Genomic DNA, 94,337 nt, shown 5'->3' on the forward strand with positions numbered 1-94,337 from the left:
TGCAGAGCGTGGTCGAAAAGAGCTTGAGCTAGCACAACATCGCGTTAAAGATGAATTAAAGCAAGCGAAAGTTCAATCGACTGACATCATTGAAAAAGCAAACAAACGCGCAGCTCAAATCATTGAAGAAGCAAAGGAAGCAGCGAAGCATGAAGCTCAAGTACAAATGAAGCTGGCACAAGAACAATTGATGCAACAGATAAATCATGCAAAAGACGAGCTCCGCAAGCAAGTAGCAAGCTTAGCAATAACAGGTGCTGAGAAAATTTTGATGCGTGAAATAGATGCTAAAGCAAATACCGCATTGTTAGATAACTTGATAGAAGAGATTTGAAATGTCTGATAGCACCACCATAGCCAGACCCTATGCTAAGGCGATTTTCGAATATGCTTTAGGGGAAAATAAATTAGCTGAGTGGTCAGCACATTTGAGAAATCTTGTTCTAGCTGTGTTGACTCCAGAAGCGGAGAAGTTTGTAACTAATCCAGCAACAACTGTTGTACAGCATATCGAATTGTTGCAAACAGCAGTTGGTATAAAGTCAAATGAAGACAAGCCAATAAATAACATTATCGCCTTATTAGCTACAAATAAGCGATTAATGTTATTACCAGAGATTTATGCACTTTATGAAGTACATCGCGCAGAGCAAGAAAAAACTCTAGATGTGAATGTATGCAGTTATTCTGAGTTATCAAGTGCACAACAACAACGCTTAATAGAATCATTGAGTCAACGCTTAAAGCGTAAGGTCTCGTTAAAAATCAGTATTGATCCTTCCTTGCTTGGTGGAGCAATAATTCGAGCGGGCGATTTAGTTATAGATGGTTCAGTTCGAGGCAAGCTTAATAAGCTTAGCACCGACTTAGCCGCTTAATTTAGAGGATAGTTTCCATGTCAGATCAAGTAGCGTTAAATCCTTCTGAAATCAGCGAATTAATCAGAAAGAAAATAGAACACTTTAGTGTAGTATCCGAGGCTCGTAACGAAGGTACTATTGTTAGTTTGAAAGACGGTGTTGTAAGTTTGCATGGCCTTGAAGATGTAATGGCTGGGGAAATGATAGAATTCCCAGGTGGCACTTATGGTCTGGCTCTTAACCTTGAAAGAGACTCAGTAGGAGCGGTTGTTCTAGGTGAATATTCTTCTTTAGCTGAGGGACAAAAAGGTAAATGCACTGGTCGTATTCTTGAAGTGCCGGTTGGAAAAGGTCTTCTAGGTCGTGTCGTTGATGCATTAGGAAACCCAATTGATGGCAAAGGTCCAATTGAAGCATCCGGTATGTCGCCAATCGAAAAAGTGGCTCCTGGTGTTATTGCACGTAAATCAGTAGATCAACCCGTACAAACGGGATTAAAAGCAATTGATGCAATGATTCCAGTTGGGCGTGGTCAACGTGAATTAATTATTGGTGACCGTCAAACTGGAAAAACAGCGATAGCAATTGATGCGATCATCAATCAGAAAGGCACAGGCGTTAAGTGCATTTATGTGGCAGTTGGGCAAAAAGCTTCTTCTGTTGCTGCAATTGTACGTAAACTTGAAGAACATGATGCTTTAGAGCACACCATTGTCGTCGTCGCTGGAGCTTCTGATTCAGCTGCATTGCAATTTATTGCGCCTTATGCGGGTTGTACCATGGGTGAGTATTTCATGGAACATGGTGAAGATGCTTTAATTGTATATGATGACTTAACCAAACAAGCGTGGGCTTACCGACAAATATCATTACTGTTGCGAAGACCACCAGGTCGTGAAGCATATCCAGGCGATATTTTCTATTTACACTCACGTTTATTAGAAAGAGCAGCACGAATTAATGCTGATGAAGTGGAAAAATTAACTAATGGCGAAGTTAAAGGAAAAACAGGTTCATTAACCGCATTGCCAATTATTGAAACTCAAGCAGGTGACGTATCTGCATTCGTACCAACAAACGTTATTTCTATTACCGATGGTCAGATTTTCCTTGACGTGGATTTATTCAACTCAGGTGTTAGACCTGCGATCAACTCAGGTCTTTCTGTATCACGGGTAGGTGGTGCTGCACAAACGAAGATCATGAAAAAACTAGGTGGCGGTACTCGTTTAGCGCTTGCTCAATTTCGTGAATTAGAAGCATTCTCTCAATTTGCTTCTGATCTTGATGATGCAACGCGAAAGCAATTAGAGCGCGGACAACGAATTACCGAACTTATGAAACAAAAGCAATACTCGCCATTATCCGTTGCAGAAATGGGGACCGCATTATTCGTCGTAGAAAAAGGTTATTTGGATGATGTACCTGTGAATGAAATTGCAGCATTTGAAGCCTCATTGCATGACTATATGCGTACGTCACATCCTGACTTATTGCAGCTGATCAATGAAGCCGGTGCTTACGATAATGACATTGAAATGAAATTGAAGAATGCTGTAGAAGACTTTAAGCGTACAGCAAGTTGGTAAGTCAATTTTAAGGCGAAATGAGATATGGCTGGAGCAAAAGAAATCCGTTCGAAAATTTCGAGTATTAATAAAACTCGAAAGATTACTCGTGCGATGGAAATGGTAGCAGCAAGTAAAATGCGCAAAACTCAAGAGAGAATGCGCGCATCTAAACCTTATGCTAATAAGATCTACGCGGTGGTAAAACACATTGCTCGCGCGCACTCTGAATACAGACATCCGTTTATGAGTCATCGTGAGGTTAATCGTGTAGGTCTTATTGTTGTGACTACAGATCGAGGTTTGTGTGGTGGTTTAAATGTTAATTTACTCCGCGAAACAGTTAAAACAATCCGTAGTTGGAAAGAGCAAGGAAAAGAAGTTGATCTTGCTGTTATTGGTCGTAAAGGCCAGGCATTTTTCAAGCGTGTTGGGAGCAATGTTCTTGGCTCAAAAGATCATTTAGGGGATACACCGAGTATTAATGACCTTATAGGTATTGTAAAAGTTATGCTTGATGCGTTTAACAATGGCACTATTGATGCATTGCATATCGTATACAATGAATTTGTGAACACGATGACACAAAAACCTGTCGTGAAACAATTATTACCATTGCCAAAATCAGAAGAAGACAGCAAGACGATGGGGCATCATTGGGATTATATTTATGAGCCTGATGCTAAGGAATTACTGGATAATCTTTTAGAACGTTATATCGAATTACAAATCTATCAAGCTGTAGTTGAAAATATTGCTTGTGAACAAGCGGCTAAGATGATTGCAATGAAAAATGCAACCGAAAATGCTGGTGATTTGATTAAAGAATTTCAATTGGCTTATAACAAAGCTCGACAAGCTGCTATTACACAAGAGTTGGCAGAAATTGTCGGTGGCGCAGCCGCTTTATAAGAGGGTATAAAATGAGCTTAGGAACTGTAGTAGAAATTATTGGCGCGGTAGTGGATGTTGAATTCCCCCGTGATAATGTCCCTAAAATTAATGATGCATTGAAACTTGTTGATGGTGACTTGGTTTTTGAAGTACAACAACAGTTAGGTGATGGTGTTGTTCGTACTATTGCAATGGGAACAACCGAAGGACTTAAGCGTGGCCTAAAGGCAGAAAATACAGGTGATCCGATTCAAGTACCAGTAGGTAAGAAAACTTTGGGACGAATTATGGATGTTCTAGGTCGTCCTGTTGATGATGCAGGACCAATTGGTGCTGAAGAACACTGGTCTATTCACCGTAAACCTCCAACTTACGAAGATCAAGCAGGTAGCCAAGAATTGCTTGAAACAGGTATCAAGGTTATTGACTTGCTTTGTCCTTTTGCTAAAGGAGGTAAAGTAGGTTTATTCGGTGGTGCCGGAGTAGGTAAAACCGTTAACATGATGGAGTTAATTAGAAACATTGCTATTGAGCACAGTGGTTATTCCGTATTCGCTGGTGTTGGTGAGCGTACTCGTGAAGGAAATGACTTCTATCATGAAATGAAAGAATCTAACGTATTGGACAAAGTATCATTAGTTTATGGTCAGATGAATGAGCCACCAGGTAACCGTTTACGTGTTGCTTTAACAGGTCTTACTATGGCAGAAAAATTCCGTGATGAAGGTCGCGATGTATTGCTCTTTGTTGACAATATTTATCGTTATACGCTAGCAGGGGTTGAGGTATCTGCACTGCTCGGTCGTATGCCTTCTGCTGTAGGTTACCAGCCGACATTGGCTGAAGAAATGGGGATGCTGCAAGAGCGTATTACTTCGACTAAAACAGGATCTATTACTTCAATCCAAGCCGTATATGTACCTGCGGACGACTTAACTGATCCATCGCCAGCAACGACTTTTGCCCACTTAGATGCTACAGTTGTATTGTCACGTCAAATTGCAGAGTTGGGTATTTATCCTGCGGTTGATCCGTTAGATTCAACCTCACGTCAACTAGATCCACTGATTGTAGGGCAAGAGCATTATGATACAGCCCGTCGTGTACAACAAACATTACAACGATATAAAGAATTAAAAGATATTATTGCAATTCTTGGTATGGATGAACTGTCTGAAGAAGATAAACGTGTTGTAACTCGTGCACGTAAAATTCAAAGATTCTTATCACAACCATTCTTCGTTGCTGAAGTCTTTACTGGCTCTCCAGGAAAATATGTATCTTTAAAAGATACCATTAAAGGGTTCCAAGGTATTCTCGCAGGTGAATATGATGATTTGCCAGAGCAGGCATTCTATATGGTCGGTAACATTGAGGAAGCGGTTGCTAAAGCTAAAACCCTATGAGGCAGGCAGATATGACTAGAACAACGCACTTAGATATAGTTAGTGCTGAACATGAAATATTCTCTGGTTTAGTAGAAATGGTTGTTGCAACCGGAGAATTAGGTGAGATAGGTATTACCGCTGGTCATGCTCCCTTACTTACTGTTCTGAAACCGGGTGAAGTGAGGCTCACCTTACCTGGTGGTACTCAAGAAATATATTATGTACAAGGCGGAATGTTAGAAGTGCAACCTAATTGTGTCACTGTTCTTGCTGATGAAGTTGAGCGTGCCGAGCATATTGATGAAGCAGCTGCTCTTGCTGCGAAAGCTCAAGCTGAAGCAGCGATGACTGGTAAAGGCGGTGAGATGGATTATTCCGTTGCTGCTGCGGAATTAGCGCGTGCTGTTGCGCAAATCCGTGCTATCCAAAAAGTTAGAAAATTGGTTAAGTAACGTGAGTTCGACATAAAAGGCATTTCTATGCCTTTTATGTCGCTAAACGAACGTTTAAGTAGCTATTCATTTTATCCACTTTTAGAGCTTCTTTGTGTCATTAATAATGCGGAAGATGCTCTAATTCTAAATCGACTGATTTTTCAAATAATTCTGCCTAAAGTTAACTAACTTTGATTCTTCTCCATATAAACTGTGGCATATCTTGAGCAATCCCTTATTTTTTGATAAGGCTATATCAACATGTAAAATCAAGGTACACTAGGGATCCATGCTTTTATGGATTATTTGATGATTGTGACATGCGAAATTTATTGTATCTGGTTGTTTCTATAGCAGTTAACATTTTAATGAATGAAGCATTTGCTGCTCCTTTTACCTTTAAACAGGCTTTAGAGATTGCGTATCGTAATAACCCTGAATTACAAGCAGAAATAGAGAAAGCACACGCAATGCGCGGTTATTTTATTCAAAGCGGCCTCTATCCTAATCCACAACTCACCTTAACTGCTGAAAATTTTGGAGGTTCTGGTTCTTACTCAAGTTATGAGGCAGCAGAAACTACGGCCTCGGTAACGCAGCCCATTCCTTTAGGAAATCGCTTAGCGTATTTAAAAAAAGCAACTTATGCCGATTATTTAGCGTCATTAGCACAAATTCAAGTTCAAAAGGCTACGCTCTATATAGCTGTTGGAGTTGCCTATGTTGATGCATTTTATGCAGGTCAATGGCATCAAGTCACTAAAAAACTAGTCCGTCTTAATCAAGATATTGTGGCTGCTATTGAGCGACGAGTTAAGGCAGGTGCAGGAGCTGAATTAGATTTACGATTAGCACAAATACGTTTAGGTGAGGCACGTATACAAGAAAATAAGGCGGTACGCGATGAGTTGGCGCAAAGAGCTAAATTATCTCGGTTGTTAGGTGATGGTCTAAGAATAGATCGATCGTTGATTGATAAAGGATTTCCCGCTGTTGAATTAAAATGGGACGTGCTGTTGAAGAAACTACCACAAAGCCCCCAGCTCCAACAAATGCAATTACAACTGCAAGCTAAGCGTGCAGCTATTACAGCGGTGAAAAAATCGGTATGGCCTGATTTAAATATTCAGCTAGGTGGGCGCCACTTTTCCGATGATGGCAGTAATGCGGCAGTGATGTCTGCATATGCGCAAGTTCCGGTGTTTGATCGAAATCAAGGAAAAATTCTGACTGCAGAAGCACAATATACGCAAACAGCTCATGAATACCAAGGATCACAACTGGACGTTCGACAAAACACCTATACCATTTTCTTACAAGCGCAACAAAGTGAGTATGAGGCAACACAAGTCACGCACTCATTATTGCCTTTAGCACGTAAATCAATCAAATTAGCTCAAGAAGGTTATCAAATGGGTCGCTATACCTATATTGAATTATCAATCTCGCTCAATACGTTATATGAAGAAGAGCGCCATTATCAACAAGCTCATGCCGATTACCATAAAGCATTAATTCAACTCACTGGACTTTTAGGATTGCGTCCTACTAAGGAGAGTAAATGAAATTTATAAAAACATTCGTTTCCTTTTTATTCCTATTTATTTTTTCAATTGGAGCAAGTTCTTTTTCTCTTTGGGCTAGTGAGGATAACCAGGCAATAGAAGATAGCGAGCACCAAGAAATAGAAAAAGGACCTAAGGGGGGGCGACTTTTTAAAGAAGGGGATTTGGCGCTTGAATTGCTCATCATGGAGCATGGAATGCCTCCTCATTTTCGTGCTTATCTTTATCAAAAAGGAAAAGCAATTTCACCTGACCAATCACAACTGACCGTACAATTAACCCGTTTTAATCAGAAAGAAGAAGTAATTACCTTTATTCCTGTTGAGAGCTTTTTACAAAGTAAGCAAGTGATCCAAGAGCCACATTCATTTGATGTGTCGCTTCAATTAAATTATGCTGGAAAATCCTATAGTTGGCATTATTCAACTTATGAGAATCGCGTGAAATTGGTTCCTGCTGTGCTTCAGTCCGCAGACATCCAAACAGCAAAAGCGCAAAGTCAACTAATTAAAACACAACTCAAGGTAGTGGGAAAAATTACTCCCAATCGCGACACTATGGCTCCGATTTATGCTCGTTATTCTGGAATTATTAAGTCGATGAATAAAAATTTAGGGGATGAAGTGACTAAAGGAGAATTATTAGCAATTATTGAAAGCAATGAGAGTTTACAAAATTACAACATCACAGCACCTATTACGGGTACGGTCGTGCAAAAATATACAACCAATGGGGAGTTGGCGCAAAATACCAAACCCATTTACGAAATTGCAAATTTAAATAATGTTTGGGCTGATTTCACTTTATATCGCAAAGAAGCACCGTTAGTAAAACAAGGTATGGATATTATTGTCATGGGCGATGAAGGAGCACCCAAGTCACTTAGTACTATTTCTTATATAGCGCCTTTAGGTATCGAAGACACACAAACGACTCTGGCACGGGCTATTTTACCCAATGAAAAGCGTCTTTGGCTGCCTGGTATGTATGTAAATGGTGAAATTATAATCAAAGAAAGAGCGGTACCGGTAGCAGTGCTTCTCTCCGCACTTCAACGCATGGATGACCAAGATGTAGTTTTTGTCCAACAAGGAGATTATTTTGAAGCAACGCCGGTAGAACTGGGGCAAAGAGATGAGCAATGGGTTGAAATAGTATCAGGTCTTGAGGCAGGACAGCGTTATGTAACTAAAAACAGTTTTTATATTAAGGCTGAGCTCGGCAAAGAAGGCGCAAGCCACGAGCACTAAGGATCAAAGATGCTGGAAAAAATCATTCGCTTTTCTTTAAAACATCGCTGGTTTATTCTATTGTTTACGCTTATTATCGCGCTGCTTGGTATCTATAATTTTCAAAGACTTCCTATCGACGCGGTACCAGATATTACCAATGTTCAGGTACAAATTAATACCCAAGCATCTGGTTACTCTCCTTTTGAGATAGAGCAACGAATCACATTTCCCATTGAATTAGCCTTGAGTGGATTACCAAATCTTGATTACACTCGTTCTTTATCACGCTATGGATTATCACAAGTTACTGTTGTTTTTAAAGATGGGACTAATATTTATTTTGCTCGCCAATTGATTAATGAGCGGTTGCAAGAAGTTAAGGACAAATTACCGCCTGAGGCAGAAACAACCTTGGGACCAATTTCTACAGGTCTTGGTGAAATTTTTATGTATACAGTCACCAATAAATCTAATGTCCCTAAGGGTCGGCGTTATAATCCAACAGAGTTGCGCACAATTCAGGATTGGATTATTAAACCTCAATTGCGCAATGTCGAGGGTGTTGCCGAGATCAATACCATTGGTGGGTATGAAAAGCAATTTCATGTTACCCCTGATCCCGCTAAATTAGTTCGTTATAATTTAAGTTTAAGCGATGTGGTTGATGCTCTTCATCGTAATAATGCAAATGTTGGTGCTGGATATATCGAACGTAATGGAGAGCAAAACCTTATTCGAGTTCCTGGACAAGTGCAAAACATACCTGATATTGAAAATATTGTCATTGCTAGCTTTGAAGGAACGCCAATACGAATTCGCGATGTAGCTGATGTAGCGTTGGGTATCGAGTTACGCACAGGAGCGGCTACTGAAAACAGCCAAGAAGTTGTATTAGGTACCGTGTCTATGTTGATGGGTGAAAACAGCAGAACTGTTTCCGAACGGGTGGCTGCGACAATGAAAAAAATCAACAAATCGCTCCCTGATGGGGTTGAGGCAACGGCAGTTTATAATCGTACCGTGTTGGTGAATGCCACCATTAATACGGTAAAGAAGAATTTATTAGAAGGCGCATTGCTTGTTTGTATTATTCTCTTTTTATTTTTAGGGAATATTCGTGCAGCACTCATTACCGCCATGGTTATCCCTCTATCTATGCTACTTACCATTACAGGCATGGTGACCAATAAAATCAGCGCTAACCTTATGAGTTTAGGGGCTCTTGATTTTGGTTTAATTGTAGATGGGGCAGTGATTATCGTCGAAAACTGTATGAAACATTTGGGTGAAAAGCAGCATGAAATACAGCGCCCTTTAATGCTTGAAGAACGGTTGAAGGTGATCTCCCATGCCACTACAGAGGTCATTCGACCCAGTATTTTTGGAGTTTTTATTATTACTGTAGTTTATCTTCCTATTCTTACGCTAACGGGAGTGGAAGGTAAAATGTTCTTGCCTATGGCTGAAACAGTAATTATTGCGCTTATGGCTTCAATGTTATTCGCGTTAACTTTTGTTCCTGCTGCGATTGCTATTTTTTTACGAGGGCCGGTACAAGAAAAGGAAAATAAGTTAGTGCATTATATTTCGCAAGGTTATGCACGTGTATTACGGTATTGTTTTCATGCTCGATTATGGGTTATAAGTGCCGCAGTAGCTTTAGTGATTATTAGTTTTTTAATTGCATTTCGTATGGGTGGAGAATTTATCCCGAGCTTAGATGAAGGCGATATTGCCATGCATGCCATGCGTATTCCAGGAACGAGTCTGACTCAAGCCATAGTCATGCAAGATTTAGTTGAACAGCGTGTGCGACAATTTCCTGAAGTCAAAACCGTATTTGCCAAATTGGGAACCGCTGAAGTGGCTACTGATCCCATGCCACCGAATGTTGCTGATACTTTTATTATGTTAAAACCACGAAAGGACTGGCCTAATCCTAAGAAAACCAAACAAGAACTGGTACAGGAAATTGAGGACGCTGTGAAGCAAATTCCAGGTAATAATTACGAATTTACCCAGCCTATTCAAATGCGCTTTAATGAACTGATCTCAGGTGTACGTAGTGATGTAGCGGTTAAAATATTTGGTGATGACATGAAAACTTTATTGGAAATTGCTGAAAATATCAGTGCCCAACTTAAAAAGGTACCTGGGGCTGCTGATGTTAAAGTAGAACAGGTAAGCGGATTACCTCTTTTAACTGTAGAAATCAATCGTGACGCCTTAGCACGGTATGGTTTACAAATTGGCGCAGTACAAGATGCCATCGTGATTGCCACAGGTGGAAAAAAAGGTGGAGAACTTTTTGAAGGAGATAAGCGATTTGATTTGATCGTTCGTTTGCCTGAGTCCTTACGTTCAAGCCCTGATGTATTGAGACAGATTTTTATTCCATTACCGCCTACTAAAGACGGCATGCGTCATTATATTCCTGTAAGTGAAGTAGCCAAAATGGTGCGTAGTGAAAGTCCTAATCAAATCAGCCGTGAGATCGGCAAGCGACGTGTTGTGGTGAGTGCAAATGTTCGCGGCCGCGATTTAAGTTCATTTGTGAGTGATGCCAAACAACGCATGGAACAAAATGTTAAAATACCCAGCGGTTATTGGATTACTTGGGGCGGTCAGTTTGAACAATTGCAATCCGCTTCTCAAAGGTTGCAAATAGTCATTCCTATTACTTTAATCGGAATTTTTCTATTGTTGTTTATGAGTTTTGGCAGTGTAAAAAATGCATTATTAGTGTTTTCAGGTATTCCTCTTGCTTTAACAGGTGGTGTATTTGCCTTATGGATACGTGGTATTCCTTTATCGATTTCAGCGGGGGTTGGGTTTATTGCGCTTTCAGGCGTGGCGGTATTAAATGGCCTGGTTATGATTACCTTTATCAATAAGTTGCGTGAACAAAAGAAATTTTATTTAAAAGATGCGGTATTGCAAGGTTCTCTTATGCGTCTGCGTCCCGTATTAATGACCGCTCTTGTTGCCTCATTAGGTTTTGTGCCTATGGCTTTGGCAACAGGTACAGGCTCTGAAGTACAAAGACCCTTAGCAACGGTTGTGATTGGCGGGATTATGTCATCAACGTTTTTAACGTTACTTGTTTTGCCTGGATTATATTATGTATTTCATTGTCGCCGGAGAAATCGTCCCAAATAGAACCACAAGACTGTATATCAGCCCGCTGAAATGTCTTTATATGGACATTTGTCTTTGTGCGTGCTATAGTATAATAAAGTACGAGGAGTTTATTATGCAAACTAATACACGTTCTTTACAAGACATACCCGATGACGTTGTATGGAAATCCTTAGCGAATCTTGTGGATCGTTTTGATTTAAAAGAAAATGAAGCTCGCATTTTAATGGGAGATATGCCTCGCTCTACATATACTTCTCATAAAGCAAAATTAAATAGAGATCAAAAAGAACGAGTTTCTTATCTTTTAGGAATTTATAAATCGTTACGTATTTTGTTCGAAGATGAAGAGCAAGCCAGGACGTGGATTAATCGTAAAAATAACTTACCTCCTTTTAAGGGACTAACTCCAAAAGAATATATGCTGGAAGGGGGAATGGTTCGTCTTGCAGATGTGAGGAAGTTTCTGGATTTTTGGAGAGGTTATTAGGATGTATTGCTTTATAAATTTTAGTGAACAGGTACATCGATTAATACCTTCCAAATTTCCACCAGTAACTTTATTTGATTGGGCAGATTCTGCAGAAGAGCTTGAACAAATTGCACTTCTTGAAGGCCTAACTAATGAACGAATTCTTGCAGAGTTCGGTAAAATAAATTTGATAGAAAAAGAGGATTGGATCGGTGGTCCCGGATCGACTCCTATTATGGCTGCTTTTACACATATTGGCTTTGAGTCACGATTTAGTGATGGCAGTTTTGGTGTTTATTATGCTGCTTCATCACTTGAAACAGCAATAAAGGAAACTAGCTTTCATCGAGAAAGGTTTTATAGCGCATCTAATGAAAAACCTTGTTCTATATCAATGAGAGAGTATCTCGCTAAGATAAAGAAACCCTTAATAGATATTACCCATAAAAAGTATGAAGAGTTATTTAATCCAGATCCTGCTTGTTATAGTAAAAGTCAGGGGTTTGGAAAAAAAGTTTATGAAGAAAAACACTGGGGTTTACTTTATCCAAGTGTCAGAAATTTAAATAGCTTATGTATGGCTATATTAAGACCTCCCGCACTCACTATACCCATACAGGGATGTCATTTAAGGTATATTTGGGACGGCGAGCGAATTTCTGAGGTTTATAAAGAAAGTAAAATAACAAATATTTAACGTGAGTTCGATATAAAAGGTATGAAATACTTTTTAGAGCTAAAAGATATCTATTCTTAAAAAACAAATTTGATCTCGAAATCGTTTGCTTGATCTGTATATTTAGTCGTTGCTGTAAATGGTTACATTAATTGACCCTCAGAGGGTTCGTCCTAGCCATTTTTTTTGTTTAGAGAAGCCTTTTTACTTTCAATGTCAGAAAATAAAACAATCCTATTTTTTCCGTTTGCTTTTGCAAAATATAAAGCTTTATCCGCAGCTTCGATTAACTCAGTGGGGGTATGGCCATGAGTTGGATATATGGATATTCCAATAGAAATGGTGATGGGGCCTACCTCTTGCGCTCCATATTTTATTTGGAGTCCAGAAACTGCATTTCTAATACTCTCAGCTCGTGACTTAATCATTTTTTCATCGGTATTGTAAAAGACCACAATAAATTCTTCTCCACCGTAACGAGCTGCAACATCACCAACACGAACATCTTCTTGTAATATTTTTCCAAGCTCTTTTAAAGCAACATCTCCAGCATCATGGCCGTAAGTGTCATTTATTTTCTTAAAGTGATCTAGGTCTAACATTAAGAGTGCAATAGGACTTTTTGTTCGTTCGGATTGATGAATTTGCTTTAAAAGAAAGTCTTCTAAATAACGGCGGTTATATAGCCCAGTTAGGGGATCACGCATCGATTGATAACGGAGATTTTCTCTTAAGCGTACATTCGCAAAGGCAAGAGCAGTTAACTCAGAAAAGGCAGTAATCATAAGTTGTTGGTTTTGTGAAAATGCAATGGGAGCCTCTTGGGCGATTTCCATATATAATAAACCGTAAATATCATTTTGAGCCATGAGTGGAACACATAAGAATGATAATTTCTGCTCACTAGAAAGGTTCACATGATTGCAAATTAATTCATTATGAGCCTGGTTTACCTGATGCATCCTTCCCAAGCGAATCGCCCAGCATTCATCAGGAGTAAACGCAGTCTCTTGAGTGTTTGGTGAGCCCCAACTTGCAGCTGTTTCTAGATAATTTTTTGAGGGATGCATTACATATAAATAACCACTAGCAAAATGGAGCATGCGTTGACAATATTTTGTCATTACATGACTTAATTCTTCCTGGGAGCTGCAAGCAAGCATAATATCACTCATCTCGACAAGAAGCGTAATTTGCTCATTTTTATCTTGTAGTGCTTGCATTCCTGCATTGAGTTTTTCGTAGGATTCTTTCAGTTCGAGCTGCTCTTGGATATGTTTGGTAATATTGCGAATAATATGAACAGTACCATTTGTTTCATTATGTCCATTTTTAATTAAACTGGAAGTAATTTCATAGACATTAAGTTCTTTATTGATCTCAAATTCAATATTTCGTATAAATTCCCCGCCTTTTAGAGATTCTTTCCATTGTTCTATCAATTTATTTTTTGAAGCAGGACTATCTACAAGACTCTCATCTAGAGTCATGCCAATAGATAATGGTTTGCCAAATAAGCGCTTAAACTCTCGTTGATATGCTTCATTAAACAGGATATAGCGATTATTATTATCAATAGCAGCAATCATATCAGAGGCTCCTTCTATAATACCTCTTAATTGGTTCTCAATATTTTTTCTGCCCTGTTCCGCTTTGAGGCTTTTTGATAATTCTCTATTTGCCAAAATAAACGCGATGATTAAACCGCATATGCTAACTATTCTACCAATAATAATGGCAATGTTGGTCATTTTTGTACTATTGAAAGCGATTTGATTTCTTTCCTTTAATAAGACGAGTTCAACAGATTTTATTTCTTGGGCCGCACTCTTAATTTGATTGGAAAGATCTTGCTCTTGAAGAAATGAGTTGATCCTCTCTGGTGTATTAAACTTGTCATTCATTTTTAATTGAATGATTTGATTTAATTGTTTGAATCGTTGATTGGTTAAATCAAGAAAATGAGTAATTCGTTCTGTTTGAGAGGGATTATCTCTAATTGAATTCATTAACTTATCAAAATCATTTTTTAAGTCAAATTTCACTTTATCAATATTTTCTATAAACTTCTCATTACCAGAGAGAAGATAAGCTTCTTCTTGAGAGTCAATATTGAGAATGGTTATAAGTATTTTATCAGTATCTTGAATAACTTGATACGTATGTGCAACCCACTCATTGGCGTCGCTCATTTTATTCACTTCAAGATAGGATAAAAACCCCAGCCCTGTTACAAGAGTAAGTGCAGGGATAAAAATAATATAAAGTAAAAATTTGCTGAATTTTGAATTTGAGATGATATTGTCGTCCATAACAAATTGCTTAATCAATTTTCCTTTATTATAGATTATACGTTACCATTTAACATTCATCGAATATGAAATTTTAAAAGTCTAAAGTAATTTTTTATTTACAATAACTTAGTACTTTTATTCTATGCTAATACACAAAGTTATCCACAGGATGAGGATGCTTGAAAAAAACGCACAATAAAAAAATATTTTAATTTTCAATTGGTTATAATCATATTTGTAATTGTCATTCAAGATCATACAAAGTTATTCACAATTCACGGATGTTATTTATCTATCCTAACAAATCCTGTGTTAAAATCGCTTTGTAATAAAGCCATACGATGGTTAAATAGCGATAATTAATACTATGAATACAAAAAAGATGAATGAACTATCGGAACAAAAATTATTAGCCGAATTTACCGAAAAAGCCTATTTGGATTACTCGATGTACGTCATTTTAGATAGAGCTTTACCGCATATTGCAGATGGATTAAAACCCGTTCAAAGACGTATTGTTTACGCAATGTCTGAATTAGGGCTAAAAGCCACTGCCAAATATAAAAAATCCGCGCGCACTGTTGGAGATGTATTAGGTAAATTTCATCCACATGGAGACAGTGCTTGTTATGAAGCTATGGTACTTATGGCGCAGCCGTTTTCCTATCGTTATCCTTTTGTGGATGGACAGGGGAATTGGGGGTCTCCAGACGATCCTAAATCTTTTGCTGCAATGCGTTATACTGAAGCACGCCTATCGCGTTATGCCGAAGTTTTATTAGCAGAGCTTTTACAAGGGACGGTGGATTGGGTTGATAATTTTGATGGTACATTACAAGAGCCTGCATTGTTGCCAGCTCGGCTACCTAATATCCTATTAAATGGTGCAACAGGCATTGCAGTGGGCATGGCTGCGGATATTTTGCCCCATAATTTAACAGAAGTTGCCAATGCTTGCGTGCACTTATTGGATAATCCTGATGCAGATTTAGCTGCGATTACCCAATATATCAAAGGCCCCGACTTCCCCACTGAGGCAGAAATAATTACACCACCTGAAGTTATTAGCTCCATGTATGAATCAGGAAATGGTTCTATAAAAATGAGGGCAGTATATAGCCAGGAAAAACAAAATATAGTGATTACTGCATTGCCTTACCAGGTGTCAGGAGCCAAAGTATTAGAACAAATTGCACTGCAGATGCAACAAAAAAAATTGCCAATGGTTGAGGATCTACGTGATGAATCTGATCATGAACACCCAACACGTTTGGTTATTGTTCCTCGTTCCAATCGTATTGATATTGAAGGATTAATGTCTCATTTGTTTGCTACTACCGATTTAGAACGAAGTTATCGGGTTAATTTCAATATGATAGGACTTGATGGTAAACCAAGAGTGAAGGGTTTAGTTGAGATCTTAACTGAGTGGTTGACTTATCGGATACAAGTAGTAAGAAGACGTTTGGAATATCGTTTGGCAAAAGTTTTAGATCGTATTCATGTACTCGAAGGATTGCTTATTGCGTATCTGAATATTGATGAAGTTATTGCTATTATTCGTGAACATGAGCAACCCAAACAAGGGTTAATTGCTCGTTTCAATATCAGTGATCGTCAAGCAGAAGCTATTTTAGAAATGAAATTGCGCCATTTGGCAAAATTAGAAGAAATAAAATTGCGAGGAGAACTGGATGAGCTTTGTGCGGAACGAGATAATTTGCAGACTACTTTAGCTTCAGAGCAACGTCTAAAAAGATTAGTGAAAGAAGAAATCATTAGCGATAGAGAGGAGTTTGGTGATGTTCGTCGCTCACCAATAATTGTTCGCCAAGAATCACAAGCATTAAAAGAAGAGGATATTTTACCCAATGAGCCTATTACTGTAGTACTTTCTAAAAAGGGATGGGTTAGAGCCGCAAAAGGTCATGATATAAATGGCTATGAATTGAGCTATAAAGCGGGTGATGACTTTAAAGCACAAGCAATGGCTCGCTCCAATCAACAAATCCTTTTTTTTGATAGCGAAGGAAAAGTCTATTCTTTGCCTGGGCATGTGTTACCTTCCGCACGTGGACAGGGAGAGCCTTTGACCGGTAAGCTTAATCCAGCTGAAGGAGTTTTGTTTGAAGCTGTAGTAGGGGGTGAAGCAGAGCAATCAGTATTATTGGCGAGTGATGCAGGGTATGGCTTTATTGCGAAAATCGGTGATCTTTATGTAAAAAATCGCAATGGCAAAGCCTGTATTAAGCTTCCTGAGTCAAGTCATATGTTACCTCCTCGAATACTCCCTAAGCATGATGAGCTTTTCATTGCATGTGCAACTAGTGCTGGTCGATTGCTTATTTGCTCGATGCAAGAAATTCCAGAGTTGTCGCGTGGAAAAGGAAATAAATTAATTAGTATTCCTGCTGCTAAAGTAGTGTCGCGCGAAGAATATGTAATTGATGTACAAGTTTTAACTGCTAACGATACACTTACCGTTCATGCAGGTAAACGTCATTTTACCTTAAAAGGAGGGGATCTCGATCATTATAAAGGTGAACGTGGACGTAGAGGGAATAGATTACCGCGCGGCTTGCAAAATGTATCTCAATTGCAAGTGATTACATCTGATTCTAATTTGTAGAAAACAGGTGCTGTCGAAAGTTTTTCGCGTAGTTGGGACAGTCATATTTTGGACGGAGTTAGGCTTAGCAACTCGTAAAATTGTTTCCAGTTATATTACAATACTCAACGTTGTATTCATTGAATGAAATATTTGAGAAATGAATATTATGGCATTTTGTGGGAATAAGTCGATTTTAGAGAAAGACAATTCGCTAAATACAGATGACTTGGATGCAGATGTTTTAATCGCGGGCGCTGGTCCTTCCGGGGCAATATGTGCTTATTATTTGGCGCAATCGGGTAAAAAAGTAATACTCATAGATTCTCAATCCTTCCCAAGAGATAAAATTTGTGGCGATTTTGTCTCTCCAGTGGCTTTAAAAGAACTCATGGAGATAGGAATTGCCGATCTCCATGAGTTCAAAGCAACCCATAGGGTTACAGCAGCCACAGTTTATATAGATGGTCAAAAATTGATAACGGATCATATCCCAAAAGTTAAAGATTTTGTTAATTATGGAAGAGTCATTCCACGAGTTTTGCTTGATAGTTGGATAGTAAACGCAGCAAAGCAACAAGGAGTGGAAGTCATTACTGATTGTAAGCTTTTGAATTATTTCGTTAATGAGCAGCATGTTACAGTTGATTGCAATCACAGTGATAAAAATAGACGCTTTTTAATCAAAATGCTGGTTGGTGCAGATGGAAGCAGTAGTACGGTAGCACGAATTCTTCAAGGTAAAAAACCAAATCCAAATCACAAAATAGTTGCGGTACGTGCTTACTGTGAACATGTTAATTGTATCTCTCACCATGCAGAGCTCTTTTTTACAAGTAAAAGTTTTCCAGGGTACTATTGGTTTTTTCCGACATCCTCTACAACAGCCAATGTGGGAATTGGTGCAGTATTGGGAACATTCCCCAAAAATGAAACCAATTTAAAAACGCTGCTGTTGGAAATGATGGAAAAAGATCCTTTTTTTAAAGAAAAAATCGGCCAAGAAACGAAAATAACTAAAATAGCGGGCTGGCCCTTATCTTGCTATGACCCCGCTGCCATCAATGTAAAAGACAGGGTTTTACTCACAGGTGATGCAGCAGGCTTTATCAATCCGTTTACTGGTGAAGGGATACAATATGCTTTACAGAGCGGACGATTAGCAGCTGAAAGCATCATTGAATGTTTCGAAGCAGAGAATTTTAGTGCCGCATCACTGAAACGTTTTGACAGTAAAGTGTGTAAAGAAATAACCCATGACTTGAGTTTTGTAAATATTTTTATGCAATTAACACGCAATCGTAATCTAAATGTGTTGTGGGTAAACGTGATGAAAATCATTTTATATCAGGCAAAAAAAGACCCTAAATATGCCACTTTAAGCGGTGGCTTTTTTGTGGGGGTAGTTCCTATGTATAGACTGTTGTCGATTTCATATGTTAGCAAAACGATATTGACCAGCATCTCTTGTTTCTTCAGGACTAAAAATATTCTTAAACAAGCGACAATTTTTATAAGCCAACAAATATTGCTAGTATTTAAACAAAAAATAACCTACTTAAACTGGATAAAACACCTTAGTATGTCAATGCTTTTATTCATACGACTTAGTATAAAAATAGGTTTTATAAAAATGGGTATATTTTTAAAACGATTGTGTCGCAAAAATTTTACCAGGCGGCTAACGAAGTTATTTTGGGGTTCTAGGCTGGAGCCCTAGAAGATAACGGGGCTTTTATGTTTGGGACAAATCTGAGGAGGTGCGCTCGGCACCTGAGTAATTATCTTATACGACGTAAGAAATTTTTGTCACCGTTAATTTACTTTTCCCCGTACCGATTCGTAACGTCACACTATCTCCAACTCGAGCTTTCAATAATGTTTTCAATTTAACGCGATTTTTAATTTTTATATTAAGGATAGAAAATACAATATTTTAGCTATTCAAATATTGTCAAGATTGGATCTATTAAATAGACCTTAGTAGTGATAAAGTACGGAGACCTAATAATAGCTAATACCATTCCATGATGGGGAGCAATTTCAGAGGGAAATATTAGCACTTATGTTAAAGATTTTTACTCTTGCCATTTGCCTGATGCTTAGTGCCTGTATGGTTGGTCCTAATTATAAAGAACCCATAAAGCCAGTTGCAGCACATTGGCCCCAAAAAAATGCATCGGTTAAAGAAACTCCGTTCAAAGATACTAAATGGTGGCAGGTATTCCATGATCCCGTTCTTACTTCTTTAATTTATCAAGGTTATCACAACAATTTAACACTGCAGACTGCTGGAGTTCGGGTTTTGCAAACTAGAGCATTATTGGCTCAATCCGTTGGCGAGCTTTATCCACAGCAACAAGCTATAGTTAGCAATTTTACTTATTACCAAATTGGCGGTAGTGAGTTGCAAACTCTTTTACCCTCCTCATTCGAAACACTATCATTGGGATTTACTGCGAATTGGGAAATTGATTTTTGGGGTAAATATCGACGCGCAATTCAAGCTAATGATGCCGTATTTTTATCTTCTCTTGCTTCTTATGATAATGCTTTAGTCACTCTTACTGCTGATGTTGCAGCTACTTATATCAAAGTTCGTATGTATGAAACACAAATTAAGGTAACTAAGCAAAATATCGTAGTCCAAAGAGAGGGATTAAATATAGCTCGTGCTCGTTATAATGCAGGACAAACCAATCTTGTTGATGTTGAACAAGCGCAGACAGAGCTGTCACAAACAGAAGCCTCTCTGCCACCTTTAGAAAGCAGCCTTGAACAGCAAAAAAATGCTCTTGCTCTGCTATTAGGAACGGTACCCAATGGTGTCGACAATCAGCTTAAAAAAAGTCGCGGAATTCCCAGAGCGCCTCAAAGTGTGGCTGTAGGCATTCCTAAAGAAACATTAGCACGACGACCCGATATTCATCAAGCACGTTTAGAAGCAGTCGCTCAATCTGCCAAGATAGGTGAAATAAAAGCCAATCTTTTCCCATCACTGGCATTGAATGGTACTTTTAATTTTTCTTCCAATAGTATTGGCTCAAATTCTCTTTCAGACCTTTTTCAACCGTCTAATCGAAACATAACTGCAGGTCCCAGTGTGACTTGGCCAATTTTGAACTATGGACAAATTACCAACGCTGTACGTGCACAAGATGCTGCATACCAGCAGGCTTTATTAAGTTATGTCAATTTGGTTTTAAAAGCCCAGCAGGAAGTACAAAATAGTATCGTTGCCTATATTGAGGCTAAAAAAGCGGAGCGTGCATTAACGACAGCAAATAATGCGGCAATTAAAACCTTAAAATTAGCAATAATACGGTATATGGAAGGGGAAACAGACTTTACTCCGGTGCTTAATGCGGAGCAACAACAATTGAGTGTGCAAACATCTCTTGTTAATGCACAAGCAGATATTCCCCAGGCATTAGTATCTCTTTATCGTGCTCTTGGTGGTGGTTGGGAAATTCGCGGTTGTAACGATGTTGTGCCGCAGCAAATAAAGGCTGAAATGGCTGCACGAACCAATTGGGGCACTTTACTTAAAGAGAAAAATCATAGGGCACCCCGAACTAAAAAAGAAAAAATAAAAGAACTTTATTTACCTAATTGGTAGCTGTCACCAAATGAGGCAGCTCTAGGTGTTATAAAAACAATTAGTTCCAGGGTGTGCTTTGTTGCGCCCAGGCTACATAAGAAAAATTAAACAGAAATGGTATTGAGCATGAACTTTAATAGAGATTCAAAATCAGTCAAAGTTGTAGCAATAATTGCGATTTTATTTTTTATTTATTTATTAATACATATTTTTAGCAAAAGTAATGAGCCTACTATTCCTTTGCCAACAGTTGTCGTACAAAAACCAAAACTTAAAGAAATGGTTGAGTATGTAACGCAAACAGGAACTATGGTGGCTTATAATTCGGTCAACCTGGTGGCGCGTGTCGAAGGCTATCTTGATTCAATTGAGTTTGTAGATGGAACATTCATCAAAAAGGGGAAAGAATTATTCGTCATTCAGCCTGAGCCCTATTTTGAACAACTAAGGGCTGCTAAAGCTACAGTGGCTGCACAAAAAGCCGCTCTTGCCTATAACAAATCAGAATACGCACGTCAGCAACGAATGTATAAACAACATGCTACTTCTTTAAATGAAGTAGAAAAGTGGTATGCTAAAACGCTGGAACTTACCGCAGAAGTTGATAAAGCAGAAGCTGACGAAGTGAATGCAGCAATTACATACGGTTATACGCATATTTTCGCTCCATTTGATGGACGAATTGGTCGCCATTTGGTCGATGTTGGCAATTTGGTAGGTCATGGTGAAGCAACAAATTTGGCTACTATTGAGCAAATTGATCCTATCTATGTGTATTTTAATTTAAATGAACTTGATTTAATTAAATTAAGAGCTGCTGCACGTGCTCAAGGATTTAAACCCAAAGACATTAGTAAAGTTCCGGTTGAAATTAGCTTGCAAAATGAAACGACCTTTAAATATAAAGCGACATTAGATTTTGTTAATACCGGCCTTAACGCTTCAACAGGAACAATGGAGCTGAGAGCTCTCTTGCAAAACAAAGACTATGTTTTTGTTCCTGGTCTTTTTGTAAAAGTCAGAGTGGCAATCTCCCGACCCCAAAAACAATTAACTGTGCCTGATACAGCAGTTCTTTATGACCAAATTGGTCCGTACATATTGACAGTAGATAACAATAACGCCGTGGTATTAAAACATGTGACCTTAGGCAGCCAAGAGGAAGGAGTACGTGCTGTGATTAAGGGTTTGGATGCACAAGAGAATGTTATTGTTGATGGCCTACAAAATGCGACCCCTGGAAATAAAGTTCAGGTACAACAACCAGCATCAACGAGTGTTGCTAGTGAAGCCAAGCAATAATGCAGGTAGGTAAGAAATTTTGTTCAGTTAATTGGTACAAAACGTGAGAAGAAAGCAGAATGATTTCTAAATTTTTTATTGAGCGGCCGATTTTGGCAAATGTTATTGCCCTACTCCTAATTTTACTGGGATTGGTTGCTATAATTGTCTTACCTGTATCTCAATATCCAGCTATTGTTCCGCCTACTATTCAGGTAACTACTACCTATCCAGGAGCTGATGCAGAAACCTTAATTAAAACTGTAGCCTTGCCTATTGAGCAGCAAGTAAACGGTGTGGAAAATATGCTCTACATGCAATCCACAAGCACCAATAATGGTACGTATACCTTAATCGTTACTTTTGCTATTGGAACCGATCTGAATTTTGCACAAGTATTAGTGCAAAACCGAGTCCAATCTGCAATGGCTCAATTACCACAATCAGTGCAAAAGCAAGGGGTTCTTGTACAACAAAAGTCCACAAATATTTTACAGTTTATTACTTTAACGTCTAAAAACAATGAGTATGATGGTCTATTTTTAGATAATTACGCAGCAATCAATATGCAAGATGAGTTAGCACGCTTACCCGGAGTAGGAAACGTAGTTATTTTTGGAACGGGTACTTATGCTATGCGTGTTTGGCTCGATCCTCAAAAAATGTTGGCTTATTCGTTAAACCCAAGTGATGTTCTTGAAGCCATCAGCCACCAAAACCAAGAGATTTCATCAGGACAAATTGGAGCGCCGCCATCAGCAGGAAAACCTGCTTATCAATTTACCGTAAATGTTCCTGGACAACTTGCAGATGTAGATCAATTCTCCAATATTATTGTTAAAACGATTCCTCAAAAGCCTAACCAATCGGCAACCAGTAATAGAATTAATAATAGTGCTCAAATCGTACGCATACGTGATGTAGGTCGTGTTGAGTTAGGTTCTAATAGCTATAACCAGCTTGCGAAATTAAACAATAAACCTGCAGCTGCTATTGGTATTTTCCAGCTTCCTGGTGCTAATGCATTAGAGGTTGCTACTGAAGTGCGAAAAGCAGTGGAAAAAATGTCTAAAAAATTTCCTCCAGGTATGCAGTACTCTGTGCCATTTGACACTACTATTTTCGTAAAAGCTTCAATTGATGAAGTATATAAGACTTTATTTGAAGCAGGTATTCTTGTTTTAATTGTTATCCTTGTTTTCTTACAGAATGCACGTGCAACCTTAGTGCCTACGACAACTGTACCGGTAACAATTATCGGTGCCTTCTTCGCCATGCTTGCATTAAGCTATTCCATTAATCTATTAACTTTATTTGCCCTGGTTTTAGCAATAGGTATTGTAGTAGATGATGCGATCGTGATTGTTGAAGGTGTGACGCAACATATTGAGCGAGGAACACCTCCAAAAGAATCTGCTATTCATGCTATGGCTGAATTGATGGGACCAGTAATTGGGATTACGCTGGTACTGATGGCTGTATTTGTGCCTGCGGGTTTTATGCCTGGTTTAACGGGTGCCATGTATGCTCAATTTGCATTGGTTATCGCAGCTACGGCATTTATTAGTGCCATCAATGCGATGACGTTGAAACCAACTCAATGCGCTCTATGGCTTAAACCTATTGATCCGCAAAGGAAGAAGAATGCCGCATTTCGTTTTTTCGATAGTATTTATTTGCCTATAGAAAATGCCTACATTGGCTTTATAGATAGACTGGTTCATAAAAATAAAACGGTTTGTTTCATAGGTATTTCATTAGTGTTAATTGCCATCTTAGGCTTAAGTCGTATTCCTACGGGGTTTATTCCTCCCGAAGATCAGGGTTATGCAATGCTAAACGTGCAATTGCCCGATGGCTCGAGTTTAGAGCGCACTGAAGCTTTGATGCATGATTTAAGTGAAGAAGTATCTAAAATTGATGGGGTTGAAAATGTGATTACCATCGATGGTATTTCACTTTTGGATAATAGTGCTAGCCTTCCCAATGGTGCCGCACTTTATGTGATGTTTAAGGATTGGAGTGTGCGTGGTAAAAAGGAAGATTTACTTGCAATGTATAAAAAACTAAATGACGTCGCACAGAAGAACTTAGGCGCTAAAATTTTAGTGATGATCCCACCGCCTATTCAGGGTTTAGGAAATGCTGGGGGCTTCCAAATGCAAGTTGAATTGCAAGATGGTTCTTTTGATTATCGAAAACTACAAACCGCCACCGATGAATTAATTCGTTATGCGATGCAGCATCCTGAACTACAGAGAATGATGACTTCATTTCGCGCTTCAGTGCCACAGCTTTCAGCTCCCGTCAACAGAGTTAAAGCAGAGTCTTTAGGTGTTTCTATAGGTGATGCATCGGATGCTTTACAAACTTATCTTGGTTCCTCTTATGTGAATCTTTTTACAAAGTTTGGACAAGTATTCCAAGTTTATGTACAGGCGGATGCTCCTTGGCGAATGTCTATTGAAGATGTGCGCAATTATTACGTTAAAAATAAGTCTGGTGAGATGGTGCCGTTAGGAACACTAACAGATATGACTCCCACTACAGGACCCTCCATTATTTCTCTTTATAACCTTTACCCCTCAAGTAATATTTATGGTATGGCTGCACAAGGTTATAGCTCAGGCCAAGCCATGGATGCTTTAGAAAAAGTAGCGCATCAGGTATTACCTGCAGGGATCTCTTTTGAATGGACGGGTACTGCTTATCAAGAAAAACTTGCTGGCAACTTAAGTTATTATATTTTTATGTTGTCCCTGATCTTGGTTTATCTCATCTTAGCGGGTCAATATGAAAACTGGGTTGCTCCAGCAGCAATCTTGTTGAGTGTCCCATTAGCTTTAGTGGGTACGGTATTAACTTTATCCGCTTTGGGAATAGCGAACAACATGTATACTCAAATTGGGATCTTATTGTTGATTGCTTTGGCAGCGAAGAATGCTATTTTGATTGTTGAAGTAGCACGAGAACAACATGAGTATCATAACAAATCCATAATGGAAGCCGCGGTGATTGGTGCAAAAACACGGTTTCGTCCTATTTTAATGACTTCTTTTGCTTTTATTCTTGGCGTGATGCCTTTAGTATTCGCTACAGGTGCTGGAGCTAATGCCCGTAAGTCTATTGGTATTGCTGTATGCAGCGGTATGTTGGCTTCAACATGCCTTGCAGTAGTTTTCGTGCCTGCTTTTTACGTGATGTTACAAAGCTGGCATGAGCGAAGAAAGGCGAAAAAGAATGCGACACTCTAAAAATAAAGAGTCTTTTTTCTACAATAACTCACCATGATAGAGATTTTTTATCCTACTAGATTGATTTTTTTGTTGTCATTTTGATTGATTTTGTATCGAGTTGATGTTAATTATGTTAAACTTATAAAAGTGATTGTGTGGTAAGAGTTTTATAATGACAATATCAAAACAGCAGCAAGCTCAAAGAGAGTATCTTGAAAAAATTACTGCTCGAGCGATCCAGCAAACGTTGCAACAAAAGCCATCCTCTTTGCTTTTTGATCCCCAAGGACGGGTGTTGATTGATGTTAAACTATCTGAAGAGGAACAGAGGTTATTCAAACAAGGTTTCGGCAACACTAGAAATCCCTCCCCAATAACCACAGTAAGTTTAGATATTACACAAATCAAAGAGCTTAATGAAGCATACGAGCAGCGTTATGGTCTTGATAAGTTAAGTAAAGATCAGTGCGCTAAATTATCAGCGGTAAGAGGAAGTATCATTCCTCTCCAACAAGAATTTCATTTTCACATAGCACTTGCAGCACGTACTTACTCAAAAGTTGACAATAGACGGTTTCCTAAGGAACAAATGGATATTGCGCATCAAAAGGCAATGATGCGCATACAAGTATTAATTGAGCAAGCATTTGTTGATGCATTAGAAAAAGCTAAGGAAGGAGAACTATTAAATGATGTGAAGCTTATTCAAGAATTAGATAAAGCACGGAAAAATATTTCTGCAGAAGCTCATAGCATTTTAGTGGAAGAAGTGATTGAAGAAACGGGCTACCATTTATCAAGAGAAGATTTAGAAAAAATAGAGCACAAGCATCTGACTGAAAAAACGGCAGCTTCGCCTAATGACTTATTACATATCGATCAATCATTAGAACAAGCAATTTGGATTTCTGGTTCTGAAAATACTGCTCATGAGCGTATTCGTCATATGGCAGGAGCATACGCACTTGCCGATAGGCAAATTGTGACTCTCGCTCTTAGAGAAGAAAATCAAGGGAAAGTACGCTTACAAATTAGAACACCTTCGCTTGATGTGAAAAAAGGTCTTCCCCTGGATAGTGCGATTGACGATGTCAGTGTGAAATTTCTAGCACTTGCTGATAAATATTCAATGCATGATTCTATCGCTGAGAATCCATTAGGACGAAAAGCGTTTACATATAATCTCCATACTGCAATTAATCATACTCTGGATGATTGGTTTAAAGATAATAAACAATCGTGGGGGGCGCGCGTTATTTTAAGTGGTGCTCACTTATATAATAAAGTTCAACTTGAATCAAAAAATCCAAAAACTTTTTGTTTTGTGCAAAATTTGTCGGTTAACGGTTTTGGCGATAGTTTGGGATATGGATGGAATATTGGTTGGAATAAGCTGAGAAATGAAGCTACCTTAATGGCTGAAATGGCAATGCTGCAAAATCTGGTAGGACCAACGGACAATCTCCCAGAAATTCAGAAGGTATTCACTCTTTATGAACAATTTTTGAGAAAAGCTAATGCTTATGGGGAGAATTACTTTTCTAGATCTCAGGAAGGTCAAGAGGCCATAAAGCAAATTAAAGCGATAAAAGCAGGTTGGACCCAACAAGATGCAAGAATACATGAGGCAGACGCCACCCCAGTAGACAAAGCAAAAAAAGCATTAAAAACAATCATGGCGAATAATCTACATCATACACATGAATACGCCAAACTCGTTCAATCACTCTCTATATTTATTGAAGAAGCTTCCATCGCTGGATGTAAAAGTGGAAATGAGCGGGCGCAAGCAATTAATGGTAGAGTAGCAATTTTAGATCATGAAGCCGGTAAACTTGACAGCACCATTTTTAACGCTATTGATGCTTTAGCTAAGGCGAAACCAAGTGATGTTAAACGGTTTGCGTCTGACTTAAAACGTAATTTAGATGATAAATATGATAAGCACTTACAAACAGGCTTAACGTTAATTAGTGATGTCGATCAAGGTGCATCTGCTAAATCAAATGCCAAAGCCCCATGGTATAAGTTTTGGACAAAGTTTAATCCAAATTATGCAGAGGAGCCTTCATTAACACATCTATCTCAAGAGAAATCTGGAAACATGCAGGCACACAAAGGACTTCCGGAGGCGATGGCTACTGCTTCAGGACATGCTAAGAGTTTTAGCTCCTATCTTGGCATTGGTAAGATAGGAATTGCTTTGAGTCTTATTCTCTTTCCGATTAGCTTGCCTGTAGCTGCAGGGATTTATCTGTTTTCTTATAAACCGTACAAAGAAAAGCTTGAATCAAAAGCAGCAGCAAGAATAAAAAAATGTGAAAAAACTTATGCAGAACATATAAAACAGAATTCCCAAAAGGTTGTAGCCAGCTATGAAATGGCTAATCATCGGCTGAATGCGCCTAAAATTGAAACAGAAGTTGGTTTGTCTGTAAAGAATCATGAGCAAGAAGGTGAGCATCAATATACTCAAATTTTCTCTGGCTCCAACCAGTCATTAAACGTTGAAGCGGAAGATATTCATCAACATATGAGCCAATTTAAAGGGGTTTTTGAGCAAATAAAAACACGAAAACAAAAGAAAGATCCTGAGGAGGTTGTTTATAAGATCCCGTCGGCTCAAGTGAAACAGTGATATGCTACTGTAAGAGACAGTGAAGCATTTTATGTCGCTAACACTCCTTTAATTTTTTCTTTTATTGTTTCCGGTAATTGGGTTAAAGGAAGCGTATTTAATGCTGCTTCTTGATATAAACGTCTTATTTTATCGTTTTTTATTGTTTCTAAATGAAGCGAAATAGTGTCAATATCTCCTCTTGCCAATGGACCTGTAAGTGCTTCCGTTATATTTTCGGTGCGTTGTAAGTTATCTAAATTTCCTTGCATGAGTTTGACTATCATTTGTCGGCTTTGTTGCGAGTGAATTCCAGCTTTAAGAAATAGTTCTTCACTACAAGCGGCCAATGTAATTAGATAATTCGAAGCCATACAGGCTGCTGCATGATAGGTTGCTTTTGCTTCAGATTCAATGGCAATAAGATTTGCGCCCAATTGAGTGAAAGCGCTTCTTAACCACTCACAGACTTCATGATCCCCTTCTAAGACACAGTCAACTTGCTTAAAGGCAGCAGATTCTAAGTAGTTTGTTTTGAATGCTTTTAAAGGATGAAAACTCGCAATGAAACAGCCTTTTTTTCTTAATGGAGCAAGTAAAGCAGAGCTAAATACACCACTACAATGAATGACGAAATTATTTGGTTTTAAAGTAGCACTCTGAGTTAAAGTTTCTACAATAGGTTGAATGGCATCATCGTTACAGCAAATCCAAGTGATTTCAGCTTCTGGAAAGAGTTCAATTTTATCGACGGCCCTACCAGAACCGATTTCATGACATACATTTTTGGCACTGGCCAAGTTACGGTTACATATGGAAAAGGATGAGATAAGCCGTGCTGTAGATAAGGCTAAAGCAATATTTTTACCTAATCGACCTGCACCTATGATATTGCATTTCATGTTTTTTCCGCTCAAAAGAAAGACATTATAAATTATGCCTTTATAAAGGAACAAAAAATACATTTTTTGTAAAAAATTATCACCATTAGCACGAATTATTGGTTATAATACTCTCAATTTTTCATATTGAGAATGAGTTATGCCTTATTTGGTTACAGGAAATGCACAACAAATTTTCCATGCTTTTGGACAAAATTGGGCCGTTGCGGAAGGAAAAGATGATATTGGAACCATTCGCTTGGATTTTCCACGTACGCATTTTTTGGGTACTCCTGAAGAAGCCATAAAGCATTTTAATATATGGAATACGAAAGCTTTGGGGCAATATTATTTGCAAGGGAACATGTCTGCAGGGAATTTACATTATTTGCTCGGTTCTAATCCGCTTATGAAAGAAAATGAAGACCCAGAGTCTTACAATTCAAATTTTATCCGCCAACATTTTGCTTATATGAGTGATAAAGGAGAGCCCTGTGGACTTATGGTGATGTATCGAAAAGATAACCCAAAGCAATGGATTATGGGGCTAGTAAAAAAGGGTCATGCTGCGCCTAAAGATCGAGAACTTATTTTTTTATCAAGCTTTGATCTGACTCCATTTATTTCTGTATCTGATCAAAAGGAACCTACTCCTTCTTCTGCTCCTTTTTCAAAAGTGACTGTTTCTTCTGTAGATTTTTTGGATAATCCATTAACCCAACGAATTGACGCTGATTTACCAAAAGGCTTATTAAAAGATGCAATTAATGCAGAGACTGGTGAACTAAATTTACGTTTTCAGCGTGTCGAATTAATGACACGAAAATTACAAGTAGAACAAGAAACAGCGACATTATCCGACCCTGTTCCATTTTCCGAGCTCAATTTATCTGCATTATTTGCAGACAATCGAGCTTTGGATTTGATTATCCAATATAATTTTGCCAACTTATTTCCCTTGTCTTCTACTTTACTGCGTGATCTTTTGTCAGAGTCCAGTCCATTGCGAAAAGAAATTGAGTCAATTAAATTGACTGAAGATGAAAATCGTAATAAGAATTTATTAAAAATCGTTCTTGTATTTTATAAGTATGGCTTGTTGGAAAAGAATCGACACCTACTTAATGATCCGGTGTTGATGCAAAAATTTGGCAGTTTAATGGGGAGTGAAGCACAAATTAAACTAATCCCATTTTTAAAACAAAAAAAATACTCTGATGAGTTAATTCATCTTATTTTATCGGAACCCGCCTACTTTAAAGCCATCAATATGTTGGTGGATTTGGAGCCTGCACTCACTGAAAATGTGCCACAATTTTTTAAGAAAGACGCAAAAAAATTAGAGGATTTGAAGTTTATTCATTCTTTATCTAATGATGATACTAAGAGGCTTTGCTTGCTTTTTTGGGTTAAGGAAAATCTATCTGAGGATGGTTATCAACAAATTATTACCGCAACGAATCGATATCCATTATTAGCTTCCACATTAGTTGCTTTAGATCAAACAAAAACTAAAACTATTCATCAATTGCAAGCGCTGGCTGTAAATCCCGAACAACATTTACGAAAATCAATTCTTTATCATTTTCGAGAAGAGCTGAATACATTTCATGGTATCTCGGCAAATTTACATAAGCTCTCTCTTCAGGACTTAGAAGCAGCTAGTGAGTCTTTAATTTTATTGAAAAAATTAAAAATTACTGATCCTAAGTGCTACCGTTTAGTCGTAGATAAGGGGAGCAAAGGACACGCTTTACGATTGCTTTTACCGCAGCTAGCGACCATAAAGAATGAAGAACATCAAAAATTATTAATTGAAATTCTTTTTGTTGGGGCAAAGTTTAATATCGAATCTCAAGACAAGAGAGTGCGTGCGATAAAAGATCAAGAACCCTTAAAAGAGTTGGCCATTACTCTCCATGAGTGCTTTAAGTGTGTGATGCAATTGCAGGATTTCATGTTTGACAGAGAAGTAGTTGAGTTTGCTGCTCAGAAAGACTCCGAAGAGGCTAGGCGTTTCCGACATATTATTTTGTGTATTCTGGAACAGTGTAAAGTAGTTGATGGACGTTTATCGGGATCAAAGTCTCATAGAGAGATGTTTCTGAAATGGGATCAAGAAGAAAAAAATTACAGAAAAGCATTATATCAAATTGCTTATGATGGGTTAACAAAGTCTAATGTAAATATACGTGCCCAATTACAAGAGGCAGAAAATAAAATTTTGGCGATTGTCGATCCAGAAATTGAATCAGATATTTATAAGGCCTTAATTGTTTTTGCAAATATAATTATTACTGTTTTATCCTTTTGCTTTGCTAATGTCATAAAATATAAAGCTACTGGCAATTGTTGGTTTTTTAATCAAACTCGATCTGGAGAAGAGCTACGCGCTCTTGACAGAGAGATCGTTGATGTTATTGCACCAGAAAAAAATGATGAAGTGGGTGCATGTGGGGTGCTCTCATTCTGTTGAAAATAATTAACGTTCTAAATAACATGAGTTCGACATAAAAGACATTTATGCCTTTTATGTCGTAGCATTGTTGCTCAGGCAATAATCAAGTGGATGTTTATTATCAAAAAACACAATAAATAATCTAAAAGATCAAATTTTGCCCTGCTGTTTAGTTTCCTTGTTCTTTGTATGAAAATTATTCTTGAACTTCTTAAAAATTTCTGCTTAATATGAACTATTCTATATGGACGACTGTGAATTAATGGATTAAAAAATGGGAATACCAAAAAAAGCACTGAGACATAGTCAATTCATCACAAAAAAACCTATTTCTGATGGTTCTCATAAAATATTTTCTGTTTCATTTGAAGAAGATGGTGTTACTAAGAAGGCCTTTTTTAAAGAACTTGAATCTCAAAGACATTATCCAGAGTTATTAGCTAAAATAAGTGTAGCAACTTCTGCATTCAAAAAATCATTTCAGGGAAAAAGATCGGCTGAAGAAAGGTTAGTTTTTGATGATGAGGATCGATTAATCGGAACGTTATCTATTTGTGTTGATAATTTTAAACCTTTTAATTATGCGGAAGATGGAGTTCCAGTTAACAGCACTTTAAGAGAGCAAGTGGCTCCAAGTGTGAAAACATTGGTTGAAAAAAACATCATGGAACTTTTGTTTGGAAGATGGTTTCTTGATGATGATGATGGCCATCCGCATAATTTGAGTTTAAATGCGGATATTGATTTTGATATGTTTTTTTATTGGTTTACGATTCATATGAAAGAACCAAGATCAGTCATCGGCATTCCTAAAAAGCACGTTTTTCTTTCAGTTCCAGATTATGAGGCATTTCCTAATGTTCAAGATTCCAAGCCTTATCATTGGCCATCATATACACATCCAGGCAAAGTGACTATTCCGGTACTTTTGCCGGGACAAGACCAGGTTCTACCTAAATTATTACCTAAAGCCTATGCAGATCCAGTGCAATTTGCCCGTTTGGCCCAAGATTCCGTTGCCCAAGAACAAAAACTAGCAGCGGCTTTAAAAGCGTTATTAACTTATCAACCCGAAGTACAACGTAAACGCCTAACAGAGCTTTTTGGTGACTTAACGTTAAACTACACCTCTTTGGATGAAACAAATAAAGAGCTGCGTGCTAAATATGAAGAGCTCTATCCTGATCTTTGCAATGAAAAAACAAATACAGAGCCCTTTGTTGATTTTATGATGAAGCTCTACCAGGAACATTATGACAACTTATATCGAGTGGTCGTTTTTTATATGGGATGTATTAATAACGGTTATGGAATTCCTTTGCCACCAACGTGTTTGGCTCTTTATCAAAAACCTTCTTTTTATCGTAATATCGAAGAGTGGGTCAAAAATGAAAATGATACAACTTTCGCGAAAGAAGATGAGCTTAAATATGATCTTGCTGAGTTACAAAAACGTTATCATCAAGTTTGGCGAGATGCGTTTGCTCCCACGTTAAAGGAACTTCTTCATAGTTCATACCGACTTACAAATGCATTACTCAAGGAAGCTACTAGCCCACCTCATATTCAGATCTCTGAAATTGTGAGCAAAAAAATTACTGATGATAGTCTAACCAGCGCATGGGAATTATTTGGGGACATGCCTGAGCTTTCTGCTGAAGCCATTGAAGAAAAAATCAGTGTCGATAAAGACAGTAAGTTGCGTGACGCCTTACTCGCATTAGTTGCATTTATCAATGAGTTTCGTGCCATAACAAAAGACTACTATACAAAAGAGCGAAAAGATCTGATTGAAGAACATAATCTCGAGTTTTCAACCAAACTCACATTACTTCATCAGCAATACAATTTAAAAATTCGCCAAGCTTTAGCAAATACAACCACTTATGCATTTGAATTTAACAACATTGCATCAAGTCTTAAGTTAATTGCTGAACAGGTTAATTTCCCATTGCATTTAACTACTACAGATAAACTGATGGAGGAGGCCTTACTTTCTGTTAAAAAAGAGGTGTTGCCTTTCACCCATGATGATGTGAAAAAACAATACCATGATTCTTTATTTATTTGGGCAAAAAATTTGAAGCCAGAAGAGTTAGAGCGGTATGTTACTGATATTATTGATAAAAAATATGCTCCTTTATTGTCTACTTTTTCATTTCGCCAACGAACAGAGCCTGTGAAAGAATATTTAAGAGCGAGTACAAATGAAAGTGGCGATAATCGATTAGCTTATATTTTAAGTTCAGGATCCCAACAGGAAGGAGCCCTGAATAAGCTCATCATTGAGGGGCTTACTCCTTTAATGTTGCAAGAACATCCTATACCCAGCATTGATGTTGCCATTAGAGATAAAAGTTTTGAGCGAGGCATAGCAGATTTTACTCGTGATGTAGTATTTTTTGCTAAGAAAGATAAACGATTTACTCATCCTTTTAGTGATACGGGTATCTCATTAGTATACCGGGCTGTTTATGATTGGGTAGATAGCTTAACTGAAAAATCATTTAAAAGTCTCATCAGGTCTTCATTAAAACAATATGAATCAAAAACATGGGGAAGTTATTGGGGCTCCTCAAGACGCTCAGAAGTTGAAGGATATCTTCAGGGAAATTGTAATGCAAAAGCATTGGCTATGATTTTTATGAATGGATTCGATTCGTCAACATTAAACGAGTGCTTATTTACTAAGATAGTTGAAACAATTAAAAAGGAATTTGCAAGTGGTGAGTTTCCTGAAATGCAGCAAGATCCAAAATACCAATTAGTTGCAAATTTTAATTTGGAAAAACATAAGGCATTTTATCTTGCTAATCTAAAACATCATAGTGAGACTATTGCCGCGTCACACCGTCAACTCCAAATTACTTACAGTTTAACGCACTAAAAAATATAAGCTATATTTAAATTAGAGAAAAAATGTGACAAGCATTGTTGCCGTTCGTCGGTTGCATTTTTAGAGCTAGGTCACAAATCATAGTTTGTGACTCCTGAGCGTATAGGTTATGATTTCTTTTTTTAAAAAGCAGTGAGATTTTGCATGTCTTTAGATTTATTAAAAACATTGCCACAATATATTATACCCAAACAAAGTCTGACCATACTTGCTGGTTTCTTGGCGGATGTGAAACATATCAAAGTTAAGGATTATCTTATTCAACGCTTTATTCACGAGTATCAAGTGAATATGAGTGAAGCTTTAATCGAAGATCCATCTGCATACCGATGCTTTAACGATTTTTTTATCCGTCGTTTAAAACCTGAGTGCAGGCCTTTGGCTCATGCAGGCATCGTTTCTCCGGTAGATGGTTGTATTAGTGAAATAGGCTCAATAGAGGAAGGCAAGCTGATTCAAGCGAAAGGGCGTCACTATACTGTCTCCGAGCTTCTGGCGTGTGATCAAGAAATAGCGTCTCAATTTATTAATGGGCGTTTTGCAACGTTGTATTTATCGCCTAAAGACTATCATCGCGTGCATATGCCGATAGATGCCGCAATTACCTCGATGACTTATATCCCTGGAGCCTTATTTTCAGTTCAACCGTCAACTGTTCGAGTAGTGCCTAAGTTATTTGCTCGTAATGAGCGTCTGGCTGTCTTTTGTTCCACTCAAGTCGGTCCTATGGCTATAGTGATGGTTGGCGCAACTATAGTGGGTTCTATAGGAACGAGTTGGAATGGAGAAATTAAACGAAGTAAAAGCCGCGTTGATTTTAAATATCCCTTGGCTAATAAAAGAATCGCTCAAGGTGATGAAATGGGCTATTTTAAGTTGGGTTCTACTGTTGTACTGTTGTTTGCCGATGGGAGTAATGTGCGTTGGAATAAGGAATTAAAAGCAGGAAGCCTACTGCGTTTTGGTGAATCTCTAGGTGAAATTGAGTAACTCAAAGGGGTACGTGTTCACGCTACATGCATCAAAAGCCTGTATTTTCCCTATCTTGCGCGAAAATGATTCTCAGAAGCCTCACATACGGATGTATGCTCTAATGGCACTAAGTTACGATCGTGCTCTACGTACCGCGGTTTGTCCGTGGGATGTCGAGAGGCGAAGAGTTTACTCAAAAAACCTTTATGCTGTTAATTAAGTGCAAATAATGTACCTAATTTTTTAGTGATAGCATTTTGATAAACTACTGAGGCTATACTTAAATCTTGAATAGAAAGTCCTACTGATTTGAAAGCGGTAAGTTGATTTTTGTAATCTGGTTTTTTATGAAGTAACCAATCACCTATTTCAATCATTGATTCTTGTTTTAAGGTACCTTGTTTTAGAGCGCTAATAATTTCACCTGCTTCAGTTAATGCTGCATGCAATTGATCGACAATCACCACCGCACGTCCTAACAAATCATTACTTATTTCCTTCATCTGCGCAGTATGTGAACCTATGGCATTAATATGTGCATGGGGTTGTACATCCTTAAAATCGAGTAGAGGCTCGGTACTTCCGGTTGCAGTACAGATAATGTCTGCATTTTTAACTGCTGATGAAATATGATCATATACATTGATGACATATTGATCTGCAAATTTTTCTGCAAAGTGTTCGGCATTTTTTATAGTTCTGGACCATACGGAGACTTGTTTGATATCACGTACTGCTGCTACTGCTTGCAATTGAGTTTCTGCTTGAACTCCTGAACCAATAATTGCTACATGAGTTGCATTATCTTTTGCAAAATAGTGACTTGCTAATCCCGAAACAGCCCCAGTTCTTAATGCAGTTAAATAACTGCCATCCATTAATGCTTGAGGCTCTCCAGTGCTAGCATCAAGTAACAGGATACAACCTGTAATAGATGGTTTGTTCTTTGCATTATTTCTAGGGAAAATAGACACTACTTTTAATCCTAAGGCTTTATCATGAGCCAGATAAGCAGGCATTGTTAAAGTCAAAGCATCCTCTTCCTCAATGGGTATTCCAGTTCTCAGTGGTAATTGGACTTGTTGTTTGGCTAATTGAATAAATGCATGTTCCATGGCTGTAATCGCTTGATTCATGGTAATGCATTGCTTGACTTCATCTAAAGATAATAAGCGAAGACTCATGATAAATTCTCAACCTCCAAATTCTTTGGTTAATGCAGCGAATAAAGTTGGGTATTTGAACTTAAATTGATATTCAGCTAAACGTTGAGGGGCTACGGTCTGTCCTGATAATAACAACTCTTCGCCCATTTGACCAAGTAAGAGCCGAATACTCCAAGCAGGTAACCATAAAAACGCAGGCTTTTTTAAAACTTGAGCTAATGTTTTAGTAAATTTTTTTTGTGAGACGCATTCTGGCGCTACTAAATTTATCGGACCTGTAATTTCTGGATGTGCTAACAAAAAGAGAATAGCATGAACAAGATCGGTGCTATCAATCCAGGCTAAGGGTTGCTCTCCGGAACCAAACACAGCACCCATTCCATATTGAGTAGGAAATTCCAACTTTTTTAACATCCCCTCCCCTCGTTTTAGAACGACGCCAAAACGCATTAAGGTAACTGGCATGCCCCGTGCCATCCCTTTTTTTGCTGCCGCCTCCCATTGCGTAACTAGCTGTGTTGAAAAACACATTTCGGGAGAACTAATAGGTATTGAGGTTTCAGTAAATGTTATATTGTCTTGAGCTTGCTTTTTTTGTAATCCATAAATACCAACAGCACTTGCATTATATAAATGTGGTTTTTTATTTTTTGCGGTGGTGCCCCATTCTACCAGTTGATTTGTTGTTTTAAGACGACTTGATAACAGTTGGTCTTTAATTTGGGCATTCCAACGATGAGCGGCGATACTTGTTCCTGCTAGATTAATTATTGCATCAAATTCATCTGGATTTAAAGTATCAAGCTTATTCCAAGTGGTTGTCTGAACTGTATTTGAGAATACTTGCTTCACTTTTTCTTCATTTCGTCCTAACACATGAATTTCATGTCTCGATTGAATGAGTTCAGGTATCAATGTTTGACCTACTAACCCTGTTCCTCCACCAACAATGATTCTCATCAGGCTCTCCTTGTTGTACTAGGTTAAGAGGAACTTATTGACAACAATGATTTTTAATGACTTCGATAATCCATCGCAATCGTCTATCATTTTCTAATCGTTTATGGTAATGGATCATAATTCGGTATTCCTTTATAGGAAAGGGGAAGGATTTAATTTCAAACTGGTACATGCCTTTTAATAAAACAGCCAAAGAACGTGGCATCATTGCAATACAATTTGTTTGACTTATTACTTCACATACATTAATTAAATTAGGCACAATGATTTTTGTCTTTCGCTTACCAAATCCTGCTAATATTTTGAATAACATGTTGTCTTTACGTAGATAACTAAATTGTACTTCAACATGATCGGCGTTAATAAAATCTTCTGTAGTTATTTCCTGATTCACAAGTGGATTTGATGAGCCCATCACGCAAACAACCTCATCAAAAAATAAGAGTTCCGCATTGGCGTTATTTCCAGTTTCAAGGAATGCCGGTCCAATTGCAAAGTCAACTTCAGTCGCTAATAGATGTTCTAGATTGACGTATTCTGACAATGAAAGTGTTTTTAGCGTAAAATTTGGAGAATGGATGGATAAATAGGCACATAGCTTCGACAAAATAAGAAGCTCTCCGTGAACTGATAAAATAGCTTTAAACGATAACTCTTCAGTTAATGGATCAAAAGTTGTTTCTTGAAAAATATTTTTAGAGCTGTCTAAAAATATTTTAATTTTTGGTGCTAAATCTAAGGCTTTTTGTGTAGGTTGAAGCCCGTGTGCTTTTCTAATAAATAAAGGATCGTCAAATAGTTCACGTAATTCCTTTAAAATATAACTCATAGCTGTTTGTGTTAAAAAGGTTTTCTCTGCCGCCTTTGAAACGGACAGTTCAGTCATTAAAGTATCAAAATGAATTAATAAATTTAAATTAATTCTTCTTATATCCATAAAATATATCCCGTAACAAACGGTTTTAATTAGTAACTAGTTATAAGTATAGTTGAAAAATGTGGAGCATTTAATTTTTTAATATCAATATATATTGAAATTGAAAAAATTGAAATGATTTAGCGCGTGTTGCGAATAAATGAATGATTTGATTGATGAGTAGGTAGCTGCTGTCTGATGGTCTAAATGTCAATGTTCTGTACTTTTTTATTATTCTTTGCTATTAAGATGGTGTAGGGTAGAACAAATTAAATATTTTATTATTATCAAATTCGTGGCATTGAATGGAGTAAATTTATGTCTGTAGCTTCAGTAAGAAAAGTTTATAATATCTATGCTTCTTTCTACGATTTTTTATTTGGGTCTATTTTTAGTCCGGGTCGTTCTCTATGTACCAGCATTGTTAATAAAGGTGCAAAGCCAAATGCCTCAGTTCTTGAAATTGGCATTGGCACAGGATTGTCATTACCGCTGTATCGATCGGATTTACGGATTACTGGGATAGATATTTCAGAAAAAATGCTGGAAAAAGCGCAAGAGCAGGTTGTAAAAAATCGGTTAGAAAATAGGGTACAATTAAAAGTTATGGATGCTGCTCATTTAGATTTTCCTGATAATAGCTTTGATTTTATTGTGGCTATGTATGTTGCTTCGGTTGTTCCAGATGTTAATGCCTTCTTGCAGGAACTAACTCGTGTTGCTAAACCTACTGCTGAAATTATATTTGTAAATCATTTTGCTTCAGAACATCCTGTAATTCGTTTTCTTGAAAAAAAATTTGCTCTTGTGAATAAACTGGTAGGCTTTAAGTCCGATTTTTCAGCCCATTTAATTCTCGATTACAAGCAATTAAAGCTATTGGACTCTCAAAAAATTAATCTATTTGGCTATTGGAAATTATTACACTGTAAAATTAAAAAGGACAAACTCGAGACCGAGACGTAAAAATCCTTAGCTTAAAGTAATGGTGTGGACCTTACTACTTTAAAGTGGTGTCTAAGGCTTATTGGTTACTCCCACTGCCTACTATCGCGCTTTCTGGGCGCGACTTCCAGCCTGGCGCTAATCCTCATACTCGTTTAAATCAAAAGCCTCTTGTAAATTTTCTAATTGCTCTGCAACTGCATCCAATTTTTCAAAACTAGCAATATGAAACAATGCTTGTCCTGAATGTACCAGAGGTAGTTTGCTTTCCCCAATGATAATACCGGATATCGGGGATTTTAATTTATACTCCTCGGTGCTTGATGGGTTTGCTATAATCGCAATGACTTGACCTTTTGTGACTTTATTTCCGGATTTTTTAATGTGTCTTAAAATTCCGCTGATAGGCGCTCTTAACCAATAACTGTTTCTTGAAACAGTAGGCGTGCATTTTTTTATACTGTATTTACTTGGTTTAATCATTCCAAGCTCTCCCATAACACTTAGAATTCCATTGATGCCTGTTCTAATAGATAACTCATCAAATCGTAGTGATTCTCCTCCCTCATAGACTAGAATAGGAATCCCTTGCTCATTGGCATATTCCCTCATCGAACCGTCTCTAAAGGTGGAATGTAAGATCACTGGAACGTTAAAAGCACGAGCTAAATCTTCAATTCCTTGCATATCAAGATTTGCCCGAATTTGCGGTAAGTTAAATCTATGATTTGAACCGGTATGTAAATCAATCGCATGTGTCGATTGAGATAAAATTTGTTGACTGATGATTTCTGCAAGAATTGAAGCAAGAGATCCATTGGAATTACCAGGGAAAGAGCGATTTAAATCTCTTCGGTCCATTAAGTAGCGTTCTTGATATAAAAAACCATACACATTAACAATTGGAATGGCAATGACATTTCCATTGATATGCTTTAATCCTTTTTTTTTCAAAAACCTGCGAATAATTTCAACTCCATTGATTTCATCGCCATGAATGGCTGCGGTAATACAAAGTGAAGGTCCTTCTTCTGGACCATTGATTACATGTATGGGGAGGCTGATAGGAGTCCAGTCATATAATTTGGGCATAGGCAATAAAATGGTTTTACGTTGACCGGGTTTGATTTTTTCATCGCCAATCATAAGAGACGCTTTACTCATTATTATCCTTAAATTTATACTTTTATAAAAAAAGTGTAGCTTGTATTTTATGAGTATAGATAAACTGCTTAATAAGGCATATGATATTTAATACAGAAACCATTGGCGTCAAAATTCTCCCGAGCTATGCTTATATGAAATGAATGGAAACGTCTATTCCACTGTAATGGTTTTAAGCGTGCAGACAATTCGGGTGCTTCAATGAGGAGTACGTACCAAATTACCTTCTCAGATTTATGATGCCAATGTTTTGTGTTACTCACCTTCTCAACTTCTTTGATCTGAAATTGAAACGTAGTACCAATAGGCAATGACTTAATCTGTTCCGGATTTAATTCACCCGAATAAAATACAGTAACATGACTTCCAACAGGGCTTTTTGCAGGTGCAATACAAGGAATATCTTCTGCCTCAGCATGTCGTACTAAAATAGGGTATAAAACAGTTAAATAGTCATTAGATACTTTTAAATAGACATACCCATCTTTTGTAACTTCCAATGTTCCTTGTGCTGATAAGGTTCGAGCAGTATTAAGAAGATCGGGATTATTGAGTACAGTTACTGTGCTCGAATTATTAGTACCACATGAAATTAATAAAAGAATCAGAAAGCTCTTATAAATAAATCGAATTAAAGTGTTCATAATAGTTCAAGTCTCTTATAACGCATGTTTATATTTTACATGGTACGGATGCTTCGTTTTCTTCAAAGCAATCGTTCTCATCTTTGAGATGAAAACTGTTCTGCTGCTGCTTGAAACACAGCTAAATTCCAATCGTTCACTACTTTATAATTTTCATAAGAAATAGGAATAATAAATATGAGTGTATTATTTGTTACATCACAATATACAGAAACCGAAAAATTCATACCTTCATTTTTTTCTAGAGGTGAAGCAAGGGATTTTTTCACTAATTGTACTAATATACGAAAATAATCGCTATTTTCTGGTATTTTTTCAACATTATGAATCACTAATTTTTTACCCTTAAATTCATAACAAATACCAAAAGGGAAGTGGTGGACAAATTCAGTAAAAATTGCCTGATGTTCTTTGGGCAAAACTAAATGATTTTCGTCTAATGCTTTAATTTTTTCAAAGGGTAATAATCTATTTTCTTTTAAGGCGTTTTGTAATGCCTCTAAGCCGTTTACTGCATCGCTACATAAGCGATAATTTTCAATAATACCCGCCGTTTCTATAGAAATCAAAGAGAGCGTATCTTTTAAATGAAGCTCATTTGATGCAAAGAATAATAGTAAATTATGATTGTCAATCCATAAGATATGAGGTGATTTAAATGCATTTGATAGTATTTTTTGGAGTTGGATTTTATTCTTCAATTGAATCTCGGCATCAATTTTAAAGGAAATGATAGTTGTCGGTTTTTGATGATGAATAAGTGCGTTCAGCCAGTCACCATACGAAAAAGACTGGCTGGTTTTAATCGAATTTTTTAAGGGCAAAAAGTGAGGTTTATAGATGTAAATATTACCCAAGAATAAAACAACAAATAGAATGAATACGTGTAAGTATAAAGACTCAATGGAAATAAAGGCGAAAACGGAGGTCAATGTAATTAAACCACTAAAAACAACATCTACGTAATAACGGTTACTAAAGGCATTTATTTGCAAATAGGCCATGCTAGAGCGTAGGATAAAAAACACCAATAAAAGTAAACTAAAACTGAATGCATTTTCTTGAAAATATCCTACATAAAATAATGCAGTGATTAGCCAGAAAAAAAAACCGATTAATGGTGTGATATACAATATACGTATATTAAAACTTTTTATAAATCGATTTAATGAAGAAATACTGCATTTTTTTATGTCGAAATAAAATAATCTTCCCCAAATGGAGCTGGCATTTAATAATGGAGCAATGAAATAGAATAGTTTGTAATAGTCATTATAAGGAGCATGATTAAGACTGTAATAATACATAATCCAAATTAACATACCTTCTAGACTGATAAAAATACTTGCTAGGCCAGCCCAAAAAAATTCGGGGATAAAAATTTGGGGAATAAAGTGTCGAAACTCTTTAAATTTTGGCCATATTGGTTCTGGCCATTGATGCATTGTATATGAGTTTTTAATGTAATAAAGGCTTAGAGCAGAGCCTAGAATTGCACTGCAAAAAGTATTTAATACAAGGGTATACCCCCCTGTAAGCCACCAAAAAAACATTAAAAATACCATACTTGCCAAAGGCAATAACAAAATGGAGAAGAGGGGGCGAAAAACACGAAATTTTGCATAAATACCCGAACGGCGGACTTCAACAAAAATATGTAGCCCTAACTGGAAAATCACTGCAGCAATATAGCAATTCGCAAGTACATGTTGAGAGCCAATTTCAGTTAAGGCGAGAATACCAAATACAAGGCTTGTGATAAAGCAACTGATTAAAAGAAGTATTGCCAGAAATTGCCAATTTCCTAACTCACGAGCAAGAAGATTATTTTGTTGGGAACCCCGCAGATGTCGTATGCGAGAGCGCATCACCTCCAACATTCCCCACCAACCTGCATTAATGACGAAAATTGCTGCACGAAATAAAATTAAATTCTCAAGATGAGTACTTGTAAAAATAAGAGTTAAAAAGTAGAACTCAAGGACATGTACTGCCATCGTAAAAATGACATTAATACTGTAATAACGTAAGCGGAAAATAATATAAGCTAAAATATTTTTGCCAAATAAAGCCTCATTAAAACTAACAAAATTTGCTTTCCTTCTTTTCTGTTTGTCGACCCATTCTTGTGTTGTTTGCAACGGATGATTCATTGCAACTCCCTTTTTATAATAATTGTATTGGAAAACCAATCACACCAGTCAAACAAATTCCTACCAGCATATGAGATAATGATACCCCTATAAGGGTTTGATATCGCAAATACAGCCAGCCCCATATTAATCCTAAGATGAAAAGAAGAATGGAGGCACTTAACGCAAAACTTGAATAAAAACTACAAAAAATAAGATTAGACATTAATACGGCATAAATCGATTGATCCCTTTTTACATAGTGCATCAATGAGCTTTGTAGGCAACCCCGTGCAATAAACTCTTGAATTGGAGCTAAAATAATATAACCAATACTTAATTCGAGTAATTCATAAATATTTTTACAGAAGCAAACTAGAGGTGTTTCTTTAAAGTAAAGTGTGTTTGTTATTAATACCCACTTAATCAATAAAAAAGAGCATATTATAAAAAAGCTTACTATTAATGATTCAATGATAGACTGTTTACTGTTTTTCAGAGTAAGTCCCATTTCAGCAAGGGAATATCCATTTTTCCACATGATCACAAAGAAGATAAGAGCTAAAACCAACGTAATTCTAATGTTTAATACATTCGGATTTTCGGTGAACTGAGCCCATGAAGCAGTATCTTTTAAAATAATAAAAAGCGAAATAATCACTAATAAATAAGTCATAAATCGTGCTGTTTTTATTTGATTTTTAAGTAGGAATATTTCTTTTTTTAAGGCTTTGGTAGCTAATTTATTTGCCTCCCGTAGGCGATCGGGGAGCGCTTTACTTAAATTTACAATGAGTTGAGTGTAAAGATTAGGGTATTTATTTTGTAAATCCACCATATTTATTGCATACAATTCAGATGGGTTTGCCGCGTATACAGAAGATGAGCGTGGTCTTTTATCTAATATGCTCATTTCGCCTAAATAATCGCCGCTATATAAGTCGGATAAATGTTGACCTTTTGATTCGATGCCAATTTTTCCAGATTTAATTAAGTATACAGAATCTCCTTGTGTTTCTTCGTAAAATAAGTACTGATCCTTTTTTAATTTAACTCGTTTTACAAAGTGTAAGAGAATTTCCAAATCTTGGGGATTAATATTTTGAAATAGTGTTTGGAAATCAGATAAATCGCTCATCCTTATCATCGGTAAAAACTCCATTTTTTCGGAAAGAAAATTTATGTTGATCCCAATAATTTTTTTCTTTGCATAAAGAGATTAAATGCCATTCATTTCTTAGAGTAGCATAAGAAACTTGTCGAAATGCGCGCACACCTTTTATACCTGTAAGTAATTCAACAATGATTAAGGCTATTAAATAATCTATCTGTTTTAAACAACCTCTATTAGTTACTTCTTTGAGTATACGCTTAATTGTAGGTTCTCTGAATGAGCTTTTTTCATTTAATAAGTTATTAGCAATCAGACAAAGTGCTTGCCCTTTTTGTTCCAGGTTGAGATGAGAAAGCATGGGGGATGCATTAATTAATCGTTGTTTTATTCGTCTTAGCATTTTTTGCATGACGGAGCGTTTTAATGTTTTGGTGCCATCAGAAAAAATAATAAGGCCACATAATTCTACCCTATTTGAACTCATAAATTGTTCCGAATCGATTGATGGTTTACCGGCGTGGGTGAGATAAAAACGTTGATTTTTACTTTGATTACACTTCAACCTTAATTTTTCTAAAATGGCGGTGATACGGGCCTCGCCTTCCTTGAATTGATCAATATCTGTATGTGCGTATATAAAATCATCACTGTAACGCGCATAAAAAGCGTTTGGAATGTTCGTTAACGCCTCATCAAGTTCAGATAAATAAAGATTATAGATTAACGTCGCTAGCGGTGATCCAACTGGAATACCTAATATTTTTTGATAAGGTAAATTATCTTCTGTACGTAGTATGGGTCTTAACGCTTCTTCAATAACAATGCGTAAGTAATGGCGTTGCTTTAAATCGTTAACTTCTTTTTCTAATATGTCATAGAAATAGTTCCAAAAAATTGCCTGGGTATCTGCGGGTATACTTCCTCCATAATTCGTTATATCTGCACGCAAAACATATACATTAATTTGTTTGTTTGTTGTTTGGGCTTGTTTAAGGTAAGAACAGAATGCTTGGATTGCTTGCTTGGCTGAACGCCCAGAAATATATGAATAAACAGAGGAAGATATTAAATGTTGCGTTCTTTCTCTGAATAAATCATACAAAATACTAAGTAGGAGTCGATCAATAAAGGAATAATTTGCAATAAGACGCGTTTTGGAGTTGATATATACTTTTCTTTCATCATATTGCATGGGTTGATAAGTGCCATTGAGTAACGCTTTTATAAGTATTTTTGCAACATTTTTTTTATCCGAATAAATATCGGAAATGCTGATTCCTGCTTGATCTTGTTCAAAGATTCGATTGTTTTTTAATAATTTATTATATAATTTTGAAATCCGTTGAATGCAACGAGTCTTGTCTTGTAATTCGGTTATGAGTGGCTCATTGTTCATAACATTGGTCACAATATAAGTTATAATAATGACAGTTAAGTAAACCTGCTTGGAAAAAAACGCAAAAAATAAAAAATTCAGCCGCAGCCGCAATTTTTTCTCAAACTATAAATTGCTAGACAATCTTATTATCTGGCAATGAGCAAAGCATGTCTTCTTAACTGTCATTAACAGTATAGACTATATTGTTTCTTTTTAGATGATATTATCCTAGAAAGCAATTGTGTCTTACTGCACAAGGACACTGAACCTGCTGTATCTTTTTGATGTTGTTTGATATGAAAGAAGGAAGCTAAATGAAACGATTTTCAACTTTATTTTTTTCTCAAAAGAAGGAAGAACCACTAAATTATCATAAAAAAAATGAGGGTAATAATACCTCAATGTATAAGCTTGAATCTGCGGAAAATACCTTACCTCAACGAATTGTCGAAGAAATTTATTTTCCAAGAATTTCATTTTTAGGTTGTCCCTTCACTTGGTATTATTACCCATCCCATGATCTGGTCATTTGGACGGGAAATCTATATGGAACACCTCAAGATCATTACGATTTAAACGCATTACTTACAAAACTCCAAATTATCCCCGAAGTGAGTATTGAACATGGAGAGGTTGCAATCAGAAAGGTTAGTGATTTTTTTTTAAAGCATGATATGAAATATATGTCGCAGGAGGATGATGATCACGTAGTCTCATTAAGCCCATCCAAAGCCAAATGCTAAGCTGTGGGGCCATGCGCGTTTGATAATTGAGCCATAAATTCATAAGGGCTTACCTGGTTTGAGAAATAACTGCCTTGTCCATACATACAACCATATTGTTGGAGTTGCTCTCTAATTTCTTGGTTTTCTACCCCATTAGCGAAAACATCCAACTCTAGGATTTGCGCAAGCTTAATAATCGCCTCAACAATTTTGGAATTCTTTTTATCTTTAATCATGCTTAAAATAAGCGATTTTTCAATTTTTATTCTGTCGATAGGAAAATTGACCAGATAAAGAAACGAAGAATAACCACTGCAGAAATCATGGATCGCGATCTTAACACCTAGGTTGCTTAATTCATGTAACACGGTGATTGATTTTTTGGGCTCAGATAAACAGGCACGCTCATCGAATTCTAATATTAAATATTGTGGTGAAATTTTATTTTCATTAAGTAAACTTTCTATAAAAACAGGTAATTTCCTATTAATAGCATCTTGAATAGATAAGTGAAGCGAAGCAAAAATTTGATGTCCTGCCTGGTGCCAAAGTACTAATTGTTCAGTGACATTGGTTAACATGAACGATGTCAATTGTTGGATTAAATTCGATCCCTCAATAAGGGAACTAAATTTTTCTGCGCTGATTAATCCATATTTTTCATGTACAAAACTGCCCGTAGCTTCAGCGCCAATAATTTTACCTGTCGCTAACTCAACCGTAGGTTGATAATAGATCTTTATTTCTTGGTTTTCTATTGCTGCTTTTAGTCCATTCATCACAATTCGGTTAGTCGTAAAATCTTCTTCCATATCCGAATTGTAAATAGCAAAAGGTTTGTTTTTCTTCCTGGCATGAAAAACTGCGGTGCGTGCGTGATTTACTAAAGCGACATTATCTGCTCCTGCATTAGGATAAACTGCTGCACCAGCAGTAGTACTAATGGTTATATGAATTCCATCAACTGTAAAACTAAGGTGAGTCGCATCTATAATGGCATTCAATAACGCATGGAGATTAATATTTTTATTGAGCCTTGGTAATAATAAAGCAAACTCATCACCCTCAACTCGTGCAATACTATTGATTCCCATAGTAGCCTGTAACATAAAAGAGCTAAGTAACATCTCTTTTAATTTTTTAACAAATTCAATCAGAACACTATTGGAATTAAAATTTCCAAAATTGTTGTGAATCGCTTTAAAATCATTCAATTTTAATAGAATTACTGCCAATTCATTCGATTTTTCAATTTTATCAATAGCCTGTGTGATTTGTTCACTAAACAGAAGGGCATTAGGCAACTGAGTAAAAAAATCGTGTTCACTTTCATATTTTAGTTTTGATTCGAGATCGCCACTTTTATATCGAAGCTCCTCTGTTTTATTTGCAACAAATGATTCTGCTGTATTGACTAACCCATGACAAAATGACTGTCCCCAATAGGCAAAGAGAAAAGGAGTTAGATCAAGTATCCAAATAGCTGGATTTGTTGTTTGTGCTTTAATGAAGCCATCAAGATTAATAAATCCTGTTATTTGATAAGATACAACAAGTGAAGCGATTAATATGCTACCAATAGCAATGCTTAATCCTATATAAGCATACTTATTCACATATTCTCTTAAAATAATTGAACTTTTTGCGAGTTTGTAATTTATATCCATATGCTTATTTGAGTCACTTAAATTTATATTAATCTAATCGGCAGAAGATATAATTACTTTAATCTAGAAAAGGAAGTAGGCTGCAACTTCTTTTTCTAGGTTCAATTAATGGGTCAATGAAAAGTCGATGAAGATAAAGTCTTATAATGTTGGTGATATTTTATCTTGAAAGTAAAAATCCCAAATCACTTTTCCTTATAAAAGCCACCTCCTCTTTTCATGATTAATATTTTGTGAATTAACAAGCAATTGCGTTTTAAATCCAAATTTATTTTGTTCATATTTATACTATTTGACTTAATTTAATCTAATTTTTTCATAAAAAAACATCTTTACACCCTCGTTTGTTTCTGTTAACAATAAATTGCTGCCTTTTAGCAAAGAGTTGTAATGGATTTACTTGTCTTTACTAAGGAGTTAAAAATATGCCAAAAGATAGAATGGATATCGATGAAGGTTCTATGGAAAAAGACCTAAAAAAAGAAAAAAAAGTTCAACAAAGCAATACCGATACTTCACCCTCTCACGATTCTAAGACTGACAAAACCAACAAAAAATTTACAGCGAATGATTTTTCTCATCTTGCAGAGAATGAACATTTTCGTTATGCACCAAATAGCAAAAAAATTGGCCATGCAGTGATTACTAAAGAGGATGATAAAACCGTTGCACTGCAGTATGAACTTCCTTCAGTCGATGATGAAGAAACACCTACAGTTCGTCCTTTGGTTAATATTGAAGCGATTGAACCGTTCCGTGGAATGCATCGATTTCGTGCGCAAACCCCTGATGGTCATACCCCGATGTACGCAAAACGTTTTATTCATGGAAAAGTAGGGGAAAACGAAGAAGAGGAACTCATTCAAATAGCCTGTTTTTCCCCCTCTCCTGAAGAAGGGAAGCAACCTTTTTGGGGATCGATTAAAGAGACACCTTTGTTTCGCGATGATCTTCCCAAATCAGTGAAAAAAGATTTAAAGAAAGATTTAGCAGAAATGGAACATGTCACTAAGGGTGGGGATGTTTTAACGGTGGAGCATGATTCTGTCCCACAACGCGATCTTATTAAAACAAGAACTCCTGATCAAAATACAGTGATGGGCGAATCTGCTCGAGATGCTTATGAGCATTTTTTTGATAAAATGACAGATGAGCTCCATCCGGAGATGAAAAAACGGTTACAACGCGCTTTTAAAGCAGATATTAAAGATAATTTTTACAAAAATAGTTTTCGTCCTGAGTGGTTACATCTAAAAGGTTGGTCATTAATGCCAATGAGTATGAATCCACAAACGAAAGAGAACTTGGGGGCCGCGCCAAAATGGGCAAATACCCAGATGATGATTTTGGAGCGAATTATCAAATGGTTTGCCATAAATGCCCCAGACTCCTTATTAACAATTCAACCTAAATTTGAAATGCTGCTTGACTCTGAATTGGTTAAGCATATTGATTTTGATGTGAAAGTTAAAATAAAAGAACGATATGTGGAGTTGATACAATCCATAGATCCTTTTTTAGCTTATCCCTTATTCCCTAAAGCATCTGATTTAGCTCAGGGAGCTGGAATAACCTACAATATTTTGAACAAAATCGATCCTGTGAGTAAACAGATGGTTAAAGGTGTCAAATCAAAAAGTGATGAGCATGGTTCATCTAAAAAGGGTGCATCTATTTTAACACGAACTCAAGTAGACAAAACTGATACGATAAAATCATCGCCCCCTCATCAAGAAACTTCTTTAGGTAGAAAAAGAAAGCGTGATAGAGATGCTGAAGAAGATTTTGAACGGAGTGCACCAAAGTCCAACCGTCTTGCTCAAGAAAACCAAGCCGTGAGCTCCACACATGAGACAACGCAAGTTAAACCAAGTTCGCTGAATAGGAAAAGAAGGCGAAGAGAAGATAGTGACGAAGAAGAGTTCATCAAGCAGCCAGCTAGAAAACGTGTCAAATTTCCCACTCAGAATCAGCATGAGCGCTCAGTGGTACAAATTTATTCTGACTATTTCGTTGCCGATTACGATAATCCCTGGCGCGGCCCAGAATCATCTGCTTGCTCCGGTTCCGGTTTTATCATTCAAGATCCTTCTGGAAAAAAATACGTCATGACTAATGCTCATGTAGCAGAAAATGCAACATTTCTGCAAGTGCGATTAGCGAATAACCGTATTAAAAAATATGAAGCTAAGGTCAAATGTGTTTCATACCAGTGTGATTTAGCCTTATTAGAGGTTGATGACCCTGAATTTGAGGAGCTTGTAGATCCAGTTGAATTGGGTGAAATGGTGAGTTTACGAGATAGAATTATGGTCGTTGGTTTCCCTATGGGAGGCACTGAAATATCCCTTTCCAAAGGTATTGTTTCACGTATTCAAGTGGATAGTTACTCGATGAGTGGCCAAAATTTATTGCAGGCTCAAGTGGATGCTGCAATTAATCCTGGGAATAGTGGTGGACCAGTATTTATAGGAAACCAAGTGGTTGGGGTTGCTTTTCAAGGGTATGGTGGACATCAAGGATTAAACTATATTATTCCTGCTCCAATTATGAAGCATTTCCTGAGTGAAGCATTTAATGGCAAGAAATATCGTGGTTTTCCAACTCTTCCTATTGTTACTGAACAAATCGAAAACTTCCATGAGCGTGACTATTATAAGATGGGTAAACGATCGGGTATTCGCATTTTAAAAGTGGATAATTTATCAGATGCATTCAGTAAGTTAAAACCTGACGATATTATACTTGCTATTGATGGATTTCCTATTTCAAATGAAGGTACAGTCGATATTCCAGAGATCGGAAATTGCATCGATTATTTTCATGTAACGCAGTCTAAATTCATCGGTGATAGTGTCAGACTCAATATTTTACGAAAAAAAGCGGATGAAGAAGCTGTTGAGGAATTAGAGATTGATGTAGTTTTGGATACGATCTTGGGGGATACCGAAAAAGTATCCGTCGCAGAGCACGATAAAATGCCAACCTATTACATTAACTCTGGAATTTGTTTTGTTCCGCTGACACGGAATTACATGGAAGGAAATGGCTGTGATTTTGAAGAGATGCATTTAGTTGAAGAAAATTGTTCTTTACCTGATGCACCCAAAAAAAATGCCACCGATCAAGTCATTGTGATTAATACCATCCTTAATTGTAAGGAAACACAAGGCTATGAAAAGCATATTCGTGGAATTGTTAAAGAAATTAATGGCAAATCGATTAACAATATTCATGATGTTGTTCGTGCTATGGAAGAGAATAAAGAGAAAAGACATGTGATTTCACTGGCTTCAAAATCAAAAATTGTTATCCCTAATATGTCCCCTGCAGAACATGCTAAGTTATTAAAACGTAATCATATATCTCAAGATAGATCTACCGATTTAGATTTGATGATTGTTGATTCCAAAGATCCTTCTCCTATGTTTGAGCCAAAAAAATCAGAATTATATGTAGAAGAAATGGAATTAACACAATCAGGAATGCATGCTCTTTTTGATCGAATGGGTTATCCAGGAATTGTTAGTGGTTCTATCTATAATGGCGCGCCAACGCTTAATTTAGATGCTCTGAACCAGCAAGGATTTATGCCCATCTTAACTGATGTTGGTCAAAGAAGAGTTTCTGGTCATTGGATTATGTTGATGCACGGTCATGGTAATGAATACTTTATTTTTGATCCATTAGGGCAAGCATCAGGTAAAAATTACGTTGACTCTTTAGCTAGCCAATTACCTCATAGGGCTAAACTTTATGTTATTCCTAATGCTGAGGGATTAAACAGAGGATTATGTGGGTATTGGGTTGCATCAACGGGTTTGAGAGCATTTGCTGCATTAAATCAAACTAAATCACCAAACTTAAAAATACTGGGTCAAACGGTTTCTGAGGAAATGCAGGCTGAGTTAGCTAATAATGGATTCATGAAAATTGTAACTTGGCTGCAGTCTGTGGCTGAAAAATTTACCGGTACTTCAGCAGTGAAACCAATTGATGCGCGAGAATTGAGACTAGCGAGTGAGGTAGAGCTGCAAAGCCGTCCTAAAATTATAAGTCCTATTCCTATAAAACCGCTCTCTTTGGGTTTATTTGGCCAACCCTCTCTAACCCTTGAACAGAAAGAAGCGAAGCCTAAAAGAAGGAGAATTATTGAATCAGATGAAGAGGAAAATGAGGAAGTAAAAAACCTATCACCAGGTAAAGAAGGTGGGGAGTTAACCAGGGATATGTTGCCTGGTTTAAAACGCTGGCAACAAAAAATTGAAGAGATGGAGGAGCGCTATAAAGATCTTCCAGAGAATGAAGAAGAGGATGAAGATTATGTTAATTCCTCAGAGGATTCAGAATATTCCGATGAAGAAAGTGAGTCTGATGATAAAAGTATGGATTTAGATGATTCAGAAGCAGAAGAAATTGTCGATGTACAATCGAAGAATAAATCTTCTAGAAAACCGCAACGTCATGGATTTTTCAAGCCAACTTCTATGGATGTTGAAACTGATCTTGAACAGAATCAGAAACGATTCCAATACAAATAATCCTTTTTCTTTATTGCGCTGGGGGGTAGACCCAGCGCTTTCTTTTGATTGAATGATATAGGGGATAACGATGTTTCAAAAAATTACGGAAATAAAAAATTTTCGCGAAGCGTTAAAAGACATTCATTTTGATACTTGGTTAGTTTTAGATCTCGATAATACCGTCATGACTCCCAGAATTGCGTTTGGAGGAGATGCATGGTTTGAAGGTTTATTTTCTCATGTCTCGCAAAAAAAAATTGAACCGGCTATTGCTCAGCCTTCATTGATGTCGGTTTATAATTCAGCGCAACATTTTGTGCGCACTTCTGCAGTAGAACCAAAGATAGTGAGTATCATTAGAGCATTGCAAGATATTGGCATCCCTGTCATTGGATTAACCGCACGCGGGTATTCGATTCGTCATCAGACATTGAGGCAGCTTGCTGATATGGGTGTTGATTTTTCACGAAACAGTATTGTTTCTGATGATGACTCCACCTGTCAGGGAGGTGTCATTTTTTGTGCTGGCGGTGATAAAGGGAAAAATTTAAATTCGTTTTTATCACGATTAGGATGTGCTCCTCACCATATTGTGATGCTTGATGATAAGAAAAAACACCTAGAACGAGTGATGATTGCTTTAGAACCACTAGGGATTCATTTTAGTGGCTTTCGTTATGGGTATCTTGATGAAAAGGTGCAACAGTTCAGTATGGACGCAGCGAACATTCAATTGGCTCATTTATGGGAGTGGTTATCTGCTACGGTACAAGAAGATGTTAAAAAATTAAAACTTATTTCTGAGGAACTTATGGGTACTTTAAGTCCATTGGTTTATTCAGAGAGTTTTTTTCATCCCGAACATCCTCTGCATCCTAGTTCATCAAAATCTGATGTGGATAAGCCTTCACAAGAAAAGCAATCCAAATTATTGAAACGTTCGCTAAGTTCGTCTTCGTTTTTCTATAAGGAGAATCTATCGAGTGCACCACTAAAATGGAAAGAAATAGAAAATGAGCACTCGACCAACAGTGAAGTATTTCTCCGCTCTTAAAGAACATTACCCGAATTCACGTCAATTAACTGAGGCAACTTTTATTTCTTGACTTGGGGTGTTTTATCTCGGTAATCTTATGATTAATTCTTTATCATTTAAAGAGTAACTATTATGCTAAAGGACTGGCAAATAAAATTTCCACACAGTTTCGCACAATTTCCGAATCTTTTTATCGAATTAGATTTTGAAAAACAAGAAACCTTGTCTCAATTGTTGCATTTAATAGAACAAACAGGAAGAGGATTGCTTGATGAAGATACAGTTCTTCATATTCTAAATAATTCTTCTTATTTATCTGAGTTAACGTCTCTCATTATTTTAATCAGTGATCTTAAATGTTTGAACAAATCCATGCTGAATCATTTATTCACAAATCATTTTCTACCTGATTTGCAAGAAAGCCTTGATGTTCTTTCTAATCACACTATTATTACTGCTGAGGCAGTAACGTTTTTATTTTCTACCAGAAATCCTCAGGATTGTGTGGGCTTTATGATGCGCGCGCTCCAAAAAGGAGTAGATTTAACAGGCCTCCTGAATTATTTATCGCGACACGTTGCCTTAGAGGGGTTGAATCGAGCTATAACTCTGTTTGACCTGAGTAGTTTTAGCTACAGAAAAGAACATTTCTCAGTGTTTTGTGTGATTACTGAGATACTTGCAAATCCTTTATGCCAAACTATTTTTGATGCTCGATGGCGTAGTTTTTCAGATTACACCATTATTTCAGAGCCTTTAAGTGCTACTGATGCGGATGAAATTATTAGACAACTTATTGATGTAGTTGATGAAGAGACTAGAATACGCACCTTTTTTGATTTTTTTGCATCATTTCGCCCTTTTCCACCCAGTCAAAAATACATGGTGGATGTAAATATTAGTGATAAAGTTACAGCCGCATTGACGAACTATTGCAAATCAATAATAGCAGCAATTGCAAATGATGAAGATTCTTTACAGGTTCGTGAAGCGATAGCAACTTTACGGAAGAAAGGCGGTAATAAAATTATTTTTGATAAAATCAAATATGAGATAGCAAGCGATGTAGAGTCAGAAGATTTATACTCCATGCGAACCTACGATGATCTTATGGATGAGATTTGGGTGACACTTAATCAACCCCAACTTCACTTAGAAACTTTTGACGATAAACTTCATAAGGGCAGGCGATATCCAAGTTTTTTTACTGAAGCATTAAGACAGCAATCGTTTCGAATGGATACCGTTTCTCAGGACATGATGGATATCGAGCAAAAAGATAAGACGGATAATGTACCAATGTAATGAGTCAGATAAAAAAGTCGTCATTGCGAACAAAGTGAGGCAATCCAGTTTAAATCTTCAATAGACTTCCTTCCAAACTCTACTGCCACTGTAGTGGAGCATTGCTTCGTCGATACGCTCGAATCCTTAGGATGCTTGCGTGTACACTCCGTTTCTCCTCGCACTTCCCACACTACAGTTATTTATGAAGAATTACTTATTTTTTTGATTTGCTAAAGAATTTACGGATCTCATCCATGAATTCGTCGCAAGCTTGCTTATTCTCCATTCTATTTTGCCATCGGTGATGGTTCCCTTCCGCAACTATTTTAGCCAGCTTAACCATGTGAGTATTTTGAGTATCCAAAATATATTCTTTAATTTTCTCTTTCAATACTTCTTCCCATGCTTCATCGGCCAGTTTTAAAAAATAGGTTGCCTTGTCTTCTGGATGGTGTCCACCATGATGGCAATGGTGGTGTTCACTATCATGACATCCTTCATGCTTATGACACGGACAAGGGCATTTTCCTTCAGCACATCCATAGCTTCCCATATTTTCTCCTGTTAGATTTTTTCGAAATGTTTAACCTTAAACTTACATAGAATTACAAAAAATCACTCATAAATCAATTCATGAAGAAGGAGCTAGGTTAGCAGGTACAAGTGAATTGAGCTATAATTAAACATTATGAGCTTTCTTAGGAGTGCTTTATGTTAAGCCCATCACTTAGAAAATATATAGATACTCATCATATTTCCTACAAAACCATTAGTCATCCTAGAGCATATACGGCATTACAATGCGCACAAGCAGCACATATTAAAGGAAACTATTTTGCTAAATCCGTTGTGGTCAAATTAGATGGAACATTTGTACTTGTAGCAATTCCAGCCAGTATGCGACTCGATTTAGAGCAATTTAAAGAAGAAACTCATGCGAAACATGCAGAAATAGCTCACGAATTTGAGTTTCAAGATAGGTTTAAAGATTGCGAAATTGGTGCGATACCACTTTTGGGTGAACTTTATGGTATGGATGTTTATCTTGCAGACAGTCTTGCCCATCAAGAATGGTTGGTTTTTAATGCAGGCAATCATAATGAACTGCTGCAAATGAAAAGTAAGGATTTTTTAAATTTAGTTCATCCCAAAACTTTATCGCAATGCTAAAGTGCATATCAAAGCCCTAGAAAAAGCAGTAGGTCACCTGTTTTTTCTGGGTTAAGTACTCTGCAACTAGAAAAGCAGCTCTTGTATTAGTTTCAGTTAAAACTTATCTTATAGCTCGGTGCTAGTCTTCAAGTACGATTGATTAGTTTGAAGTATGTGCCAAAACGAGAGAACTATTTTATAAAAACAAAAGGGATCAAATCATTATGTCTTGGAAACAAACAATCACACTCGATCAGCTGCAACAAAAAGGACGTCACTGCGAAACCATTGATGGTCATAAAATTTTATTGATTTGGCATAATGACACGGTACATGCTGTTGCTTCTCAATGCCCACACTTTAAATTACCTTTGACTAAAGGTGTGGTTACTGATGAAAATACCATTGTTTGTCCTTTTCACAAAAGCGCTTTTAATCTTACAACAGGCAAACCTGAATGCTGGTCACCTTGGCCTCCAGCAGTGGGTACGGTACTTGGTAAGCTGAGCAAACCTAAAAATCTGAAAATATATCCTGTCCGTATTGACAATAATGAGATTAGTATTGATGTTGCTTAAATAAGCTAAAGCCACCACACCCATAAACCTAAAAAAGCTGTTTAATTTCAGTTCGATATAAAAATAACTATTTTTTATATCGAACTGATGTTAATTAAACTTTATTAATCACTACTCTTAATGCTTGTAACTTTAAGGTAGCGTTATGCATGAACTGTTCACTCTCCACGAGTTGATTTTTTAAATAAGCAATTTCTTCATCGCGTATAGAAGAGTTAATCTTTTTTAATGCCTCAAGCCGTGTTATCTCATGATTAATGCTGTCCTTCATCTGTACAACAGATAGCTCAATAATCGCTTGAAGCTGAATTTCAGCAACTTTTTTACTTTGCATTAATATCGTTTCTAGATCTTGATGAACTTGCTGAATAATAGGATAACATAAATGACGCTTAACGGGCTCGCACAATTGATTTAATTGATTATAATCCAATACCTTAGACAGATTTTTTCCTGAAACATCCATGAACACACGAATAGGTTCAAGGGGTACAAAACGATCCAGCTGTAAACTTTTTGGAGCCGCACAATTTACTGTATAAAAGGATTCCAAAAATAAAGTTCCGGGTTTGATGCTTTTAATGGAAATTGTCGCTAAAGTAGCGTTCCCTAGTTCAGATTCTAAAGTCATTTCCATACATTCACTGACCATAGGATGTTCCCAGCTTAGAAATTCAACATCCTCGCGTACAAGTGCTTTAGGACGTGAATAAGTTACCGTAACTCCATCTTCTTTTAAACCTGGGAAATGGCTTGTTTTCATATGATCTGTAGGGCGCAGGATTTCGGTATTTTCTGAGTGATATTCATGATCAATGCCATACTCTTGAAATACCTGAGCCATGTAATTTTCCAATTCCAAACAATTTTCTTCTGCTTCGATGGCAGTAATTAATGCCTGGGCTTGTTGTGCATTACAAGAATTTAACTCCAGCAAACGATCGCGTCCATCATGTAATGCTTGATTGATCGCTTCAGCACGTATTTTGGTGTGGGCAATTAATGTCTTGAGTTCTTCTTCGCTTGTCTCCACTCGATCAAGAATAGGTAAGAGTTCATTTTCAAATTCTTCATAAAGTGTAAACCCAATAGAACAACTTTGAGTAAATAAATTAATTCCTTCATGATACCAACGAAATAACTTCTCTTGTACTGCATTCAATAGATAAGGCACATGAATTTCAATAGTATGATGTTGTCCTATACGGTCGAGGCGTCCAATGCGCTGTTCCAGCAAATCGGGATTTAAAGGTAAGTCAAACAGAACAAGATGATGTGCAAATTGAAAATTCCGACCTTCGCTGCCTATTTCAGAACAAACAAGCGTTTGGGCTCCATTTTCTTGTTCGGCAAAATAGGCTGCGGCGCGATCACGCTCAATAATAGACAAACCTTCATGAAAAGAAGTGCTGCGAATTCCCATTTTTAATTTTAAGTGCTGATCCAAAGCAATAGCGGTACTGGCTTTAGCACAAATAATCAGAACTTTCTTAGGATAAAGTTCTTTGATTTTATCCGCTAACCACATCACCCGAGGATCTTTTTCAAGCCAAGTTTCTTTATCTACCAGTTGCTCAGGGTAAAGTTTTCTTTGTCCTTTTTGCCCTTCTAATGAGGAATAAATGACAGGACACTCTAAAGGATAGGCATGCACTCGTCGTTCAGGAAAGCCTTGGATGGCTGCCCGGGTATTGCGAAATAGAACACGTCCCGTACCATGTCTGTCTAATAAGTCTTTAATCACTTGCTTAATGTTAGCACCTACTGTTTCACCTAAATAAGCTTTGAGTTGCGATTTTAATTCAATGCTTAAATCATCAATGGAGACTTCCTCACCATGAGTCATAAGTGCTTGTACTAATCTATTAACTTCCTGATATCCTTCTTCTTCTTTTTTAAAGGTAGAAAAATCATAAAATCGTGATGAATCAAGCAATCGCAACCGAGCAAAATGACTTGCGATTCCGGCCTGCTCAGGAGTTGCGGTTAACAACAGTAAACCTTTACTTCGAATGGATAATTCTTCAATGCATTCATACTCAGGACTTGTTTCTTCTTCAGACCAATGTAAATGGTGTGCCTCATCGACAACAAGTAAGTCCCATTCGCTCGTCAATGCTTGCTGACGCGCTTTTTCATTGTCCATCAGAAAATCCAAGCTGCATAAAACCAATTGTTCATTTTCAAAAAGATTTTCTTGAGTTGTTCCGATTTGAACTCCTTCTTCTTCGTCTAACTCATAGACCAGTTCATAGCGATTCGCATCAATGATTGAAAAATACAAGTTAAAACGACGAATCATTTCGACCAGCCATTGATGAATCAACGTTTGCGGTACAACGATTAACACGCGGTTGGCACGTCCTGTGTAGAGTTGATAATGCAAAATCATACCGGCTTCGATGGTTTTTCCAAGACCTACTTCATCAGCAAGCAGGACGCGCGGAGCATAACGTTGAGCAACTTCATTAGCGATATAAACCTGATGTTTTAGATGACTGGTTCGCGAACCTAATAATCCTCTGACCCTAGATTGTTGTAATCTGCTTACATGATTTAGAGTGTCTATTCTTAATTTGAACGTACTTAGCTTATCCAACAAACCACTAAATAATCGTTGTTCAGGAGTATTTAATTTGATAAAACAATCCAAATTAAGTTCACTAATCTGCAATTTATTGCCGGCATCATCCATGCCAGTATAAAAATACAACCCTTGTCGTTCCTCAACGTGAGTAATACTCATTTTTTTGCTGTTGGAAGTTGTTACTTCTTCGCCTTTTTTATAAATGATACGACTCAGCGGGGCATTATCCGTAGAATAAATGCGCTCTTCTCCGGCAGCGGGAAAATTTAAACTTACCTGTCTACCACGTACATCAACAATAATACCTAGACCGAGTTTTGATTCGGTATTGCTTATCCAGCGTTGGCCAATAGTAAAAGTCATAAGAAACCATGTTTTTTTAAGTACAACTAAAATAATCAAAAACTGAAAGAAACTCAACTTGACACGTAGCTTTTTTTTGAAATAGAATGGCGCAATTTTAATCAAAAGAGGATGTTGAACTATGCAAGCGAAAAGAGAGACCCTTCCGGAGTTGAGTTTTAAGGAGCTAATCGCGTTGAGTGGCGTTGCTGCATTTGCAGAAAATGATCGAGAGCAAAAACGAGCACAAGAAATTTTAGCTGCATATGCTGCCGAAAAGAAAAAAAATGCTCCTGGGTTTTTCACCCCATATAGAAGTTTAAAAGATTTTGGTGGTAATTTAGTTGCTCCCGTTGTTCTTCCTTTAACTTTAGGTCTTGTTGCTGGTGTTACCGCAATTGGTGCAGCATTAGGAGCAATTACTATTGCTGGAAGTTTACTTTTTGCAGCTGGTGCTGGTGTTGTTGGTCTTTTCAATAAAAGTGCAAAAGAAACTGCAAAAGACGCACTTGTTGTTGCTGCTATTGCAGGCGTTGTCACTGCTGCTTGTGCTGTTCTTACCGCTGCATTGGCTGTAATCGCTGCTGTTTCAACCCCATTGTTAATCGCTAGCATTTTTACTCGCGGCGGTGCTACTGTTGTTTCCGCCGTTTCTGATTGCTTCTCTCGTTGCTTCCCTAAATCAGAAGCTCCAAAGCATGATGAAGTAGAAGAAGTACTTGTTGATGAGCAAATTGATGAGCAGCGTCCTATTTTAACATGTTAATTAATAATCTTTATTCAAGCTAGGTTTCTATAGCCTAGCTTTTTCTCTTTAGTGATGGCAATCCCTTTTATATGCCCTTAAAAAACGCACTCTTTATCAAATTAAATCTGTGTTGGATCTAATCATCAATTTTTACTTGTCTTTTTAAGCTATCCTGGTTAAAAATAGTTGGCACAGGAAGAATATTTAACAGAAAAGGAACTTCACATGGCTACCAATACAGTAGAGCTTCAAGATTTTATCGATATAGATAAAGAAAAAGACACCAAAGAAGAAACTGAGAACGAGTTACTCAAGAAAACCGTAGAAGAGGAAATTCAAGCTAAATTAAAAGTGCTCAGTGAAAATACCGAAGAAAACAGACTCAAAAAAATTACCATTACTAAAGAAATATTCGAACAAATTAGGAAAAGTTTAGAAGATACTGTTAAAAGCATGGAGAAAAACCCGAGCCTCTTCTCTCGTGCCGCTGAATTTTGGGGCGAATTACCTCTTTGGCAAAAAATTCTGGGGGGTGTTGCACTCACCTTACCTACCTTAATTATTGGTATTGCTGCCAATGTTGGTTTTCTTCTAGCGATTTGCGGCGTAACCGCAATTACTTATACTGCCGGTGGACTTATTCTTGATGACCATCACAAATGCAGTTCAACTGCGGTAGAAAGTTTACAAAAAGGGATTTTAGGCATGGCGGATTTGCTTGAGTTAACGATTAATGCCTTAAATGTAATTCGCGAACAATTAGCGATAGAAATTTCAAAATTTGCACAAGAAAATAAAAGGCTTACAGAAAATATTGATGCTTTAAGTAAACAAATCGATGCTGTTGATAAACAAGTAAGAGCTACGTCTAAAATAAATGAAACGCTCACTATGACCAAAGAGGGCTTAGAACATGTTGCGCAAACCTTAACAGAGGGAGTAACCCAACAAACAGATTTATTGCAACGAGCCCAAGAAAAATTAAACTTTATTAACGAAGCCTACGGTAGCAGTCAAAAAGAATTGGCCGAAAAAATTTTGGAGGTTCAGAAAGTAAGAACCGAATTAGGAGAAGATCTTAATCGCGCTAAAGTAATGATAGATACTTTAGGTATGGCAATCTCTGAATTTTCTTCCACAATTAACAATGAAGAGAAACAAAAAGCATTTCAAGAAAAATTAGATGTTTTTCTACAAGATAAAGAATCCAGCTTTTTGCAAATCGCTGAACGTATTTGTGCTGCGGAACAAAAACTTGTCATAGTGCAAAAAGAACTAGAAACTGCGAATGTTCGCTACCAAGAGCTTCTTGAACGACAAGGAAAGCAAATTGATAGGCTTGAAAGTTTGGGTAAAAAATCGTTGAAAGCTAAAGAACCATCTATAGGAGAATCACTAAGTAAAAATGGTCTTTATGCTAACTCTAAGAAGGACAAAGACCCAGAAGAAACACAAGAGTCTCAATTGACTCAGAAACTTCAATGCAACTAGAAAGTACTTACGATTATATTTTTCTCCTCTACAGAGAGCTGTCTCTTGATCCTATCTCATCAAGAGACAGCTGCTTGCGCAGAGGGTGACGATGCTCTCAATACCGTCGCCTTCCGCAAAAGCGGAAGGTCTAAAAGTAACAAATCTTTGCTCTAAACTTCACCTTGCAGTCATACGCTTACGAGACCCCTGCTTACGCAGAGGGTGACGATGCTCTCAATACCGTCTCCTTCTGCAAAAAAAATAATTGGATCCTGTTTTATTTGCGATAGACAAGATGTGTAGAAGATTCAGAACAGAGAGAGGGGTAGTTCTTACAAATCATCTTCTTGCATCAAGCTATAGTACAAAGTAAAGAAGTTTCATTATACGAGTGCAAAAGAATTGATGGCATGAAAATAAGTTATGTGACTCATAGCTGCACTTTTTAATCTCTTTCTCTTTTGTAAATCATTCGTTCTCAATTTGATTTACAAGTCCCTTCATCATAGACTGTAAATATAAACTCATCTCAGCAGCTCGATCGGTAAAAAGCCAATTAATTCCTCGATTCAACTCTCTGTATAAGCTGTACTTAGAATCGACCATACCAACGCCAACAATTTTCTGGGCAGCCCTTAATTGATTGATTACTTTCTTGTGCATCAACAGGTAATGACCTAATACGCCCCCATAATTCTCATTAATGCATAAATTACAAAATTCTTGTACATTATTATGTATTGCTACCAGCAACAGTGATTCTTTGGGAAATTGCGTCAATGAAGAAAAAATTGCTGAATTTAAAGTTAGCAAATGGTAGTCCTCTCCAGCGGATAACTCTCGTAACTGATTTGCTAAGATCGCTGCATCCCGAAGAGGTGTTTTTAATTCAATAAATAAATGCATGCTCTTGCCATATGCAGCAATTACTTCTTCAAGTGTGGGGATCTTAGGAGCAAGCGCGTGCAATTCATTAAAGCTCATTTTGGCGATTTCTTGATTATGTCCCCATAGACGCTTCAACGTAGCATCATGATTAATCACTAATACGTGATCAGCTGTACTGTGTACATCAAATTCGATCCCCCAACATCCCAATTCCTTGGCTAGGTCAAAAGCTGGAATCGTATTTTCAATAATTCCTTGGGAATGATTATGAGCGCCTCTATGTGCGATTAAACGAACCGAGTGCATCAATTCCTGAGAGGGCTTATTTCTAGGAATAAACGAAAAATAGCCATCTATAGTTTTTCCTAATAAATTAAGTAACACGACAAGATTCCTAAAATAACTTATTATTAATTCTATGCAGGTACCCTTGAAAAGGCAAAAATAGCTGCTTTCTCCTGCAAATTGTGTGAAAATAGCAAATTTTTAATCCACCTTTATATATGCCTTTAATCACTACCAATATCGATCGAGCGATTCACGATTTGCAACAAGGAAAACCTGTTGCTATACCTACAGAAACTGTCTATGGCTTAGCGGCTCCTATCAATAATGAGCGAGCAATTAAAGCGGTTTTTGCAATAAAAAACAGACCCTTAAATCACCCTTTAATTATACATGTAGCTCAAAATTGGGATCTTAATCGACTGGTCGAAGACATCCCTCCTTATGCACAACAATTAATTAAAAAATTCTGGCCAGGTCCTTTAACCCTTGTCTTTCATTGCAAATCGAATCAAATTACTCCTTTAATTACTGGTGGTCAAACAACTGTAGCAATCAGATGTCCCGCTCATCCCATTGCTCAGGAGTTATTAACCAAGCTGGGCATTCCACTTGTTGCCCCCTCGGCAAATCCATTCGGGAAAGTAAGCCCTACTACAGCAGAGCATGTAAGAGAATCATTTCCTAATCAAGAATTAACCATATTAGATGGTGGTCGATGCACTGTAGGGATAGAATCAACCATCATCGATGCAACGGATGCCAAGAATTATCAAATTTTACGACATGGAATGATTGATGAAAAAGCAATAGCAGAAATAATTGCTCTTCCCCCTTTGCACGGTGAAAATAGTTTACGTGTCCCTGGAAAACTAGACAGTCATTATCAACCGCAAAAAAGGATGTATTATTTTGACAGCTATGAAGCCTTAGCTCATTTTTGTCAAAAAAACGTAGATAACATTTACGCCATAGCAAGCAAACAACCAATAGGTATTAGTAAAGGGCATTTTCATTTGCTTGAAGACAATCCTGAAAAAGTAGCTTTTGATTTGTACTACCAATTAAGAAAGGCGGATGCTTCTAATGCAGATGTCATTGTCATTGAACTTCCTCCAGCAACAGGGGCATGGCAAGGAGTAAGAGAGCGTATACTTAAAGCGGGTACTCCTTACACCTATTGATGTTTTTAATTAATTATGGTTGGTGTACCGATAAACGTTCCTTTACATTTAGGAGTACTCCATACCACCCAAGTTTTACCTTGATCAAGCTCACTTAAAGTTTGTTGATACATCTTTATAGGTGTAGACCACTCTCCATTTGAGTCTTTTCCGCTAATTGTCGCGTTAACTACATTAAATAATAATCCGTCTTTTTTGGTACTGTTATAACTATTATATTTTACCCGTAATCCATTTAAAGTCTTTATCCCTTCTTTACTCAAGACTTGATCGACTGTAGTAACCATGACGGTTGGTGTATGCTTAAGACAATATTGTAATGTAACATCTTCTGATCTGGGCGTAATATTATCAAATACCGCCGTCCAGATTACGGATTTGGACGCACTTGCAATAGAGCTACAAAATAAAAAACTTGCCACAATAAATATTTTCTTCATCGTTAATGATCCCATTTGAAAATGCATTTCTATGCCTTTTATGTCGAACTCATTTTATTTATCACATCATTGTGATGCAAAAGCAAGTTTGATTTGCTTGAGTACAACGCATTCCTATTCTAAAGAATCGATTTTATATGGAATAAATAAGTATCTTATAAATCGAGATAATACAGCAATCAAGCAAAAGATACTCGTTATCCTATTGACAGCGCTATAAAATATGAGTACTTTAGCCCCAGAATGCCGAGGTGGTGAAATTGGTAGACACGCTAGCTTCAGGTGCTAGTGGGGGTAACTCCGTGGAGGTTCGAGTCCTCTTCTCGGCACCATTGCGGGATTTTAAAGCAATAACTAGTTCGAAGATAGCTCTTTGGGTTTTCAGAAGGCTATGGCGTAAACGAAGTGCATTTTAAGGTTATGCTCGCTGCTAAGGTTTAAATCCTGCTTCAGTAAACTCTCTTGCTTGTAGTTTTATTGCCAACTCTTCATCAGTTAATTCACTTTCGTCTTTAGAAGCATTTATTTCCGCATTTTCCATGATTGTTTTTCTATTTTTTATAAGCTCAGTTATTTCTTTTTTGTAATTATCAAATATCTCTTTAGGTAGCTCTTTTTTCTGTTCACTAATTGTTGCTTCAAGTGCTTGTTGTTCTTGTTCTGTTAAATGTTCGGTTTTAGGGTCCTTTTCGACAACGCGATGTTTAGCTACTTGAAGAGCTTCTGGATATTCAGGTGGATTGAGAAGATTAATAATCACTAGTTCCTCTTCTTCATTTAAGTGGGGTTTATACTCAGGTTCAGCACGAAACCATTGCTCATAGATAGGTTCTCTTACCTGTAATGTAGGGATATATTCACTAACAAAATTTGCGGTTTCTTCAGTTAAACGGTCACCCAATAGGGGCACTGCGAGATCCTTAGGTAGTACAGTTAAAGCCTTAATATAAAAGTTTATTTGTTCCGCGGAAGTGGTTAGTATAAGGAACTCGTGTTTTAAATCATTTTCTTCAGTGACTTTAGCTGTAGTTTGAACATGTTTTTTTAGTAAGCCAAAACCATGAGAATTGATATCATTGTCATTACCAAGTAAGGGTAATAATGATGTAAGTTGAGTATCATTTTCCTGTTCCACGTCAACGATTTCTTCTGTATTATTGCTTCTTTCCCAATGTCCGCCTACTTTTGCCCCATCAATCCCTCCTTGGTGATACATTTGGATTGTAGCAATTGGATTAGGGGCATGTGAAATTTCACCTCTATCATTTTTGACGTATTGAATACTGAAACCTAAATGTTTCCCTACATAACCAAATACTTCATCTGGTGATAAACTTTCATACCGAGCGGTATGAGCGTTAATTTCTGTCATATTACTAATATGTTGCTCGATAGGTAGTTCATTAGCACCAGCAACCATTTTCACAAATTCATCACCAGGCATTTTATCTTTCATAAACTCACGTAGTACAGGCCCCATAATGATCTGTGTATCAAATTCATTATATTTTTCCAATACATCTGCAAACTTACTCCAGGTAAAGGTATCAGGAGGAAAACCATAAAAAGTAGCAAATTTATTTTTTAAAAGTTCATAATCAACATTGTGTCCATTGTCATAAGGAGCGATGGTTTTAAACTTTATTATTTCATTTTTTAATTCTGGGGTTATCGCATGTAATGGGCAATTGTTTAATACAGGGGAAAGTTTGGGATAAGGCATTTTTTTCCTCCAAATTAATTTAATTATAGAAGAAAATAGTTGATTTTTTTCTAGGAGCTGTTGGCAATTGGTTTCTACTGTCCAAGTGTAGGGCTTTATATTTGAGGGATCTATTCAAAATCTTAAGTGACTAAAACTTTGGTTCTTATCACTTATTCGACTTAGCTAAATTATTCTCTGCTTGCGCTATATTTTTTAAAATTTTCTGAATTTTTTCTTCCAGTGTACACTCAGAGTCACTTTTTAAGAGCTCTTGGTTTTGTGTTCTATTATTGCTTATGTCATGTTTTAAATGAGTTATTTTATTATTTAGGAATGTGTTAAGTTTTTCTTTAATTTTTTCTATTTGGATTTTTTTGTTCGCTCCCTCTAATGCAGATCCATTAACATTTTTTACAGCAGACATCGTTCACTACCAAAATCAAGTGCTTATAATTAAAGTATATGTGTTCAACATTAAAGCACAATGATATTTTAATTCCAATTACACATGAGGTATTCTTTGTTGTTATGACAAGAGTTGCTTAATTTGTTCAATTAAGTAGCTCATATAAAGGAAGGATCATTGCTAAAGTGATACTCTAATAATATTTATTTGTCCTATAATTTAATTACGAAGCATTATAAGAGATTTCTCGTGAAAAAGAGTTTCATACTTATAATTTGTATTATTATCCTGCCATTTAATCTTTATGGAAGAACATTAAAAATAGGGATTTCACACTTTGATCCTCCTTTTGTTATTCAATTAAGTCATGAATATTTCTCTGGCTTTGATATTAATATGGCTCAATACATATGTAAGAAATTAGATTATGAGTATACGTTTGTTTCTATGGACTGGAATGAACTCATTGATGCAGTAGCTAAAAACGATGTTGATATAGCGGTAAGCGGCTTCACTATTCCTCAACAAGGATATTCTTCACAGGTTACATATTCTTTACCCTATCTAATTACAAAAATCCATATAATAGGATTAGACGATCATACCAAAAAGCCTCTTAATTTTGAATTGCTACATAATACAAATATCGGAATTACCGACAAAGATTATTTGGAGCAATTTAAAAAATTAAATCTTATAAACACCAAATTTGTTCTTTTCGATCAAGATGATGACTTAATTAATGCTTTAAGGGCAGGAAAAATAAAGTTTGCATTAATCGATTCGTATTCTGCAAGTTATTGGGATATTAACTCATCGGATACAATTAAGGATTTTGGGCCCATTCATGCCATTGAATACTTTACTGTTATTGCTATTAACTCCAAGGATTCTGCTCTGCAAAAAGAAATTAACGAAGCATTAATTGATTATCTGAATAGTCAGGAGTTTATGACTAATTACAAAGAAAATTTGGTTCATTTTCAAAAGTAACTAGCTGCTCTTGACACGACTTCTATTAAACGCTGATATCAATTCCCCCTGTAATCCCGTATTGGGCTTTCACTTGAGTTCCATAAAAGTTTTGTTCTATTGGGATATTAACGCCAAGATAACCGGAATAATTGGTATGTATATTGACTCTCATACCCAACAATAGATTAATAAAGTTTCCACCACTATTGGGATCAGGCACTCCTGCGATATTATCCTTTACAGCATATTCACCATTGAGCTCTAGAATGCCATCAAAATCCAATTTAGCTTGTTCACTCCTATAAAGCTCTAAAACAGTTGCAACATTATAGTCATATATTGAACCTAAAGTCGTATGCTGTTCGCCTTCAATGCCTTGAGTATAAATTAAATTTGCACCTAACGAAAATTTGCTAAATTGTCTCGAAATAATAATTCCAGCAAATGGAGTCCAAGCGCCACTCCCGGGTTGATCAGAGGCAGCAAATAAAGTCCCCGTATTATCTCTAGCTGTTGTCTTGCCTGTTGGGGCATTTATACCAGAAATGAAACTCAGTGAGACAGGGTATTTATCTTCATTAAGTACTCGCGATAAAGCAAAGATATTTGTATCACCTAACCCATAGGCACTACCTAAATTAATAACGCTTTCAACTTTTGTTGTTTCATTAAAGTGAGCAGCAGCAAAGGATATATTATCAACATATGGAAGACTTACACCAATGGTTAAATTATCCCCAAGCCCATAAGAAAGCAACAAATATCCATATAAATTGGCACTTAGATTTTCAGCTAAGGGATGTTGCAATAGCACTGTATCCGAAAAGGTGAGATTGGAATAATATTCTACTCGTTGACTAATCCCTATTTGACCTTTCTCCAAAGTATCCGCAGTTGAGGTAACAATCGGTTGACCTATACCCGCAGAATAATTAATTGTTTTTTGAGGAGTAGCTGCATAAAGATTAAAGAAAAAGCAGCATAAGCATATTACCCGCTTTATTATTTTCATTTCGTGTATAGGGTTTAAAGTTTTATTGTAACTTAGGTAGAAGTAATGCCCAATAGCTTTTAAGAGTTTCAATGGTTTATCGCATTCTCATTCTCAAGTTGACTGCATGTACTTCGGTTTTATATTTCCACTCTCCCCTGATAATGACCATAAAATATTGGCAATAATCCAAAAGAATACATTTTTTTCTTGTTGGATATTATGAATCTAAATTGATGAAAATAAAACATTTAATTGTGCTATATTTTAAACTAAATTGTGTCATTTAATACAAAAATTACATCCCATCTGCTGGTATAACAGGATAAAACGGAGCTTGGATAATGAAGCAATATGAAAGTACATATGCTCGCAATGTAGTTGAATTATTCGAAGAGTGCGTACAAAACTCTTCCAATAATAGTGCTCTTATTGATGAGAATGTGCAATACACCTACAAAGAACTCAATGAAAAAGCAAATCAATTAGCTCATTGTTTAATCTCTAAAAAAGTAGAAAAAGGCAGTTTTGTTGCTATATTATTAGATCCAGGAGCAGAATATATCATTTTTATTCTTGCGATTATAAAAATTGGTGCGGTTTATTTGCCCCTTGATAGTCAAGCTCCAAAGACAAGATTAAAAGAAATTATCAGCGATGCAAATCCAAGCCTTATTATCACTAATGATACCTATCAGCGATACCTGACCGAGGCAAATAAACATGTAGCCCTTACCAAACAACTTCATTTAGAATCAATAAGTTGCTCAAAAGAAAATTTAAACATCTTTATTTTGCCAGAGTCTGCGATTTACATGATATACACATCAGGCTCTACGGGTCGTCCAAAAGGAGTAATTATTCCTCACCAAGCGGTAGTGAATCTTACTAAAGTTGAAAATTATGCTCGTGTTCAGGAACATGAACGAGTTGCTCAATTTAATAATTTAGCCTTTGATGCCTGCACCTTTGAAATTTGGAGCGCTTTTTTAAACGGGGCCGCATTATGTATTATTCCTACTCGTTCACGAAAAAATCATACTGAATTAAAACATTGCCTCAAAGACAACAAAATAAATCATATTTTATTACCTACGGGACTTTTTCATCAACTTATAAAATCAGCAATTAAGGTACTCGATTCGGTTAATTCTATTGTCTTTGGCGGTGAACAAATTAATCTTGCTTTATTAAAAGAATTCATTAATTACAGAAAAAATTTAGAGATACCTACCCAATTAATTAATGGATACGGTCCATCTGAGGCCACAACCGTAGCTTGTCGCAAAACAATTGACATCAATAGGTTAGAGAGCGATGAAGAGCTTTCATCTATTGGAAATAAATTTTGTAATGTAGAAACTTATGTTCTTGATGAACATTTGAATTTAGTAAGGGAAGGAGAACTTCATCTTAGTGGTGTTTTGCTAGCACTTGGTTATCACAATTGTCCCGAGCAAAATGCGGAAAAATTTATTAAAAATCCATTTTGTTCTAAACCTCCTTATGAAAAGCTTTATAAAACTGGAGATTTAGTAAAAATACTTCCTTCCGGAGATCTCTTATATACTGGGCGGGTTGATGATCAAGTAAAAATAGGCGGTTTTCGTATCCACCTCAATGAAATTGAACAACGTTTGATGAAACATCCAAACATCAGTCTTGCTGCTGTAGTCGTTGAGTTAGGAGGTGAACATCATAAAATGTTAACGGCCTATATTGTTTTTTCGACAGAAGAAGAGATAACCCATGCGGATGCTATTCGCTCTTTTCTAGCTCAAGAATTACCTCCATACATGCTTCCTTCTAAATATGTGATGGTCGATGAATTACCCTTAACTCGAATAGGAAAAATCGATAAAAAATCATTGGATAGTATCCCTCACACCGATTTGTCATTTCACATAGATACCTCATCTTCGAACGATATTGAAGAAAAAATAAAAAATATTTGGAAGTATTTATTAAATCGTCCCAACATTGAAACCCATAAAAATTTATTCGATTTAGGTGCTAATTCACTGTTTATTACAGAAGCATGTACATTAATTAACAAGGAACTCCAATCTGATTTACAAATATCCGATTTGCTGACGTACCCCACTATTCATAAATTAAGTCAATATTTATTAGGGGATGTTGAGGCTCATGAAATGCGAAAAAAATATTCTGGACTTCCATTAAACATCGCGATTGTTGGAATGAGTTGCCGATTCCCAGGAGCAAATTCAGTGCACGAATTTTGGGACAACCTATGTCAAGGAAAAGATTGTTTAACTCGATTTAACGAAAATGACTCCCAAAGTACCTCATCAGATCACAGCAACTACGTGCCTGTTAAAGGAATTTTATCTGATATCCAAAGCTTCGATGCCTCATTTTTTGGATTTAATCCTACTGATGCAAGCATCACCGATCCGCAGCAACGTATCTTTCTTGAGTGTGCTTGGGAAGCCTTAGAACATGCAGCAATAGCACCTAGCAAATTAAAATCAACGGTCATCAGTGTTTTTGCAGGAATGACCGACAGCACTTATTTGCATGAGAATCTATTAAAAAATCAATGGTTTTGTAATGAGCATGATACTTTTCAGCAACGAATAGCAACGAGCATGTGCATGCTCAGCACACAATCGTCCTATAGGCTCAACCTTAAAGGGAAAAGCGTCAATATCAATACGGCATGTTCCACAGGTTTAGTTACAGTGGATCAGGCCTGTCAAGATCTTATTCTTTTTCATAGCGATATTGCTTTGGCAGGAACCAGCTCAATCACGGTGCCACAAAATAAGGGTTATATGTATCAAAATGGCAGCATTGTTTCACCGGATGGTTATTGCCGTCCTTTCTCGAAACAGGCTAACGGAACAGTATTTTCAAATGGAGTTGGGGTTGTAGTGCTAAAACGACTCGAAGATGCGATTAAAGACAACGATACTATTTATGCGGTTATTAAAGGAAGTGGTGTCAATAACGATGGTGCTGACAAGCTTGGATTTACAGCACCTAGTTTCAGCGGGCAGATGGAGTGTATTCGCGATGCTCTCATGCAAGCACAAATTTCTTCAGAAAATGTCAGTTTCCTAGAAGCTCATGGAACAGCAACAGCCTTAGGAGATGTTATAGAGATCAATGCATTGAACACAGTCTATCGTGAGCAAACCGATAAAAAGCAATTTTGTGTGTTAGGTTCAGTAAAAGCCAATATTGGCCACACTGATGTCACCGCAGGCATTGCAGGACTCATTAAAACAGCGCTTTGTTTATACCACAAAAAAATTCCGCCACTAATCCATTTTGATGAAGCCAATCCTGATTTATCTCTTGATGAAAGTCCCTTTTATATTAATACAGATCTCATGAATTGGAAACAAAACCCTAGTAAACGGTTCGCAGGGGTTAGCTCTTTTGGTATAGGAGGAACCAATATTCATATGATTTTAAGTGAACATAATCGTCATCAGTTCGATCATAATGTTCCTCCAAAGCGGGAAGAATTAATTCTACTCTCTGCAAAAACTGAAGCTGCCTTAAAGCAACATGTTCATCAATTTTCTGACTATTTACAATCCAATTGCTTTGCAGAAGAGCAACTTGCCAATATTGCCTATACGTTACAAACTGGACGAGAAGATTTTCAATATCGCCAATTTGCAGTTGGTTCTGATCCCAAATCAATTATAAAAGAACTCAAAAAAAGCCCTATTTTCTTTTATGACGAAGATACTCATCATGAAATTGTATTTATGTTTAGTGGCCAGGGAACACAATATCATCATATGGCTATGGATTTATTTGAAAAGTCCCCTTTTTTTCGAAAACTGATTCAACAGGGTGTTTCATGTGCAGCAACTTATTTAAATTGTGACCTTTTAGCAATCATATGCACTCCTCAAGAGGAACAATTAACTCATACCGAATACACACAACCCTCCTTATTCATCATCGAATATGCATTAGCGCGACTGCTTATAGAAATAGGAATAAAACCAGAGTTACTCATTGGCCACAGTATCGGAGAATATGTGGCTGCTTGTATTGCCGGTGTATTTTCTTATGAGGATGCGATTGCTTTGGTATGTGAACGTGGTCTATTGATGGCTAAAACAGCACAAGGAGCTATGATAACTCTAGAGTGCTCCGAAGATGAATGCATTGCTTATCAGGAAATAGCCCATATTGATCTTGCCTTACATAATGCAACACATCACTATGTATTTTCTGGAACTTTAGAAGCCATTCAGAATTTGGAAGATCATCTGGCCAGCATCAATAAACCCTATCAAAAGCTACGAGTCAGCCACGCGTTTCATAGTCGGTTAATGGACTCTATTGAGAAACCGTTCAAAGACATCTTTGCAAACATTATTCTTTCACCTCCTAAGCTCCCTATCGTTTCCAATGTAACAGGATCTTGGTTGTCTGCAACAGATGCAATGAGCCCTGACTATTGGTATAAACATTTACGGCATAGTGTGCAATTTTACAAAGGGATCGATCTATTACTTCACGATAAACATCCCTTTTTCTTAGAAATTGGTTTGGGGCAATCATTATGTAATTTGGTTAAAGAAATTTCTGCAGGAAAAGCTAATGTGGTGCATACGTTACCGAATCATCATCAATGTAGTTCGGATTTACACCAACTGCTTCTTGCGTTAGGACATCTATGGACAAAAGGTGTCGCCATTAATCTAAAACCAATCGAGGCTTATCAAAGTAAACAGCACATCAGTTTGCCCACTTATCCATTCCAAAAACAACGATATTGGATTGATGCAAATCAATCTCATCAACAATTGGTGCAAGGAAAACCATGTATGTATCAACAAACTTGGTCTCGTTATGCAGCATATACACAAGCCATTTCTCTTTCTTTATCATCGCTAAAAGAATACAACTGGATAATTTTTAAAGATGAATCGAAATTGGGTGATCATTTTATTTCGTTATTCATGAAACATAAAATTCAACCTATGGTCGTAACTTTGAGAACGCACTATAAAGAACAAAATAAACTCAATTATGAAATTAATCCTAATCAAAAAAAAGATTATCTTAATTTCGTTCAGTCTATCAAAAAGAACAATAAAACACCTGTTGTGCTGCATTGTTCTTCCTACACCAATCAAAATAACCAACATCCTTCCACAAAAGAAATAGATACACAACTTACTCGTGGACTTTATAGTCTTTTTTATTTAGCACAATCGTGTGTTGAAGAGTTAGGTACCAATAAACCTATAAAAATAGCGGTTATTACTCAGGGAGCTCAGCAGATCATTGGTTCAGAAATAACCAACCCACTTAATGCCACGCTTATTGGCGCATGTCGCGTGATGATGCAAGAACATAACTGTTTAACATTTAAATTATTTGATCTTAACATCCAGGAAAATCCACACAATAACAGTAAATTGCTTCATAAAATCATTGACATATGTATGAATAGCCAATGGAATGAAGAATCATTAATGATTCCGTTACGAAACGGATATCAGTGGAACCTGATGTATGGTGAAATCAAACAAAGCCAATCCAGAGTGAATCGCTTAAAAGATCGCGGGGTTTATCTAGTCACAGGAGGTTTAGGAGGTATCGCGTTAAGTTTCTGCGAAGCAATTGCAAATACGGTGCATCAACCTACATTCATTTTACTTTCGCGAAGCTTATTTCCACCTGAGCATGAGTGGAAAAACATTTTTGAACGGAAAAATAATGCTTATGACGAAAAAATAAAGCAAATAAGAACGTTACAACAATTGGGCGCTACGATTGTTTTTTATCAGGTGGATATCAATCAACTCGATCAATTAGAATCTGTGATTCATCAATGTATTACTCGCTTTACTCATATTAATGGGCTAATCCATACTGCTGGAGTATCAAGTCCTAATCTCATGATCGATAAAGCAAAAGAAGAAATAAACCAAGTTTTGCAGCCCAAAATAAATGGGACTTATAACTTAATCTATACGTTACAGAAGCAGCAACTTGATTTTGTCGTCTTAACCTCTTCCCTGGCTGCATTATTAGGAGGATTCCAATATATGGATTACTGTGCCGCGAACTCAGGTTTAGACTCCTTTGTCGCAAGTAATCTGTTTTCATTTTCTTCATTTGTCGTCAGCATTAATTGGAATACTTGGAGCGATGTGGGCTTAGCAGCTAAAGCAGCAGCACAAGGAGTGTCGCATTTTATTGGTAGAGGCAATGATATATCCTCATCCGATGGCAAAAAAATATTTTTAGAAATATTACAAGGGGTTGAATCTCAAGTTGCAGTCTCTAATATTGATATTAATTCTTATACTAAGTCGACTGATACCCAGCATGAAACATTTTTACAACCTAACCCTATAGTAGCGCGCCAACACATCCCGATTAAAACACAATATGCCGCTCCTACTAATGAGACTGAATCTAAATTAGTTCAACTTTGGCAAAATATGTTAGGGATTGACTCTATTGGGATTTATGACGATTTTTTTGCATTAGGAGGACATTCTCTAAGGGCACTGAATTTAATTGAAAAAATTAATCGTGAGTTTCATTGCACTCTCCCTGCGACACAACTCTATCGCACCGCGACCATTAAGCACTTATCTTTAGTCATCAACGATGGTTCGGACATGACAAAGGATCATATCCTCGTGCCATTAAAAAAGGTGCTCCAGAAGCCTCCTTATCTCTTTTTGTGTCACCCAATCATTGGGTTGCCTTATTGTTTTAATCCGTTAATCTCACAGAGTGATTTACCTCTTTCTATTTATGGGGTTCAAGATCCAAGTATCGATGCGAATCAAATGCTCTATGACAATCTTCTTGACATGGCCAATGACTATTTCTTAGCGATAAAAAAAATTCAACCAACCGGCCCTTACTTTTTAATGGGTTATTCTTTTGGGGGAACTGTTTTTTATGAAGTAGCCCATTTGATGCGTCAAGAAGGCCAAGAAGTTAAGTTACTCGCTTTAATAGACAGTTGGGCAATAGACTCGCAATTACACCAAGATGAGCATTATTTTAAAAATATGCTACAAAGAATAGATGAAAAGCCATCTAAGCAATTAATCGATCTTGCATGGGAACGAGAAAAGCTTCTTAGAAATCATAGTATTACTGAAATGAACCAAAAAATAATTCTTTTTAAAGCATCACAACTCAATGATGAGTATAAAGCTATCGATCATGAAGATAATGGATGGTCAAATTACAGTAAAGAAACCATCATTTGCCATAAAATCAATGGAAATCATGATACTATTATTGATAGGGACAACAGCAAGCAGATATTAGCGCTTATAAAAAGTGAACTGATCAACCTTGGGATTAATAATGAAATTCTCTAAAAAAGAAATTAGTTCCTTTGGAAAATTATATGATCTGTCAAAAACAGCATTAATTGCTGTAAATGAAAAACTAGTTATAAAGTATCTTAATTCCTGTGCTAGAAAACTGTTGTACATCACAAAAAATATATCTGTTATTGATAAACCTTTGTTCCATACTTTGTTGCACGCGAATCTAGCCCACATTATAAACCGTAATGGAACGATACGGTGTGTGTGGAACGATACCGATAATGGTGTCTTGCAAAAATGGGAAAAAATTTCTGTATCTGTTGAAAAAGAACAATGGTATTTATATCTGTGTCACTCTATTGCAAATGAAGATAAAAATAAATTAGTCAGTGTCCAGTCACAAAATACCAGTTACCTTAATTCCATTATTGAAAACCTCCCACAGCTTGTCTATTGGAAAGATAGAAATGGAGTTTATCAAGGAGGAAATAAATATGCGGCTCAAAGTTTAAATTTAAATAATACCTCTGAAATTAAGGGCAAAACCGATGATGATTTTGGATGGAGCGAAGAACGAATTAAGAGCTTACGTGACATCGATAATTTAATTATTCAAACCGGAGTTAGTTGTGTTGTCGAAGATGCGATACCCATTAACGGGTTAGTAAAAATTTATTTAACAAGCAAAACACCGCTACGTAATGAGCATGGAGAAATAATGGGTGTGCTTGGTATTTCAACGGATATATCCGAACAAAAAAAATTAGAAGAAGATCTGCGTAAGGCCACAATTGCAGCGGAAGCGGCCAACACAGCCAAAACAGAATTCATAGCGAATATGAGTCATGATATTAGAACACCCCTCACTGGTGTGATAGGACTATCAGAAATTTTAGAACAAACTCTGCAAAGTCCGGAAGAAAAAGAAAAAGCACATTTATTGCATGACAGTGGAGAGGAATTATTGCACATGCTCAATCAGGTTTTAGATGATGTACGTGCGGAACGTCTTGATGAGCAAGACATTCATGAGGAATCATTTGACTTGTACCAATGCATTGAGGAGCTTATTCGCTTAGAAACTCCTGCTACTGCATTAAAGCACCTGCAACTCAAATCGGACATCGCATCTAATGTACCTCGCTACATCATTAGTGATCGCAATAAAATCCATCGCATTTTACTTAACTTGCTAGGCAATGCGATTAAATTTACCCAATCAGGTCAAATAACTCTAGGAATTGAGTGTTTACATCGTTCTGACACTCATGCTCATCTTAAATTTAATGTCTCTGATACCGGTATAGGCATTCCAGAAGAAATACAAGAGCATATCTTCAATCGATTTTTTAAAGTCAGTTCCTCGTACAAAGGACTGTATGATGGCCATGGATTAGGACTACATATTGCTCAATCCTATATAGCATTACTAGGCGGTCATATTACCGTAACCAGTAAGGAGGGCATAGGAAGCACTTTTCATTTTGATTTGAAATGTGCATTAGGACAGCAAAAAGATAACGTTAAGACAGATTTACACACTCCCTTGCTCTTTACCCAATCACCACAAAGAACGATTCATATTTTGATTGTTGAAGACAATCAGATCGCTTTAAAAACTATAGAAATGTTTCTGTCTCAAAAAGGATATACTTTTACTTCCGTGACCAATGCAGAAGAAGCAAGAGTTGTTTATCAAAAGCAGCCATTTGATTTAATGATTACCGACATAGGATTACCTGGTCTTTCAGGAGTTGAATTAACTACCCTGATTCGTAAGCAAGAATTAGATACAGGAGCTTCTCCTTTACCTATTATTGGCCTTACAGGACACATCCATGAGAGCGCTTATAAAGAATGTCTTCATGCAGGGATGAATGAGATATTAAGTAAACCTCCGCCAATAGAGGTATTACATACCCTAATTCAACAACTTACCTTGCCCCCTGTAGCACAATCCATAGAGATCTTAAATAATACGTCCTCATTTAATTTTGGAATAGGTTTGCCAAATTCAGAAGAAGAGCTCTTTCAATTAAAGCATTTTGCGACATTTGATGAAACGTTCGCACTGCAACAAACTAAGGATAAAACATTACTCGTTACTTTATTACAAACCTATCTGTCTCAAGAAATGCAGCATGATATAGTCCTGTTGCAACAGGCTTATGCTCAAAAAGACTGGAAAAAGATAGATGATCTTGTTCATAAAATTAAAGGTGGAGTGACTTATCTTGGCGCTCAACGAATGCGCTATGCTTGCCAATATCTAGAGTGCTATTATAAAGCAGGGCATCGTGATTTACTCGACAAACTTTATTATCAACTCATGCATGTTAATGAACAAACCAATAATGAGCTGAGACTTTGGTTAGAAAATAACAGTGATTCATATTAGGTCCTGTTGACAATTCTACTATCCTGGCCAAAATGGCGCGATTTCATGCGATCAGATATTCTCATACTTCATGTATGCTGCATTTCGGTGCCCTAAAATTACGCCATTTTGGCTCAGTCTAGCGAATGGGATCTTTCTCAAGATAAAACAAAAAATCTCAAATTGTCTATACTAAATCTACTACGTTAACAAAAAATATACCTAACGAGTAAGAATTATTTTAAACATAACTATGAGGCAAAATAAAATGGACTTAAGTAAGCGCATAGAACCTAAAACTTGGGCTTTTATAGAAAAGATCAATAAAATCGGAGGAAAACCTCTTTATGACCTTCCAGTTCAAGAAGGGAGGGCTATTTTTGATAAACTGCAAGAATTATCTTTGGAAAATACAGAGCTAAAAGTAGACATTGAAAAACATCTGATTCAACAAGATTCTCAAGGTAAAGTAAATATTCGCATTATTCGTCCTCAAGGTACAAAAGAAAAACTACCTGTAGTGATGTTTTATCATGGCGCAGGTTGGGTTTTTGGCGATTGGACAACGCATGGGCGTCTTGTGTGTGAACTTGCAGTGGGTACGCACGCTGCTGTTGTATTTGTAGAATACAGTTTGGCTCCTGAAGCACAATACCCCACTCAAATCGAGCAGGATTATACTGCATTAAAGTATGTTGCTGAACATGGTCAGGAATTGAATCTTGATACTTCTCGTTTAGTGGTTGCAGGAGACAGTGTTGGCGGCAACATGGCTGCTGTAATGACTCTGCTTGCTAAAGAGCGTGGTGGGCCAAAGATTGATTATCAAGTGCTTATATATCCAGTAACTGATGCGAATTTTGAGACAGATTCTTACAAAGAATTTGCCGATGGACCTTGGTTAACCAAAAAAGCAATGGAATGGTTTTGGGACAATTACTTACCTGATAAAGAAAGAAGAAAAGAAATCACTGCTTCACCATTACGAGCCAGTCTTGATCAACTTAAAGGACTGCCACCCGCACTTGTAATTAATGGTGAGTGTGATGTATTGCGAGATGAAGGTGAAGCATATGAGCATAAGCTTAATGCAGCGGGAGTCCCGGTCACTGGAATTCGTCATCATGGCACAATTCATGATTTTCTGATGTTAAATGCTCTTGCCAATACCCCAGCATGTCGTAATGCAATCGAGACGATTAATAGTCATTTGCGCATGGTATTCGCTGAGAAGCATTGAGTACTTTGAGTAGAAGTATACTGTCATTACACCAGTATACTTCGAGTTTCATTAGGGTGGTTTAAAATCAGAGACGCGTTGATTTTCTGAGCATCTTTTCTAAAACCTGTAAATAGAGGCTCTTCATATCCTCCTGGAACTCCATTTTTTGAAAAAACAATTTGCCACAATTGCGTGTTGCGGGCACGAAAAGTACCGGCACATGCTAATAAATAATAACGCCACATGCGATAAAAACGATGATCATATCGTTTTTGTAATTGTTCCCAATTTTTTTCAAAACGCTCATGCCATGCCATTAAGGTATGATCATAATACGCACCAAAATTGACCCAATTTTCCATAATAAATAATCCCTCTGATGCTTTACTAAGCTGTTCCATAGAAGGAAGCATGCCATTAGGGAAAATATATTTGCTAATCCAAGGGTCTCCTGCCGTTTGAGTTAGAGTGCTACCAATGGTATGTAATAAAAAAAGACCATTGCCTTTGAGACAATCTCTAACTTTTTGCATATAAGTACGATAATTTTTATAACCTACATGCTCAAACATGCCTAATGAAACCACACAATCAAATTTTTCATGAATATCACGGTAATCTTGGAAACGAATTTCAACGGGTAAACCCGAACAATTTTGTTGTGCATAATTGCACTGTTCTTTGGAGATAGTAATTCCTACAACGCTAACCCCATAATTCTCCGCCGCATATTTTGCAAAAGCACCAAATCCACATCCTATATCCAATACATGCATGCCTGGTTCAAGCTTCAGTTTTTGGCAACTTAATTCCAATTTATTGATTTGTGCTGTATCGAGATCACTGGTATTTCTCCAATAAGCACAAGTGTAATTCATGCGTGTATCTAACATTGATTCAAATAATTCATTGCCCAGATCATAATGTTGTCTGCCTACTTCTAAGGCACGTTTTTTAGATTGATAGTTAATCAGTTTGAGAAGTAGTAGTTTAGGCCATAGTCGTTTGTTGGCTTTAATTTTTTGGTCAAGATGAGCCTGGAGAACTCGAGTAAAAAACTGGTCGAGATTTTTACAATCCCACCATTCATCCATATAGGCTTCACCAAGTCCTAAAGCACCATGATTAAAAACACGTTGATAAAATTGTTCATTATGAATTTGAATATCCCAAGGATTAGAGCCGTTGAGAGAAACGCCTGCTGAATGCAGAAGGTCCAATGCAATTTTTTTGATCATTCCTTGACTCATAAGTAGATTTATCCTTTTTTGCTGCAAAATTCAAGAACGATTAAGCAATGTAATTCCTGTTTTTATATTACTTAGCTTATCCTGAAAAATAAATGCTTCAAATCATTTTCCTAGAAATAGAGTACCAAGCTACCTCCTTATTTTCATATGTTCCCATTCCTACATAGTTCATGCCAGCTTTTTCCAATACACGACGTGAACGCTCATTTTTAGGATGAACATCGGCAACAAGTTTTTCTATAGCGATGTTTTGAAATCCCCAAGTAATGAGTGTCTTTGCAAGTTCAAGACCATATCCTTTATTCCAAGCAGTTTTATGCAATGCATAAGCAACCTCAATATCAGGCTGGCTATCGTTGTAGGCAACATAGATTAGTCCGGCGCGGCCAACAAATTGGGTACTTTCTTTTTCAAAGACGCAACCGAGGCTAAAGCCATATTTCTTATAGTGTGCCATGGCTTTCTCTAATCCAGCCATTATTTCAGTTTCGGTGCGAATGCCTTGGCCAATATATTTCATTACATCAGCATCAGTTTGTAACGCATATAAGTTATTAAAGTCTGCCAATTCAGGCGCTGTGATAATTAAATTTTTGGTTTCTAAAAAAAGGTTCATAGTACTCGCTAGTAAAAATTTATGTACTAATGATATAACCAAAATTAGTTCTAACCACAATAGTTATATGAAGTAGGTAAATTCCATGGTTGTACTTTGCATTTCATCATAAGAACAGAATCTATATAGGGCTGGTTTTGGCTCTATACTTTTTTGTTTCAGTAAAAAATTCATAAATATCAAAGACTAGAAAATATGCTTGAGTTTGTAGGGCCAAAAGTCGACGAATATATGATATCAAATAATTTTATATCATATATCAAAATAATTTATTAGATTTATTAAATTATCTTTGGCTAAATGCTTACCCAAGTAACCAAACATGAGGATATCTTAATAATGTATAGTAAAAAGCCCGGTACTGAACCTTTACGAGATAAATGGACTAAATACTTTGTCAATGATATTGAATGCGAACGAGAGGCTATTTATCAAACTATTCTGGATAATAAATTTTATACTGACTCAATTGCTCTGGCTAAAAAATATCACTTCGAGTTACATGAAAAAAACATAAAAGAGGAGAGAATAGGATATGCTCTACATTATAAGGAAACAAAATCAGATAAGTCAGAAAATCGATATGCATATTTCAGCTTAAATACTAAAGAGTTTATAGCTAAGCATAATCCCACTAGTAACGAATATAAAATACTTGTTGAGAGGATGAGCCATGCCCTCGACATGATTTATGAAGCCCAGCAAGACTATGCTCAGTATTCTGAAAAATTACGCACGGCAATACGTAATTGCATGATATTTTTTTGTGAGAATACAAATGACATGACAGCTCCCTACACTGAAATCGCATATAAATTATCAATAGAGCTCTTCGTTTTTTTAAGTGATATACTTGCTTTCGGCCTATCTGAGGGTAAAGTGTTCAATCATAAAGAACTTCCTTCATTAGTTGTCGATTTGAGTGGCATTAAAGAAAAATGGAATGTCAATTGGGCAGATAGCAAAAAGTCACAATTTGTTAATGAATATTTATCTATCCTGCTGCAACAAATGGAGTCTATCCGTGAGCTTTGGATGAGGAGCGATTTATTTGACGAGTCCTCTAAAAATAAAATGGCTGATATATTTGCTGAATTTAAACTAATGATTAAACTTCAACAAGTTAAAAAGGATACCTTAGATAAGGCATTAGCAAATGTACACGATCGATTAACTCTATCTAACAATAGTTATAATTTTTATTATCAACCTCAATCGACTAAGGAAGCTAATGAATCTGAATGTCCAAAGTTATCTAATACGTTTAGGTAAGCTTTACTCTGCAGAAAAGTTCTCAAAATGATTTTCCTGAAATTTTCGGTCTCCGAATTTTTAGAAATCAGAATCAAATGATCGGGCATTAGCCCGACAATTAAATAAAAAATTCATTATTTTCACAGGATCATTGAAGTATATTTTTTATCTATGGCCATTTAGGCTGGTTTACTCCTAGCGGTAGTGATGGTTTATCCCAATATGGCGGTGTTTCGGACATTTTCAAAACAGGCAAAAGATGTTCGATTTCTCCGAATTCTGTTGTTGTGTGTGTCAATAAGTATTTTATTTGTTCGCTTGTCGGTATTTTATAGGGTGAGAAATCTTCAATAACTCTCCCTAACTGTTTAAACCAATGTGCAGTTTGAGCTAAAGATACGCGCACCAAATAGCTTCCTCCGTCAATCGTTCGTCTTCTAAGAGCCTCCATTGCACCAGCAGCAGCCAAAAATCCAGTTAAATAATCTAAAGACTGTGCGGGTAAATGTTTTGGTATTTTTGAATCACTTTGCTCATGTACAATTCCTGTTGCCGATTGAACTAAACTATCATAACCATGGCGATTAGCCCAGGGACCTCTATGTGAATAGGCACTAAAAGTAATATAAATAATCCCCGGACGATATTTGGCAAGCATTTCTGGAGACAATCCCTTTTCAGCCAAACCACCAGGACGATAAGCTTGTACAAAAATATCCGTTTTCTTAATGAGTTGAATAAGACGCCCTATATCTTTATTTTTATTTAAATCGAGGTACGCAGAAAGTTTACCAAAACCTGTGTCTATAACCAATGGTAAAATGTAGGGTAATTCAGGGCTAGAGATAAGCATCACTGTTGCACCATGTTCTGCTAAAGTTTTACCACAAACTGGGCCTGCGATAACTCGAGTTAAATCCAGCACTTTGATCCCTGATAATGGCCTGTTGCCCTTGGGTAAGGGTTCCGGCTTACTGGCGCCAATTTTAATAATTTCTATTAAGGGTAGGTTTTCAATTGCTTGAGATTGCGGATGTTTTTTCCATTCATCAGGAGTTCGAACTAGAGCAGCACATAAACCTAGATTAGCGAGAGCTTCTTCTAATTGATCGGCTTGCCAATTTTTTACAGCAGCAGTGACGGAGGTCTTATTATTTTCACAATGTAAAAAAGAAATGACACCCTGTTGATGATGGGGGAAATTACAATGAAGCTGTATCCATCGATTATCTTGAGTTTGATAAAAACCAGAAATAGGACTCCATAAATCGAGACAGTCACCATCAATAACTTTGATATATTCATGTGAGCGTTGTGCAATAGCAGCATCTTTCACTGTAACACTAATCTTTTGTGCTCTATGATTTCTTAAAGTCCATAACTCCGAAGAGACATATCCTATTATCGCAATAACTGCTGCTCCTGCTTCTCCAATTAGAAAAGGGCTGGGTAAAATAGGATCATTTCCAATGATAGTCACATTATCGACATGATGCATTGGTGTTTCAAGTAATTGCAACAAAGCAATGAATAGTTCCATTTATTCTTATCTCGATATAAAGGAACATTGTAACATTTTTTATTAGGGTGTGCATGGGCACACCCTAAAATAGGACTATTTCGAGCGCCTAATTTGGCTTATTCAATAGTCCAGCTTATTTCACCAGGAAGAGAACTCCACCAGCTGCCAATTTTAGCAATGTAATCAGCGTGAACATTGTTTGAACTAGAGTAGTCGCCAGAAACAGCTCCTGCATACATGACACATAAATCTTGTCGAGAAACAATGCTGATTGTTTTGTTGTCACATTCATACTCCAAACGAATACTTGGACCAGCAGTATAAGTTTGTTGCAGCGTGAAAGAGAGAGCCTTCTCTCCATTTTCAATCACTCCAGGTACTTGACCAAATATAACTTCGCCATTCATTAAATTGGTTGAACGCAAAGTACAGGCATGTCCACTTTTGTTAAACACTGAGACATTCAAATTACCACAATTATTTGCATGAGCTGAATATACACCGGCAATCAAGGGTAGAGCGAGTAACATTTTATTTTTCATTATTATTCTCATTAAAAAACATGACGCTACGGAGTATACACTTGGTAAATTTGAAGATCAATGCGTGAAATCCTAAGTCATATTCATGAAAAATCATTATCATTTATCCGATTTTTCTGGAGCTAAAACAGGAATCAATTCTCTTTGTTATTAACGTAGATCGGGCTTTGGTCCGACAATTTTTTGTGGTGCATTATTTTTTAGGATAAAGGAAATATGACCAGTTCTTTCTAAATAGGCAACAGCGACATTCTTATAAGAGGGGCTATTTATTTGTTGACGCATTTGTTCTTGTAAGTCTTTTTTCGTTATATTTAATTGATTCAATGTTTTTGTTTGAAGTACTCCATTTTTAATAAGAAGATAGCGTCGTCCTTTAAAAATATGTTCAAATAATGAAAATTTTCGACATCCTACAGCCAAAATTTTATGAACCAATATTAATCCTAATAAAGCAATAATCGTGGATAATAAAGTGGTAGAGCCATTTATTCCCCTGCTTATTAAGCCACCCGAAACAACGATACTTAAGAGATCAAAAGAATTATTTAAATGAAAACGTCGGTTACCAAAACGAATAATAAGTGTAGAAATTAATAATAAAAGAATGGATCTTATAAAAACATAGATTAAAGCGTGATCTTCATTAATTAAATGTAAAATAGAAATCATAAATTTCTCAAAATTAAAATTGAAACACTAGACATTAACACTGGAAGAAAACCTCTTCAATCAAGGTTACTTTCGTGTAGGTGGTTGGAACTCAAATTACATTTGTCTTCCATGTCTTCAGCAGCGCAATGGTAAATTCTAAATAAAAAAACAGTTCGATATAAAAAATCACTTTATTTTTTATATCGAACATTAGTTATTGCTTATATGTCTGAATTCATCGCATTAGCTTGATCTTTTCTTTCTAAGAAGAATTTATGATTGGGGTAGAACGGAAGCAATTTTATAACAAAATCATAAGCCATTATTAAAGCACCGACGGCAAAAACGACATCCCCAGGAATTCGTAACCATTGCCACAATAAGGTTGTATTATAAAACTCCAAGCTTCTTGAGTGAGCAAACCCATGTTGGTACACATCCATTAATTGCGCCCAACCAATCGGAAAGAAATTCAGCAAAATCCATAAAATCAATCCAACATTATAAAGCCAAAATGCCCAAGTACCTAATCGATCACTCCAGGGTAATTTATTTCCTGTCGCGAATCTTAAACAAAAGTAGATAAGACCCAAAGCCAGTAAACCAAAGGCGCCAAATAAGGCGGTATGAGCATGATTTAAACTTAGGAATGTTCCATGCTCATAATAGTTAATTAAAGGAGCATTTAAAGTTCCACCACCAAAAACACCCGCACCAATAAAATTCCAGGCTGCTGCTCCAAGGATATATAAATAAGCTAAATTATACGAAAACACTTTTTGTTTTTTAATTAATTGCAGTTCTTCAATGGAATTAATGATTAACAAGGTTAATGGTAAAACCTCAATAAAAGAAAACATCGTTCCTAAAGGTACCCACATCTCAGGTGTTCCTGTCCAATACCAGTGATGACCTGTGCCTAATACTCCGCCCAGAAAAATAAGAATGGCTTCGAAATAAACAGTTCGCTCTACCAAACGCCTGGAAGCTAAGCCAACACCCATTAAAAGATATGAGGTTGCACAAACCGTAAAAAACTCAAACGATTGCTCTACCCACAAATGAACAACCCACCATCGCCAAAAATCAGTGATTGTGAATGACTTCTCAATTCCTGTTAATGGAATCATTCCGAAACAATATAATAGGGCGATATTAATCGTACTTGCCCAAAAGAGATTTTCCAGCCTTATACGTCCAGTCCAAAACTCGATACTAGCCGTTTTCAACTGTTCCCAGTTTGGCCACATTCCTCGAAAGACAATAAAACACCATAAAAACAAACCAATACAAAATCCGATTTGCCAAAAGCGTCCCAACTGCAAGTAAGACAAACCTTGGTTGCCAAACCAGAACCAAGCCCTATCAATATAACCCATAATACCTAAATAATTCCCAATAATTGCTCCTGCAACAATGAATAGCGTTACCCAGAATAAAATATCAACTAGGAATCCTTGTCCTTTAGCTTCTTGACCACTGATAATTGGTGCTAAAAAAATGGCAGCACTAATCCAGGCAACTCCAATCCAGACGATAGGGGTTTGGATATGCACGTCTCGCAAGAAATTAAAAGGCAGAAAGGTTGAAATATTTATTCCATAAAATGCCTCACGTTCCGAATAATAATGAGCCATCACTGCACCTACACCAATTTGAATTAATAAAACTAACGAAACGAAAATAAAGTATTTACCAACTTTCTTCTGGCTAGGTGTTAATGATTTAAAATCTAACAAGAATGGGGTCTTAATGCCCACATCAGGCGCACTTAAATAGCGATGATAAATATAAAGAACTACTCCAAATCCAAAAAAAACAAAACAATATGAAATCCATGTCCAGTAAAAGGTTGAATCTGTAGGAACATTTCCCAGTTCAGGTTGATAAGGCCAGTTATTAGTATATGAAAACGTTTTACCGGGTCTGTTCGCCACGGTAGTTAAGGAAGAGTAGATAAGAAAATTTGCTGTTTGCAATGCAGTTTGATTATTTAAACTATAAGCCTGTGTCCAGCCTGCTGCAAAATCATGTTTAAGAAGAGTGTTAGTGATTTCTAATTGCAGTTGTCGAATAGCCTTACTGAGAGCAATAGGTAAGGTTAAAACCGTTTGGGATAAATCGATAGTTTTTAACATCCTTCGCATTTCTATCTGAATCTCATATTTATTCCCTTCAGATAAAACGGTTAGAGGTTGGGAGAATTTTTGTAACGCTAATTCATTTTCTACAATTTGACCAAGACGAACTAAATATTTGGCAGTGTAATCTTCGCCAAAATATGACCCCATCCCATACAAACTCCCATAATCCATTAAATCAGCTTTCTGAAATCCAGCCTTTCCTGCCATGATATCTGAATCAGTCATTAAAAGTTGGCCATCTGAGGCAAAAAACTTTTGAGGAAGGGGAGGTGATAGTTGATAGGTTTTTAAAGTACCCCAAATAAGAACACCAAAAGAAATTATAGCAGTTAACAATAAAATCCATTTTAAGACATTGGATACAGGATCTTTTTCAGTCGGATTATTTAAAGAGACTTCGGTAACAGTGGTCATTTCAATCCTTGAATAAAATTAGGGTCTGTTTACAATTTTACTATTTTGACCAAAATACTTTAATTTTCTGGGCTACGATGCTCACATACTTCGTATACTTGCGCTTCATTGCTCGAAAATCAAGTTATTTTGATTCAAGCTAGCTGATTGTAAACAGCCTCTAACTATTTAACAAATAAAAGAAAGATGCCTGGGTAATTTGATGGCTGCTTATGCAGATCGAGAGTGGATTGAGCGCCAAGCGATTACCAGCAATAAAACCTCCAATTACCACAAGCATTTACCCGAATTACAATCTGATTTAGCCAATGAAATATTAAAAGATCCCTATAACTTTGATTTTCTGACCATTCAAGGCAAAGTCCATGAGCGATCTATTGAAAATGCTTTAATTACGCACATACGTGACTTTCTCATTGAGCTGAATCTTCTACACATCTTGTCTATCGCAAATAAAACAGGATCCAATTATTTCTTTTGCAGAAGGAGGCGGTATTGAGAGCATCGTCACCCTCTGCGTAAGCAGGGGGTCTCGTAAGCGTATGACTGCAAGGTGAAGTTTAGAGCAAAGATTTGTTACTTTTAGACCTTCCGCTTTTGCGGAAGGCGACAGTATTGAGAAGTCCGTCACCCTCTGCGCAAACAGCTGTCTCTTGATGAGATAGGATCAAGAGACAGCTCATTGAGCTCGGCCAAGGTTTTGCATTTGTCGGTTCTCAAGTGCCCTTGACGTTTGATGACCAAGAGTTTTTTGTCGATCTACTCTTTTACCACCTTGAATTGCGAGCATTTTTGGTCATCGAATTAAAAAATACGAAAGCCGGAGCATACCGGACAATTGGGTTTTTACCTTGCAGCCGTTGATGATCAATTACGAAAGCTTGGTAATAACCAAACTATTGGAATATTGCTATGTAAATCAAAAAATAAAGTTATTGCAGCATAGGCGTTGCGAAACATTAGTGCCCCCATAGGCGTTTCAGAATATACCTTATCTAAATCAATACCTCCTGATTTGAAAGGCAGTTTGCCGACAGTTGAAGAAATTGAAGCTGAGTTAAATGAATCAGCAACAGAGGATTGATTTGTTCAGTGTATTGTAGACTAATGCATGGGACAAAAGGATAAATGGGACACCCATATTAGTACTGGGTTAAAACAGTCCCCGCATGAATTGTTCATGTTGGGGACTTTTTACTTGTTAGTTTTGTTGTTTCAATCAATATCATTCAAAGAACCAATTTTCTATAAAGAAAAATCGTAAGTAGAGAACCTATTGAGCAGATTAAAAATAAAGAATAATAGTCAGCTAACTGATATATCGCACCTCCTAAAATGGGTCCGACAGCCAAACCAACAGCGGAAGCATTAAGAACGCCATAACAACTACCCATCACCTGTGGTGGTGCAATTTTAGCAAGAAAGACATCATTCAAGGGGAAGAAAATCACTTCACCTAGGGATAAAATGAGCATGGAGCAATTCAGTGTTACACTATTTTGGGCAAAACAAAATCCTAAAAAGCCGAAAGCGAATAAGGAGAGTCCAGTAGAAGCAAGTACCATGTAATTGACTTTTCTGAGCAGAGGGCCAATACCTATCTGCAACAAAACGCAGGTTATTGCATTGACGATGAGCATGTTGCTGTACATGACGATTCCATCATCAAATTGCTGCACCATATACTGGGCTAGCGAAGAAGTTATTTGGGCGTACAAACTGTAACAGATAAAACTAATCAGAAAGAGTATTTTTAAAGAAGGATTGGCTTTGATGAATCGAAAGGTATCCATGACTGAGAAAGGTGATTCTTTTCTTGTTTGTCTATTTTTCGTTTTTGACCAAAACATCAATAACAAAAGGCCAGTAGCAAGATAACAATATGCGATGAGCTGAAACAGTTGAGTGGAGTGTTCTATAGCATAACGTGCGCCAATCAGTGGACCTAAAGCGGCCGCTAAATTTAAAATGGCATAACGCACACCAAAAGCAATAGTTCTCTGTTGCTCATGGGTGTTGGTGGCCAGAAACGTTTTTGATGCACTATCAAAAATGGCTCGGAATATGCCGATGGTAGTATTTAATATAATAAAACAAATTAATGATTGGTTTTGATAAAGACACTCATAGGCAATAGCCGAGCCCAATAAAGTCACGATGAACAATTGCTGTGAAGGGTAACGGTCTGATAAATGTCCTATGAATAAGCTTGTTAGGCTGTGACTTAATTGCCCAGATGCAATAATCGCTCCTATAGCAATAGGCGGTAGTGAAAAATGGTTCAAATAAATGGCTAAAAAAGGGATGATTAAAAACTGCCCTAATTTCATGATAAAAAAAGAGAGCATAAAAAGTGACATGCTAAAATAAGCGCTACTGGTGCGAGCAGTACTAAGATACATAGATTCCGACATGATATTTCCCTAATCAAGGTGAGCTTTTGTGGTGATGTGCACGTGTTCCATAGCGAAATTCACCGAAGAAATAGCCTCATCAAGGGTGCTTCCTGTTCCTAAAATATATCCTTGTCTGGATAAAGATGAGCTTAGTTTCCCAAGTTTCTGCCCCTTTTTCAAAGTACAATCAATACGAACAATTCCGGGTAAATTGTTTGCAGAATCAAGTCCATGAACATTCAGAATCTCTTCAAATTCTCGAGCAAAAAATAAAACAGCAGCGGCATTTGCTTTCTTCGTTTTTGTATTTTGACTTAATCCCAATAAATGAAGAACGGTTTCAGAAATAACATCTACTCCTGTAGTTAATTCGGTCAATTCCCAAATTTGGTCTCCTCCCATTCGAGTTTGTGATTCAATTATTTTTATTTCATCCTTATGTACTTTAATCTCCGTATGTGCAGGGCCATTTTGATGCTGAATAATATCCAAAAAATGAAGAATGAGTTGCTCTATTTTTTGTTGTAGTTTTGGAGCTAATTTTGCAGGAGAATGATGCCCCAATTCAATAAAATGAGGAAATCCGGTTGTACGCTTTTCAGTAATAGCAATTACCCGATGTTGTCCATCCAAACTTAGGGATTCCACACTGTATTCTTTACCTAAAAGGTATTCTTCAGCAATAAGTTCAAGATTGCCATGCTGTATCGCCCAGTCCCATGCATTAGGAATGTTCTCAAGGGAGTTAACGTAGCAAACCCCTAGGCTTCCTGCTCCATGAATTGGTTTTAGGATAAAAGGTGCTTTTATTTGTTTATAAAAGGCAGTGACTTCTTCTAAAGTGGTGCAGCGTTGATAGACAATGGAGTCAAGCTGATGACTCTCGAGTAAACGACGCATTTTAAATTTATCCCGCGTATGTTCTACTGGAAATACAGCATTGCCTTTAATGTTCAATTGTTCAGCGATTAAGGCTGCGGGATATAAACCAAGCTCAGTAAACGAAACAACAGCTCTAAAATGATGTACTTGATGTAATTGCTTCGCTATTCGACTTAGTTCAGAAAGATTCTCATAAGTGTCAACGAATACGATTTGTGCATCCAAAGAGGTAGTTAAAGAATCATGTTGTGATTGAATCAGCACAAATCGGATATTCATGGTTTTTAGTTTTTGAAGTGTATGTTCTCGTGCCCCGATAATCAATAAACAAGGCGATGGGTTTATATCATATGCTTCCATGTTGGATGTTCCTTAAAAATGGTTAATTCTTGGGTAATTTCTGCAACCGATTTATTGAGATAATAAGTGCTCAATGAAGAGAACTCCTTTCCAGCTGGTAAACGGCCAAGCCATTCAAGTGGGGTTAACTCATCTTGAATGAAGTTGGTTCCCCAGGCGTTTAAATCATTGTTTAGTAGCTCCTGAAGGAGTTCGCGCTCTTCGGGCATATCGGGATTTAAGAGTGTGCCAAATATTTTTTGGATTAAAGGAAGATAAGCAATTTGCCTTGTTCCACCTAAGACCCGAATTTGAGGCATGAGGCATAAAACAAGAAAGCTTAAAAAAATATTAGGGATAAGTACCCCATCAATAAGTGCTGTGCGAATCGATTGATGGTCTAAGGGTATTGTTAATTGTTTATTTAGATTGGTTGTTTCTTCTTTAAGAATACTCTCCTCAATTTTTAATGCACGTATTTTATTGTCTCTGACGCCCCAGAAAAACTCGGTACCTTGTTTTAAGAACACATGATTTTTTTCATGCATCATTGAGGCGATTGAATGGGTCAATTTAGTACGTTGTTTTGGGGAAAAAATAAGTTGATAAATAATTCCCTCAGGTTCACGTAAATGTTCTGCAACTAAAAGTGAGGTGAAGTAATCGTTCATGATTAATGGCTTGATTTCTTGAGCACACTGAGCCAGTAAACGTTGATTTGATAATGTGAATGCAGGAATAAACCCTTCATATTCTTTAAAATCAATTGATACCAGTAGTTTTTCTAGTCCTTTTTGTTCAAAATAATCGGATTGATTCAAAGATTGGATGAAATTATCCTTAAAATAAGTCAATCTAGGGTAGGGTGAACAAACACTGAGTTTTGACATCTGTTTCGGCGTTAAAGCAAATAAATTAATGTCATCATTCTTTAGCTTAAGCCATCCTGGTCCTTGCCTCTTACTCCATTGTAGTGTGCGTGTCACGCTGTTTAAGACAAACATATGGTTTAGCTGATGGATTTTGCTTCCCATCCAGCTCATCAAGATGGCATTAAAGTCAACCTTGTTGGCGTACAACTGACAATGGGGACCCGTTTGTAGAATGGGGTAGCGCTTAAACTCTGAAATAGCGTGTTCAAAGTCAATCGATTGTGACCTAAAAAACAGTTTCAATGCGTCATAGAATTTCGTTCTGGATTGAACTGCTATGGTACTTTCGCAAGAAATAGGCCTTTGCCACACTTGTTTGATATAGGATGATAAAGTATCGTCCCAATGGGTTTTTAAATCACTAATAACGCCGGGACAAATGGTTTCCATTGCCTTGGTAATGGGGAATAAATCAAGCTCTCTCATATTCGCCCCAAATATGTTGTGTCACGTGAAAAAAGGGGTCAAACACGTTATCAAATTGTGTTTGACAGTAGTCCTGGAGTTTTTTATGGAGGATATGGAGTTCTGCACAAGCAATAATAAAGTGGTGCTCTGGAAATTGATTCATCAATTCTAAAAAGTCATCCAATAACTGCGAGTCTACTTGATTATCCTTGACGGCCTTAATCAGCATATTAAGTTGTGTTTGCACCTCAGTTCCAGCATAAGTAAGGTGCTGAGCTACCTTTGCCCATAGAGGATGATGTTCCAAAACCTGAGCTTCTTTTGCTGAGGAGGCACAAAGAACGAGAAATTGAGTGTTTTGTGCCAGTACGTGCTCCAAAACCAGTGTTACCAACGAATAAATTTTAGCTTGGTGCTCAAGTGCTAATTGGGGCAGTAATGCATGAGCAGTAAAGCAGCAAATTACAATGCAATCGACGTCGTGCTGTACTAGATGAGCGATATTTTTTTCAAGCTTTGCTAAGAGCTCCGCTTTACTTTGATTGACAGACATCAGCGCTGTAGATTGAGTCTGCAAGGGCTCAGAATACAGATACACGTAAGGAGGATGATACTCTTCTTTTAAATCAATCTTGTTGAGATAAGTTGTATAAAGAGTCTCAACAAATGATGCGGAAGCTACAGGCCCCATTCCGCCGATAATACCTACTTTGATTGTTTTTTTATTCATTCTTTTTAATCCATTAATTTATCACAGCACCCGCAAGGCCTGTTTAACTCAAAATGCGCTTTGACTTTGGTATAAGCGTTGTATCCAACTCGTGCGATGAGATGAAGCTTGTTGGTATCAATTCGTTTATCCTTGGTTAATATGTCAGGATTAAGATGAATGCCAACGACTTTTGCGATGACCATGCGGTTGATTAAACTCGAATCCTCGGGTATCGGTAATTGAACCGATTGGTGATAAACACATTCCAAACTAATAGGTGCACCTTTAACACGGCAGGTTTGAATAATTTCTCCAGGTAAATGGTCTACTTCTGCCATAGCAAATTCGTTAATTCCTCGTGAAAAATCGAGAGAAGTAATATTCATTGCTTCTTTATTGCTGTAACTCACTAAATTGACGGTAAATTCTTTAGTCTCTTCCGCGTTTTTTAACGTATCTTTGGCACCACCGCTGTCATGCGAGCCGGTTGTTGCAAACATAATCATCGGTGGGTCTTCGCAGACAATATTAAAATAACTAAACGGCGCTAAATTAGGATTGCCCTCAGTATCTTTGCTGCTTATCCAAGCAATGGGCCTTGGAATAACACAGGCTTTAAAAAGTCCTTTAGGCAACTTCTGGGATGTGTGAAAAAACATGATCGATTCCTTGATTCGAATGGGGAAGAAAGACTCGCCCACCCATAGTTTGAAAATTTCTAAATGCCCATAAACTAGGACTTACAAAGACACGTTGAATCCAGCGATAAGGGCAACCTTGGTTGTCGTAGGTTGGCGTAAATCGTTCTCGAGCATGCAGCGTAAAACGATTATCCACATAGATTAATTTACCTGGCGTAATTTGAATGACCTCAGATGTTTCTTTGA

Annotated in this window: 66 protein-coding genes, 1 tRNA gene and 2 pseudogenes (1 of these 69 cut by a window edge); 39 read left to right on the plus strand and 30 right to left on the minus strand. The window is 36.9% G+C overall.

Features of this window, described 5'->3' with window-relative positions:
- The 11 genes from Lgra_RS06555 to Lgra_RS06605 all read left to right on the plus strand — a co-directional run.
- On the plus strand, positions 1–334 hold the 3' portion of the coding sequence (locus tag Lgra_RS06555; RefSeq protein WP_058498455.1) for a F0F1 ATP synthase subunit B. Its footprint begins 137 nt before the window's first position; only the last 334 of its 471 coding nucleotides appear in the window; its start codon lies off the left edge, out of view; it ends in the stop codon at positions 332–334.
- Position 335: 1 nt separating this feature from the next.
- Entirely contained in the window at positions 336–878 is a 543-nt protein-coding gene (locus tag Lgra_RS06560; RefSeq protein WP_058498456.1) for a F0F1 ATP synthase subunit delta, read from the plus strand.
- A gap of 17 nt (positions 879–895) precedes the next feature.
- Positions 896–2,449 carry a F0F1 ATP synthase subunit alpha gene (gene atpA, locus Lgra_RS06565; RefSeq protein WP_058498457.1) on the plus strand — a complete coding sequence of 518 codons (1,554 nt, stop codon included), beginning with the start codon at positions 896–898 and terminating at the stop codon, positions 2,447–2,449.
- A gap of 24 nt (positions 2,450–2,473) precedes the next feature.
- A complete protein-coding gene (gene atpG, locus Lgra_RS06570; RefSeq protein WP_058498458.1) occupies positions 2,474–3,340 on the plus strand; it encodes a F0F1 ATP synthase subunit gamma in 867 nt (288 codons plus the stop codon).
- Positions 3,341–3,351: 11 nt separating this feature from the next.
- Positions 3,352–4,728, plus strand: coding sequence for a F0F1 ATP synthase subunit beta (gene atpD / locus Lgra_RS06575; protein WP_058498459.1), 1,377 nt, complete (start codon positions 3,352–3,354; stop codon positions 4,726–4,728).
- A gap of 11 nt (positions 4,729–4,739) precedes the next feature.
- Entirely contained in the window at positions 4,740–5,162 is a 423-nt protein-coding gene (locus tag Lgra_RS06580; protein ID WP_058498715.1) for a F0F1 ATP synthase subunit epsilon, read from the plus strand.
- Between the two features lie 302 nt (positions 5,163–5,464).
- Complete coding sequence (locus Lgra_RS06585; protein WP_058498460.1) at positions 5,465–6,709, plus strand: TolC family protein; 1,245 nt, start codon at positions 5,465–5,467, stop codon at positions 6,707–6,709.
- Entirely contained in the window at positions 6,706–7,959 is a 1,254-nt protein-coding gene (locus Lgra_RS06590; RefSeq protein ID WP_058498461.1) for an efflux RND transporter periplasmic adaptor subunit, read from the plus strand. Before Lgra_RS06585 ends, Lgra_RS06590 begins: the two co-directional genes overlap by 4 nt.
- Positions 7,960–7,968: 9 nt before the next feature.
- Positions 7,969–11,100, plus strand: coding sequence for a CusA/CzcA family heavy metal efflux RND transporter (locus tag Lgra_RS06595; RefSeq protein ID WP_058498462.1), 3,132 nt, complete (start codon positions 7,969–7,971; stop codon positions 11,098–11,100).
- A gap of 94 nt (positions 11,101–11,194) precedes the next feature.
- Entirely contained in the window at positions 11,195–11,569 is a 375-nt protein-coding gene (locus Lgra_RS06600) for an antitoxin Xre-like helix-turn-helix domain-containing protein (protein ID WP_058498463.1), read from the plus strand.
- Between the two features lies 1 nt (position 11,570).
- A complete protein-coding gene (locus Lgra_RS06605; RefSeq protein WP_058498464.1) occupies positions 11,571–12,248 on the plus strand; it encodes an RES family NAD+ phosphorylase in 678 nt (225 codons plus the stop codon).
- A 152-nt stretch (positions 12,249–12,400) separates the two neighbouring features.
- Here the strand turns inward: Lgra_RS06605 and Lgra_RS06610 are convergent, their stop codons facing one another.
- The gene (locus Lgra_RS06610; protein WP_058498465.1) at positions 12,401–14,539 is read right to left on the minus strand and encodes a sensor domain-containing diguanylate cyclase; all 2,139 of its coding nucleotides are present in this window, start codon (positions 14,537–14,539) and stop codon (positions 12,401–12,403) included.
- Between the two features lie 349 nt (positions 14,540–14,888).
- On the opposite strand from Lgra_RS06610, the gene parC reads away from it, so the two are divergent.
- The 6 genes from parC to Lgra_RS06640 all read left to right on the plus strand — a co-directional run bounded on the left by parC (position 14,889) and on the right by Lgra_RS06640 (position 27,885).
- Positions 14,889–17,150, plus strand: a complete 2,262-nt coding sequence (gene parC, locus Lgra_RS06615; protein WP_058498466.1) for a DNA topoisomerase IV subunit A — start codon at positions 14,889–14,891, stop codon at positions 17,148–17,150.
- Positions 17,151–17,289: 139 nt separating this feature from the next.
- Positions 17,290–18,849, plus strand: coding sequence for an NAD(P)/FAD-dependent oxidoreductase (locus tag Lgra_RS06620; RefSeq protein WP_058498467.1), 1,560 nt, complete (start codon positions 17,290–17,292; stop codon positions 18,847–18,849).
- A gap of 345 nt (positions 18,850–19,194) precedes the next feature.
- The gene (locus Lgra_RS06625) at positions 19,195–20,748 is read left to right on the plus strand and encodes an efflux transporter outer membrane subunit (protein ID WP_058498468.1); all 1,554 of its coding nucleotides are present in this window, start codon (positions 19,195–19,197) and stop codon (positions 20,746–20,748) included.
- Between the two features lie 108 nt (positions 20,749–20,856).
- Positions 20,857–22,032, plus strand: a complete 1,176-nt coding sequence (locus Lgra_RS06630) for an efflux RND transporter periplasmic adaptor subunit (protein ID WP_238584382.1) — start codon at positions 20,857–20,859, stop codon at positions 22,030–22,032.
- A gap of 59 nt (positions 22,033–22,091) precedes the next feature.
- Positions 22,092–25,265, plus strand: coding sequence for an efflux RND transporter permease subunit (locus Lgra_RS06635; RefSeq protein ID WP_058498470.1), 3,174 nt, complete (start codon positions 22,092–22,094; stop codon positions 25,263–25,265).
- A gap of 154 nt (positions 25,266–25,419) precedes the next feature.
- A complete protein-coding gene (locus tag Lgra_RS06640; protein ID WP_058498471.1) occupies positions 25,420–27,885 on the plus strand; it encodes a hypothetical protein in 2,466 nt (821 codons plus the stop codon).
- A gap of 29 nt (positions 27,886–27,914) precedes the next feature.
- On the opposite strand, the gene Lgra_RS06645 is transcribed toward Lgra_RS06640, so the two are convergent.
- Positions 27,915–28,766: a Rossmann-like and DUF2520 domain-containing protein gene (locus Lgra_RS06645; protein ID WP_058498472.1), complete on the minus strand. Its 852-nt coding sequence runs from the start codon at positions 28,764–28,766 to the stop codon at positions 27,915–27,917.
- Positions 28,767–28,905: 139 nt separating this feature from the next.
- On the opposite strand from Lgra_RS06645, the gene Lgra_RS06650 reads away from it, so the two are divergent.
- From Lgra_RS06650 to asd, 3 genes are all read left to right on the plus strand, one after another.
- On the plus strand, positions 28,906–31,221 hold the full coding sequence (locus Lgra_RS06650) for a hypothetical protein (RefSeq protein WP_058498473.1): 2,316 nt from the start codon (positions 28,906–28,908) through the stop codon (positions 31,219–31,221).
- 256 nt (positions 31,222–31,477) lie between these two features.
- A complete protein-coding gene (locus Lgra_RS06655) occupies positions 31,478–34,090 on the plus strand; it encodes a hypothetical protein (RefSeq protein ID WP_058498474.1) in 2,613 nt (870 codons plus the stop codon).
- 153 nt (positions 34,091–34,243) lie between these two features.
- Positions 34,244–35,089 carry an archaetidylserine decarboxylase gene (gene asd / locus Lgra_RS06660; RefSeq protein ID WP_058498475.1) on the plus strand — a complete coding sequence of 282 codons (846 nt, stop codon included), beginning with the start codon at positions 34,244–34,246 and terminating at the stop codon, positions 35,087–35,089.
- 194 nt (positions 35,090–35,283) lie between these two features.
- On the opposite strand, the gene Lgra_RS06665 is transcribed toward asd, so the two are convergent.
- Genes Lgra_RS06665 through Lgra_RS06675 form a run of 3 tightly spaced genes read right to left on the minus strand, consistent with a single transcriptional unit; the run spans position 35,284 to position 38,134 of the window.
- Complete coding sequence (locus Lgra_RS06665) at positions 35,284–36,255, minus strand: ornithine cyclodeaminase family protein (protein WP_058498476.1); 972 nt, start codon at positions 36,253–36,255, stop codon at positions 35,284–35,286.
- A gap of 9 nt (positions 36,256–36,264) precedes the next feature.
- Positions 36,265–37,197 (minus strand): TIGR01777 family oxidoreductase, encoded by a 933-nt coding sequence (locus tag Lgra_RS06670; RefSeq protein WP_058498477.1) that lies wholly within the window; start codon positions 37,195–37,197, stop codon positions 36,265–36,267.
- 34 nt (positions 37,198–37,231) lie between these two features.
- Positions 37,232–38,134 (minus strand): LysR family transcriptional regulator, encoded by a 903-nt coding sequence (locus tag Lgra_RS06675; RefSeq protein ID WP_058498478.1) that lies wholly within the window; start codon positions 38,132–38,134, stop codon positions 37,232–37,234.
- A gap of 297 nt (positions 38,135–38,431) precedes the next feature.
- On the opposite strand from Lgra_RS06675, the gene pmtA reads away from it, so the two are divergent.
- Positions 38,432–39,079: a phospholipid N-methyltransferase PmtA gene (gene pmtA / locus Lgra_RS06680; RefSeq protein ID WP_058498479.1), complete on the plus strand. Its 648-nt coding sequence runs from the start codon at positions 38,432–38,434 to the stop codon at positions 39,077–39,079.
- A 117-nt stretch (positions 39,080–39,196) separates the two neighbouring features.
- Here the strand turns inward: pmtA and Lgra_RS06685 are convergent, their stop codons facing one another.
- From Lgra_RS06685 to Lgra_RS06705, 5 genes are all read right to left on the minus strand, one after another.
- The gene (locus Lgra_RS06685) at positions 39,197–40,222 is read right to left on the minus strand and encodes a succinylglutamate desuccinylase/aspartoacylase family protein (protein WP_058498480.1); all 1,026 of its coding nucleotides are present in this window, start codon (positions 40,220–40,222) and stop codon (positions 39,197–39,199) included.
- A 68-nt stretch (positions 40,223–40,290) separates the two neighbouring features.
- Positions 40,291–40,866 (minus strand): hypothetical protein, encoded by a 576-nt coding sequence (locus tag Lgra_RS06690; protein ID WP_058498481.1) that lies wholly within the window; start codon positions 40,864–40,866, stop codon positions 40,291–40,293.
- 77 nt (positions 40,867–40,943) lie between these two features.
- Entirely contained in the window at positions 40,944–43,019 is a 2,076-nt protein-coding gene (locus tag Lgra_RS06695; protein ID WP_058498482.1) for a hypothetical protein, read from the minus strand.
- A 13-nt stretch (positions 43,020–43,032) separates the two neighbouring features.
- Positions 43,033–44,145: a cyclic nucleotide-binding domain-containing protein gene (locus Lgra_RS06700; protein ID WP_058498483.1), complete on the minus strand. Its 1,113-nt coding sequence runs from the start codon at positions 44,143–44,145 to the stop codon at positions 43,033–43,035.
- Positions 44,120–45,508, minus strand: coding sequence for a reverse transcriptase domain-containing protein (locus Lgra_RS06705; RefSeq protein WP_058498716.1), 1,389 nt, complete (start codon positions 45,506–45,508; stop codon positions 44,120–44,122). Before Lgra_RS06705 ends, Lgra_RS06700 begins: the two co-directional genes overlap by 26 nt.
- 296 nt (positions 45,509–45,804) lie before the next feature.
- Between Lgra_RS06705 and Lgra_RS06710 the strand changes: the two genes are divergently transcribed.
- Positions 45,805–46,233 carry a hypothetical protein gene (locus tag Lgra_RS06710; RefSeq protein ID WP_238584383.1) on the plus strand — a complete coding sequence of 143 codons (429 nt, stop codon included), beginning with the start codon at positions 45,805–45,807 and terminating at the stop codon, positions 46,231–46,233.
- On the opposite strand, the gene Lgra_RS06715 is transcribed toward Lgra_RS06710, so the two are convergent.
- Positions 46,230–47,882 (minus strand): putative bifunctional diguanylate cyclase/phosphodiesterase, encoded by a 1,653-nt coding sequence (locus Lgra_RS06715; protein ID WP_058498484.1) that lies wholly within the window; start codon positions 47,880–47,882, stop codon positions 46,230–46,232. The two genes, Lgra_RS06710 and Lgra_RS06715, sit on opposite strands and share 4 nt — an antisense overlap.
- Positions 47,883–48,307: 425 nt before the next feature.
- Between Lgra_RS06715 and Lgra_RS06720 the strand changes: the two genes are divergently transcribed.
- The 3 genes from Lgra_RS06720 to Lgra_RS06730 all read left to right on the plus strand — a co-directional run bounded on the left by Lgra_RS06720 (position 48,308) and on the right by Lgra_RS06730 (position 54,746).
- Positions 48,308–52,423, plus strand: coding sequence for a PDZ domain-containing protein (locus Lgra_RS06720; protein WP_058498485.1), 4,116 nt, complete (start codon positions 48,308–48,310; stop codon positions 52,421–52,423).
- 70 nt (positions 52,424–52,493) lie between these two features.
- Entirely contained in the window at positions 52,494–53,459 is a 966-nt protein-coding gene (locus Lgra_RS06725; RefSeq protein WP_058498486.1) for a DUF2608 domain-containing protein, read from the plus strand.
- A 114-nt stretch (positions 53,460–53,573) separates the two neighbouring features.
- The gene (locus Lgra_RS06730) at positions 53,574–54,746 is read left to right on the plus strand and encodes a hypothetical protein (RefSeq protein WP_058498487.1); all 1,173 of its coding nucleotides are present in this window, start codon (positions 53,574–53,576) and stop codon (positions 54,744–54,746) included.
- A 196-nt stretch (positions 54,747–54,942) separates the two neighbouring features.
- On the opposite strand, the gene Lgra_RS06735 is transcribed toward Lgra_RS06730, so the two are convergent.
- On the minus strand, positions 54,943–55,281 hold the full coding sequence (locus tag Lgra_RS06735; protein WP_058498488.1) for a hypothetical protein: 339 nt from the start codon (positions 55,279–55,281) through the stop codon (positions 54,943–54,945).
- 158 nt (positions 55,282–55,439) lie between these two features.
- Here Lgra_RS06735 and Lgra_RS06740 point away from each other — a divergent pair, with 158 nt between their 5' ends.
- Both Lgra_RS06740 and Lgra_RS06745 read left to right on the plus strand, forming a co-directional pair.
- Positions 55,440–55,898 carry an aminoacyl-tRNA deacylase gene (locus Lgra_RS06740; RefSeq protein WP_058498489.1) on the plus strand — a complete coding sequence of 153 codons (459 nt, stop codon included), beginning with the start codon at positions 55,440–55,442 and terminating at the stop codon, positions 55,896–55,898.
- Positions 55,899–56,104: 206 nt separating this feature from the next.
- The gene (locus Lgra_RS06745) at positions 56,105–56,458 is read left to right on the plus strand and encodes a Rieske (2Fe-2S) protein (RefSeq protein WP_058498490.1); all 354 of its coding nucleotides are present in this window, start codon (positions 56,105–56,107) and stop codon (positions 56,456–56,458) included.
- Positions 56,459–56,552: 94 nt separating this feature from the next.
- On the opposite strand, the gene rapA is transcribed toward Lgra_RS06745, so the two are convergent.
- On the minus strand, positions 56,553–59,408 hold the full coding sequence (gene rapA / locus Lgra_RS06750) for an RNA polymerase-associated protein RapA (RefSeq protein ID WP_058498717.1): 2,856 nt from the start codon (positions 59,406–59,408) through the stop codon (positions 56,553–56,555).
- A 121-nt stretch (positions 59,409–59,529) separates the two neighbouring features.
- Here rapA and Lgra_RS06755 point away from each other — a divergent pair, with 121 nt between their 5' ends.
- On the plus strand, positions 59,530–60,153 hold the full coding sequence (locus tag Lgra_RS06755) for a hypothetical protein (RefSeq protein WP_058498491.1): 624 nt from the start codon (positions 59,530–59,532) through the stop codon (positions 60,151–60,153).
- A 207-nt stretch (positions 60,154–60,360) separates the two neighbouring features.
- Positions 60,361–61,626, plus strand: coding sequence for a LegC2/C7 family Dot/Icm T4SS effector (locus Lgra_RS06760; RefSeq protein WP_058498492.1), 1,266 nt, complete (start codon positions 60,361–60,363; stop codon positions 61,624–61,626).
- Positions 61,627–62,076: 450 nt separating this feature from the next.
- On the opposite strand, the gene Lgra_RS06765 is transcribed toward Lgra_RS06760, so the two are convergent.
- Positions 62,077–62,880 (minus strand): glycerophosphodiester phosphodiesterase, encoded by an 804-nt coding sequence (locus tag Lgra_RS06765; protein WP_058498493.1) that lies wholly within the window; start codon positions 62,878–62,880, stop codon positions 62,077–62,079.
- A gap of 119 nt (positions 62,881–62,999) precedes the next feature.
- On the opposite strand from Lgra_RS06765, the gene Lgra_RS06770 reads away from it, so the two are divergent.
- A complete protein-coding gene (locus Lgra_RS06770; RefSeq protein WP_058498494.1) occupies positions 63,000–63,965 on the plus strand; it encodes an L-threonylcarbamoyladenylate synthase in 966 nt (321 codons plus the stop codon).
- A gap of 5 nt (positions 63,966–63,970) precedes the next feature.
- Here the strand turns inward: Lgra_RS06770 and Lgra_RS06775 are convergent, their stop codons facing one another.
- Positions 63,971–64,420: a hypothetical protein gene (locus Lgra_RS06775; protein WP_238584384.1), complete on the minus strand. Its 450-nt coding sequence runs from the start codon at positions 64,418–64,420 to the stop codon at positions 63,971–63,973.
- Between the two features lie 230 nt (positions 64,421–64,650).
- On the opposite strand from Lgra_RS06775, the gene Lgra_RS06780 reads away from it, so the two are divergent.
- Positions 64,651–64,737: transfer RNA gene (locus tag Lgra_RS06780), tRNA-Leu, on the plus strand.
- Positions 64,738–64,835: 98 nt separating this feature from the next.
- On the opposite strand, the gene Lgra_RS06785 is transcribed toward Lgra_RS06780, so the two are convergent.
- Positions 64,836–66,128: a hypothetical protein gene (locus Lgra_RS06785; protein WP_058498495.1), complete on the minus strand. Its 1,293-nt coding sequence runs from the start codon at positions 66,126–66,128 to the stop codon at positions 64,836–64,838.
- Positions 66,129–66,276: 148 nt separating this feature from the next.
- Positions 66,277–66,534 carry a hypothetical protein gene (locus tag Lgra_RS06790; RefSeq protein WP_058498496.1) on the minus strand — a complete coding sequence of 86 codons (258 nt, stop codon included), beginning with the start codon at positions 66,532–66,534 and terminating at the stop codon, positions 66,277–66,279.
- Positions 66,535–66,765: 231 nt separating this feature from the next.
- Between Lgra_RS06790 and Lgra_RS06795 the strand changes: the two genes are divergently transcribed.
- Positions 66,766–67,509 (plus strand): transporter substrate-binding domain-containing protein, encoded by a 744-nt coding sequence (locus Lgra_RS06795; RefSeq protein ID WP_238584385.1) that lies wholly within the window; start codon positions 66,766–66,768, stop codon positions 67,507–67,509.
- Between the two features lie 25 nt (positions 67,510–67,534).
- Here the strand turns inward: Lgra_RS06795 and Lgra_RS06800 are convergent, their stop codons facing one another.
- Positions 67,535–68,503, minus strand: a complete 969-nt coding sequence (locus Lgra_RS06800) for a hypothetical protein (RefSeq protein WP_058498719.1) — start codon at positions 68,501–68,503, stop codon at positions 67,535–67,537.
- A 323-nt stretch (positions 68,504–68,826) separates the two neighbouring features.
- On the opposite strand from Lgra_RS06800, the gene Lgra_RS06805 reads away from it, so the two are divergent.
- From Lgra_RS06805 to Lgra_RS06815, 3 genes are all read left to right on the plus strand, one after another.
- The gene (locus Lgra_RS06805) at positions 68,827–75,834 is read left to right on the plus strand and encodes a type I polyketide synthase (protein ID WP_058498498.1); all 7,008 of its coding nucleotides are present in this window, start codon (positions 68,827–68,829) and stop codon (positions 75,832–75,834) included.
- Entirely contained in the window at positions 75,821–78,184 is a 2,364-nt protein-coding gene (locus Lgra_RS06810) for a PAS domain-containing sensor histidine kinase (RefSeq protein ID WP_058498499.1), read from the plus strand. Before Lgra_RS06805 ends, Lgra_RS06810 begins: the two co-directional genes overlap by 14 nt.
- Before the next feature lie 247 nt (positions 78,185–78,431).
- Positions 78,432–79,403, plus strand: coding sequence for an alpha/beta hydrolase (locus tag Lgra_RS06815; protein ID WP_058498500.1), 972 nt, complete (start codon positions 78,432–78,434; stop codon positions 79,401–79,403).
- Positions 79,404–79,429: 26 nt separating this feature from the next.
- Here the strand turns inward: Lgra_RS06815 and cfa are convergent, their stop codons facing one another.
- Positions 79,430–80,635: a cyclopropane fatty acyl phospholipid synthase gene (cfa, locus tag Lgra_RS06820; RefSeq protein ID WP_058498501.1), complete on the minus strand. Its 1,206-nt coding sequence runs from the start codon at positions 80,633–80,635 to the stop codon at positions 79,430–79,432.
- A gap of 97 nt (positions 80,636–80,732) precedes the next feature.
- Positions 80,733–81,251: a GNAT family N-acetyltransferase gene (locus Lgra_RS06825; protein ID WP_058498720.1), complete on the minus strand. Its 519-nt coding sequence runs from the start codon at positions 81,249–81,251 to the stop codon at positions 80,733–80,735.
- Between the two features lie 339 nt (positions 81,252–81,590).
- Here Lgra_RS06825 and Lgra_RS06830 point away from each other — a divergent pair, with 339 nt between their 5' ends.
- On the plus strand, positions 81,591–82,523 hold the full coding sequence (locus Lgra_RS06830; protein ID WP_058498502.1) for a hypothetical protein: 933 nt from the start codon (positions 81,591–81,593) through the stop codon (positions 82,521–82,523).
- A 151-nt stretch (positions 82,524–82,674) separates the two neighbouring features.
- Here Lgra_RS06830 and Lgra_RS06835 read toward each other — a convergent pair whose 3' ends face one another.
- The 4 genes from Lgra_RS06835 to Lgra_RS06850 all read right to left on the minus strand — a co-directional run bounded on the left by Lgra_RS06835 (position 82,675) and on the right by Lgra_RS06850 (position 87,781).
- Entirely contained in the window at positions 82,675–84,045 is a 1,371-nt protein-coding gene (locus Lgra_RS06835) for a CoA transferase (protein ID WP_058498503.1), read from the minus strand.
- 98 nt (positions 84,046–84,143) lie between these two features.
- On the minus strand, positions 84,144–84,569 hold the full coding sequence (locus Lgra_RS06840; RefSeq protein WP_058498504.1) for a hypothetical protein: 426 nt from the start codon (positions 84,567–84,569) through the stop codon (positions 84,144–84,146).
- 150 nt (positions 84,570–84,719) lie between these two features.
- Positions 84,720–85,241, minus strand: coding sequence for a DUF421 domain-containing protein (locus tag Lgra_RS06845; protein ID WP_058498505.1), 522 nt, complete (start codon positions 85,239–85,241; stop codon positions 84,720–84,722).
- A 203-nt stretch (positions 85,242–85,444) separates the two neighbouring features.
- Positions 85,445–87,781 carry a nitric-oxide reductase large subunit gene (locus tag Lgra_RS06850; RefSeq protein WP_058498506.1) on the minus strand — a complete coding sequence of 779 codons (2,337 nt, stop codon included), beginning with the start codon at positions 87,779–87,781 and terminating at the stop codon, positions 85,445–85,447.
- Between the two features lie 202 nt (positions 87,782–87,983).
- On the opposite strand from Lgra_RS06850, the gene Lgra_RS18260 reads away from it, so the two are divergent.
- From Lgra_RS18260 to Lgra_RS18455, 3 genes and pseudogenes are all read left to right on the plus strand, one after another.
- A complete protein-coding gene (locus Lgra_RS18260; protein WP_058498507.1) occupies positions 87,984–88,280 on the plus strand; it encodes a PDDEXK nuclease domain-containing protein in 297 nt (98 codons plus the stop codon).
- A 167-nt stretch (positions 88,281–88,447) separates the two neighbouring features.
- Positions 88,448–88,727, plus strand: a pseudogene (locus tag Lgra_RS18265) (PDDEXK nuclease domain-containing protein).
- Between the two features lie 3 nt (positions 88,728–88,730).
- A complete protein-coding gene (locus Lgra_RS18455) occupies positions 88,731–88,865 on the plus strand; it encodes a hypothetical protein (RefSeq protein WP_274519562.1) in 135 nt (44 codons plus the stop codon).
- 145 nt (positions 88,866–89,010) lie between these two features.
- Here Lgra_RS18455 and Lgra_RS06865 read toward each other — a convergent pair whose 3' ends face one another.
- The 6 genes and pseudogenes from Lgra_RS06865 to Lgra_RS17770 all read right to left on the minus strand — a co-directional run.
- Positions 89,011–90,195, minus strand: coding sequence for an MFS transporter (locus Lgra_RS06865; RefSeq protein WP_058498508.1), 1,185 nt, complete (start codon positions 90,193–90,195; stop codon positions 89,011–89,013).
- A 9-nt stretch (positions 90,196–90,204) separates the two neighbouring features.
- A complete protein-coding gene (locus Lgra_RS06870; protein ID WP_058498509.1) occupies positions 90,205–91,419 on the minus strand; it encodes an ATP-grasp domain-containing protein in 1,215 nt (404 codons plus the stop codon).
- Positions 91,401–92,756: a hypothetical protein gene (locus tag Lgra_RS06875; RefSeq protein WP_058498510.1), complete on the minus strand. Its 1,356-nt coding sequence runs from the start codon at positions 92,754–92,756 to the stop codon at positions 91,401–91,403. The genes Lgra_RS06870 and Lgra_RS06875 overlap by 19 nt, the downstream gene beginning before the upstream one ends.
- Positions 92,743–93,468 (minus strand): aspartate/glutamate racemase family protein, encoded by a 726-nt coding sequence (locus Lgra_RS06880; RefSeq protein ID WP_058498511.1) that lies wholly within the window; start codon positions 93,466–93,468, stop codon positions 92,743–92,745. The genes Lgra_RS06875 and Lgra_RS06880 overlap by 14 nt, the downstream gene beginning before the upstream one ends.
- Before the next feature lie 5 nt (positions 93,469–93,473).
- Complete coding sequence (locus tag Lgra_RS06885; RefSeq protein ID WP_058498512.1) at positions 93,474–94,109, minus strand: flavin reductase family protein; 636 nt, start codon at positions 94,107–94,109, stop codon at positions 93,474–93,476.
- Positions 94,078–94,337 (minus strand): annotated as a pseudogene (locus Lgra_RS17770) (hypothetical protein); the annotation flags it as partial. The pseudogene Lgra_RS17770 and the gene Lgra_RS06885, both read right to left, overlap by 32 nt.

Origin of the sequence: Legionella gratiana (genome assembly GCF_001467695.1) — a bacterium.
GTDB classification, from domain to species: domain Bacteria; phylum Pseudomonadota; class Gammaproteobacteria; order Legionellales; family Legionellaceae; genus Legionella; species Legionella gratiana.

Bases quoted from the DNA above. Each gene is read 5' to 3' on its own strand.
- pmtA (WP_058498479.1), top strand. From the start codon at position 38,432: ATGTCTGTAGCTTCAGTAAGAAAAGTTTATAATATCTATGCTTCTTTC.
- Lgra_RS06725 (WP_058498486.1), top strand. From the start codon at position 52,494: ATGTTTCAAAAAATTACGGAAATAAAAAATTTTCGCGAAGCGTTAAAA.
- Lgra_RS06775 (WP_238584384.1), bottom strand. From the start codon at position 64,420: ATGGGATCATTAACGATGAAGAAAATATTTATTGTGGCAAGTTTTTTA.
- Lgra_RS06625 (WP_058498468.1), top strand. From the start codon at position 19,195: ATGTTAAAGATTTTTACTCTTGCCATTTGCCTGATGCTTAGTGCCTGT.
- rapA (WP_058498717.1), bottom strand. From the start codon at position 59,408: ATGACTTTTACTATTGGCCAACGCTGGATAAGCAATACCGAATCAAAA.
- Lgra_RS06580 (WP_058498715.1), top strand. From the start codon at position 4,740: ATGACTAGAACAACGCACTTAGATATAGTTAGTGCTGAACATGAAATA.
- Lgra_RS06885 (WP_058498512.1), bottom strand. From the start codon at position 94,109: ATGTTTTTTCACACATCCCAGAAGTTGCCTAAAGGACTTTTTAAAGCC.
- Lgra_RS06610 (WP_058498465.1), bottom strand. From the start codon at position 14,539: ATGGACGACAATATCATCTCAAATTCAAAATTCAGCAAATTTTTACTT.
- Lgra_RS06620 (WP_058498467.1), top strand. From the start codon at position 17,290: ATGAATATTATGGCATTTTGTGGGAATAAGTCGATTTTAGAGAAAGAC.
- Lgra_RS06560 (WP_058498456.1), top strand. From the start codon at position 336: ATGTCTGATAGCACCACCATAGCCAGACCCTATGCTAAGGCGATTTTC.
- Lgra_RS06785 (WP_058498495.1), bottom strand. From the start codon at position 66,128: ATGCCTTATCCCAAACTTTCCCCTGTATTAAACAATTGCCCATTACAT.
- Lgra_RS06710 (WP_238584383.1), top strand. From the start codon at position 45,805: ATGAAACGATTTTCAACTTTATTTTTTTCTCAAAAGAAGGAAGAACCA.
- Lgra_RS06730 (WP_058498487.1), top strand. From the start codon at position 53,574: ATGCTAAAGGACTGGCAAATAAAATTTCCACACAGTTTCGCACAATTT.
- atpD (WP_058498459.1), top strand. From the start codon at position 3,352: ATGAGCTTAGGAACTGTAGTAGAAATTATTGGCGCGGTAGTGGATGTT.
- Lgra_RS06665 (WP_058498476.1), bottom strand. From the start codon at position 36,255: ATGAGTCTTCGCTTATTATCTTTAGATGAAGTCAAGCAATGCATTACC.
- Lgra_RS06690 (WP_058498481.1), bottom strand. From the start codon at position 40,866: ATGAACACTTTAATTCGATTTATTTATAAGAGCTTTCTGATTCTTTTA.
- Lgra_RS06760 (WP_058498492.1), top strand. From the start codon at position 60,361: ATGGCTACCAATACAGTAGAGCTTCAAGATTTTATCGATATAGATAAA.
- atpG (WP_058498458.1), top strand. From the start codon at position 2,474: ATGGCTGGAGCAAAAGAAATCCGTTCGAAAATTTCGAGTATTAATAAA.
- Lgra_RS06705 (WP_058498716.1), bottom strand. From the start codon at position 45,508: ATGAACAATGAGCCACTCATAACCGAATTACAAGACAAGACTCGTTGC.
- Lgra_RS06640 (WP_058498471.1), top strand. From the start codon at position 25,420: ATGACAATATCAAAACAGCAGCAAGCTCAAAGAGAGTATCTTGAAAAA.
- Lgra_RS06850 (WP_058498506.1), bottom strand. From the start codon at position 87,781: ATGACCACTGTTACCGAAGTCTCTTTAAATAATCCGACTGAAAAAGAT.
- Lgra_RS06695 (WP_058498482.1), bottom strand. From the start codon at position 43,019: ATGAATCATCCGTTGCAAACAACACAAGAATGGGTCGACAAACAGAAA.
- cfa (WP_058498501.1), bottom strand. From the start codon at position 80,635: ATGAGTCAAGGAATGATCAAAAAAATTGCATTGGACCTTCTGCATTCA.
- Lgra_RS06770 (WP_058498494.1), top strand. From the start codon at position 63,000: ATGCCTTTAATCACTACCAATATCGATCGAGCGATTCACGATTTGCAA.
- Lgra_RS06715 (WP_058498484.1), bottom strand. From the start codon at position 47,882: ATGGATATAAATTACAAACTCGCAAAAAGTTCAATTATTTTAAGAGAA.
- Lgra_RS06875 (WP_058498510.1), bottom strand. From the start codon at position 92,756: ATGAGAGAGCTTGATTTATTCCCCATTACCAAGGCAATGGAAACCATT.
- Lgra_RS06840 (WP_058498504.1), bottom strand. From the start codon at position 84,569: ATGAAAAATAAAATGTTACTCGCTCTACCCTTGATTGCCGGTGTATAT.
- Lgra_RS06835 (WP_058498503.1), bottom strand. From the start codon at position 84,045: ATGGAACTATTCATTGCTTTGTTGCAATTACTTGAAACACCAATGCAT.
- Lgra_RS06815 (WP_058498500.1), top strand. From the start codon at position 78,432: ATGGACTTAAGTAAGCGCATAGAACCTAAAACTTGGGCTTTTATAGAA.
- Lgra_RS06825 (WP_058498720.1), bottom strand. From the start codon at position 81,251: ATGAACCTTTTTTTAGAAACCAAAAATTTAATTATCACAGCGCCTGAA.
- Lgra_RS06845 (WP_058498505.1), bottom strand. From the start codon at position 85,241: ATGATTTCTATTTTACATTTAATTAATGAAGATCACGCTTTAATCTAT.
- Lgra_RS06745 (WP_058498490.1), top strand. From the start codon at position 56,105: ATGTCTTGGAAACAAACAATCACACTCGATCAGCTGCAACAAAAAGGA.
- Lgra_RS06880 (WP_058498511.1), bottom strand. From the start codon at position 93,468: ATGAATAAAAAAACAATCAAAGTAGGTATTATCGGCGGAATGGGGCCT.
- Lgra_RS06670 (WP_058498477.1), bottom strand. From the start codon at position 37,197: ATGAGAATCATTGTTGGTGGAGGAACAGGGTTAGTAGGTCAAACATTG.
- asd (WP_058498475.1), top strand. From the start codon at position 34,244: ATGTCTTTAGATTTATTAAAAACATTGCCACAATATATTATACCCAAA.
- Lgra_RS06830 (WP_058498502.1), top strand. From the start codon at position 81,591: ATGTATAGTAAAAAGCCCGGTACTGAACCTTTACGAGATAAATGGACT.
- Lgra_RS06755 (WP_058498491.1), top strand. From the start codon at position 59,530: ATGCAAGCGAAAAGAGAGACCCTTCCGGAGTTGAGTTTTAAGGAGCTA.
- Lgra_RS06595 (WP_058498462.1), top strand. From the start codon at position 7,969: ATGCTGGAAAAAATCATTCGCTTTTCTTTAAAACATCGCTGGTTTATT.
- Lgra_RS06585 (WP_058498460.1), top strand. From the start codon at position 5,465: ATGCGAAATTTATTGTATCTGGTTGTTTCTATAGCAGTTAACATTTTA.
- Lgra_RS06810 (WP_058498499.1), top strand. From the start codon at position 75,821: ATGAAATTCTCTAAAAAAGAAATTAGTTCCTTTGGAAAATTATATGAT.
- Lgra_RS06600 (WP_058498463.1), top strand. From the start codon at position 11,195: ATGCAAACTAATACACGTTCTTTACAAGACATACCCGATGACGTTGTA.
- Lgra_RS06805 (WP_058498498.1), top strand. From the start codon at position 68,827: ATGAAGCAATATGAAAGTACATATGCTCGCAATGTAGTTGAATTATTC.
- Lgra_RS06675 (WP_058498478.1), bottom strand. From the start codon at position 38,134: ATGGATATAAGAAGAATTAATTTAAATTTATTAATTCATTTTGATACT.
- Lgra_RS06865 (WP_058498508.1), bottom strand. From the start codon at position 90,195: ATGTCGGAATCTATGTATCTTAGTACTGCTCGCACCAGTAGCGCTTAT.
- Lgra_RS06590 (WP_058498461.1), top strand. From the start codon at position 6,706: ATGAAATTTATAAAAACATTCGTTTCCTTTTTATTCCTATTTATTTTT.
- Lgra_RS06685 (WP_058498480.1), bottom strand. From the start codon at position 40,222: ATGAGTAAAGCGTCTCTTATGATTGGCGATGAAAAAATCAAACCCGGT.
- Lgra_RS06870 (WP_058498509.1), bottom strand. From the start codon at position 91,419: ATGGAAGCATATGATATAAACCCATCGCCTTGTTTATTGATTATCGGG.
- Lgra_RS06650 (WP_058498473.1), top strand. From the start codon at position 28,906: ATGCCTTATTTGGTTACAGGAAATGCACAACAAATTTTCCATGCTTTT.
- Lgra_RS06630 (WP_238584382.1), top strand. From the start codon at position 20,857: ATGAACTTTAATAGAGATTCAAAATCAGTCAAAGTTGTAGCAATAATT.
- Lgra_RS06635 (WP_058498470.1), top strand. From the start codon at position 22,092: ATGATTTCTAAATTTTTTATTGAGCGGCCGATTTTGGCAAATGTTATT.
- Lgra_RS06605 (WP_058498464.1), top strand. From the start codon at position 11,571: ATGTATTGCTTTATAAATTTTAGTGAACAGGTACATCGATTAATACCT.
- Lgra_RS06645 (WP_058498472.1), bottom strand. From the start codon at position 28,766: ATGAAATGCAATATCATAGGTGCAGGTCGATTAGGTAAAAATATTGCT.
- Lgra_RS06655 (WP_058498474.1), top strand. From the start codon at position 31,478: ATGGGAATACCAAAAAAAGCACTGAGACATAGTCAATTCATCACAAAA.
- Lgra_RS06720 (WP_058498485.1), top strand. From the start codon at position 48,308: ATGCCAAAAGATAGAATGGATATCGATGAAGGTTCTATGGAAAAAGAC.
- Lgra_RS06790 (WP_058498496.1), bottom strand. From the start codon at position 66,534: ATGTCTGCTGTAAAAAATGTTAATGGATCTGCATTAGAGGGAGCGAAC.
- Lgra_RS06735 (WP_058498488.1), bottom strand. From the start codon at position 55,281: ATGGGAAGCTATGGATGTGCTGAAGGAAAATGCCCTTGTCCGTGTCAT.
- atpA (WP_058498457.1), top strand. From the start codon at position 896: ATGTCAGATCAAGTAGCGTTAAATCCTTCTGAAATCAGCGAATTAATC.
- Lgra_RS06800 (WP_058498719.1), bottom strand. From the start codon at position 68,503: ATGAAAATAATAAAGCGGGTAATATGCTTATGCTGCTTTTTCTTTAAT.
- Lgra_RS06700 (WP_058498483.1), bottom strand. From the start codon at position 44,145: ATGATAAGGATGAGCGATTTATCTGATTTCCAAACACTATTTCAAAAT.
- parC (WP_058498466.1), top strand. From the start codon at position 14,889: ATGAATACAAAAAAGATGAATGAACTATCGGAACAAAAATTATTAGCC.
- Lgra_RS06740 (WP_058498489.1), top strand. From the start codon at position 55,440: ATGTTAAGCCCATCACTTAGAAAATATATAGATACTCATCATATTTCC.
- Lgra_RS18260 (WP_058498507.1), top strand. From the start codon at position 87,984: ATGGCTGCTTATGCAGATCGAGAGTGGATTGAGCGCCAAGCGATTACC.